Genomic DNA, 115343 nt, shown 5'->3' on the forward strand with positions numbered 1-115343 from the left:
CATCACGCTGGACGAGGCGCTGGCGATCTACGCGCAGCCGAAGCAGCGCGGCCGGGCCGCGGCCAAGCCGCCGCTGAAGGAACTGGGCACGGACCCGGTCAGCGGCGCGCCCGTGGTCGTCAAGGACGGCCGTTTCGGGGCGTACGTCACCGACGGCGAGACCAACGCGACGCTGCGGACCGACGACAGCGTCGAGGAGATCACGCCCGAGCGCGGTTACGAGCTGCTGGCGGAGAAGCGGGCCAAGGGGCCCGCGAAGAAGAAGGCCGCGGTCAAGAAGACCACCGCCAAGAAGGCGACCACGAAGAAGGCCGCCGCGAAGACGACGACGGCCAAGACGACGACGGCCAAGTCGCCCGCGAAGAAGGCGACGACGGCGAAGAAGACCGCCACGAAGAAGACGACGGCGGCGTCGGGAGCGACGAAGACCGCGGCGAAGAGGACGACGGCTTCGTCCCCGGATGCGGAGAGCTGACGGCGGTCCCCTTCCGGGGTCGACGGCCCGCTGATGCGGAAGACATGACGGCGCGTTCGTGCAGATGTCCTTATCTGTGCGAATGCGCCGTTTTCGCGTGGACACGCCCTACTCGACGTGATGTTTGGGTGCCGACCGGCCGCCTGTCCGCCCGTCAGGGGCCCACGGGCACCTCCGGCCACAACGGATCGCTCTCCTGGGTGCCGGAATTGGTTCATTTGTACGGACCGGGCCTCCGGCAGGCCATGCGGTCCCGATAGGCTGGGCGGATGACGCGAGCCGAGCAGCCAACGGTCGTGAGCCCCACCTCCGACCACGACGCACTTGCCGCAGACTCACGAGAGCGCGCCGTTCGTTCTCTGCTGCGCCTTCCTCCGCTTCGGCGGTTGTGGGGCGCGCAGTTCGCCGGCGGCATCGGTGATGTGCTTGCGGTGCTTGTGCTGGTGGTGCTGACCCTCCAGGCGGCGATCGCGGACGGCTCGTTCGGGCCCGGGTACCGGGGGGTCGCGTTCGCCGTGGCCGCCGTGTTCGGTGCGCGGGTCGTCGCGACGCTGCTGTTCGGGTCGGTACTCCTTGGACCCCTCACGGCACTCCTCGCGCCCGGCAGCGGCAAGCCGCGCCCGGCCGCGGAGGCCGCCGACACGGGGAAGACGGGCGGCACCACGGGGGACGGGTCCTCCAGGACCGCAGGAGACAGCAGCCCCGCTCCTGGGCGGCCGAAGCCGTCCAGGGCGCGCAGGCAGTCCCGGGACGGCGGCCCCCTCGACCGCCGCTGGACGATGATCGTCACGGACGCCGTACGGCTCGTGCTGTTGATCGTCGCGCCGCTGTGGATCGACTGGATGCCGGACCGCGCCCTGCCGATCCTGCTGAGCACGGTCTTCGTGGCCGGTGTGGCGGAACGGTTCTGGACCGTGGCCAAGGACAGCGCCGCGCCCGCCCTGCTGCCCCCGCCGCCGCCCGAGGGCGACGCGGTGCGACCGCTGCCCGACCACCTCGACGCGCTGCGCAGGCTGTCGCTGCGCACATCGTTCCTCTCCGTCCCCGCCGCGGCGCTCGTGCTGCTCGTGGCCACCTTGATCAGCAATCTGATCGGCACGGGCGTGGAGTGGTTCACGCTGCACCAGGCGGGCCTCGCCTCGTACGTCGCGGCCGGCCTCTTCGCCGCCTCGGTCTCGACGCTGGTCCTGCTGGAACTCCCGGACGGAAGGACACCGCGCCCCCGTTCGCCGCTGGAGGGCCTGCGACGGCCGGTCGCCCCGGCCTCCGCCATCTCTGCCGCCAAGACCTCCGAAGGTGCCGCGGGTTCCGCCGGCGCCAAGGGTTCCACCGCCGGTGCGGCGGCCGCCCCGGACCGTGGCCGTACGGGCGTACTGCCGGTACTCGTCCTCGCCTGCGGCGCGATCGCCGGAGCCATCACCTCAGCCGTGGCCGTGTCCGTCCTGGACGCGAAGGACCTCGGCGGCGGCCCGGTCGCCTTCGCCCTGCTCGTGCTCGCCCTGACGGGCGGTACGGGTCTCGGTATCCGACGCGGCCCGAAGGTGCTGCCGGCGCTCTCGCGCAACCGGCTGATGGTGCTCGCGATCGCCGTCACCGGCGTCGCCCTGCTGGTGATGGGCCTGGTGCCGGACACGGCGACCGTCCTGCTGCTGGCGCTGCTCGCCGGTTTCGCCGGGGGCGTCGCCGCGAACGCGGGCCACACCCTCGTCGAACTGCAGGCCGAGGAGCGGCGGCGCGGCCGGCTGACCGAACACCTCCACGCGGTCGTACGGGTCACCATGGCGATCGCCGCGATCATCGCGCCGCTCGTCGCGGCGGCCATCGGCCCGCACCGTCTGGCCAGCGGCGACTTCGTCTTCGCGCACGGCGGCGCGGCCTTCACGCTGATGCTGGTGGGCGCGCTGCTGCTGCCCGTCGCGGCCGTCGTCCTGGCCAAGACCGACGACCGTTCGGGCGTACCGCTGCGGCAGGACCTGCTGGACGCCGTGCGCGGCGGGTCCGACCCCGCGCAGACCGCCACCGGGACCGGCTTCTTCATCGCCGTCGAGGGTGGTGACGGCGCCGGGAAGTCGACGCAGGTCGAGGCGGTGGCCGAGTGGATAAGGGCCAAGGGCCACGAGGTCGTCGTCACCCGCGAGCCGGGCGCCACGCCGGTCGGCAAGCGGCTGCGGACGATCCTGCTCGACGTGTCGAGCGCGGGCCTGTCGAACCGCGCCGAGGCGCTGCTGTACGCGGCGGACCGCGCGGAGCACATCGACTCGGTGGTCAGGCCCGCGCTGGAGCGCGGCGCGATCGTCGTCTCCGACCGCTACATCGACTCGTCCGTCGCGTACCAGGGCGCGGGCCGCGACCTGTCGCCGACCGAGATCGCCCGTATCTCGCGATGGGCGACGCAGGGGCTCGTACCCCACCTGACGGTGCTGCTCGACATCGATCCCGCGACGGCCCGCGAGCGGTTCACGGAGGCGCCGGACCGGCTGGAGTCGGAGCCCGCGGAGTTCCACGAGCGGGTGCGCACGGGATTCCTCACGCTGGCCGCGGCGGACCCCGCGCGCTACCTGGTGGTCGACGCGGGCCAGGGCCCCGAGGCCGTCACCACCGCCGTACGCCACCGGCTCGACCAGCTGCTGCCGCTCTCCGAGGCCGAGATCAAGGCCCAGGAGGACGCGCGGAAGGCCGCCGTCGAGGAGGCCAGGCGCAGGGCGGAGGAAGAGGCCGCGCGCGAGGCCGCCAGGAAGGCGGAGGAGGAGCGGCTCGAACGGGAGCGGCAGGCGCAGCTCGCCAAGCTCCGTGCCGAGGAGGAGGAGCGCAAGCGCCGCGAGCTGGAAGAGGCGCGGCAGCGCGAGATCGAACGCCAGGAGGAGGAGGCCAGGCAGCGCGCCGAGGAGGAGCGCCGCAGGGCCGAGGAGGAACGGCGGCGCGCCGAGGAGGAGGCACGCCTGCGGGCCGAGGAAGAGGTCAGGCAGGCCGAGGAGGCACGGCTGGCCGCCGAGGCGGCCGAACGCCGGCGGGCCGCTGAGAAGGCGGCGTACGAAGCGGAGCAGGAGCGCCTGAAGCAGCGGGCCGCCGAGGAGGCACGGCAGCGCCAGGAGGACGCGGAGCGCCGTCTGGAGAAGCAGCGGCTGTCGGAAGAGGCGCTGCTGAAGGCCGAGGAAGCGCGTCGCAGGGCCGAGCAGGAGGCGGCGGAGGTCGCCGCCGCGAACCCGGAGCCCGGCGTGTCACCGAACGAGACGACGCTCCAGACGCCCATCGTCCGAGACCCCGGTGCGGATGCCGACGCCGACGCCGAGCGGGACTCCGGGACCGGATCGCAGACCGAGCGGAAGCCCGGGACCGGCCCGGACAACGGGCGCCCGGACAACGGGCGGCCGGCCTCCGACGAGGTGGCGCGGGAGGCGCCCCGCCGCGGGCCGTCATGGGCCGCGCGGGAGTCCGACGCGCCGCCGGCCGGTACGGCCTCTGCTCCGGTGCCGACCGTCGCCTCCGACCAGGAGGAGACGACCACGCTGCCGCGGTTCGCGGACGCGGACGCGGAGCTGCCGGTGTCGGCCGAGGAACGCGAGGCGGAGGAGACCGCGGTGCTGCCGCAGTACCGCTCCGCCGACGAGACTGCCGTACTGCCTCAGGTACGGGACGACTCCGACGGCTCCGGGGCCCGGGGCGCCCACGGCGACGAGCGGTTCCCGAAGGGCTACTTCCGGGACGAGGCAGCCTCCGCCGTACGCGGCGCCACCGCGGTGCCGGGGGGCGGCAACGAGCGCACCCGCGAGATCCCGCAGGTGCGGAGCGCGGGCGAGGCGGGCCCGGCGGACCAGGGCCGCAGGCAGACGCGGGACCCGGACGCCGCAAGCCGCACCGGGTCGCGCCGCCGGTCCGACTGGGCGGAGGAGACTCCGCTCGACGACCTGCCGTCACTGGCCGACGAACTGCTCGGCGGGCAGGACGACGATGAGGACGACAACGGCGGCCGTCGCGGCGGTCGCCGCCGCTGAACCCTCGCGGGGACGGGACTGTCGTACCCACCCGCCACAATGGAAGAAGACGGCGGGACCGCGCCCTGCACGGCGCGGTCCCGGTTTCTTCCGGTCCGTCGTGCTCGGCGGCCACCGGGGCCACGGCCCGTCCTGCCCGGACGCCCTGACGGCCCCCGGCGGGGCACCGGGCCGGGCGGAGCCCGCAAGGGTGGAGCCAGGCAGGACGGGCCACGGAGTGCTGGGCGGTGCCGGGTACGAAACCGGCGCCGGGTACGGAACTGGGGAGCGCGCATGACCGTATGGGACGACCTGGTGGGCCAGGAGCGCGTCCAGGTGTCGCTGGCGGCCGCCGCCCGGGACGCCGACGCCCTCGTCACGGCGGAGTCGCGGGGTACGGACCCGCCCGCGGCCTCGAAGATGACACACGCCTGGCTGTTCACCGGCCCCCCCGGGGCGGGCCGTGACACGGTGGCACGAGCCTTCGCCGCCGCGCTGCAGTGCGTCAGCCCGGATCGCGCGCTCGGCGGCGAGCCGGGATGCGGGTTCTGCGACGGATGCCACACCGCACTGATCGGTACGCACGCCGATGTGGAGGTCATCCGTACGGACCTGCTCTCCATCGGCGTGAAGGACACCCGTGAGCTCGTGCGGCGCGCCCAGCTCTCGCCCGCGGTCGGGCGCTGGCAGGTCATCGTCATGGAGGACGCGGACCGGCTGACCGAGGGCGCGGGCAACGTCCTGCTGAAGGCGGTGGAGGAGCCCGCGCCGCGCACCGTGTGGCTGTTGTGCGCGCCGTCCGTCGAGGACGTGCTGCCGACGATCCGTTCGCGCTGCCGCCACCTCGTGCTCGGCACGCCGTCGGTGGACGCCGTCGCGGACGTGCTGATGAGGCGGGACGGCATCGAGCCGGAGATGGCCCGCTCGGCGGCCCGGGCCACCCAGGGACACATCGACCGGGCGCGCCGGCTGGCCACGGACGAGCGGGCGCGCGCCCGCCGCAGCACGGTCCTCAAGCTGCCGCTGCGCGTGGACGACGTCGGCGCGTGCCTCAGGGCCGCGCAGGAACTGGTGGACGCGGCCGGGGAGGACGCGAAACAGGCCGCGGAGGAGACCGACGTCAAGGAGACGGAGGATCTGCGCGTGGCGCTCGGCGCGGAGAGCGGGGGCCGGATGCCACGGGGCACGGCAGGCGCCATGAAGGAGCTGGCGGACCGCCAGAAGCGCCGGTCGACGCGTACACAGCGGGACAGCCTGGACCTGGCGCTGACGGACCTGACCGGTTTCTACCGGGATGTGCTGGCCATCCAGCTGCGCTCGCGGGTGCAACTGGCCAACGAGGACGTGCGGGACGCGCTCGACCGCGTGGCGGGCGGTTCGACCCCGGAGCGGACGCTGCGGCGGATGGAGGCGATCGGTGCCTGCCGGGTGGCCCTTGACCGGAATGTGGCGCCACTGCTGGCGGTCGAGGCCATGACGATGGCGCTGCGCGCGGGCTGACCCGCGCCGCGCACGGGCCGTACGGCGACGGTGTCCGACCTGTTCGCCGTACCGGCCGGGCCGTTGACGAGCGACGCCACCCTCACCCGTACGTGCGGCGGGGCGCTCTGCGGCACCGGCCCGGCGGTTAGGCTCCGCTGATGGACACCAGGCGCCTGCTGCGTACCCCCGCCGCCGCGTTCGTGGCGGCCGGACTGTTTCTCTCCGGCTGTACCTCGTCGGGCCCGGGTTCCGACCCGAACCCCGGGGCGGGCTCCGTGGACCAGGCGGCCCTGGCCGCGTACTACGGCCAGAAACCGGCCTGGCACGCGTGCGAGGTCCCCGGTTTCCAGTGCGCCACCATGAAGGCGCCGCTCGACTACGCGAAGCCGGACGGCGCGCAGATCAAGCTGGCGGTGGCCCGCAAGAAGGCGACCGGGCCCGGCAAGCGCCTCGGTTCGCTCCTCGTCAACCCGGGCGGCCCCGGCGGCTCGGCCATCGAGTACCTGCAGAGCTACGCGGGGATCGGCTACCCCGCCCAGGTCCGCGCGCGCTACGACATGGCCGCGATGGACCCGCGCGGCGTGGCCCGCAGCGAACCCGTCGACTGCCTGACGGACCGCCAGATGGACGCGTACACCGAGGTCGACCAGACACCGGACGACGCGGCGGAGGTGAGCAACCTCACCACCGCGTACAAGAAGTTCTCCCAAGGCTGCGAGACGCACGCGGCGAAGGTGCTGCCCCACGTGTCGACGGTCGACGCGGCACGCGACATGGACATCTTCCGCGCGGTGCTCGGCGACAAGAAGCTGTCCTACGTCGGGGCGTCGTACGGCACCTTCCTCGGCGCGACCTACGCGGGCCTGTACCCGAAGAACACGGGACGGATCGTGCTGGACGGCGCGATGGACCCGTCCCTGTCGGCGCGGGACCTCAACCTCCAGCAGACGGCGGGCTTCGAGACGGCCTTCGAGTCGTTCGCCCGGGACTGCGTCAAACAGGCGCAGTGCCCGCTCGGCACCACGTCCGTCCCGGCGGCCGAGAACCGCCTCAAGGACTTCTTCAAGCAGCTCGACGGCAAGCCGCTGCCGACCGGCCAGAGCCGCAAGCTCACCGAGTCGCTGGGGACGACCGGCGTGATCGCCGCCATGTACGACAAGTCCGCCTGGCCCCAGCTGCGCCAGGCGCTGCGCAGCGGCCTGACGGGCGACGGAGCCGCGCTGCTCACGCTCGCCGACTCGTATTACGAGCGCGGCCAGGACGGTGCCTACTCGAACCTGATGTACGCCAACTCAGCCGTGAACTGCCTCGACCTCCCGCCCGCCTTCACCGGCCCCGACCAGGTCAAGGCGGCGCTGCCGGCCTTCGAGAAGGCGTCCCCCGTCTTCGGCGACGGCCTCGCCTGGGCCTCCCTGAACTGCTCGTACTGGCCGGTCAAGGCCACCGGCACTGCCCACCGCATCGAGGCCGGGGGCGCGGCCCCCATCGTGGTGGTCGGCACCACCCGCGACCCCGCCACCCCCTACCGCTGGGCCAGATCCCTGGCCTCCCAGCTCGACTCGGGCCGCCTCCTCACCTTCGAGGGCGACGGCCACACCGCCTACGGCCGGGGCAGCGACTGCATCGACACGGCGATCAACACGTACCTCCTGGACGGCACGCCCCCCGCAAAGGGTAAAAAGTGCACCTGACCAGGCCAAACACCCTGTCTCCCGGGGTGGACGGAGCACCCCGGGAAACTGTGTAGACTTGGCGTCGCCGCTGATCGCACCATGGTGCAGTCGGCACGCCGCCTTAGCTCAGTTGGCCAGAGCAACGCACTCGTAATGCGTAGGTCTCGGGTTCGAATCCCGAAGGCGGCTCATCCAAACCGCAGGTCAGACATTGTCTGACCTGCGGTTTTTTGGCTGTCGGAGGCGCCTGCGCCGCTTCGCGCGAGCGGCCCGGGACGGGGTGGTCTCCGTTACGGGCTCAAAAGTGGCGCTCTCCGGCCGGCGGCTCGTTCATCCCAGGCGGTCGAGCAGCAGGTTCGCGGCCACCGCGGCTCCGTCGGTGCGGATCTGGGGGCCCAGGGCCTGGGCCCGTGCCCGGGTGTCGGGGGCCAGGGCTGTCTTGAGCGCGAGGTTCAGGGATTCGGTGGTCGGGGTCGGGCCCTCGTGTGCCGCGCCGATGCCGAGGTCCGCGACCCGGCCGGCCCAGTACGGCATGTCCGACAGCTGGGGCGGGACCACCACCTGCGGGACGCCCGCCCGGGCGGCCGTCATCGTCGTGCCCGCGCCGCCGTGGTGCAGAACGGCCGCCACCCTGGTGAACAGGCGCTGGTGGTTGACCTCGCCGATCGCGAAGCAGTCGTCCTGGTCGTCGATCAGGCCCAGGCCGGCCCAGCCGCGGGAGACGAGTGCGCGGTGGCCCTGCGCGCGGATCGCCTCGATGGTCCTGCGGGGGGTGTCCTGCGACGGGCTCATGCTGCCGAAGCCGACGTAGACGGGCGGTGTGCCCGCGTCCAGGAAGGTCACCAGGTCGGCCGGGAGCGGGCGTTCGTCGGCGGTGCTCCACGCACCCGTCTGTGTCACGTCGAGGCCGGGGGTCCGCCGCCACGGTCCGAGGACCGGGTCCGCTGCCAGCCACGGCCGGTCGGTGTAGACGTGACGACGGACGTCGACCACCGGTGGCAGGCCGATCGATGCCCGGCGGCCGTTGAGTATCTCGCCGAATTGCGCGTCGACGTTGCGGGCGTCCAGCTCCCACCGCTTCCGGTTGTCGTTCGTCTCCGGCTCCGGCCAGCCCGGCCGTGGCGGCGGCGCGTGGTGCGGCGAGGGCAGTTGGACCGCCGAATAGCTCGCGTACACGTAGCGGATGCCGGCGGCCTCGGCAACGGACCGCGCGGCGATCTGCGCCAGGCCGGCCGCGACCAGGACGTCGCATCCGTCGGCGGCGGCGGGGAAGAGGTCGAACTGCGTGTCGACCATCTCGTTGCGGGCCCGGGACAGTTCCGCCGCCGACGGCAGTGTCTCCGTGCGTTTCGCCGCCCGTACCGGGGGGCCGACCGGCACCAGCCGTACGCCGAGACCTGCCAGCCGTTGCGCGAACTCCTCGTCAGGCGGGGCGCACATCCGCACCTCCGCGCCGCCTGTTCGTAGCCGCACCGCGAGTGCCACCAGCGGTTCGACATCGCCACGCGTCCCGTAGGTCGACAGCAACACCCGCATGGTGGCTCCTCTTTCGGTCGTGTTCCGATGAGTCCGGGCCCGTACCGCTCAGCCGTCGCGCGGTCCGCGCCGACGGCGATGTGTCGGTCGTGGCTGGTGTGCGGGCAGCAGTGTACGTCGGGGGGCGCTCGATGCGGCGGGTCGGCCGGTCGGGCCGCGCGACGACCGGACGCGTTCCGTTTATCGGCCAACTCGGCGGTGTAAAGGCCGACTTCTGCCCCCCGGGTGGCGGCCCGGGACTCCCGGGTCACCTTGCGGACGGTCGTGCCGATCAAGCAACGCTCCCTCTCGCGTGGGGCCGTGCCCGGTGGCTACGGTGAGCGCCAGCGTGCCTGCCCACGCGGCGTCGCAGTGCCGGCCTTGGGCGGCCCGTGGCGGCGAGGCAAGCGGGGTTACCCGATCGTCAACACAACCTGAGAGCCAACCGATGCCCAGTTCGTCATCGCCCACCCCTGATGTTTCGATTGTCATGCCCTGCGCAGGATTCGGGACGCGCTTCGGGGCGCCCTACTCGAAGGAGCTGCACTGTCTGGCTCCTGGGGTCACGGTGCTCGACCGCAGCCTGGAGCCCGTTGTCGAACTGGCGAGAAGTGGGCTGAACGTGCGCCTGGTCGTCGTCTTCAGGACGCACAAGCTGGACACGGTGAGCTATCTCGCGCGTTACGCGGAGACCCTTCAAGTGGTCTTCGTCTACCAGGACGAGTCGTTGGAACAGGGTCTCGACGGCGCGATCCGGTCGGCCCTGCCGATGACGCAAGGGCCGGTGGCCCTTGTTCTTCCTGACATCGTTCTCTCCGGCGCGGGGAGCACCGGCAGTCTGCTCGCCGCCTTGCGGCACGTGGGGACGTCAGGTGTGGGGGCGACCGGTTGGAGCGTGGTGGCCACCGAGGAGCGCGATCCCGACACGCTGCGGCAGATGGGCGCGCTGGCCGTGGTCGAGGACGGCGGTGTCCTGACGGTCAAGGAGGCCACCGACAAGCCGGCCGATCCTTCGGGCTTCAACGCGTTCTGGGGCATGGTGGCAGTGGCCGAGGACGAGGCGCACCGGTTGCCCGACGTGGCGAGCAAAGGGGTGGTCAGTCCCCTGGCTGGGGCGGTCGCCCTGATGGTGGACGGGATCGTCAACTACAACACCGTCGCCGGCTGACTCCTCAAGGCGCCAACCGGCTGGTGTGCTGGCGGCCCGGCCCCTCGTCGGTCTCGGTGGCCGACGTGCTGCCGGGCGGTCGGGACGCCGCGTGCGGCTCGGCCTGTTCTCGCTCGGGCGTTCGCGGTCCCGGGCCCCGCGCGTGTTGCGACGAGCGGGGACGAGAGGGGACGGGTACGGATCGCTGGCATCGGGCGCTGTCATCGGGCACGCCCTTTTCCGGGCGCCGACCTGTCCTGGCCGAGGGCTGTGGATGCCTGTCCGCCTATTACGCCGGCAGGGGATAAATATTCTGATAGTGGGGTTTTGTCCTGCTCGTTATCTGTACCGCGTGTTTACCGTGGCGATCGCGCGTCGGCTCGACTTCGGCGCGGTGGCCCCTCGGCGAACTGGAAGGAGCGAGCGTGACCGCTCGCATTGACATGTACAGGAAGACCGCTCTCGCGGTCACGGCGCTGGCCGCCCTCACCTTCTCGACCATCTCCGCGTCGGCCTCAGCTCCCGCCACGGGCGGGAGTCACGCGGGCGTGAATCACCGGGGCGAGGACCACTGGGGCGTGATCACGCGCAACACGATCGGTTCCCCCGTCGCCGATCTGCGGAACGGGCCCTTCGGCTCGGCCGGTGTGCAGGGACCCGCCGCAAGGCCGCCCTACGGAAGGGGCAGCCTCGGCATCGAGGTGGCCGACCACTCCACCTCGCTGACTCCGCCCAGTGAGAAAGTCGACTTCGGCAACGAGGTCGATTTCTATGGTGACCCGGTGCTGGGCCTCAAGCGCGTCGGGTTCCACGTTTTCCAGACCGACGAGAACATCGCCTACGGCGGCGGCGGCGCGAACGGTGCCAAGAACATGCCGAACATCAGGTTCGAGATCGATCCGAACCTGGCCGCGGCTCCCACCACCCACTACTCCACGATGAACTGGCAGCCGGACGCCTCCCCGGTGACGGGCGAGTGGAGTCCCTACCTCGACGCCACCACCACCGGCAGCTGGTTCCTCACGGGCAACGCGGGCACCGTGACCGGTTGCGACCTGGCCGGCCCGTGCACCTTCCAGGAGCTGAGGACCGCGCTGAACGACGGAGGCGCGGCCCCGACCATCAAGACCGCCGCAGTGGGTAAGGGGCGGGACTACATGTGGATCGGAGCCGTCGACGGGCTCCGGATCAACCAGGATGTCTACGACTTCGAGGCCGACGGCGTTCACCGGCTCCGCCGCGGCTGGTGAGCAGCGTCGGAGCCGGCGCGGTGCGTGACGACCGTGTCGGCTCCGACCCACCGCGACTCGCACAGGGTCCGACGCGGGCTCGCGGTGCGATCGGGGGCATCCACCAGGTTGCGGGATCAGCTGGTGCTGTCGCGATCGGCACTCGCCCGGTCACGGCGGTCCGAGGCGCCACCGGTGGGCCGGGCCGCCGGCTGCGCGTGAACGCCGCCGGTGCGGGCGGGTGGCTCGGGGTCAACCGTGGGCCTGCTGCGCGTGCTTGGGCAGGAGGCCCACCAGCAGCAGCGTCAGGAAGCCGAGGCCCGCGGTGATGCCGAAGACCAGTTCCGCCGCCGCGAGGTAGGAATGGACGGACGCGTGGCCGACCCGGGTGAAGAACACCGTGCCGAGGGCGGCGACGCCGATGGCGCCCGCGAACTGCTGGACGGCGTTGAGCAGTCCCGCGCCGGTGCCGACTTCCTCGGCCGTGGCATCGCCGATGATGAAATCGACCAACGGGACGAACACCAGCCCGGAGCCGAAACCGGTCAGCAGCAGCGCGGGCGCCAGCTTCCAGAAGGTGATGTCGGCGCCCCAGTGGGCGACGGACCACCACAGGGCCAGCAGACCGGCGACGGCGATGGACAGCCCCAGGTGCAGGGTGGCGCGTCCCAGCTTCTCGGCGAGAACGGCGCCCGCGAGCAGGACGGCGACGGCGGTGCCGAGGGCCCAGGGGATCAGCGTGAGGCCGGTGTGCAGGGGCGTCCAGTGCATGCCCTGCTGCAGGAGCAGGTTGATGACGAGCACGAACGCGCTCAGTGACGCGTAGAACCCGGCCACGATCAGCAGACCGACGACGAAGCTGCGCTTGCGGAACAGCGACGGTGTGATGACCGGGTGCTCGCTGCGGCGTTGGGAGACGACGAACAGTGCGAGCAGGACGATGGCGGCGGCCATCATGGCGTACGTCCAGGGGGGCCAGCCGAGATCGCGTCCCTGGATGAGCGGGACGATGAGCAGGGCCGAGGCCGCGGTGAGCAGTCCGACGCCGGTGAGGTCGAGGCGGGCGGTCGGGTCCTCGCCGCCGCGGCGGGGCAGGACGCGCCGGCCGAGCGCGAGGGCGGCGACGCCGAACGGGACGTTGATCAGGAAGATCGATCGCCACTGGCTGCCGAACAGGTCGAGGTGGAGCAGCCAGCCGGCCAGGATGGGTCCGGCCACCATGGTCAGGCCCATCAGCGGGCCGACCGGGGTCAGCGCCTTGCGCAGGTGCTGGGGCGGGAAGACGACCTTCACCAGGGCCAGTCCCTGCGGGATCATGACCGATCCGCACAGGCCCTGCAGCGTCCGGGCGACGATCAGGAAGACCACGTGGGGGGCGAGACCGCAGGCGAGCGAGGCCAGGGTGAAGCCGCTCATGCCGAGCAGGAACAGTCGTCGGCGCCCGAGCAGGTCCCCGAGCCGTCCTGAGGTGACGAGGCCGAGCGCGAAGGCCGCGGTGTAGGCGCTGAGCACCCACTGCACGGTGACCTGGTCACCGCCGAGATCGGCGCGGATCGAGGGGCCCGCGAGGTTGGCGACGCTGGAGTCGATCAGATCCATGATGTCGGCCAGGATCACGACGACCAGGACGAGCCCCGCGGTGCGCAGGGGCAGCGTGCTGGTGGTGGGCGCCCGGGGTGGGCGCTGGATAATGGACACGAACACTGTTCTACAGTGGATCGCCGTTCGTGACAAGACGAACGGCGTTCGCCATAGCGCGGAACGCCGTTCGCCGACGTGGCTAGACTGCCGGGTATGTCACCGACTCCGCAGCAGCGACGCGAAGCGCGGCACCAGCTGGGCACCGGCTCCGGCACGCCCGCGGCCCGGCGCGGACCCTCCGGCGGGCGCAAGAAGCCGATCACGGTCGAGGCCATCATCGGCGCCGCGTTCGGCATCGTGGAGACGGAGGGCTACGAGGCCCTCACGATGCGGCGTCTGGCCACCGCGCTGGAGACGGGACCGTCGTCGCTCTACGCGCACGTGGTCAACAAGGAGGACCTGGACGAGCTGCTCATCGGCCGTCTGTGCGCCAAGATCGACCTGCCGGAGCCGGAGCCCGACCGCTGGCGGCAGCAGATCATCAGCATCTGCACCCAACTGCGTGACCAGTACCTGCGCTACCCGGGTATCTCGCGGGCCGCCTTCGCCGCCGCACCGTCCAACCTGGACACGCTGCGCGTCAGCGAGGGCATGTTCGCCGTCCTGCTCGCCGGGGGCATCGACCCGCAGTCCGCCGCCTGGGCGATCGACTCGCTGTCTCTGTACATCAGCGCCTACAGCCTTGAGGTCTCCCTCGCGAAGGAACGGCTCAACCGCTCGGGCGACAACTGGGTGGTCAGCCGCGACGAGCTGCTGCGCCGGTTCGCGGCACTGCCCGCCACCTTCCCCCACACCAAGCGGTACGCCGCAGAACTCACCGCCGGCACCATCCACGACCGCTTCGACTTCTCCGTCGGCCTGCTGATCGACGGGCTCCCCGGGGCCCGCTGAGATCCGTGAACCTCCGTCGCGGGCCCGTCGCCGGATCCGAACGGTGGATCCGAACGGTGGTCAGGGGGCGGGCCGGCGGGCCGGCGACGAGCATCGTGACGAGCCTGCGTTCGTATGCGCCGGCTTGTTCGCGCCGGCGGGGTCGCTCGCACGGCTCGGCGACCAACCGTCGCTCGCGCGATGCCTGCGATCGTCCGGCCTGCGATCGGTCCGCTCTGCGATCGGCGCGCCTACGATCGGGGCGTGACGGTGAGATACGAGTGGCGCGGTGACTTCGACAACGGTTCCCTGGACGCGTTGCACGCCGAGGGCTTCGGGCATCCGCCGGACAACGCCGACTGGCGGGCTCAACTGGAGGGGCACAGTCTCGGCTGGGTCTGCGCGTGGGACGAGGGCGGCCTCGTGGGATTCGTCAACGTCGCCTGGGACGGCGGAGTCCACGCCTTCGTCCTGGACACCGTGGTGGCCCGGCGGCTACGGACGCGGGGGATCGGCGCCGCCCTGATCGACACCGCCGCGCGAGAGGCGCGCGCGGCGAACTGCGAGTGGCTGCACGTCGATTTCGAGGACCACCTGGGTCCCTTCTACTTCGACGCGTGCGGCTTCCGGCCGACGAGCGCCGGTCTGATCGCTCTCTGACCCCGCACGGCTGCGGCTGCGGCAGTGGCGGCAGGAGGAGGAAGCGGTCGCGGAAGGGTCCCGACGGACCGGTGAACTGCCGCCGTCCTCAGGGGTGTTCGGCCCGTGGTTGGTGCCGCGCGCGGATGCCCGCGGTGAGAGCGACCGGACCCGATCGCCCCGGACCCGATCGCCGCAGAGCCCCAGAGCCGCATCGCCGCAGAGCCGTATGACCGCAGGGAAGTCCCGCAGGCGTGGCGGCGGTGACGTCCCGGGCGAGCGGGGTCAGTGCGCGGGCGCGGCGTGGGTCGTCTTCTTGCGGGCGCGGTAGGCGGCGGCCTTGATCTTGTTGCCACAGGATTCCATGCCGCACCACTGCCGGCGCATGCCCCGCGAACGGTCGATGTAGACACGGGTGCACTCGGGGTTGTCGCACTCCTTGAGGAGCGGGACGTCGGGGCCGCTGAGGAGCTCGACGGCTCCCCGGGCGACGGTGGACAGGGCCTCCGGCGCCGTCGCCTTCGTCCACCGGCCCGACGGGGTGAGCCGGGGTGCCGCCGCGGGCTCGCCCGCGGCCCCGTTCAGGGTGGCCAGTGCCTCGTGGTCGTACTCCTCGCCGAGGCGGCGGGCGGTGATCAACTGGTAGATCGCCTCACGGACCGTCGCCGCCCGGTCGACGTCCGCCTGGCCGCCGACGTCGACCGCGTCGACGATCCCGGATTCCAGGTACCAGGCGGTCAGCCTGTCGGGCGTCGCGAACATCTCGAACCGCACCGTACGGCGCGCTCGCAGCGTCGCGGCGAAGTCGAGGGCCGGGTTTCCGCATACGAAGACATGATTCGGATTCACGTCACCATTTTGGCAAGTGACGTCCGCGTTGGCAAAGCCCGATACCTCTCCGTCCGCCGTTCCGGCCGGGCTCGTAGGGGGTTTCGGCGGGTGCCTCCTGGACGCCCGGCCGGCTGCGGGACGCGCTTCCGGTGGGCGCCTTTTCCGGAGGCGAAGGGTCAGAGACCCAGGTCCAGGGCCAGGCAGGAGTAGTGGTTCCACGCGCCTTCGGGGTTGTACGCGTCCCCTGCCCGCTCCCTCGCGGACACGGGCTTCTCCTCGACCATGTCCTCGTAGTGGACACGCTCGGGAAGAGCGCCGAACCGCGCGTGGCGGGCCGCCGCGGCGGCGCCGTCGATCGTGATCGTGATGGCCATGTCACTCTCCGCTCAGTCGGTGGCGGCATTCGATGTCCGCTCTGTGCCGATAACGCTGACAGTCGCTCGCGTCACCTGTCAAGAAGGTGATGTATGACGTAACACTTACGGCGTGCGGCCGGTGACCTGCGACGCGCCACGGATGGGGGGTGGGAGCCTCCCGCCCGTCGGCCCTCGCCCGTTGCCCCGTGCCCCGTGCCCCGTGCCCCGTGCCCCGTGCCCCGTGGCCGGTCGCCCGGCGCAAGGCCGCCGGGCCGGGCGCGGCCCCGCGCCCGCCGCGCCCGTGGGGTCCGGGTCCCTCAGAAGTGGTCCACGTCCACGACGGCCTGGGCGAAGGCGGTGGGCGCCTCCTGCGGCACGTTGTGGCCGACGCCGGCCAGGGTGCGGTGGTCGTACGCGCCGGTGAACTTGTCCCGGTACATGCTGCCGTCGCCCGGGGCGGTGAATGGGTCCAGCGCGGGGTCGAGGGTGATGGTCGGGACCCCGATGGTGGGCGCCGCCGCGAGCTGCTGCTCGTAACGGTCGTAGCGGCGTTCGCCGTCGGCGAGGCTGAGCCGCCAGCGGTAGTTGTGGATGACGATGGCCGCGTAGTCGGGGTTGTCGAAGGCGGCGGCCGTGCGCGCGAAGGTGGCTGCGTCGAAGTTCCAGGTGGGGGAGACCGTCTTCCAGACCAGCTCGGCCAGTTGGTCGCGGTCGGCCGGGGTCTCCATGGCGAGCTTGCCGCGCTCCGTGGCGAAGTAGTACTGGTACCACCAGGCGTACTCGGCCGCGGGCGCGAGCGGACTCAGGTTGGCCTTGAGGTTGGTGACGAGGTAGCCGCTCACCGACACGAGTGCCTTGCAGCGTTCCGGCCAGAGGGCCGCGATGATGTCGGCGGTCCTCGATCCCCAGTCGTATCCGGCGAGGACGGCCTTCTCGATGCCGAGGGCGTCCATCAGCGCGACGATGTCGAGGGCGACCGCGGACTGCTGGGCGTTCCTGACGGTCCGGGCGGAGAGGAAGCGCGTCGTGCCGTGGCCGCGGAGGTACGGGACGATCACGCGGTAGCCCTGCGCCGCGAGCAGGGGCGCGACGTCCACGTAGCTGTGGATGTCGTAGGGCCAGCCGTGCAGGCAGATGACCACCGGGCCGTGGGCGGGGCCCACTTCGGCGTAACCCATGGTCAGCACGCCGGCCTTGACCTGCTTCAGCGACGCGAACGAGGTGTGGGCCCCGCCCTTGACCGAAGGCAGGGTCGGCGCCGGGGTGGGGCGCCTCGTCGCGGCGGAGGCGGCCGGTACGCCGGTCAGGGCGGTCAGTGAGGCCGCGGTGGCGCCGGTGCCCAGAGCCATGCTGAAAGTACGTCGGTTGATCATGGTGGGTCCTCCGCGCGTTTCGGTGTGCCGGCCTGCGTGCCGCCGGGCGTGTGCCGGTCGGCTGCCCGCGCCGCCCTCGGTGGGTTTGCGTGCGCGATGACTTTCGCACGGCATGCGTCACCCGTCAAATAGGTGACGGAAGTATGACGTGGACGTCGGACGGCGCGTCGGAGAAGGCGGCACGCCGTCGGCCGCCGCCCGCCCGGAAGAGGGGAGTTGGACGCTCACGGGCAGGCTGCCGGGCCGATGTGGCAGGCTGGCGCCAGCCGGCCGCGGGCGGCGCCGCGGCGGTAGTCGAGAGGGGCGCAGCATGACCCGGAAGAGCTTCCACCGCGACGAGATCGACACGAGCAGGCCGCATCCCGCGCGGATCTACGACTACCTGCTCGGCGGAAAGAACAACTACGAACTCGACCGCGAGGCGGGAGAACGCCTGGCGGGTGCGGCGCCCGAGGTGCGGATCGGGGTGCGGGCCAACCGCGCGTTCCTGCGGCGTGCCGTGCGGTACGTGGTGGGCAGCGGCGTCCGCCAGATCCTCGACATCGGCACCGGACTGCCCACGTCGCCGAACGTGCACGAGACGGCCCTGGAAGTGGCGCCTGACGTGCGCATCGCCTACGTGGACAACGATCCGATCGTGAACACGTACGCCGACGCGCTGCTCAGCGGCGCGGGCGAGACGAGCGTGGTGCTCGGCGACCTGCGCGAACCCGGGGCCCTGCTGCAGCACCCGGACGTCCGCCGGGTCATCGACTTCGACCAGCCGGTGGCGCTGCTCCTGGTCGCCGTCGTGCACTTCCTCGCCGACGCCGACGAACCCGGGCGGATCATCGCCACACTGCGCGACGCGCTGCCGGCCGGCAGCTTCCTGGTGCTCTCGCACGCCACCGGGGACTTCGCCGACCGCAGCGAGGCCCAGGCCGTCTACGACAACGCCAGCGCACGCCTCAATCTGCGCTCCCGCGCCGGGGTCGAGGGTTTCTTCGAGGGCTTCGAGCTGATCGAACCGGGCCTGGCCCAGGTCCCGTTCTGGCGCCCGGAGACGCCGCCACCGGCCGGATCGGGCGAGATCGGCTTCTACGGCGGGGTGGGACGCAGGACCCGCTGAACCCGCGCGCCCGCTGACCCCGCGTATCCGCACCCGCACGGCAGTGCTCGCCGTACCCTCAGCACCCTCCGCACCCGCCGGATCGCCACCGCGCGACCCAGGCGGGTGCGATCCCGTCCGCACCCGTGCGCGTCAGCACGCCCGGCGAACGCCGCGTCGGCCCCGCCCGCCTCGCGCGACCGCCCCACGCCGTCGCACCGACCCGCGCGGACGCCCTGGTACGACGCCCGACCGACGCCCGGACCGGGTCCGGACCGGCGTCCGTGACCGGCGGGAACGCGCGTGAGAAGGTCAGCGCGGAACAAGGTGCCTGAGCGGTTCGTCTCGGTGGCCGAAGCGACAACCGGGTGTACGGAGGGTGGGAGTGGCGTCACGCGACGGCCGTGCGGCCCTGGTGGGGGCCGTGGAGCAGGAGGTGCGGGGCCTGGTCTCGGGTTCCGTCCGCTTCCACCAAGCGGTGGCGGACCGCCTGGGGTTGAACGTGCTGGATCTGAACTGCCTGGAGGCCCTGGTCGGTCGTGGCGCGATGACGGCGGGCCGGCTCGCGGAGGAGAACGGCGTCACGACCGGTGCGATCACCGGTGTCGTCGACCGGCTGGAAGCGGCGGGGCACGTCCGCAGGGAGAAGGACCCCCACGACCGGCGGCGGGTCATCGTGACCCCGCTCGACGGCGCCGAGGCGCGCATCGCTCCGCTCTTCGCCTCGCTCGGGGGCTCGCTCGCCGAGCTCTGCTCGCAGTACAGCGACGCGCAGTTGGAGGCCGTGCTCGGCTTCGTGCGTGCCGTGGGGCCCCTCACGTCCGAGGAGGCCGTCACGTTGCGCGCGGGGTCGCCCCCGAAGACGTCCGGGCCCGCATCGCGTGCGGTGGCGCCCGAACGCTGACCGGATCGTCCAACTCCCCAATCTTGAAGCGGAGTTCATGGCCTGTGGGGCGGGCGGCTGATGCCCGTCGCCCGCGGTTCGCGGGGCCGCGCCCTTCGCGACGCCGTACGGGGGCGCCGCCGGCGTCGGTGCCCGACCCGCCTGCCTGCCCGTTCGCGGCGGGTCCCGCCGCGCGGCGGCGCGGCCGTCATCGAGGTTCCGCCCGCCCGTCGGCCGGTGTCCCCGGGCCGGTGTCCGTCACCGGGTCGCCGTCCGGGTGCCGCGACGCCGGAGCGGGCGAGCGGGCCCGCGCCCGGATGAGAGGGTATTGCGCGGTACTTGCGCCCGCTTTTCGGCTGTGCCGGATCGGGATTACGGGGTCCGCCCGTGGTTCACGGTCCTGTGCATGAGGTTTGTCACAGCGCGTCCCGGTGTGTCGTGCCGGTCGGGATCCCGGGGGGAATTTCAGATGAATTCAACTTCATAAACTTCGTGTGACGGGAACGTCCGGGCGGCGCCGGGTGTCTGTCCATGTGGAATCTCGGCTACTCCAGGGCAAGAAGGGGCGTACAGGGAGTAACGAGCCATCACATTTGTCACCGGGAGGGCCTGATGACCGTTTCATCCTGACGTGACCTTGACGCTGTCCGTTTGTGGGCAAATCGAGCCCGTTCACGTAACCGCAAGATTTACCGGGGGGTGGTCGCCAGTTCTTTGGAACTCTCTATAGTTGACAACCCCATTAGCGCGCGCGTGGAGCAGGAAAGAGAGCCGATTTGAGCACCGTGGTCGCAAAGCGCTCACCACGTGCCGAGGCGCCCCGTCTGCCGGAGGGTCAGGTCGAACTGGCCGAACCTCCCGTTCTGGGTGAGCCGGCCACAGCGGACTTCGGGTCCACTCTCATGTACTTGCCGATGGGCCTGGGTGCCGGCGCCATGGTGCTGATGTTCTCCATGCGCGGCGGCGGCCCGACGACGTACATGATGTCCGGGATGATGGCCGTCGCGATGGTGAGCATGACGCTCACTCAGGTCGGCCGCGCGGGCGGTGAGCGGCGCAAGCGCATGCGCGCCGAGCGCCGCGACTACCTCCGCTACCTGGCGCAGAAGCGCATCCAGGCCCGGCAGGCGGCGGACGAGCAGCGCGCGTCGCTGCTGTGGGACAACCCCGACGCCGCCGACCTGTGGGCGCTCGCGCTCGGCACCCGGCTGTGGGAACGGCGCCCCGCCCACGAGGACTTCGGCCGGGTCAGGATCGGGCTCGGCGTGCGCAGGGCCGCGTTGCAGTTCCTGCCGCCGCAGACCAAGCCCGTGGAGGACCTGGAGCCGCTGTCCGCGATCTCGCTGCGCCGCTTCACCCGCGCCCACCAGACCGTGCCGGGCCTGCCGATCCCGGTGGCCCTCGGCCGTTTCACCAGCGTGGAGTTCGCGGGCGAGGCGGAGAGCGCGCTCGGGCTGATCCGGGCGATGATCGCCCAGCTCGCCGTCTTCCACTCGCCGGACGAACTGCGCGTCGCGGTCCTCGCCGACGAGCAGGGGCGCGCCGAGTGGGACTGGCTGAAGTGGCTGCCGCACAACGCGCATCCGTACGAGGAGGACGACGCGGGGCCCCTGCGGCTCTGCTCGGACGACTACGACGCGCTGTTCGACCTGCTCGGCTCGGACGTGCAGGGCAGGCCCGACCACGACCCCGCGTCCACGCCCGGTGTGGTGGAGCCGCTCGTGGTGATCGTCGCCCAGGGCGTACGGATCCCCGACGGCTCCCGGCTGCTCGGCGCGGGCATCCGCGGCGTCGTGCTGCTGGACGCGACGGGCGCCATGACGGGCGGCCCGAAGGTCCTGCGGCTCACCACGCACGGCACTGAGGTGGAGTTCCCGAGCGGCAGCGACATGGTGACCGCGCAGGCCGACACGCTCACCGCGCGGGCCGCCGGGAACCTGGCACGCATCCTCGCGCCGATGCGCACGGGGGGCAGCGTCGACCTCTCCGACCGCGCGCTGGACTCCGACTTCGACCTGACCGCGCTGCTCGGCATCCGTGACGCGCACACCTTCGACGTGGCCACCAAGTGGCGTCCCCGTATCGAGCAGGCCGCCCGGCTGATGGTGCCGCTCGGTGTGACCGACGACGGCGAGGTCGTCAATCTCGACATCAAGGAGTCCGCGCAGGGCGGCATGGGCCCGCACGGCCTGCTGATCGGTGCCACCGGATCCGGCAAGAGCGAGTTGCTGCGCACCCTGGTCATGGGCCTCGTCGCGACCCACTCGTCCGAGGTGCTCAACCTGGTCCTGGTGGACTTCAAGGGCGGTGCCACGTTCCTCAACATGGACCGGCTGCCGCACACGTCGGCGGTCATCACCAACCTCGCCGACGAGATACACCTCGTGGACCGGATGCGGGATTCCATCAACGGCGAGATGATCCGCCGCCAGGAACTGCTGCGCGAGTCCGGTTACGCGTCCCTCTTCGACTACGAGAAGGCGCGCGGCGCGGGCGCGGAGCTGACCCCGCTCCCCTCGCTGCTGATCATCGTCGACGAGTTCTCCGAACTGCTCGCCAGCAAGCCGGAGTTCGTGGACCTGTTCGTGTCGATCGGCCGCCTCGGGCGAAGCCTCGGCGTCCACCTGCTGCTCGCCTCGCAGCGACTGGACGAGAGCCGCATCCACAAGGTGGAGGGCCACCTCTCGTACCGGATCGCGCTGCGGACGTTCTCCTCGATGGAGTCGCGCAGTGTGATCGGTGTGTCCAACGCGTACGAGCTGCCGTCGGCCCCCGGCAACGGCTTCCTGAAGGTCGACACCACCAACCTGGTCCGCTTCAAGGCGGCCTACGTCTCCGGCGCCGCGCCGGCGCCCACCGGCACCGGCGACCCGTACGCGGCCGGTGGTGAACTGTCCACGGAGGTGGCGCCGTTCGCCCTGGCGCAGAGCGGCGAGCTGCGCTCCGCCCGGGAGGACGAGGCACTCAGCGCCCTCACCCAGGAGTCCCTGCGCACCGGGGGCGACGAGGGCGAGGAGAGCGAGGAGAGCCTTCTCGAACTCCTCGTGAACCGGCTGGAGGACAGCGGCCCGCCCGCTCGCCAGGTGTGGCTGCCGCCGCTGACGTCCCCGCCGAGCCTCGACCAGCTCCTGCCGGGCATCGTCCCGGACCCGGCGCGCGGTATGACGGCCGCCGGTCACCCGGCGCTCGGTTCGCTGCGCATCCCGCTCGGCATGGTGGACAAGCCCTTCGAGCAGCTGCGTGAGCTGCTGGTGGCGGACCTGTCCGGTGCCGACGGGCACGTCGGCCTGGTGGGAGCGCCGCAGACCGGCAAGTCGACGATGCTGCGCAGCCTGATGCTGTCGCTCGCGCTCACCCACACGCCGGAGGAGGTCCAGTTCTACTGCCTGGACTTCGGCGGTGGCGGTCTCGTGTCGACCGCGGGCCTGCCGCACGTCGGTTCCGTCGCGACCCGCCTGGAGCGCGACCGGGTGCTGCGTACCGTGGCCGAGCTGACCCAGTTGCTGGAGCGCCGCGAGCAGATGTTCACCTCGCGCGGCCTGGAGTCCATGGCCGCCTACCGAGCCCTGCGCGCGTCCGGCGAGATCGACGACCCGTACGGCGACGTGTTCCTCGTCGTGGACGGCTGGGGCACGCTGCGCCAGGACTTCGAGGACCTGGAGCCGCGCGTCAACGAACTGGCCGCGCGCGGCCTCTCGTTCGGCCTGCACATCGTCGCCTCCGCCGTCCGCTGGTCGGAGATCCGCTCGCGGCTGCGGGACATGCTCGGCACCAAGTTCGAACTGCGCCTCGGCGACTCGATGGAGTCCGAGGTCGGCTCCAAGGCGGCGGCGGGCGTCCCGCACCAGCCGGGCCGCGGCCTGACCTCGGCGGGGCACCACTTCATGGCCGCGATCCCGCGCCTCGACGGCTCCTCGGAGACCGCCGACCTGACCGTGGCGACCAAGTCCGCGGTCGTGGAGATCGACACGTTCTGGACGGGCGGCTCCGCGCCCGGCGTACGGCTGCTGCCGACCGAACTCCCGGCCGCCCAGCTGCCGGCCGCCGAGGGCACCGACGACCTGCGGATCTGCCTCGGCCTCGACGAGCAGCGCCTCGCGCCGTACTGGCACGACTTCGGCGCCACCCCGCACCTGATGGTGCTGGGCGACGGGGAGACCGGCAAGACCAACGCGCTGCGCCTCGTCATCAACGGCATCACCTCGCGCTACACGCCCGACGAGGCCCGCATCATGGTGGCCGACCCGGGCCGCGGCCTGCTGAAGTCCGTACCCGAGGAGTACCGCGTCGGGTACGTGGTGGACGCCGAGGCCCTCGTGCAGCTGTCGAACAACGCGGCCGTGTCCGTCGGCAAGCGCGTCCCGGGGCCGGACGTCACACCGGAGCAGCTCGATCAGCGCGACTGGTGGACCGGCCCCAAGCTGTTCGTCCTCATCGACGACTACGACCTGGTCACCGGCGCGCCCGGGATGGCCTCACCGGTCGGCCCGCTCACCCAGCTCCTCGCGCAGGGCACGCACATCGGCCTGCACGTCGTGGTGGCCCGCAGCACCTCCGGCGCGATGCGGGCCATGATGGACCCGATGCTGCGACGCCTGTGGGAACTGGGGAACCCGGCGCTGCTGTTCTCCTATCCCAAGGAGGAGGGCAAGTTCCTCGGCGAGGCGAAGCCGCGCACTCTGCCGGTGGGCCGCGCCCAGCTCGTCACCCGGCGCGGGGTGCGGCTCGTCCAGACCGGTCTGGTGGTGCCACCGTCGTGACCGTGCCTCCGTCCGCCGTGCCCGTCCCCGCCGCGTCCCCGCGCGGCACCGGGCGCGCCGAGAACCCCCGTTCCTGTTCCTGTCCCCCTCCGTGCCCACCGGGAGCGTCATGACGACCTCGCCACCCGCGGTGTCCGTGTCCACGAGCGACGTCTGCCGGATCACCGTCGAAGGCCCCACCGGCCGCGCCGACCTGGCGCTGCCCGTGGCGACACCGCTCTCCGCACTCCTGCCCACGCTGCTGCGGCACGTGGCCACCTCGCCCGAGCGCGCCAACGCGCCCTGGGTGCTGCAGCGGCTCGGAGAGGAGCCGTTCGACCTCGACGGCAGCCCGGACACGCTGGGGCTGCGCCACGGCGACGTGCTGTACCTGCGGCCGGCCGACGAGCCGCTGCCGGGACTGCACTTCGACGACATCTCCGACGGGGTCGCCCACGCGGTGACCGGCCGTTCCGACCTGTGGCGGCCCGAACTGACCCGGGGCCTCGCCATCGCGGTCGGCGGGCTCGTCCTGGCCGCGCTCGGCGTCACCGCCTTCGGCGCGGGTCCCGGTGTCCTCGCGACGGTGGCCTGCGCGGTGACCGCGCTGGTCCTCGTCGCGGGCTCCGCCGTGCTGTCCCGGGCGGGTGCCGATCAGAGCACCGCGGGGGCGGCGGCCGTCGGCGGCCTCGTGTTCGCGGCGTTCGCCGGGTTCGCGCCGTTCTCCGCCGCGCGCGTCCCGGCGGTCCTGCCGGCCGGTGTGCACGGCCACGCGTCGCTCGGGCACTTCGCGCTCGGCATCCACGGACTGCTTCTCGCGGCGGGCGCCGTCGCCTTCCTCGCGGCCCTGCTGCTGGCGCTGCGGGTGCTGCCCTTCGCGCTGCCGGGAACGTTCCTGGTGTGCGCGATCGCCGCCGCCGTCGGGGTCGCCGTCGCGCGGCTCGGGGACGAGTCGGCCGTCCAGGCCGCGGGGATCGTCGGCGTCGCGATGTTCGTACTGGGCCACTTCGGGCCGCGTCTGACCCTGCGGGCCGCCCGGCTCCGGGTCCCGCAGCTGCCGCGTACCGCTGAGGAGCTGCAGCAGGGCATCGAGCCGGAGGACGAGGAGTCGGTGACCCGCCGGGTGCGCGCCGCCAGTTCGTACCTCAACACCCTCAGCATGTCCTCCGCCCTCATCTACGCGGTGACGTTCGCGGCGCTGGTGCACGAGGGCGGCTGGATCGGCTGGCTGCTGCCGCTCGTGTTCAGTGCCGCCGTCCTGCTGCGCGCCCGGGGCCTCGGGGGCGCCCTGCAGCGCGTGCCGATGACCGCCGTCGGCGCCTTCGGCCTGGCCGTGGTGGCCCTCACGCGGCTCGCCACGGTCGGCACCACGGACCGTGCCGTCGTCATGGGCGTGTTCCTCGCGGCCGCCGTCCTGCTGGTGGTCGCGGCCTGGCGGCTGCCGACCGGCAGGCTGCTGCCGGTGTGGGGCCACCTCGGCGACATCGCCGAGACCCTGACCGCCGTCGCGTTGCTGCCCCTGCTCCTGCAGGCGCTGCACGTGTACGCCTTCTTCCGCCAACTGGCCAGCTGAGGAGCGCACCGTGCAGACACGGAAGGACCAGGTCCAGGCGTACCAGTTCGCGATGGGACGCCTCGCCACCGCGCTCGTGAGCGGCAACCCGGGCGGCGGTGACAGCCCCACCCGGCGCGCCTCCCTCGGCACGTTCTTCGGCGCGGCGATCGTCGTACTGCTCTGCATCGGCTTCGGCGTGTACGGGCTGATCTCGCCCGTCGCGAAGACGTCGTGGAAGACGCAGGGCGCGGTCGTCGTGCAGAAGGAGAACGGCAACCGCTTCCTCTACGTCGCCGGCGTGCTGCACCCCGTGCGCAACCTCGCGTCCGCGCTGCTGATCTCGGGGCAGGGTGCCGCCAACCCCGAGTCCGTGTCCGCCAAGTCCCTTGCCGGGGTGCGGGTCGGCTCGCCCGTCGGCATCCCGGACGCGCCCGACGTGGTGCCCGGCGCCGCGTCGCTGCTGACCGGCGCCTGGACCCGCTGCCTGCGGCCCGGCCTGGCCGGCGGCCAGCTCGTCGACTTCTCGCCCGACGGGCACACCGCCGCGTTCCCCGACGACCGGCAGGTCCTCCTGTCCGGCTCCAAGGGCGCGCGGTACCTGCTGTGGCACGGCTCCAAGTACCGCATCACCGACGACGCCGTCATGATCGCGCTCGGCATGGACGACGAACAGCCGGTGCCCGCGCCCGACAACTGGCTCTCCGCCGTACCCGACGGGCCCGCCCTGGCCGCCGCGAAGATCGACGGCGCGGGACAGCCCGCAGGCCAGGTCGCCGGCCGGTCCACCGCCGTCGGGGACCTGTTCACCACCGGCGGTACGGGCGCTTCCGCGCACTTCTACGTGATGCTCGCCGATGGCATCGCGCCCGTCACGGCCACCGAGTCCGCGCTGATGTCCGCGACCTCGGGCGCCGCCAAGCCGCGTTCCGTCGCCGCCGCGGACATCGCCGTCGCCCCGGTGTCCAAGGACCGCACCTTGATGCACCGCCTGCCCGACCTGCTGGACATGCCCGCCGCCGACACCAAGGGCGCTGCGGTTTGCGTACGCCAGGAGTCCGACGGCGCCGACCTGCGCAGCGGGGTCGTCCTGGAGCGCGGCGCTGCGGCCACCGGATCCCGGCCCGTGCTGCTGCCGCCGGGCAGCGGCGTCCTCGCGCTCGACCAGGCGCAGGTCGGCAAGCAGGGTGTCAGCCCGCGGGAGTTCCTCATCACGGAGGACGGCGTGGAGTACTCGATCAGCGACGACCAGGCCACCTCCGCCCTCGGATACGGCACCGGCGGCCTGCCGCTGCCGGAGAACGTCCTCACGCTGCTGCCACGCGGCCCCGAACTGAGCAGGGCCGCCGCCGTCGCCACCGTCCAGAGGGGATAGCCGTGCACATCGGGCTCAAGCCACCCCGCCTGCTCGGCGGTCCTCTCCAGACGAGGCCCGCCGGTCACGCGCTGCTGCTCCACCCCAAGGGCGAGCCCGACCCGCGCGCGGTCGCGTTCGCCTCCGGGCTGGCCGCCGACACCCAGCACACGCTGGCCGTCGTCGACCTGCCGTCCGGCACGGTGGAGGCGGAGTGGGAGTCCGTCGCGAAAACACTCTCCGGCCGTACCGGGAGCCTGCGGATCGTCTTTGCGCGCCCCACCACGGCACGGGAGTCCCGGGCCATGGGGCAGCGGCTCGCCGACCGCCTGGACCGGACGGTCGTCACGCCCGACGGCGAGGTCGTGCCGACCGTGGACGGCGGCCTGTTCATCCCCAGCGACCGGGGCATCGGCTGGCTCGCGTACCGCCCGGGGCGCGGCCCGCAGCGCGACTCGCAACGGTTCCCGAAGCCGCCGTGGGAGTTCTCCACGTTCAGCCGCCCCTGGGAGACCAGCGCCGACGGCACCGTCGAGCCGCTGCCGAGCGGTGTGTGGGTACGCGGCGCGGGCCCCGGCCACAGCGCGCGCGGCCGCAAGTGGCTGATGGAGAGCCTGCCGTGCCACCCTGACATCCTGACGGTGGTGCTGGGCACGCCGGGCGGCCCCGCGGTGCCGCTCGTGGACGTGGCGCGGTTCTGGGAGACGGTGCTGCCTTCGGTGCGCTCACGGGTGCGGTTCGTGCACTACGGGCCCGTGTCGACACCCGAGGGGCGTGCGTACGGGCAGGAGATCGCCGACCGGCTGGGACAGCAGGTCGTCGTGTACGCGGGCATGCCCGTGGAGACCCGGACGAGTCTCGAAGCGCCTGCCGTCATCGCCCTGCACAAGGAAGGGACGGCCGAATCCCGGCCCTTCGCCAGCGAGTTGATGTACTTCCCACGGCACAACCCGGCAGCGCGCCCGGCGCCTCCCGCGCTGTTCGGCGTGCGCCGTCCGTTGGATGGCGTCCCCGAGATCACCCCGGGCGTGTACGAGTACGCCGCCGACGCCGTCCTGGAGGTCGTGCAGAGCGGCCTGTGGATGCGCCCGAACAACGAACCCGCCGACGCCGACGACGTACGGTGCGTCCCGGCGGGCCCGGGACGGCTGGCGATCCTCTACGACCGGAGCACGCCGACGACGGCCGCGCGCATGAAGGCGCTCGCCGAGGACATGCTGTGGCGGCTCGACCCGGCGACCCGCGTGACCTTCCAGGTCGCGCCCGCCGACGACCCGTGGGGCGCGTTCGGTTACGCGGACGACGAGGTGTGGTCGGTGGCAGCCGCCACCGAGAGCGCGCCCGCCCAGGCCCCGGTGTCCACCGCCGTGCGCGGCCGGGCCGGTGGCCGCGCCGAGGCGGCGCTGCAGCCCGACGCCGCCCCCGTCGCCGAAGCGGACGCGGAGCAGGCCGCAGGCGCCCAGCAGGGCGCGGCGGGCCCGGACATGGCGTCCAAGCTCGCCGGGGCACGGCTCTCGCGGGCCCGCAAGGGCCGCACCCGGGGCCGGGCCGACGCGGCGGCCGAGGCCGCCCCGCCGAGGCCCGAGACGGAGACAGCGGCGGACCCGACCGCGCGGGGAGCCGCCCGCGAGAACGACCAGGAGGGGCGCGAGAGCAGCGCCCCCGGCGCGCGGGCGGTGCCGGGCGGACTGGCGTCCGAGGGGCCCGCCGTGGCTCCGGCAGCGGACCCCGCCGCCGAAGAGGCCGCCGCCGCTCACGCCGTGGCGGGCGCGGCGCAGGCCACCTCGGCCCCGCCGGTCGCGGCCCCGCCGGCGGAGCAACCTCCGCTCGCCGCCCCGCCGGTGTTCCCGCCCCCGCCCGGCTCACCCGACTCGTTCACCGCCTCGGGCCGCCCCGCCCCCGGCGCGCCCGGTACGGGCGCCTCGCCCGTGTCGCCGCCCCCGCCGCCGCCCATGTCGCTGCGGGCCCTCGCGGGTCTCGGCGGCCCGGGCGCCCCCGCCGCGCCGCTCCCGCCCGTCGTGGTGCCGCCCGTCGTCACGGCGCGGCCGCCCGCCGCGCCGGTGGCGCCGGCCCCGCCCGCGCCGGCCCCGGCCGCGCCGCTGCCTCCTGCCGTGGTGCCGCCCGCCGCGCCGCTGCCGCCCGCGCCGGCGCCGGCCGTTCCCGCGCCGGCCGCCGCGCCGCTGCCGCCGGTGCCCGTGGGCCCGGGCCCGACGGCCGGGCCCGGTCCCGCCGCGCCGCCCGTTCCGGCTGTTCCGGCCGTTCCCGCTGTTCCGGATGCCGGGCCCGCCGAACCGACCGCGCCGACGCAGGCCCCGGCGGCCGCGCCCGCGCGGCCGAGCGCACCGCGGATCCGGCTGGAGTCCGGGGCGCCGGCCCCGGCGCCCGCGGCCCCGCCCGTGCCCGTGGCGCCCGTGCCCGCACCCGAGGCCGACGGAACGGGGCCCGCGCCCGTGCCCATGGGCGCCCCCGGGCCGCCCCCGACGCCCAGGCGCCGGCCGCCGCGGCCGCGCCCGTGCAGCAGCGGGCCGCCGTACGCGTGCAGCCCGTGCCCAAGGCGGCGGCCTGCGCCGCGCCGGGCGACCGCGAGGTCGGCAAGGAACGCGACTGGGTGCGGCGCACGTTCAGCTCCCAGTACAACGCCGTCGCCGGATCCGTCTCGCGCGTCATGTCCGAATCCCCCGGCCTGCGCGGCGCCTCGCGCGCCGACGCGGCCGAGGCGCTCACCGACCTCGTCGCCGTGAAGCTGTACCTGTCGGGCGACAGCGGCCAGGTCGACCGCGCCGTACGGTCCGCGACCGTCGGGCCGCACGTACCGCTCGCCCGCTGTGTGGCGTCCGGCCTGCGACGACTGCCCTCCTACCGGGGGCCCGCCCTGCTGCGGATCTCCGCGAGCGCCGCGGAGCGCGCGTGGTTCCGGGAGGGCAGGCTCGTCACCGAGTGGGGGTTCTGCGCTGCCCGCACCAACGTGGCGGCCGCCGGCGCCGGCGACACCGACTTCCTCGTGTGGTCGATGACGGCCCGAAGGACCGTCCTGGTCGATCCGGCGCGCTCGGACCAGATCATCTTCGTACCCGGCACCAGCTTCAAGGTGCTGCGCGGCGTGGACGGGGACAGCGGGCGGCCCACCGTGCTGCTGCGGGAGCTGCTGCCGTCCGAGATCGGGGAGGACGGCCGCGTCGACGTGGCGCGGGTCCCCCTGGACGAAATAGCGCTCGCCGGGCTCGAACAGGCCGTCGAGGTCGTGGAGAGCACCGCGAAGGCCGAGGCGAAGTCGGGCACGTCCGCCGAGCCCGCCGAGGCTGTGCCGGGCAGCGGCTGGCCCCCGGGTCTTGTCTCCGGCCGCAAGGAGTCGTCCGTACGCAACGAGGGAGCGAAGCCGTGAGCCGGCAAGTCCTGTTGGTCTCAGCGGACCGACCCGGTGCGCACCGGTCCATCGCGCAGGCCCTGGCCGACGCCACCGACGGGGCGCTGATCACCCTCGCGGCGGGCCGTTACGAGGAGGCCCTGCACATCACCCGGCCGGTCAGCCTCGTCGCGGAGGGCCGCAGCGGGGTGGAGATCCACTCGTCGGCGGGTACGACAGTCGTCGTGGATGCCGAAGTACAGCTGTCCGGGCTGGTGTTGTCGGGAACCGACCCCGAGGCGCCGGTCCTCGACGTACGGCGCGGGCAGGCGGCCCTCGACGGCTGCTCCCTCTCCGGCGGGGCCTGGGCGGCGGTGCTGGCCTGGCAGGACGGTGTGCTGGCGCTGCGCGGCTGCCGGGTCACCAACGCGCAGGGCGCCGGCGTCGTCGTGACGTCCGCCGGCGCGAACGTGCTGGAGGGCTCCGAGATCACCGACGTCGGCTCGTCGGCGGTGGTGATCGCCGAGGCGGGCCGTCTCACGGTGCGCGAGTGCGTCCTGACCAACGCGCGCGGCAACGGCGTGTGCGTCAACGGCCGTGCCACGGCGGTGATCGAGGCCACCCGTATCGACGGCAGCGGCAAGCCCGCGCTCGCCGTCGAGCAGCAGGCCACGGCCGAACTGCGCAAGGTCGCGGTGAGCGGCAGCGCCGCGCTCGACGCGTACCTCACGAGCACCGGCGAGACGGTCCTCGCCGACTGCACCTTCACCGGTTCCGGCGGGCAGGCCGTGCACATCACCGGCGGCGCCGCACCGCTGCTGCGCGGCTGCACCGTGAACGGCGCGGCGTCCAGCGGCATCCAGGTGACGGGCGCGTCGCGGCCCCGCCTGGAGGAGTGTGCCGTCATCGGGTCCCCGGTCGGGGTGGCGGTGGAGGCGCGCAGCGAGGCGACGTTCACCGCGCTGACCGTACGGGACGCGAGTGGTGCGGCCCTGCAGCTCACCGACGCCGCAGCGGCCCGTGTGGAGGGCCTGACGGTCTCCGGTGGGTCGGGCGCGGGCGTGGTGGCGAGCGGCGCGTCGACCCTGTCGGTGCGTACGGGCGAGATCACGGCGGGCGGGGCGGCCGTGCGGCTCGACGAGAAGTCCGAGGGCACCCTGACGAACGTACGGCTGCGGTCGGCGGGCAGTGGGCGGGGCAGCGGCGGCCAGGGCATCGAGCTGGCGGGCGGCGCGTCCGCGGTACTGGAGTCGAGCGCGCTGCTGGAGTGCGGGGCACTCGTCGGCGCGGAAGCGGAACTGACGGCTCGGGAGAGCGAGTTCACGGGTTCCGACACGGACGGCGTGCGGGTCGTGAACGGCGGTGCGCTGACCGCCGTCGGCTGCCGGGTGACCGGTGCGCGCGGGCACGGCCTGAACATCCAGGCGTCGTCCCGGGCGGAACTGTCCCACTGCGCGGTCTTCGACAACGCGGGCGACGGCGTCCGCTGCAACACCGAGGAGACCGTCACCGTCCACGACTGCGAGATCCGCGACAACGGCGGCCGGCCGGTGCACCAGCTCACGGCGGGCCCGCACGTCTCGGTGGAGCGGCTGGACACCGGTGGCGCGGAGGCTTCGGACCCGGCCGGCTCCGGCAAGGGCGGGGCCACCGCCGAGGCCGGGGCGGGTGCGGGCGCGCCCGCCGAGCAGGAGTGGGACGGCGGCCGGGCCGGCGCCCACCACACCGGTACCGGACCGCTCTCCGAACTCGACGCGCTGGTGGGCCTGGAGAGCGTCAAGAAGGAAGTCACCGGCCTGATCAACCTGAACAAGATGACGCAGCGGCGCATGGAGATGGGCCTGCCCATGCCGCCGATGAGCCGTCACCTCGTGTTCGCCGGGCCGCCGGGAACCGGCAAGACCACGGTGGCGCGTCTGTACGGCGCGGTCCTCGCCGAGCTGGGCATCCTCAGCCAGGGCCACATCGTGGAGGTGGCGCGGGCCGACCTGGTGGCGCAGATCATCGGCGGGACGGCCATCAAGACGCAGGAGGTCTTCAACAAGGCGCTCGGCGGCGTGCTGTTCATCGACGAGGCGTACACGCTGACCAACCAGTCCAAGGGCACAGGGCCCGACTTCGGCCAGGAGGCCGTCGAGACCCTGATGAAGATGATGGAGGACCACCGCGACGAGGTCGTCGTCATCGTCGCCGGGTACTCCGAGCAGATGGACCAGTTCCTCGCGTCCAACCCGGGCATGGCCTCGCGGTTCGCGCGCACCGTCGAGTTCCCGAACTACACGCCCGAGGAACTGGTCACCATCGTGCGGGGCCTGTGCGCCAAGCACTACTACGAGATGACCGAGGACGCCCTCGCGGCGCTCACGCAGTACTTCGTGGAGATCCCGAAGACGTCGACGTTCGGTAACGGACGCGTCGCCCGGCAGATCTTCGAGCAGATGATCAGCAACCAGGCGTCCCGGCTCGCGATGGACCCGCCGCGCGACGACGCCGCCCTGAGCATGCTGGACGCCGCCGACACCGGCTTCGACCTGGACGACATGGCCGACGACGGCGACGGCGACGCGGCCGGGGGCACCGGCGGTGGCCCGGGCAAGGGCCGTACGCCGAGGCCGCGCGCCGACAGTCCCGGCATCCGCAAGCTCGCCGCGCTGACCGGCCAGGACGCCACGCGTGAGGCGCTGCGGGTCCGGCTGGACACCCTCGTACGCCTCAAGCAGCGGCGCGAGCGCGGCGCCGGACTCGCCAACGTCGTCCTGGAGGCACCGCCGGGCACCGGACGGCGCGCACTGGCCCGGCTGTACGGGCGCAGCCTTGCCGAACTGGGGCTCATCACGACCGGAGCCGTGCACCACTTCGCTCTCGCCTCGGTGCCGGTGCGGTGGGCCGAACAGCCCAGGTTCGTGCTCGCGGCGGCCTTCGAGGAGGCGGCGGGCGGCGTGCTGGTGCCCGAGATCGATCCGGCGTTCGACCGGCGCGCCGAGCCCGAACGGGTCGCCGTACTCGACGCGTTGGCGCGTGCCATCGCCGCGGTCCCCGAGACCCCGGTGGTCCTGCTCGGCAGACCCCCGCACCTGATGGACCTGATGCGGGAACGCATCGACCTGGCCCAGGCGTTCGCCGCGTACCTGCCGCTGGAGGCGTACACGCCGGAGCAGGTGAGGCAGTTGGTGGAACGGCGGCTCACCTCGCTGGGCTTCCGGCTCGCACCCGAGGCGGGGGAGGCCATGACGGCCCGCTTCACCCGGCAGGCCCCGGCCGGCGGCGCCTACGGGGCCCACCGGCTCGCCGACCGGCTCGCGGCCCTCGCCAGGACCCGCACCATCACACCGGACGACCTGGAGCGCGCGACAGCGCCGAGCGCGGCGGCACAGCAGGCGTCGAACGGGGCGGCACAGCAGGCGTCGAACGGGGCGGCACAGCGGGCTCCGGACAGGGCACCGAAAGCCACCCCGCCGGCCAACCCGCCCGCAGGCACGTCCGGTTCGCCCGGCGGGCCGCCCGCCGCGTCCGGGACCGCCGACGGCGTCCCCCCACAGACCACTGCCGGCCCGGCGGACGCGCCGTCCCGGCAGGAGGACACCCCACCCCTGGTACGCACCTGATGAGGGCCGCGCACCGCACGGACCCGTGGGGTCCCCGCATACCGCAGGAAGCAGCGGCCGTTATCGCGGACCGGGCTCCTGCCTACCCCGAGAGGAAACAAGGTGGCGAACAACACCGCTGTCGATCTTGACGGAATGAAGGCTGCCCAGGGCACCTTCCAGACCGCGCTCGACGAGACCACCAGCTCGTACTCGCAGATGGACGGCCAGATCGAGGGCCTGCGGTCCTCCTGGACCGGCCAGGCCTCCACCATCTACGGCAGCGCGATGGAGAAGTGGCTGGAGGACTTCAACGTCGTCAACAACGCGCTCCGCACGATGCTGGAGAAGCTCCAGTCCAACACCGGTGTGTACGCCAACACGCACGAGGACACCCAGCAGCAGGCCAACCAGGTCCAGCAGCTGATCTCGTCGGGCAACTTCTCCGGCCTGGCGGGCTTCCCCTCCTGACCCGCGGGGTGCGCACCGCGGCCTCGCGGCGCGCACCCTCCCGTGCCGGACACCCGGCCGCGCACCACCTCGTCCCCCTACCCGTCACGTTCCCCAACCAGGAGCCACAGTGACCACGTACACCGTCCAGATGGAGCAGGTCGACTACATCGTCGGCGAGATGCAGGCCATCACCCAGAAGATCCAGGGCACGCTGCAGAACCTCGACAACCAGTCGAAGATGAACCTGGCCGAGTGGACCAGCGACGCCCAGCAGACCTACTACGAGGTCAAGGCCAAGTGGGACTCCGCTGCCGCCGACATGCAGAACATGGCCACCCAGGCCACCCAGATGCTCGGCAACATCAACCAGTCCTACAGCGACGGCGAGCGCCAGGGCGTCAACCTCTGGCAGGGCTGACGGGCTCCGGCGACACCAGCCGGGACCCGGCAGATCCGACAGGCCTCTGACAGGCTTTTCGAAGGGCTGAGTCATGACTTACGGAACACTCGACGGCACGTTGCCGCCCCCGCCTCCGCCGCCGAAGCACGAACCGCAGGAGTGGGACGGCACTTCGGGCCTCGGCGCGGGGCACGGGACGTACACCAACTCGAACCCGTTCAACGCGCCGCCCGTCCCGAGCAAGGGCGGAAGCGGCAAGGGCACGTCGGTCGACACACCGTCCATGAAGGTGTTCGCCGACAACATCGACCTGCTGCTGTCGCCGTTGCAGAAGGCATCCGACGCGCTGACCCCGGTCACCGTCGCGTCGGGAGCCTTCTACCACGCCAACCAGATCCGCACGAAGGTGACGGGGACGAACGGCGACGACGGGATCAAGGCGCAGTACATCAAGGTGCTCTCCGACCTCACCAACGGTCTCACCGACCTGCGGGAGGGCGTCAAGACGCTGGCGGCGAAGTACAAGACGATCGACGACGCCAACGGCATGAAGTCGAAGGACCTGACCGACGCCATGGACACGGTCACCGACGACTTCAACGGAATGATGACCGACAACGGTGGTACCGGGGCGGTCAGCACGCCCGGTCTGACGCCCCCCGGTGGCCAGGGGGCCTGAGGGCCTGAGTCTGAAGTCCTCCCGCCCGTCGGCCGCCCGTCGTCGCTCCGGCCCCCGTCAGGGGGCGGGGCGCGCGGCGCGGCCGGCGGCGCGGGGGGCCCGGGGCGGCGAGGGCCGCGCGGCGCGGGTGTCGACAGGAGAGTGTGAGCGGAATGGGTGACACGGACTACAACGGCGGCGGGTTCCACGACAGCGACGACGGCGTCTTCGGCGATCCCGGCCAAGGCGGCGGATCGGTCTCGGACTACGACAACTGGGACTGGAAGCAGATCATGGCGGCCATCAATGGCATGTCCGCCGGCACCGACAGCTCGTCCAACGAATCCCATGCGAAATCCGTGTCCGACCCGCAGACCCTGCAGGACGCCGCGAACGCCTTCTACCAGGTGCAGATGACCCTCACGGGGATCTCGAAGGCACTCAGCGACCAGGCGAAGGCACTCGCCGGTGACGACGGCCCCTGGAAGGGGGACGCCGCCGACGCCTTCCACGACATGATGCAGACGTTCTCCAAGCAGGTGCAGTCCAACGCCGACGTGCTGGGCGGTGGTTCGGGTGGTGGCCACTCCGTGCCGCAGCAGCTCGCCGACAACGCGGTCAACCTCGTGAACGCCCAGAACAAGATCGTCGACATCGACAACTGGTACGCGAACCAGGCCGTGCTCATGGGTGTGACGCCCATGGACAACGGCCTCATCCCGATCAGCCAGAAGCCCGAGCTGGTCAAGATGATGTCCGAGGACATGCGGGCCGTCCTCAAGAGCCTCGCCGGTGAGTACCAGGTCACCATCGACTCCGTGCACTCGCCGTCCGGCGTCACCTCACCGACCGGCAACCCGAACGGCACCGGCAACCCGAACACCGACGGGCCGGACATCAACATCCCCGACAACGGCCCGCAGAACTACAACGCCCCGCCGCCGCCCGACTACAAGGCACCCGACCTGAGCGGGATGGGCTTCCCCGGCGGGACCGGCACCGGCGGGCCGAGCAACTTCAACCCCAGCGGCGCGGCGGCCTTCGACCCCAACGGGCTGAAGATGAACACCGCCAACCCCTCCCCGTTCAGCGGCGGCACGGGTACGGGAGGCAGCGGGGCGAACTTCCCGAACCTCGCCGCGTTCCCGGGCGGAACCGATACCGGCGGGTCGGACACCCTCGACCCCAACGCGCTGGACAACCTGCTCAACCCGAACGCCAGCTCCTTCCCCGGCTCGACCGACGTCGGCGCGGGCGACGGACTCGGCTCGGGCGACGGAATTCCCGCGTTCAGTCCATCCGCGTTCGGCGGCAGCCCGGGCACGGGCGGGACAGGGAACCTCCCCAAGACCAACTTCGCGACCAACCCGGACGCCTTCAACGAGGACCTGCCGGCCGAGGACTTTCCCGGCGAGCTGGGCGTCGGCGGCGCCACGTCGGGCCTCGGCGACGGCCTCGGCGACGGCCTGGGCTCCCCGGCCGCCTTCCCCGGCGGTACGTCGACGGAGTCCGGCCTGCCCTCGTCCCTCAGCGGCGCCGACGGCCTCAAGAACGCCGCGCTCCACACGGGTGGACCGGCCTCGGACTTCGCGGCGCCGTTCACCGGCGGTACGGACGTGAGCAGCGGCACCGGCGGCATGCCGATGGGCGGCATGGGTGGCGGGATGGGCGGCGGCGCCGGTCAGCCCGGTACGGGCAGCGGTGAACGCTCCGACGCCTCCGCGCTGCTCGACCCGAGCGGAAAGCCGTGGACGGGTGATCCGAGCGTCGGCGAGGACGTCGGCTCCGACCTCGGTGCCGGTGCCGGCGGCGAGGGCCTCGACCTGCCGGGCGCGGGGGTACGCGCCTTCGGTGGCGGCCTGGGTACGGACGGCGAGGGCGTCCCGGCCGGCGGCATGCCGATGGGCGGCATGGGCGGCGGTATGGGCGGCGGCGCGGGTCAGCCCGGTTCGGGCAGCGGCGAACGCTCGGACGCTTCGGCTCTGCTGGACCCGAGTGCCGAGCCGTGGACGGGCGACTCGTCCGTGGACGGCGACGTCGGCTCGGAGTTCGGTGCCGGTGCGGGCGGTGAGGGTCTCGACCTGCCGGGTGCGGGTGTTCGTGATTTCGCCGGTGGTCTGGGTACGGACGGCGAGGGTGTGCCGGCCGGCGGTATGCCGATGATGCCCGGCATGGGCGGCGGGATGGGCGGTGGCGCGGGTCAGCCCGGTTCGGGCAGCGAGGAACGTTCCGACGCGTCGGCGCTGCTGGATCCCAGTGCCGAGCCGTGGACGGGCGACTCGTCCGTGGACGGCGACGTCGGCTCCGACCTCGGCACCGACGCCGGTGGCGAGGGCCTGCAGGGCGAGGAACTCGGCCTGCCGGACGAGACGTTGGCGGCGGGCGTGCCCGGCGAGGGCGTCCCGATGATGCCCGGCATGGGCGGCGGTATGGGCAGTGGCGCCGGTCAGCCCGGTACGGGCAGCGGCGAACGCTCCGACGCCTCCGCGCTGCTCGAACCGAGCGCCGATGCCTGGGCGGGCGAGCTGGAAGGCGACGACGAGGTCGGCTCCGAGAGCGGCACGGCGGCCGGCACGCGCACCGCGTTCGCCTCTCAGAGCGCGGAGGCGGCGGGCGAAGCCGCCGAGGGCGTCCCGTACATGCCGGGTGTGGGCGCGGACGGCGGGGCGTCCGGCGCGGCCGTCGGCGACGCGGGCGAACAGTCCGAGGCGTCGGCGCTGCTGGAGCCGAACGCCGACCCGTGGAGCGCGGCACCGGACGCCGACGAGGAGTTGGCCACCGCAGGCACGCCCGCGGGCGGCGAGGGACTGACCGCGCCGGCCGCGGTCGCGGCCACCGCCGCCGTCGCGGGTGTGACGGCGGCCGCGGTCGCGGCCACACCCGCGGCAGCCGGGCCCGGCACCGGAGCGCCGGCCGCCGGGGGGCCGACGGCCGCCCCGGCCACCGGGGGCACGGCCGCGGCCCCGGGCCAGGTCGCGCACGCGACCACCACCCACCACGACCCGTCGGCCCCGCTCGGCGGCGACGACTCGGAGTGGACGTCGGAGCTGGGCCTCCCGGACGGGCCGGGCACATCCGGCGCGTTCGGTGCGTCGGGCGGCCAGGACGCGGGGCAGCCCGCCCTTGGGGGCACCGCTGCGGCCCTGGCCGGCGTCGGAGCCGTTCCGGTTCCCGGCGCGGGCGCCTCCACCGCCTCTGCGGGCGGTTCGGGTTCCGGTTCCGGGTCCGCCTCGGGCAGCACGGGCCGTACGGCGGCCGGCTCGCAGGCCGCGGACGGCGGACAGCAGTACGGCGCGTCCGGCACGGCCGGAGACGGCCAGGCGCAGGACGGCCAGGCACAGGACGGGCACGGTCACCACGGTCAGGGGCAGGACGGTCAGGCATCCGGGGGACACGCGCACCACGACGCGCGCCGTCCCGACGGCCTGATCCTCGTGGGCCTGCCGGGCGGACTCCCCGGCCGCGCCAAGGACGACGACGAGGGCGACGAGGAAGGCAAGGGACGGACACCAGCGGACGGCGGCGGCGACGATCCGCCCGCGGGCGACGACCCGGAGGAGCCCGAGGACTTCGACACCGAACTCGCGGACGGCCCGGACGGTGACGACCCCGACGGCGGCGGTCCGGACGGCACCGACCCGTACGGCGACGACCCCGACGACCGGGTCGCTGTCCTGCGCCGCTCCGAAGAGGAGGAGGTCCTGGAGGAGGACACCGCCGCGTGGGACGCCGAGGGCGAGAGCTTCACCCCGCAGCTCTGGTCCGTTCCCGCCGAGGACGGGCCCGAGGCACGCACCCCCGGCTACGCGAAGGCGGACGAGGGCACGTGGGGCGACACGGCCGGACCGGCGGCCGCCGGTGCCGTGATCGAGGACGAGCCCGCGCTCACGGCCTGGAAGCCCAGCCGGGCCGCTACCGCCGGCGGTTCGGGTACGTCCGCCGGTGCGAAGAGCACGGCGAGGACCCCGGGCTCCGGGACGGTCAGCGCGCAGGTGTACCGCTCGTCCGGCGCGGTGCAGGAGCCGCCCGCGGAGCCCGAGGAGGAGCCCCAGGCGCCGGCCGGCTCCGGCAGGAGCAGGGCCGACAAGGACAAGGACAAGGACGAGGAGGAGCCCGAGAAGGGCATCGCCGACCTGCTCGTACAGGACCAGGGCACGTGGGGCGCACCGCCCGCGGACATGGGAGTCATCGGATGACATCGCCGTACGACCAGCAGATCGAGGACCTCCTCCAGCAGTACCGCACACAGCGCGAGGAGGCCGTCGAGACGCGTCGCCGCATCAACGAGATCACCGGCACCGCGACCGCGCCGCGCCAGGTGGTCAAGGTGACGGTGGGCGCGCAGGGTGAGGTCACCGCGATCGAGTTCCCGACCGGCACCTACCGCAGGCTGCCGCCGAAGGAGTTGGCGGACCAGCTCCTCTCGACGATCCAGCAGGCCAGGGCCGACGCGTTGGAGAAGGTCGGCGACCTGATGGCGGGGCAGCTGCCGGACGGTGTCACGATGGGGGGACTGCTGCGGGGCGAGGTCGACCCGTCGCGGCTGCTGGCCGAGGACCCGACGATGCCGGATTCGGTACGGGAGTACGTCGACAACGGCCGCCCGGAGGGAGCATGACCCGGGCGCGCCGGACGGCGCGGACGAGGCACGTGACGCACGCCGTTCGAGGAGGCTGTGATGGGTGACAACAACTCGTTCTCCGTGGACACCGAGGGCCTGTCCCATGTGATCCCCGACGTGGAGAACCTGGCGAGCCGGATCAGGTCCATCGGCTCGCAGCTCCAGGGGAAGCTGGAGTCCCTGGGCGCGTGCTGGGGTGAGGACAAGAACGGCGAGCAGTTCCTCAGTCAGTACACGAAGCCCAAGGAACAGCTGGTCGAGGGCATCAGCAGCAGCGGTGAAGTGCTCGACAGCACGGTCGAGGGCATCTACACGATGGCCAAGAACTACGACCGTCTTGAGCAGGAGAACATGCTCGCGCTGCAGAAGCTCAAGGTCGCCGACCCCGACGTGGACATCTCGGGCAGCGGCTCGGGCGGTGGCGGGTCGGGCGGTGGCGACGGCACGCAGGCACTCCAGCCGACCAAGCGGATGGCGGCGTTGCGCTCCAGGAACGGCGAGGAACTGCTCCCGGAAGGCGTCGAACGTCCCCTGATGCGCGCCACGCGCCGTGAGGCGGAGGTGCCCGCGACGCCGGGTGAGCCGATGGAGCCACTGCAGCCGATGATGCAGGGCCGGTTGATGTCGCGGACGCCGGCGATCCCGGATGAGCCGCGTGAGTTCGAGCGGTCGAGTATGCCGCTGGAGCGTGAGGCGGAGGTGCCTGCGACGCCGGGTGAGCCGATGGAGCCGCTGCAGCCGATGATGCAGGGCCGGTTGATGTCGCGGACGCCGGCGATCCCGGATGAGCCGCGTGAGTTCGAGCGGTCGAGTATGCCGCTGGAGCGTGAGGCGGAGGTGCCTGCGACGCCGGGTGAGCCGATGGAGCCGCTGCAGCCGATGATGCAGGGCCGGTTGATGTCGCGGACACCGGCAGTGCCCGCGGAGCCCGTGACGCCCGCGACGCCGGTGGAGCCGCGCCAGTTCGTGGAGGACGTTCCGGCGTCGCGCGAGGTGCCCGCGGAGCCCGTCACGCCGAGCATGACCCCGCAGCACATGCTGCGCGAGGAGCAGCCGCAGATGCTCGCACGGACCGAGGCGGTACCGGCCGTGCCCACCCAGCCGGTGCAGGCGTTCAGCCGTGTCGAGGCGCCGCTGCAGTACTCGCACGACAGTGGATCCGTCCCGGACGGAACGGTGCCGGACCAGCCGCGTGAGTTCTCGCGGCTCACGCCTCAGATCCCGGCGATCCCGGCAGAGCGGAGCGAGGGCATCTCGGCACTGGAGCCGAGCATCCCGGCGCACCGCCTGATGCCGGAGGTCCCGGCACAGCCCCTGACGCCGCAGATCCCGACGACCCCGGCGCACCACCTCATGCCCGAGACTCCCGCGCACCACCTGTTGCCGCAGACGCCGGTGACTCCGGCGCACCACCTGTTGCCGCAGACGCCGGTGACACCCGCGCACCACCTGTTGCCGCAGACGCCGGGGCAGCCGCAGACCCCGGTGACCCCGACGCACCTCCTCATGCCGGAGACCCCGGCGCAACCCCTGCTGCCGCTGGAGCGAGACATGCCGATCGAACCGCTGCCGGCGGATGTCCGGATCGCCGACCGCGTGGACGAGCCCGGTCAGGCATGAGCGTCAACCTGCCCCCCGCACTCAGCTGGGTCTCCTATCTCGCGGTCGGACAGTCCTGGCCGAAGGGCGACGAGGACAAGCTGCTCGAACTCGGCCGCGCCTGGGACGAGGCCGCACAGCAGCTCGTCTCCATCGTGGACGAGATCAGTCCGGCCGCGGCCGGTGTGCTGAACAACGTCGGTGGGCAGGTCGCGGACGAGTTCAAGGACTTCGTCCAGCAGTTGCAGGCCAACCTCCCCGAAATGGCCACGTCGGCCAAGCAGTTGGGGGACCTGGGCAAGAACACGGGTGTCCAGGTCGAGTACTCGAAGTACATGATCCTGGCCCAGCTGATCTGGCTGGCGGCCGAGATCGCCCAGTGGGCGTTCTTCGCGCCGGAGGCCATCCCGGTGATGATCACCGCGGCGCGGGTGGCGGTGCAGATGATCCTGCGCCGCCTGCTGATCTCGATCGCCACGGGCGTCGGCATGATGCTCGGGATGGACGCGGTGATCCAGAGCATCCAGATGCTCAAGGGCGACCGTACGAAGTGGAGCACGCAGAACACCCTCCAGGCACTGGAGTCCGGGGCCATCTCGGGGGCGATCGGCGGTGGCATCTTCGGTGGGGCCGCGGCGTTCGTGCCGAAGTTCGAGGCGGGCCTGATCGGGAAGCTGGCGCTCGGCGGCCTCACCGGCATCACCACGACCGAAGCCATGGACGGCATCTTCGGCAGCAGCGAGGGAGGGCTGGCCGGCGCGCTCTCCTCGGGTGCGATCGGCGCTCTGGGCGGCGGCGGTAAGCGCAGGTTCGGCGGCGGGGACAAGACGGAGGTCGACCCGGTCGATGTCCACGTCCCCACCGGCCTCGACCTGAACCTCCCCAAGCCCCCCGACACACCACTTATCGGCCCGGGGCTCGGCGGGGTGCCTACGCCGTTCGACCACTCCGGCCTGACCACGGAGAGCGGAGGCGGCCAGAACCCGGGAGGCGAATCCGGGAGCAACGCGGGTACCAACGGCCTTCCCCACACGGTGTCTTCCGGCCCGGCCGACGTCACCGTGGAGACCAACACGCACACACCGGCCTCCACGCCGTCGACCTCGACGGCCGGGACGCACGAACCGGCGACCGTCGGCGGCGGAAACACGACTGGTGCGCCCGAGCCCTCGACCAGCGGGTTCGGCAGTGACACCTCGAACACCTCGAACAGCAACGCGCCGTCGGACACGGGCTTCGGCTCGGGCACCGGCACCGGCACCGGCACAGGGACGGGTTCCGGCACAGGCACGGGCACTCCGCACACCGAGACCCGCACGGCCACCGAACCGCCCCCGGCGACCACCGGCCTGTCCGGCTTCGAAACCACCCTCAAGGGACCGGGCACCGTCACGGGCCCCGGCACGACAACCAGCGGCACGACCGGCTCCGGCACGGGTACGGTCAGCGGTACGCCCGGTACCGGTGGCGGCCGTACGACGACGGGCCCCGTGACCGGCACCACCGGCGGCGGCCCGGCCCACGCGCCGGGCTCAGGCCCCACGGTGACGACGTCCCGCGGGCCCGATGTGACCACGACGTCCCAGGGCCCGACGGAGACCACGGGCGGCGGTGGCACGACGGACACCTCCGTACCGCACACGCAGCAGCCCGTCACGGAGAGCACGCAGCTCCCGGGCGGTGTCCAGCACACCGGCGGTGAACAGAACACGGGCGGCGCGCACGTCACGGCCGATCCGCAGAGCACCGGCGGCCCGCAGAACACCGGTTCGCACCTGCCGACGATGCCCGACGTACCGCACACGGCGCCGGGCGCGGGGACACCCGTCACCGACACCACTCCGGTCCCGCACGAGCCCGTGACCGACAGCGGCGGGCACAGCGGGAGCGACCAGGACCTGTCGCTGCCGAGCGTGCCGCACACGCAGCCCGGCAGCCCGGGCGTGCACGAACCGGCCGCCAACGGCGGTGACATGTCCGGCGGCTCGCAGGACGTGCCGCGTACGCAGGTGCCGGTCCAGGTGCAGGACAACGGCCCGGGCGGGCAGGAGCAGTTGACGACAGGCGGTCCGTCCGCCGCCTCGGGTCCCCACGACGGGGGCGACGAGAACCTGACGTTCCCGAACGTCCCGCACACCGAGCCGGGTGCGTTCGACCTCCACGAACCGGCCCCCACCGGCGATGGTGCGCACGACGGCGCCGAGCCCGTGGTGCTGACCGACCCCACGCAGACGAACCAGGGCTCCAACCAGGGGCCGGCGCAGGCGCAGCCGGCGCCCCAGACGCAGGTACGGCCGGGCGCCGGTACGGGTACGGGCGCCCAGGGCACGCACCAGCCGCCCGCGAGCGGCGGGAACTCGCCCGCACGGCCGGCCGCGACCGGCCAGGCCGGCGGCCCACGCCCCGTGACGACGGACACGCACACTCCGGGCACCACGGACACCAGCAGCAACGGCCCCGCGACCACGCACGGGACGACGGACACCAGCACACCCAGCGATACGCACGAGACGACGAACAGCACCACCACCAGCACCACCACCAGCACCACCAGTGACGGCCCCGCGACCACGCACGGGACGACCGACACCAGCACACCCAGCGATACCCACGAGACGACGAACACCACCACCACCACCAGCAGCAACGGCCCGACCAGCACGCACGGCTCCGCCGACACCAACGGGCCGAGTCACACGAGCGCCGGCGGCGGGACGGAGGAGGCGGGACACACCGCGGAGACGCCCCCCGCCCGGACGCCGGACGAGTCCCACCCCGAAGACATCTCCACCCACGACGACACGGACGCCCCGAACCCCCACACGACCACCTCCGAGAGCTCCGACGCGGACTTCGCCGAGGCGCTCAACAGCATCAGCGCACCCACCCACGACCCCGGCGGCGGCCCCGACCCCCTCCGCGACGCGCCCGAGGCGCCCACCACGGCCATCGTCTCCCCGCGCGCCACCGTGGATCGGCGCGCTGACGCGCTCGACCAGCTCGCGAAGGACGCGGGGATGTCGGGGCCCGCGCGCAACATGTACACGACCGCGATCAAGGACGCGGCCAAGGGGAACGACTGGAGCGGCGCGACCCGCCATCTGTCCGAGTTCCGGCAGATGATCGACATGCGTGCGCTCAACCAGCGCATCGACGCGTTCAACAACCACGTCGCGGGCGGCTTCGACCGTCTCGGCGATCTGGGCGCGAACCGTGAGGACTGGCAGAGCAAGGTCGACGCCGTCGACGGCGCGCGCCGCAGCGGCGACCCGGACCTGATGGACAGCACGCTGCGCGAGTACACCAACTACGTCGAGCAGCACGTCCCGGCCGAGGTCCTGACCGGCAAGGACTCGGCACGCCCGTACGACTCCGACCTCGAACGCGTACGGCGCGAGATCGCCGAAGCCACCGGTTCGCGCGACGCGGACCGTCTCCACAACGAGCTCCAGGATCTCCTGAAGACAGCCGCGTTGCGTGACCGGCTCGACCAGCTGCACTCGGGGGAGGACTCCGAGGAGGCGGCGCTGCGGCAGCGTCTCGCCAACGCGGCGACCCAGGAGGAGGCCGAGCGTGCGCTGAACCAGCTCGAAGAGCACCGCGAGCTGCAGGAGTTGCAGGACCGCATCAACCGGCTGAACTCCGACGACGCGCCCGGCGACCACAGCGACGACAGCGGCACCGGCCATCCCCCCGGCTCGGACGAGGACCTCCAGGCCCGGCTGGCGAAGCTCCGCGGCGACCAGGACGAACGCACCCAGGAACTCCAGGAGCAGCTGGACCGCGCCGAGACCGAGGAGGAGTCCGAGCGCGCCCTCCAGGAACTCCAGGAGCACCGTGAGGACCAGGCACTCCAGGAACGCCTGGACCGGCTCAAGGAGTTCGACCCGTCCACCGGCCACGATGACGAGGGCCACAGCGGCGACATCCCCAGCGAGGAGGAGCTGAGGCAGCGCCTCGACGCCCTGCACGCCGGCGAGGACGATGCGAGGGCCGCCGAACTCCGCCAGCGTGCCCACGACGCGGAGACCGAAGAGGAGTCCGGGCGGGCCCTCCAGCAGCTGGAACAGCACCAGCAGAGCCAGGAGACCGCCCGCCAGGAACGGGCCGAGGAACTGCGCAACCGGCTCGACTCGCTGCACGACCAGCACACCGAGGACCTGCTCAAGGGCAACCACGAGTCCGCGGCCCGCACCGGGCAGCGCATCGACGACGTACGGCAGCAGCTGGACGACACCCTCACCCATGACGAACGGATGCGGGCGCTCAACGAGGAACTGCGCCAGGGCGTCGACCGTCCCGAGGACACCGGCCGGCTCGACAGGATCGTCACCAAGGGCCTCGACCTCCAGGCCGGCGGCTCGGGAGAGCACAGCGGCGACGAGGCGGGGCCGGGTGAGAACGGCGGGGACAACCGCTCCCCGGACGAACTGGCGGATCTCCTCGACTCCCTGCCCACCCCGGGCGACCACCTCGACCTCCCGTCCGTGCCGCACGACCTGCCGTCGGTTCCGCACGACCTGCCGTCGGTTCCGCACGACCTCCCGAACCTGCCCGGCGTCGATCATCTCGCGGCCCCGTCGACGACCCACGGCAGCGAGGAACACACCGGTGACACGGACGGCACGACGCGTCCGGAACCCGTGGCGGCCCACGACAACTCCTCGTCGAACGAGAGCCCGGGGACCGGTCACGACGACGTACGCAGCGCCCCGGACGACGTGCGCACAGGTCCGCAGGACGTACGGTCCGGGCACGGCAACGGCCCGTCGACGCAGCAGCACCCCGCCCCCCACACGGCACAGCCGGGCTCGGAGACACTCCAGCAGGAGCGTCCCCGCACGGACGAGGACACGCGGGACGACACCGACGACATCACGCTGCACCCCGTACCGAACGTGAGGGACCTGGACGACCTGCGCGCGGCGATCCAGGCGAACTCCGACGAGACCACGCACGAGACCCCCGCCCCCGGCACGTCCACCTCCGGCGACCACGAGACGCCCGGCACAAGCCAGAGCTCCGGGACGCAGCACGGCGGCCAGGAAGAGACGACCGACCAGGGCGACCACGAGAACACCGCCGACGGCAACCAGACGTCCGGCGGCCACCAGGAGCCGCACGAGAGCCAGGAGCCGGGCGGGGGCCGTGAGTCCGGTGACCAGGACCGCTCGGGTGACCAGCAGGGCGGCGACCATCAAGGCGGCGGTGGCCGGGACGACCAGGGCAGTGGCGGCGATCGCGACCGGCCGGGGACCTCGGACCACGAGGACGTGTCCGACGAGGAGAGCGTCTCGGAGGACGAGGCGCATCCCGCACAGGACGACGACGAGACCGTCCACGAGGACCCGTCGGTTCAGCATGACGACGTCACGACGCATGACGACGTCACGACGCATGACGACGTCACGACGCATGACGACGTCACGACGCACGACGACACGACCACGCACGACGACACGACCACGCACGACGACACGGTGGTCCAGGACCACACGTCGACCCATGAGAACGACGTCACGACCGAGTCGGTTGCCGACACCTCACTCGATACCGATCACCACACGACGCACGATTCCTCCGACGAGACCATCGATACGTTGGGTCTCGGCCACGACGACCTGGGGTCGGGGCTGGTCACTGGCCCCCGGGCGCGGATCCTGGTGTTGTCGGATGTGAGCGGTCTGGGTCTTGGTGGCGTTCCGGTCTTCAACATGGAGATGGTGAAGGGCCTTGCGGGGTCTCATGACGTCACCATGCTGACGGTGGATCCGGACAAGAACTACGATCCGGTGGCGAAGACCGAGGAGCATGGTGGGGCGACGATCGTCAATGTCCCGAATCCCGATTTCAAGGAGAGCCGGGACGCGCTCAACGCCCTGGTGGAGAACGATCCCCATACGTACGGCTTGAAGACAGGTCCGGATTCCTACGACCTGGTGATCGGTCATTCGCGTTTTTCGGGTCCTGCGGCTTCGAAGATTCGTGATCTGCATTATCCGGATGCGCGGGTGGTGCATTTCCTGCATACGAGTCCGGTGCGGTTGGACCGGATCAAGGATCAGCCGGAGAAGGGCAGTGCGAAGGCGACCGTCGAGCGCAAGGCGATGGCGGACGCGGACCTTGTCGTGGGCGTGGGCAAGCTTCTCTCGGACGAGGCGGGGCGGCTGTCGGAGCAGATCCTGAAGGTTCCGGGCCTGCACGAGTTCGTGCCGGGTTCGGAGTTGGGTGATCTGGTCACGCGCAATCCGGATCCGTCGGGGACGGTGCATCTGCTGTTGCCCGGTCGGGCGAGTGATGTGATCAAGGGGGTCACGCCGGCGATCAAGGCGATCGGTCAGTTGCAGTCGCAGGGTTACAACGTCCACCTCACCGTGCGCGGCGCTCCGGACCTGGGGACCCCCGAGCACGCGCAGTGGCAGAGCCTGGTCGATGAGCATGCGCCGGGTGCGGTGACGTTGAAGCCGTTCACGACCAGTGCCGCCGAGTTGAACCATGACCGTGAGAACACGGATGCGGTCATCATGCCGTCCCTCCATGAGGGGTTCGGTCTGGTGGCGACGGAGGCGGCGGGCCGTGGTATTCCGGTTCTGGTCAACAAGGAAAGCGGCGCGGCTGATTTCTTCGCCCGGTATCCCGAGGGTCAGAACAGTGTCGTGGACTCACTCTTCGAAGTGGGCAACCCGGACAACGAGCAGAGCCGGGTGGATTCCTGGACTCAGGCGATCGGTGATCTGCACGACCATATTGATGAGCGGTGGAACGACGCCGGCGATCTGCGGAAGGTCCTGAACGACTACTCCTGGAAGCAGTCCGGGGACTCCCTCGTCTCGGCGGCGTTGCATACTCCCGACCCGCAACGCAATTTGCAGCCCCACCAGCGGGCCGGCTTCGGTGACATCACTCGCCAGGGGCCTGGGGGCAGCCTGGAGACCCTCAGTCAGCGCGAGCCGTGGCAGCCGACGGAGCGATGGGACGGCTCCACTGCCGCGCCCACCGGCCACACGATGGGCGACGAGGAACGGCTGCGGCGACTGAGCGACCTCGGCCGACGGCTCGGGCTCATCACTCCCGGCGAGTCTCTCCACAGTGGCCCCGAGCCTGTGGAGGGACCCAGGACGGCCGGCGGTGGCGACCACACCACGGACCAGGGCGACCACGAGGACACAGACGGTCACGGATCGGGCGACACCCAGCGCCCCCGGGACGACCAGGGACACCACGACGACACGTCGTCCCACGACAACACGTCGACGCGCGATGACACCTCCACGCGGGGCGATCACACCTCGACCCACGACGACGACGCCACGACAGAAGCAGTGGCTGACTCCTCGACCGACACCGATCACCACACGACGCACGATTCCTCCGACGAAACCATCGATACGTTGGGTCTCGGCCACGACGATCTGGGGTCGGGGCTGGTCACTGGCCCCCGGGCGCGGATCCTGGTGCTGTCGGATGTGAGTGGTCTGGGTCTTGGTGGCGTTCCGGTGTTCAATATGGAGATGGTGAAGGGCCTTGCGGGGTCTCATGACGTCACCATGCTGACGGTGGATCCGGACAAGAATTACGATCCGGTGGCGAAGGCTGAGGAGCATGGCGGGGCGACGATCGTCAATGTCCCGAATCCCGATTTCAAGGAGAGTCGGGACGCGCTCAATGCCCTGGTGGAGAACGATCCCCATACGTATGGGTTGAAGTCGGGTCCGGATTCTTACGATCTCATCATCGGGCATTCGCGTTTTTCGGGTCCTGCGGCTTCGAAGATTCGTGACTTGCATTATCCGGACGCGCGGGTTGCTCATTTCCTGCATACGAGTCCGGTGCGGTTGGACCGGATCAAGGATCAGCCGGAGAAGGGCAGTGCGAAGGCGACCGTCGAGCGTAAGGCGATGGCTGATGCCGATGTGGTGGTCGGTGTCGGCAAGCTCCTGTCCGATGAGGCGGGGCGGCTGTCGGAGCAGATCTTGAAGGTTCCGGCGCTGCATGAGTTCGTGCCGGGTTCGGAGTTGGGTGATCTGGTCACACGCAAGCCCCATCCGTCCGGTGCGGTGCAGTTGTTGTTGCCGGGTCGGGCGAGTGATGTGATCAAGGGTGTGACGCCGGCGATCAAGGCGATCGGTCAGTTGCAGGCCCAGGGCGTCAAGGTTCATTTGACGGTGCGTGGTGCTCCGGATCTCGGGACTGCTGAGCACGCGCAGTGGCAGACTCTGGTTGATCAGCATGCGCCGGGTGCGGTGACGTTGAAGCCGTTCACGACGAGTGCGGCGGAACTCAACAACGACCGTGAGAACACGGATGCGGTCATCATGCCGTCCCTGCATGAGGGATTCGGTCTGGTGGCGACGGAGGCCGCGGGTCGTGGTATTCCCGTTTTGGTGAACAAGGAGAGTGGCGCGGCTGATTTCTTCGCCCGCTACCCCGAGGGTCAGAACAGTGTCGTGGACTCACTCTTCGAGGTCGGTAACCCGGATAATGAGCAGAGCCGGGTTGATTCGTGGGCGCAGGCGATCGGTGATCTGCACGACCATATTGACGAGCGGTGGCAGGATGCCGCTGATCTGCGGAAGGTCCTGACGGACTATTCCTGGAAGCAGTCCGGGGATTCGCTCGTCTCCGCGGCGTTGCACACCCCGGACCCGCAGCGGAATCTTGATCCGCATCAGCGGGCCGGCTTTGGTGACGTCACCCGGCAGGGTCCGGGCGGCAGCCTGGAGACTCTCAGCCAGCGCGAGCCGTGGCAGCCGACGGAGCGGTGGGACGGCTCGACCGCCGCACCTACCGGCCACACGATGGGCGACGAGGAGCGGCTGCGGCGACTGAGTGACCTGGGCCGGAACCTCGGCCTGATCCCCCGGGGCGAGTCGCTGGGCGCCGGCGGGGACCACTTGCACTCCCAGGACAGCGTGGTGTCGGACGACGACGACATCACCATGGATGCGGTGGCGGATTCGTCGACCGATGTGGGTCACCACCTGGCGGACGATGATGACTTCACGACGGATGCCGTGGCTGATCCGTCATCGGACATCACTATCGACACCGAGTCGGGTCCGGGCCTGGTTGTCGGTCCGCGGGCGCGGATTCTGGTGTTGTCGGATGTGAGTGGTCTGGGTCTTGGTGGTGTTCCGGTGTTCAACATGGAGATGGTCAAGGGCCTTGCGGGGTCTCATGACGTCACCATGCTGACGGTGGATCCGGACAAGAATTACGATCCGGTGGCGAAGACCGAGGAGCATGGCGGGGCGACGATCGTCAATGTCCCGAATCCCGATTTCAAGGAGAGTCGGGACGCGCTCAATGCCCTGGTGGAGAACGATCCTCATACGTATGGTCTGAAGTCGGGTCCGGATTCTTACGATCTCATCATCGGTCATTCGCGTTTTTCGGGTCCTGCGGCTTCGAAGATTCGTGACTTGCATTATCCGGATGCGCGGGTTGCTCATTTCCTGCATACGAGTCCGGTGCGGTTGGACCGGATCAAGGATCAGCCGGAGAAGGGCAGTGCGAAGGCGACCGTCGAGCGTAAGGCGATGGCGGACGCGGACCTTGTCGTGGGAGTGGGCAAGCTTCTCTCGGATGAGGCGGGTCGGCTGTCGGAGCAGATCCTGAAGGTTCCGGGCCTGCACGAGTTCGTGCCGGGCTCGGAGTTGGGCGATCTGGTCACGCGCAATCCGGATCCGTCGGGGAAGGTGCATCTGCTGTTGCCCGGTCGGGCGAGTGATGTGATCAAGGGTGTGACGCCGGCGATCAAGGCGATCGGTCAGTTGCAGTCGCAGGGTTACAACGTCCACCTCACCGTGCGTGGTGCTCCGGATCTCGGGACCCCCGAGCACGCGCAGTGGCAGACTCTCGTTGATCAGCATGCGCCGGGTGCGGTGACGTTGAAGCCGTTCACGACGAGTGCGGCTGAACTCAACCATGACCGTGAGAACACGGATGCCGTGATCATGCCGTCCCTGCATGAGGGGTTCGGTCTGGTGGCGACGGAGGCGGCGGGCCGTGGTATTCCGGTTCTGGTGAACAAGGAGAGTGGCGCGGCTGATTTCTTCGCCCGCTACCCGGAGGGTCAGAACAGTGTCGTGGATTCGCTGTTCGAGGTGGGTAACCCGGATAATGAGCAGAGTCGGGTTGATTCGTGGGCGCAGGCGATCGGTGATCTGCACGACCATATTGATGAGCGGTGGCAGGATGCTGCTGATCTGCGGAAGGTCCTGACGGACTATTCCTGGAAGCAGTCCGGGGATTCGCTCGTCTCGGCGGCGTTGCATACTCCCGACCCGCAGCGGAATCTTGATCCGCATCAGCGGGCCGGCTTTGGTGACGTCACCCGGCAGGGGCCGGGCGGCAGTCTGGAGACCCTCAGTCAGCGCGAGCCGTGGCAGCCGACAGAGCGCTGGGACGGTTCGACCGCCGCACCCACCGGCCACACGATGGGCGACGAGGAGCGGCTGCGGCGACTGAGTGACCTGGGCCGGAACCTCGGCCTGATCCCCCGGGGCGAGTCTCTCCACGGCGGTGCCAACCCGGCGGACACAACTCGGACCGACGGTGGCGACCATCGGCAGTTCCAGGACGACGAGGAGTCGGATGACGACTTCACGATGGATGCGGTGGCGGATTCGTCGACCGATGTGGGCCACCACACGGTGGATGACGATGACTTCACGACGGATGCCGTGGCGGACCCTTCCACGGACATTGCCATCGACACCGACTCGGGGTCGACATTGGCCGTTGGTCCGCGGGCGCGGATTCTGGTGTTGTCGGATGTGAGTGGTCTGGGTCTTGGTGGTGTTCCGGTGTTCAACATGGAGATGGTCAAGGGCCTTGCGGGGTCTCATGACGTCACCATGCTGACGGTGGATCCGGACAAGAACTACGATCCGGTGGCGAAGACCGAGGAGCATGGCGGGGCGACGATCGTCAATGTCCCGAATCCCGATTTCAAGGAGAGCCGGGACGCCCTCAATGCGCTTGTGGAGAGTGATCCGGACAGTTACGGGTTGAAGACCGGTCCGAACGCTTACGACTTGATCATCGGTCATTCGCGTTTTTCGGGTCCTGCGGCTTCGAAGATTCGTGACTTGCATTATCCGGACGCGCGGGTTGCTCATTTCCTGCATACGAGTCCGGTGCGGTTGGACCGGATCAAGGATCAGCCGGAGAAGGGCAGTGCGAAGGCGACCGTCGAGCGTAAGGCGATGGCTGACGCCGATGTCGTGGTCGGTGTCGGGAAGCTCCTGTCCGATGAGGCGGGGCGGCTGTCCGAGCAGATCTTGAAGGTCCCGGCGCTGCATGAGTTCGTGCCGGGTTCGGAGTTGGGTGACCTGGTCACACGCAAGCCCCATCCGTCGGGGGCGGTGCAGTTGCTGTTGCCGGGTCGGGCGAGTGATGTGATCAAGGGTGTCACGCCGGCGATCAAGGCGATCGGTCAGTTGCAGGCCCAGGGTGTCAAGGTCCACCTCACCGTGCGCGGCGCTCCGGATCTCGGGACCCCCGAGCACGCGCAGTGGCAGACTCTCGTTGATCAGCATGCGCCGGGTGCGGTGACGTTGAAGCCGTTCACGACGAGTGCGGCGGAACTCAACCATGACCGTGAGAACACGGATGCCGTGATCATGCCGTCCCTGCATGAGGGGTTCGGTCTGGTGGCGACGGAGGCGGCGGGCCGTGGAATTCCGGTTCTGGTGAACAAGGAGAGTGGCGCGGCTGATTTCTTCGCCCGCTACCCGGAGGGTCAGAACAGTGTCGTGGATTCGCTGTTCGAGGTGGGTAACCCGGATAATGAGCAGAGTCGGGTTGATTCGTGGGCGCAGGCGATCGGTGATCTGCACGACCATATTGATGAGCGGTGGCAGGATGCTGCTGATCTGCGGAAGGTCCTGACGGACTATTCCTGGAAGCAGTCCGGGGATTCGCTCGTCTCGGCGGCGTTGCATACTCCCGACCCGCAGCGGAATCTTGATCCGCATCAGCGGGCCGGCTTTGGTGACGTCACCCGGCAGGGGCCGGGCGGCAGTCTGGAGACTCTCGGTCAGCGCGAGCCGTGGCAGCCGACAGAGCGGTGGGACGGCTCCACTGCCGCGCCCACCGGCCACACGATGGGCGACGAGGAGCGGCTGCGGCGACTGAGCGATCTCGGTCGACGGCTTGGGCTCATCACGCAGGGTGAGTCTCTCCATGGGGGCTCCTCCAACGCGGCGGAAACGACACGTACGGGCAGTGGCGACCATCAGCAGTTCCGGGACGACGAGGAGTCGGATGACGACTTCACGATGGATGCGGTGGCGGATTCGTCGACCGATGTGGGCCACCACACGGTGGATGACGATGACTTCACGACGGATGCCGTGGCGGACCCTTCCACGGACATTGCCATCGACACCGACTTGGGGTCGGGGCTGGTCACTGGCCCCCGGGCGCGGATTCTGGTGCTGTCGGATGTGAGTGGTCTGGGTCTTGGTGGCGTCCCGGTGTTCAATATGGAGATGGTGAAGGGCCTTGCGGGGTCTCATGACGTCACCATGCTGACGGTGGATCCGGACAAGAATTACGATCCGATGGCGAAGGCTGAGGAGCATGGTGGGGCGACGATCGTCAATGTCCCGAATCCCGATTTCAAGGAGAGTCGGGACGCACTCAATGCCCTGGTGGAGAACGATCCCCATACGTATGGGTTGAAGTCGGGTCCGGATTCTTACGATCTCATCATCGGCCATTCGCGCTTTTCGGGTCCTGCGGCGTCCAAGATTCGTGACTTGCATTATCCGGACGCGCGGGTTGCTCATTTCCTGCATACGAGTCCGGTGCGGTTGGACCGGATCAAGGATCAGCCGGAGAAGGGCAGTGCGAAGGCGACCGTCGAGCGTAAGGCGATGGCTGACGCCGATGTGGTGGTCGGTGTCGGGAAGCTGCTCTCGGATGAGGCGGGGCGGCTGTCCGAGCAGATCTTGAAGGTTCCGGCGCTGCATGAGTTCGTGCCGGGTTCGGAGTTGGGTGACCTGGTCACACGCAAGCCCCATCCGTCGGGGGCGGTGCAGTTGCTGTTGCCGGGTCGGGCGAGTGATGTGATCAAGGGTGTCACGCCGGCGATCAAGGCGATCGGTCAGTTGCAGGCCCAGGGCGTCAAGGTTCATTTGACGGTGCGTGGTGCTCCGGACCTGGGGACCCCCGAGCACGCTCAGTGGCAGAGCCTGGTCGATCAGCATGCGCCGGGTGCGGTGACGTTGAAGCCGTTCACGACGAGCGCGGCGGAACTCAACAACGACCGTGAGAACACCGACGCGGTCATCATGCCGTCCCTCCATGAGGGGTTCGGTCTGGTGGCGACGGAGGCCGCGGGTCGTGGAATTCCGGTTCTGGTCAACAAGGAAAGTGGTGCCGCGAACTTCTTCGCCCGGTATCCGGCGGGTCAGAAGAGTGTGGTGGATTCCCTCTTCGAGGTGGGTGATCCGGCAAATGAGCAGAGCCGGGTTGATTCCTGGGCGCAGGCGATCGGTGATCTCCACGACCACATTGACGAGAGGTGGCAGGACGCGGCGGATCTGCGGAATGTTCTGACCGACTACTCCTGGAAGCAGTCCGGCGATTCCCTCGTCTCGGCGGCGTTGCATACTCCCGACCCGCAACGCAATCTGGACCCGCATCAGCGTGCCGGCCTCGGTGACGTCACCCGGCAGGGGCCGGGCGGCAGCCTGGAGACTCTCAGCCAGCGCGAGCCGTGGCAGCCGACAGAGCGGTGGGACGGCTCGACCGCCGCGCCCACCGGCCACACCATGAGTGACGAGGAGCGGCTGCGGCGACTGAGCGATCTCGGCCGCCGGCTCGGCCTGGTCACTCCGGGCGAGTCCCTTCACGGGGGCGGAGACCGTCAGCAGTCGCGGGGCGGCCAGGAGTCGGACGACACGAACGACGACGTCACGACGGATGCCGTCGCCGACTCCTCACTCGCCCCCTCTCACGACACCGCGCATGACTCCTCCGATGACTCGATCGGCACGGTCGATCTCGGGCTTGGCGATTTGGGGTCGGGACTGGTCGGTGGGCCGCGGGCGCGCATCCTGGTGTTGTCGGATGTGAGCGGGCGTGGCCTCGGTGGTGTTCCGGTGTTCAACATGGAGATGGTCAGGGGACTTTCTGAGTCCCATGACGTCACCATGCTGACCGTGGATCCTGCCGAGAACTATGACCTGACGGCAAGGACCGAGGAGCATGGCGGCGCCACGATCGTCAATGTGCCGAACTCCGACTTCAAGGAGAGCCGGGACGCCCTCAACGCGCTTGTGGAGAGTGATCCGGACAGTTACGGGTTGAAGACCGGTCCGAACGCTTACGACTTGATCATCGGTCATTCGCGTTTTTCGGGTCCTGCGGCTTCGAAGATTCGTGACTTGCATTATCCGGACGCGCGGGTTGCTCATTTCCTGCATACGAGTCCGGTGCGGTTGGACCGGATCAAGGATCAGCCGGAGAAGGGCAGCGCGAAGGCGACGGTCGAGCGCAGGGCGATGGCTGATGCCGATGTGGTGGTCGGTGTCGGGAAGCTCCTGTCCGATGAGGCGGGGCGGCTGTCCGAGCAGGTCTTGAAGGTTCCGGCGCTGCATGATTTCGTGCCGGGCTCGGAGTTGGGTGACCTGGTCACACGCAAGCCCCATCCGTCCGGGGCGGTGCAGTTGCTGTTGCCTGGCCGGGCGGACGACGTGATCAAGGGTGTCACTCCGGCGATCAAGGCGATCGGTCAGTTGCAGGCGCAGGGTTACCACGTCCACCTGACGGTGCGCGGTGCCCCGGACGTGGGGACGGCCGAGCACGCACAGTGGCAGAAGCGGGTCGATGAGCATGCGCCGGGTGCGGTGACGTTGAAGCCGTTCACGACGAGTGCGGCTGAACTCAACCATGACCGTGAGAACACCGACGCGGTCATCATGCCGTCCCTCCATGAGGGGTTCGGTCTGGTGGCCACGGAGGCGGCGGGTCGTGGTATTCCGGTTCTGGTGAACAAGGAGAGTGGCGCGGCCGACTTCTTCGGCCGGTATCCGGCGGGTCAGAAGAGTGTGGTGGATTCGCTCTTCGAGGTGGGTGATCCGGATAATGAGCAGAGTCGGGTTGATTCGTGGGCGCAGGCGATCGGTGATCTGCATGATCATATTGACGAGAGGTGGCAGGACGCCGCTGATCTGCGGAATGTTCTGACGGAGTACTCCTGGAAGCAGTCCGGCGATTCCCTCGTCTCGGCGGCTTTGCACACTCCCGCCCCGCAGCGGACTCTGGCGGCCCACCGGCGGGCGGGGCTCGGTGACATCACCCGGCAGGGGCCGAGCGGTGGCCTGGAGTCGTTGGGTACGCGGCAGCCGTGGCAGCCGACGGAACGCTGGGACGGTTCGACGGCCGCACCCACCGGCCGCACGATGGATGACACGGAGCGGCTGCGGCGGCTGAGTGATCTCGGTCGGCAGCTCGGCTTGATCACCCCGGGGGAGTCCCTTCACGGGCATTCCGAACCTTCCGAGAGGCCTCTGACGGCGGACGGCGACAGTGCGCACGGCTCGGGCGCCGTGCACGAGCTGCCGCCGGACGTCGCGCTGCTGCACGAGGTGCGCAGTGTCCTGGCCGATGTCCCGGACCGGGAGCAGATTTCGGCTGAGGAGGTTGCCGACCTGCATCGGCAGCTGGTGGAGCGCGGTGCGACCGTGCAGCGCACGACACGCCAGATCGCGCAGGACGTGGCCGCGTTGGCGTTGGGTCAGGAGCCGCCCCGTCTGCGCGCCGGCGGATGGTTCACGGCCGCGCCGGCCGTCATGATGTCGTCGGGGCACTTCTACTTCGCGAACCTGTCGTCGGCGAAGCCGGAGTTCGTGGAGAAGGCCGCGCAGGTGCTGGATCTCCTGTCGTCGCACCAGGGCATCACGGACTTCCTGGGCACCGGACGGGCGAGGATCATCCTGGAGAACCGGGCGCTGGAGTCGCCGGCCGAGGTGCGGTCGGACGGGCAGGGCGGGTATCAGGTCCAACTGGCGGCGTACTACTTCGAGAACTACAGCATCGGGTATGTGGCGGGGATGCTGGCCCATGAGTTCGGTGTGCATCCGATGGCGAGTGTTCGCCATGATGTGCAGGCCGAGGACGAGATGTTCCGTGACATGCCGATGCGGGTTCCGGGGTTGCCGGAGCGGAGCATGAACGCGTCGTTGGCGAAGCAGTCGGATCACGTGCTGGGTGCGATCAGGGGTAACGCGCGGTATGAGGTGTATCGGCGGGCTGTTGTCGATATGGCGCGTGTGGTGTTGGGGCAGGCGCGGGCGTCGGCGGGTCCGACGTTCCGTGATGTGACGGATGTCCTGGATTCGTATCTCATGGATGTGGCGTCGATCGCGGCGACCAATGATGATCGTCTTCTGGGTGTGCCGGGTCGTAATGGCAGCGTGCGGGTGCGGCAGGACATCGCGACGGTCTACAACGAGTACCGGCAGTGGATGCTGGACGAGACCGCGCTGAGTGATCTGCACGCGCACGTCCCGCCGCTCAAGACCGAACCGGACGTCGCCGCCGACTACAAGGTGCTGTTGAAGCAGGTGGCGACCGCCAAGCTCCTCAGTGGTTACAGCGTGAGCAAGGAGATGCTCGACCCGCCGTCGCGTCCCCTCGTCGTGGACCGGCCCGCCACGGAGTCGGCTCCGGTGGAGGCGGTTCCGGTGGAGTCGACCACCGAGCACCCGCCGGTGGACTCCACCCGGCTTGAGCAGCAGGACCCGCACGAGCAGCAGGACCCGCACGGGCAGCAGGACCCGCACGAACTGCGGGAGCCGCAGGAGCGGCGGGCCAACGAGACCGCGACACAGGACGACGACGTCCACGACGCCGCCCACGACAAGGGCAAGGAGCGGGACGGCGCCGGGCAGGACGACCAGGACCGGCCGCAGCAGCGCACGGCACTCTCCGAGGGCCACGATCCCGACGAACTGGAAGGTCCGCACGAGGAGTACGGCGACGCACTGCGCAACCTCGCGCGGGCCCAGGAGGACGTCGCCGCGGCGGAGCAGCTGGACGCGCACGGCATCGGCACCTCCGCCGACGCGTTGCACGGACGGGCTCATGCGGCGCTCCAGCGGCTGCGCACCGCCGAAGAGGCCCTGGGCCAGGCCGAGCTGCGCCGTCAGGCACGCGAACTCGACGCGGCGCACGACCCGTTCAGCGGCGAGCCGGGCACCAGGGGGGCGGTTGGCCGGGAGCGGACGCCGACGGTGACCCGGTCGGACGACAGCGAGTCGACCCGCACCGATGGCAGCCACGAGCTGGCGCCGGACGTCGCGCTGCTGCACGAGGTCCGAGGCCTCCTGGGGGAGGAGCAGGGCCGGGAGCAGATTTCGGCTGAGGAGGTCGCCGACCTGCATCGGCAGCTGGTGGAGCGCGGTGCGACCGTGCAGCGCACGACACGCCAGATCGCACAGGACATCGCGGCTTTGAAGGTGGGCCATGAACCGGGCCGTCTGCGGGGCGCCGGGCTGCTCGACAACTGGCTGAAGCCCGCCCCGCCGGTCATGATGTCGTCCGGGCGTATCCACTTCGCGAACCTGTCGTCGGCGAAGCCGGAGTTCGTGGAGAAGGCCGCGCAGGTGCTGGATCTCCTGTCGTCACACCAGGGCATCACGGACTTCCTCGGTACGGGGCAGGCGAGGATCATCCTGGAGAACCGGGCGCTGGAGTCGCCGGCCGAGGTGCGGTCGGACGGGCAGGGCGGGTACCAGGTCCAACTCGCCGCCTACTACTTCGAGAAGTACACGATCGGCTATGTGGCGGGCATGCTCGCGCACGAGTTCGGAGTGCATCCGATGGCGAGTGTTCGCCATGATGTGCAGGCCGAGGACGAGATGTTCCGTGACATGCCGATGCGGGTTCCGGGGTTGCCGGAGCGGAGTATGAACGCGTCGTTGGCGAAGCAGTCGGATCACGTGCTGGGTGCGATCCGGGGTAATGCGCGGTATGAGGTGTATCGGCGGGCTGTTGTCGATATGGCGCGTGTGGTGTTGGGGCAGGCGCGGGCGTCGGCGGGTCCGACGTTCCGTGATGTGACGGATGTCCTGGATTCGTATCTCATGGATGTGGCGTCGATCGCGGCGACGAATGATGATCGTCTTCTGGGTGTACCGGGTCGCAGTGGCAGTGTGCGGGTGCGGCAGGACATCGCGACGGTCTACAACGAGTACCGGCAGTGGATGCTGGATGAGACCGCGCTGAGTGATCTGCACGCGCACGTCCCGCCGCTCAAGACCGAACCGGACGTCGCCGCCGACTACAAGCTTCTGGCGGGACGGGTGGCCGCCGGAATGCTCGGCGGATCGAGCGTGAGCAAGGAAATGCTTCCCCCGCCGCCGCGTCCCGCCGTCGAGGACCGTACGACGGTGTCCTCGGAACCGCCCGCTGCGGCGACCGACGTCGTCGAGGCCCCGGCCGCCGACGGCGGCGAGGACACGACCACCAGGGGCAGTGGGGACCCGGTCACGGACGGCGACGAGGAGGCCGCCGTCACCCGGCCCGGGCCGGCCGACTCCACGCAGCGGGAGACCGCCGGTGGCGCGGGACGCTCCAGCCGGCCCGGACTGTCCGACTGGAACGCGGAGCAGCATCGCGGTACGGCCGTACAGACCCTTCAGGACACCGCCGCGCCGGACACCCAGCTGAGTGTGGACCCGCTGTCGCAGGGGGAGGGGCACCCCTCGCAGGGCCTCGGCACCTACCGGCCCGAGGACTGGGCGAGCCGAGCGGACCGCCTGCCCGTCCTGCTCGCGCAGCAGACCTTCCGGGGGCACACCGCCCTCGGCGCCGCGGGCCGGGGCCGGTTCATGGGAGCCCGGCAGTCCGTCCCGTGGCAGAGCACGGACGTGTCCTTCTTCGCCGCCCACGGTGCCTCGAACCACGTCCAACTCGTCCTCGGCGACGGCCGCGTCGTCCGGGTCAGTGGCCGTGAGCTGGGGCGTTACCTCGTCCGCAACGCGGCTTCGCTGGGGCCCGAAGACCGTCCCCTGGTGTTGCTGTCGTGCACCACCGGCACCGATCCGGCGTACGGGGGGCTCTCCGTCGCCCAGCACGTCGCGAACGTGACCGGCCGGGTCGTGCACGCGCCCACCACGCCCTCCGGCACGGTGCGTGACCGTCATGGCGTCCCGCAGGCCGTCCTCTTCGCTGACGCGGCCAACAATCCCGGAGCCTGGAGGACCTTCACGCCCGAGCCGTCCGGTGCCACGCTCGATCACCTCGCGCGGGTCGCCGGGCTGCACGACGACGAGGGCCCGGCAGACCCCTGGACGACGACCAGGACCCTGCAGTACGTGCGGACCCTGCGCGGCACGTTCGGCACCGACATCGAGAGCAGCGCCGCACACGAGGCGGCGTTGCGGGGTCTGGCCGCCCTGGACAGGCTGCGCTGGAACCCCGGCACCGAAGGGCTGCCCGCCCTGCACACCGGCGGCCGGATGAACGCGGACGTCCTGCGGCAGATCACCCGGGACGTGCTGGGGCTGCCCGACGACGTGACGCAGACGCCTGAGCACTGGAACACCGTGCTGGAGGCCGGGGCCGTCGCCCACGCCGAGGACCCGGGTGCGTCGGCGTCCGGGATCCGCGCCGTCGTGCAGCGCGGGCAGGACACGCTGCCGCCGGTCGAGGAGTCGCGGGGCACGGGTACCGCCGACCTGGACGACACGGCCTCCGCGTACGACGCCCTGCAGGACCAGACGACAACGACGACAACGACGACAACAACGGCGCCGCCGTCGACAACGACGGCCTCGACTTCGGCTTCCCACGGCCAGGAAAGCACGGTCGAGCCGCCCCACGACACGACACAGGACACGACTCACGACACGACCTCGGTGACGACGACCGAGGCGCCGCCCCGTCCCCGGGTGCACTTCGCGGACGGCACGGTTCCCGGCGAGGCGCACACGGCGGGCACCCGCAGTGCCACGTCCACCCGCACCCCGTTCACGATGCCGCGCCACACCACCGTCGAGACCAGCCTCGACACGTACCGTAGGCCCCACCTCGACCGGACCATGGTGCCGCCGCCCCGCAACGGCCGCGTCGTCACGTTCGACGACGGCACCCACCTGCCCACGTACATCACCGGCGACGGCACGGACTCCGGCCGTTCCGGGACGTACGGCGAGAGCCGGGTGACCCTGCGCGCCGTCAGCCAGGTGGTGACGGAGATCCGCCACCGCGCGGGACTGTCGCAGTACGGCCCCGAGGGCCAGGCGGAGGCGCTCGCGGACCTGCGCCGGGCGCTGCGTGACACGCCGTGGCAGTTCCACGGCGAGGGCTACCGCTCGCCGGCGTTCAAGAACGCCTCGGGGCAGACCCGTTACCTCCGGGTCACCACGCGCCCGCACAACGCGTGGGAGCGGTTCGACGACTCCTTCGGCTCGCCGTTCAAGTTCGACTCGGTGCAGCGCAGCCAGGTCACCACCGGCGCGGGCGCGGTGCAGTCCACCGGGCTGCGCTTCGCCCCGGGCTTCTCGCTCGGCCCGGCCTCCGGCATCGCCGCGTACGGGCGGGTCGGCGGCGGCCTCGGTTACGCGCGTACGTACGACTACGCGATGCAGAACCAGACGCTCAGCCAGGCCGAGACGCGCATGGGTGACACGTCGAACCTGCACCTCGACGACGTGCAGTACGAGGTGCGCCTCGAAGGCGGGCCGCTCTCCTCCCACCCGGGGCTCGCACGTCACGCCGACACGACCCACTTCACTTTCGGTGTGCGCAACGGCCTGACCGTGCGGCTCTCGTCGAGCGAGACCAGGACCGGCGCCTCCACGGCCGGCAGTGGCCAGGCACCGCGCGAGATGACCATCGACCCGGACGCCGGCTACCGCCTCGTGCACACCGAGGGCTTCGGGCCGGTGAAGGAGATCAGGGACTGGGCGCTGAAGCGCGCGTACGCCCGGCCCGGCACGTCGGCGCACGATGAGATCTCCGGGTTCTTCACGACGGAGAACTTCCACCGCATGGCCGACCGCCTCTCGCACGGCCTCGTCACGACACGGCAGTTGACGCGGGAGGACGAGGACCGCTCCCCGATGGGCGCCTTCGTGGTGGACCGGGTGGTCCCCGGCAAGGCGACGCTGCTGACGGAGACGACGGCCGCCGAGATGCGTATGACCGTCCAGCAGGCGGTCAGGAACGAACGGACTCTCTCGAAGACCTACACGCAGGAACTGAGCGCCAGCGTCGGCCCGAGCGCCGACGTGTCGTCCTTCTTCGGCCCGGCGGCCGGACTGCGCGCGATGGCCGGTGTCTTCGGGCGCTATGCCCGCTCGACGCTGCACGGCACGGTGTTCGGCGGTACGGCGAACAAGAAGTTCGTCGGGCAGGCCAAGAAGGTGCCGACCCACCTGTACCTCGTGCACAAGACGGTGTACGTACGGCGCACGGGCGACACGACGTCGACACCGTTCACGACGTGGAGCCTCGACCGGATGACCACCACCGAGGCGCGCCGCCTCGCCGGCTGGGACGACGGCACGGCGCTCACCTCGCGCAAGGACAACGAGCCCTTCGCCCCCGTGTACTTGACGAAGGACCACCCGAGCGTGCTCGGCATGAGCCGCCCGGAGGCGTTCGTCCACGAGGCGGAGCCGCAGCAGCGGGAGGCGACGCGGGAGGAGCCGGTACAGGAGGAGCCGACGCGGGAAGGGCCTCCGCAGGACGAGCCGGTACGGGAGGGCCTCCCGGAGCAGCACCAGGGGACACCGGAGCAGGAGCAGGGGACACCGGAGCAGCACCAGGAGCGTGAGCAGGAGGAGCGCCGCAGGGAGTCGCAGGAGCGGGAGGTCCCGCCCCCGGTCCCGCCACGGCCCGGCCTCCTCCAGGAGTTCACGCAGCGGGTGCTGGAGGCCGCCGCCGATAAGTACCCCGAGATGATCGCGCCGTTGGAGGACTTCGGCGGCGTCGGCAGTTCCCGGTGGAACAGCCGCGAGCACTACCGGATGGCGTTGCAGAACACACTGAACGTCGTGAACACGCTGTCCCACCACAGCATGGCCGGCAACCTGGAGACGCTGATCACCACCGGTGTGCGCGTCGAACTGGTCAGCCCCGGGCGGCTGCACCGCTCCCACCGGTACCTGTGGATCGACGGCAAGCTCACCGACCGCCGCTACGAGGGCACGCAGAACGACCTGTACGTGCGCACCAGCGCGCCCGGCACCCAGCGCATGGACGGTATGCGCAACGTCGTCCGGGGGTTCGAGGGCGGCGTCGAGGCATCCCTCGCGGTGCGCGACGCGGAGCACGACGTCGTGGGCCGGCCCGAGAACATCGGGACGCTCCAGGTCGGGCCCCGCTGGGGCCGGCAGACCGGACACCGGACGGGATACGGCTCCACCGCGTCGTTCGAGTCCCTCAGCAGCAGCACGTCACCCTCCCATCTGCACAGCTACCGGCTGGAGTTGTCGGCATCGACCGGTGGCTACCGGCGCTTTCGGCACCTCTGGCGCGGTACGGCGTCCCTCGGTGTGCTGGGCACGCAGCTGTTCGTACGGAACGAGCCGCACACCGACCTCGTCGGCGGTGCGGCGGGCGAGGGTGTGACCGGACGTGTGATCCTCGCCGTGGCGTCGGAGCACACCCCGACGTCCGATCCGCACCTCGGTGCCCACACCGGCGACGGCTCGCCGCGTCACACCGAGGCGCCGCTGACGACGGCCCAGGCCAAGGCCCTGCTGGACGGCGACCTGCTGGGGGCGCCGCCGCAGGCGCCGAGCCAGTTCGGTGACCATCCCTTCCACACCGTCGGGGTCGGCGGGCACCCGGAGCTCGTCGAGGGCGCCGTGGACGTGATGCGGCAGGTGTCGAACAACGCGTGGTTCTTCCGGCAGCCGAGCGCCCCCGCGCACGAGGCACTGGTGCGCTCGCTGCAGTCCGGGCCGCTGACCGCCGACTTCGACCAGCTGTCCGCGCCCGCCGGCAGCCGCGTCAACGGCCTCTTCGGCCAGGGCCCCTACCTCAACCGGCTGGGCGCGCTGGTGCACCGCATGGGCGTCGGCAACCTGCGGGTCGCGTCTAAGCCGGTGAAGATCGATACGGAGCAGAACCTCGGCTCGGACACCCTCGCGTCGGGCGCCGTCACCACCACGCACACCTTCACCCTCGCCATGGCGGGCAACGCCGTCCACACCCAGGGCGCGTCGCCGACCGTCGCGGGCACCTACGGCGGCGTCGGCCGGATCGGCAGTGCGCACGGTGTGACCCGGTCGGTGACCAGGACCGTCACGTCCGACATGAACCCCGTCGACACCAGCCACAAGGTCATGGTGGTCGGCGACACGGAGCACGAGATCGCCGGCACGGCGCGCGGCGACGGCCTGCTGGCCCCGGTGCACGCGCTGGCGACCCGGATGCGTACGACGTGGGCGGGCAGGCGGTTCACGTTCGCGGGTGACTGGGTGGGCCACGTCACGGAGAAGACGGCCCACCGGATCGGTCTGCTGCGGGACAAGCTCGGCGACGTACCGCGCTACACGGAGCAGGAGTGGCAGCTGCCCGCGTGGTGGGAGGACAGCCCGTTCGGCGCCTACCCCGTCAACTCCCTCGACGCGGCCAGGGTGGTCGCGGACTTCACCCGGCAGCTGGAGAGCGTCGGCGCCGACGAGGTGAGCCGCGACGACGCGCGCGCCCGCACCATGCCGCGCCCGCTGCGGGCGCTGTACGGGAGGCTGGCGTCCGGCGGTGCGGAGACCCGCTCCCGCATCGGTGGCCCCGGCTGGGGCTGGTTCCGGGTCGGCGGCAGGACGCGCCTGGTGACGGTCGAACTCATCAAGCAGGAAACGGAGTTCGACGGGCTCGGCCACAGCACCGTCTTCAAGGACGGCCGTCACGCCACGGAGACGACCGACACGACGCGTACCGACGCCAGGATCAAGGCGCTGGGCGTCCAGCTCGGCGAGGCCGTGCGTACCGGGGACGACGTCGCGAACGCGGCGGGACCCACGTACGCGGAGCAGGGGTCGAGCACCCAGCAGGTGTCGTCGGGCCGTTCGACCGCGCGGATGAAGAACACCGTCTTCTACGCCAACGAGCCGCACGCCGAGTACCTGACCCGCTACCGGCTGAAGCTGACGCTGGACCTCGGCGACGGGAAGCAGATCACGTCCGAGGGCGATGTCGGCCGGCTGCGGGAACAGGTCCCGCTGAGCCTGACCGTACCGGCGCACGCGGCGGCGGAGTCCGAGGGCACGGGGCGGGGGCTCGGGGCCGATCCGCTCGGCGGCCAGGATGCGAGCGGCTGGGGCGACGACGTCCGCGACGCGCTGGACGCGACGCGGCAGCGCGTGCGGGACGAGCAGGACGGCGACGAGCCGCCCGGGAGGACGACCGTCCCCGACCCGGACACGACGGTCACGACGACCACCCACCACGGCACCGACGACACGACGGCGGGCGGCACCGGCACACGTGCCGTCACGGACACCGGCACGCCTGCGCTCACGCACACCCCCCACACTGACGCAGGCACCGACACCGACGCAGGCACCGACGGCACGCACGGCACGCAGACCCGCACCAGCACCGCGACCGGCCACGATCCGCTCGAAGCCCCGCTGCTGACCGCCCTGTCGGGGGACGCGAACCTCTGGAACCCGCGGGACGTGACTCAGGACGTCATCGACCAGTGGCGCGCCACCGCCCACCCCGACGGCACACGACGGCCGTTCACCGTCCCGGACGTCGGCTTCCACGTCCGCCAGGTGGTGGGGCTCACCGGGCTCCGGCAGGCCGGGGACCTGGCGGTCGCCAAGGCCTACGGCACCTCGATCGGCGCGGGCCGGCGCGGTGGCGCGCACCTCACAGGTGACGGCCTGAAGAACGCCGTCGCCAAGGCCCGCACGTCGGGGCTGACCCGCCCGGGCACGGCGTCCTCGCTCGCCCTGCACGACGGCACGACGGCCGAGTCGCTGGCCGCCTTCTTCGCGGACACGACCGAGGACGACGGCTACCAGGTGGCCGGCCTGTCCGAGGACACGTTCGCGGGCGGCGCGGAGGGCTCGTACCGGCTCTACTCGCGGCCCGACCTGACGGGGGCGAAGCTGCTGGCGGTGGCGCCCGACGCGAGTATGGAAAGCGCGGAGCGCTCCACGGAGGGCAGGGACACCTCGGTCATGCGCAGCGGCGCACAGCAGCCGATCCTCGGCGGCGGTCCTGTGCTGGCGAGCGGTGATCCGGGGCGGGCGCAGCCCGGCGTCCAGGGCGCCGACGCCACCGCCACGGAGGGCGACAGCAGGCGGCAGGGCAGCGCGGAGGCCGGACAGGTCACGCTGAAGCCGACGGCGGGGAAGGCGTTCCTCTTCGCGATCCCGACGCGCTGGCTCGGCGTCGCGGACGTGCACCGCACGTTCAAGGACAGCGCGGTGGGCTCGTGGATGTCACGGAACCTCGGCCCGTTCGGACCGGTGAAGCCCGGCTCGCAGGCGGTCGAGACGGACACGCACGTCCTCGCGTGGGTGCGCGAGGACGTCGCGCGGGATCTCGGTCTGATCGACGACGGGAACTTCCCGAAGGACGTGGCCGACGCCTGGGGATCGGTGAAGAAGGCGGGCGACGCGTGGGTCGCCGCCGACAACGCGTACTGGAAGACCCGGCGTTCCCTGCCCGGGCTGCGGGAGCTGCACCAGCAGGCGAGGAGCGACCTGCGGGCGGCGAAGCGGGCGCTCACCGACGCGCTCGCGGCGGCGGCCCCGCGGAACGAAGACGTCCATGGGCCGGACCACGACACCGTCGACCCGGCCGCACGGGAAGCGGCGGACGCGGCCGCACGGGAGGCGGAGACGGCCGCACGCGAGTCCGCTGAAGTGGCGGTGCGGGAGGCGCGGGAGGCCCTGCGCGAGGCGCGGTCCCAGGTGCACCTGGCCGCGCGGGCGGCGCACCGTGCCTTCGACGGGCTCAGGACGGGCGAGGCCGCGGCGAAGAAGGCCGCCGCCGAGTTCCACCGGGTGCGGTCGGGCGCGGACCGCCTCACGCGGTGGCACCGGCTGCCGTCCGAGGAGCGCGCCGGGGTGGAGGAGCCCACAGCGGTCAGCTATCAGCCCGCGCCGAAGCCCGCGAGCGCCACGGCGGCGGGCGCCGCGCGCTACGCCGTCGAGCCCGGCGGCACCGACCACCCGCCCCTGCTCACCTCGCCCGGCGGGACCCGCACCTACGCGGTGCACGACGTACCGCGCGACGGCGACGGCTTCTTCCGTTCCTTCGCGGCGGGACTGGACCACATCGACCCGGCGCGGCTGGCCGAACTCGTGCCCGTCGGCGACCCGAAGGAGACGAACGAGGCGCTGCGCCACCTCCTCGCGGACCACCTCGCCGACCCGGACAACGCGGACCTGACGGCGTTCACGGCGCCCGACACGCACGACACGTTCACCCCGGACGAGGCGGCACACGCGGGGATCCGCTTCCGTGAGGACTCGCCGCAGCAGCGCGAGTTCGACGCCACCCACCGCATGCCGCTGCACGAGGTGCTGTCCCCGGACGAGCGCGTGGGACTGGCCGAGGCCCAACTGCGCAGGCCCGCAACGGTGGACGGCGACGAGCCGGGCGACAGCGGATGGGACCACGGCGCGGCCGACCTCCTGCCCCCGCTCGCGGCCCGGGTGTTCGGCGTGAAGGTGACGGTCGTACGGGAAGGCGGCACGTTCGAGGAGTTCGTACCGCCCGGCACGGCGGGCGAGGGCCTGCCGCACGTCGTCCTGCACCTGTCCGACCGGCACTACCGCGTGGCTCTGCCGACGGCGCCCCGAGAGCCCGAGCACGCCGAGCCGACCCGCGACACGGTGCACCAGGAGTCGCCCGAGCCGCTGGAGGAGACCTCGCACGGCGCACCGGTCCGTGACACCGACGAGGACGCCTCCACCGACGCGGTGAGCGACGGGAACCAGGGGGAGTCCGGCTCCGCCGTCGAACTCCCGCCGGGGGCGAAGCGGATCCTCGTGGTCTCCGACGTGAGCGGCCTCGGCCTGGGCGGCGTCCCGGTGTTCAACATGGAGCTGGTGCGGGGCCTTTCAGCGGAGCACCACGTGACCCTGCTGACGTCCGACCCGAAGCCGTACGACGCGGCGGCGAAGGCCCGCCAGCACGGCAACGCGGTCATCGTGAACCGGCCCGTCGCCGGTGTCGAGGCGCGCGACGCCTTCGACCGGCTCGTCCAGGCCCCGGCGCAGCAGCACGGGCTGCCGGCGGACCCCGACGCGTTCGACCTGGTCATCGGGCACTCGCGGTTCTCGGGTCCGGGCGCGCTCGCCATCCAGAAGGCCTGGTACCCGCAGGCCAGGCTGGTGCACTTCCTGCACACCAGCCCGGTCCGCCTCGACCGCATCAAGGGGCAGCCGGCAAAGGGCGGCCAGAAGAGCCGGTCGGAACGCGAGGTCATGCGCGAGGCCGACCTCGTCGTCGGCGTGGGCCCGCTGCTGACCCGGGAGGCAGAGCGGCTGTCGCAGCAGGTTCTTCGGGTGTCGGCACTGCACGAGTTCGTCCCCGGGACCGACATCGGCCCCGTGGTCGAGAAGGACCCCTCCCGCTCCGACGAGATCCGCCTCCTGCTGCCCGGCCGGGCGACGGACGAGATCAAGGGTGTGGAAGGCGCGATCAAGGCCGTGGGCGCGGTGCGGGAACGGGGCTTGAACGTACGCCTCACGATCCGCGGCGGCCCCCTGCCCACGGACGATGACTACGCGTACTGGCAGGGCCAGGCCCGCGATCATGGGCGCGGGGGAGTGGAGATCCTCCCGTTCACCACCAGCGCCGACGACCTGGCCGAGGACCGGGAGCAGGCCGACGCGCTGATCATGCCGTCGCTGCACGAGGGGTTCGGACTCGTCGCCACCGAGGCGGCGGGCCGGGCCATCCCGCTGCTGGTCAACGGCGAGAGCGGCGCGGGAGAGTTCCTCCACCGCTTCGGCGACGTCGGCTCGCCCGCCGTCGTCGCGGCGCCGCACGAGGTCGGCGACCCGACGTCGCCCGACACGAGGACCCGGGCCTGGGCCGACGCGATCACGCAGCTGGCAGGGGACCTGCCGCAGCGGCGTGCCCACGCGCTCCGCCTGCGCGACGAACTCGCCGCCTACTCCTGGCAGGACTCCGGCCGCTCCCTGGTCGAGGCCGCGATGCGCACCGCACCCGACATCCGGGCCGAGGCGTGGGAGCGGCGTGGACACGGCGAGGTCACTCGCCAGGGACCGGGCGGGACCATCGAGGTCAAGGGCGTACGGGGGGACTGGGAGCCCGCTCCCCGATGGGACGGATCGACGCCACGGCCGCTCGTCGCCGAGGACGACGGCGCACCGTCCGGGCCGCTCGACGTGAACCCGGCGCTCGACGTCGCGGATCCGGCGCGTCACGACGTGAACCCGCTGCGGGACGCGGGGAATCCGGCAGAGGAACGTACGGACCCGGCCCGGGACGCGGGGAATCCGGCAGAGGAACGTACGGCCCCGGCCCGGGAGCGTACGGCCCCGGCGCAGGACGGGCCCGTCCGGCAGAGCGCGGCCCGGGGCCATCAGGGCACCGGCACCGGTGGCGGGGCGGCCCTGCGCCGCTCGCCCAGCGCGCCCGCCGGGCTCGCGGGACCCGACGCCTGGACGCAGCGGCTCACCAGCCGGGCGACCGAGTTCCCCCAGGGTTCCACCCAGGTGCCGCAGACCGTGCGCGCCGAGATCGGCCGGCTGTCCGGCACTCTCGCCAGGACCGCACTCACCATGCGGGGCAAGGGACATCCGCACCTTCCCACCGTCACGGTGACCGGCTACGACACCGGCGCGCTCGCGGGCCAGCCGCACTTCGGGGAGGCGCTGCGGATCGGCAAGGAGCGCGCGGACAACGTGGTCGCCGCCTTCCGTGACGCGCTCGGCGCCCATCTGGACCGCCTCCAGGGCGACGGCCCTTCCACGGACGCCGAGGCGCTGACGGCGGACGACTTCATCCTCGACGCGCGGTCCGGCGGCCTCGACACGCCACCGGGGGAGACCGGCCCCTGGCACGGCACGGTCATCACCGTCGATGTGCGGCGCCCGGACCGGCCGTTGGACCCGCCGCCCAACGGTGCGGAGCGATCACACCAGGACGCGGGCCGGGAAGTGGTGCATTAACGGCCGAAAGTGGGCGTACCGAGGGTCGGGGTGGCGGTGTTGCGCAGGGTGCGTGACCCGCCCACCCGCCCCAGCCCACCCCAGAGGAGCGACGCCATGCAGCTTTCTTCCGGTGACGCCGACTTCCGCCCCGGCGCCGACGCCGACGCCGAACTCGCGGCCTACCTGGCCCGCCACTCGTCCCCCGCCGCCTGCGCGGACGCCCTGATCCGGGACGCCGAGGGCCGGGTCCTGCTCGTCGACCCGACCTACAAGGACGGCTGGGACCTGCCCGGCGGGATGCTGGAGGACGAGGAGCCCGAGGCCGGGATGGTGCGCGAGGTGCGCGAAGAACTCGGCCTGGATGTACGGGCGGGGCGGCTGCTCGTCGTCGACACCATCCCGGCCGCCGTGTACGGACGGACGATCCTCGCGTTCGTCTACGCGACCGAACCGGCGCGCGAGCCCGACGGCGGGTTCGCGCTGCAGGACGAGGAGATCGGGGAGGCGCGGTTCGTCACCGAGCGGGAGGCACTGGGCCTGGTGCCCGCGGAGCTCGCCCGCCGCCTCGCCGGCGCGTTCGCGGCGGACCGCGCCGGCACGACCGTGGCCCTGCGCCACGGCCACCCGGCACCGCCCCCGGCGCGCGTCCCGGGCGCCCCGGCCGCCATGCCGGTCCCCACTCGCGAGGGCAGGGCATGACGCAGGTCCCGGACGGGCCGGGCGCCGCTGATTCGTCCGGCCACGGCGCGTCGTCCGTCCCCGCCGCGGGCCGACCCGACGTGTTGTCCGTCGTCGCCGCGTCTGTCCCCCACACGTCGTCGGTCGTTGCCGCGGCCTCCGTTGCCGAGGAGTCCGCGGCGCCCGGCGCCGAAACGGGGGCCATCGCCCACACGGGCACGGCCGCGCTGATCGTCAACGACGCGGGGCACTACCTCCTCCACCTCCGCGACCACATCCCCGGCATCTGCGACCCCGGCGCCTGGTCGCTCATCGGCGGCGGCCGGGAGGGCGAGGAGACGGCGAAGGAGACGGTCGACCGTGAGATCCACGAGGAGATCGGCCTGGTGCTGCCCGGCCTCAGGCCCCTCGGACTGATCCGCCTCACCGACGGCGGGGGAGCCGTGGCAGGGCGGATCCAGCTCTTCCTGGGCCGCTGGAACGGCGACGCGCACGCCCTGCCGCTCACCGAGGGCGTGATGTGTCACTGGTTCCCCGCGTCCCTGACGGGACGGCTGCGCCTCAGCCCCATCGCGGTCGAGGCGTTCCGTCTCCACCGGCGGGGCGCGTGAGCGGACCGTCCGGCCGCTTCCCCGAGCGGGCCGTCCGCGCGCCCGCTTGAGCGGTCGCTCGGGTCACGGTCCGGGCCGCTGGCGCGCGGGCTGCCCGAACTGACGGCCGGAGTACCTGTCCCCGTGGCCGTCACGTGCCGGACGACCCGTCAGTTCGAGGTCGAGGTCGGCACGTTGTACGACATGAGTGCCGCCCGGCGCTCGGCCGGGCGCATCCGCAGTTCCGTGACGGCGCCGTTGCGCAGGCCCGGCAGGACACGGCGGTACTCGTCCAGCGGGATGCCGAGGAGGTGGCACAGCACGAGCCGGTAGAGGGTGTTGTGCGCGACCACCAGCACCCGGCCGCCCCCCTCAGCCGCGTCCTCGCGGCTTCGCGCGAAGCGCTCCGCGATACGCCACAGGGCGGCCGCCGCCCGGGCGGCGGCGGTCACCGGGTCGTCGCCGCCCGGTAGTGGGCAGGTGGCCGGACGGCTCAGGAACTCCTCAACGGCTTGCGGGTGTTCGGCCGCCACCTCGGTGAGTGTGCGGCCCTCGGCGATCCCGAAGTCGACCTCGCGGAGCCCGTCCTCCACGGTCTGAGGCAAACCCGTCGCGAGCTGGGCGGGCGCGGCCGTGCGGCGGGCCCGGGAGAGCGGAGAGGTGACGATCGCGTCCAGCCGTGCCGTCGCCGCCCAGCGGCCGAGCGCCCCGGCCTGCTCGTCGCCGAGCGGGGTGAGGGCGATGTCGCTGCTGCCGGTGTAGCGGTTCTCCGCGTGCCAGACCGTCTCGCCGTGCCGGACCAGGAACAGCGTGGCCACCGGGGAGAGCTCAGCGCCTGGGCCCGTCCCCGGGCCCGTATGCCGGGACGGGGTTGTCGCAGGATGCGGATCCCGGGCCGCGTCCGGGTCCCGTGCCCGGTTCGGGTTCGGGTTCTGGCGTGGCGGGTCGTCGCGTGGGGTCATGTCGTTCGTCGCCCTCATCCTTTGTCCCGCGCGTACCGTGCCGTCTCCGAGGGCAGCCAGCCACGCCGCTCCAACGCGTCCACCAGCTCCCCGAATCCCTCGTCGAAGCGTTCCTTCACCGCGGCCCTCGGCGCGAACTCCGCCGCGATCCGCACCATGCCGCGTACGTCGTTACGGGCCGTACCCGCACCGCGTGCCGCGAGGACCGCCATCCCGAGTGCGGAGTCCGCCTGTTCGGGCACGGCCGCGGGCCTGCCGAGCACATCGCAGCGGAGCTGGTTCCAGTAGGCGCTGCGCGTCGCGCCCCCGGTGAAGACGATCGGGCCCTCGACGTCCGCGCCGAGCAGGCGTACGTAGGCCAGGCAGAGCCGCTCGGCGAGCGCGACCCCCTGAAGAAGGGACGCGTAGCGGTCGGCGTCGTCGGCCGGAGTGCCCAGGGTGAAGGCTTCGGCGTCCGGGGCGAGGAAGGGGAACCGTTCGCCCCGCGAGACCAGCGGATAGCTGAGCGCGCCGGCGGGTTCGTGGGCCGCCGCCGCGCGGTCGAGAGCGGCCAGGTCCGCGCCGGGGAAGGCCGCCGACAGCACGCCCGCGCCGACGCTCGACGCGCCGCCCGGCAGCCATGTCCCGTCGGGGGACAGGTGGTTGTAGAGGACGCCGGACGGGTCGTGCAGCGGGTCGGCGGTGACTCCCTTGAGGACGAGGGTCGTGCCGAGCACCGTGTTCCAGCGGCCCACCTCCCAGGCCCCGGAGCCGAGTTGGGCCGCACAGCCGTCCGTCATGCCGGCGATCACCGGCGTGCCCTCCGCGAGGCCCGTCGCCTCGGCACCCGCGGACCCGACCGTGCCGAGCGCCGTGCCCGGCAGCACGACGTCGGGAAACGTCAGGCGCTCACTGAGGCCGAGGCGGTCCAGGACCTCCGTCGGCCAGGCGCGGCGGCGCGTGTCGTAGCCGGTCTTCAGCGCGTGGCTGGAGTCGGTCGCCACCGGCCGGCCCACCAGCCGGGACGTGATGACGTCCGCCTGATGGCTCACCCGGGGCCGGGGCCCCACGGGGGCCGTCGCGCCGTCACCGGTCAGCCACAGCAGCTTCGCGAGAGCCCAGCTCGGCTGGATGCGCTGGCCGAGTTCGCGCCAGAGCTCCTCACCGGCCTCCTGCGCGCGGCGTGCCTCCCCGGCCGCCCGCCCGTCGTCGTACATCAGCGCGGGCGAGACGGGTTCGCCCTCGTCGTCCGTCAGCAGCACGGTCCCCGACGTGCTGCACACGGCGACCGCGGCGACGGGTACCCGCAGGTCCCGCACGGCGCCCCGGACGGCGGCGCCGGTCGCGGACCACCAGTCGGCCGGGAGCTGCTCGTGCCGCGCGCCGTCCCGCGTGCCGGTCAGGGGTGCCGAGCCGTGGCCCCGTACGTGGCCGCCGGTCGTGACGGCGAGCGCGCGCACGCTCTGCGTGCCCAGGTCGATGCCCAGCCAGACGGTGTCGTCGTCCGCTTCCACGGCTGCCACCGCTCCACCTCTTCATGTCGTCGCGTTCACGTCGTCCTATGCCGTCACATCGTCAGACACGCGGGAGACCCGGTCACTTCAGCGCGGCATCACCCTAGATCAAGGTGACTTCCCCGGCGCCGGATGTGCGTCGGGACGGGAGTCAGGAGTCGCCCCCATGGCGCAGCGGGCAGTGGGCAGTGGGCAGCGGATCGCGGGCAGGACCGGGACGCCGACGGGGTCCCGGTCCGGGGCGGGGATCGTCGCTCCGACCAGGGTGCTGACCGGGGCCCGGAGCCGGGGGCCATCGGTGGGAACGGTGGCCCCGGCCGGCGGCGCCGCGCACTCGCCGAAGCAGGTGCTGAGCGAAGACCCCGTGCCCGCCCCGCGCCGGTGGCCCGGTTCGGCGTGAGCCTCATGACGGCCTGCCGCGACATCGACGCACTGGGCGCGAGAGCATCCCGGGCACGAAGCGCGGCGGGGTGATCGCGCGGCTTTCGGGAGTCTTCGAGGGGAATGCCGCGTGGCGCGGGAAGGTCATGCGGGCCGAGAAGGCCGTCCTCGATGCCGATGCCGATGCCGATGCCGATGCCGATGCCGATGCCGATGCCGGGGACGGGGACGGGGGCGGGGGCGGGACCGGAGACGGGGGCTGGGGCTGATCGGCGGGCGCAGGCGCTTCGCGCGGTCCGCCTGTCGTGCGGCGCCCGTCAGGACCGGATTCCGGCGGTCCGCCGCGCGCCGGGGGTGCCTCACGCCCCGGGGAATCCGTACCGTCTGATACGTCGTCCGAGTCCGCCGTACCGCCCGCGTCGCACGTGTCCCCCGCACCGTCTCGTCCGCAAGCCGCCTCCGCCGCACTTCCCGCCGCCTCCCGACCACCTCCGCCTCCTCGGCCACCCCAGCTCCCCGACCACCTCAGCCTCCCCGCACCCACGCATCCTCAAGGAGCCCCCTTCCGATGAAGATCCTGGCCGCCGGTGACCACTTCGTAGCCCCTGACCTCTTCGCGCGGGAGCTGACCGCCGCGCTCGGCGACGGCCACGGGCACACGGTCACGCCGCTGACGCTCCCCTGGCCCCTGACGCCCTTCGGGCCGGTGTCCGAGGTGGACGAGGCGTCGGGCGACGAGGACACCATGATCGAGGCACTCGCGGGCGCCGAGATCTGCCTGACCCAGATGGGGCCGGTCACCGCCAAGGTCCTTGAGGGCGCGCCCGACCTGCGACTCGTCGTCGTCGGGCGCGGTGGGCCCGTCAACGTCAACCTTCAGGCGGCAAAGGAGCGCGGCGTGCGGGTCTGCAACACGCCCGGCCGCAACGCCGCCGCGACCGCCGAGTACACCGTGGCGATGATGCTGGCCGCGATGCGCCGTATCCCGGAGACGTCGGCCGCGCTCGCCTCCGGCCGATGGGCGGGGGAGTTCTACACGTACGAGAACTGCGGGCCCGGCCTCGACGGTGCGACGGTCGGGCTCGTCGGGTGCGGCGCCGTCGGCAGCCGCGTCGCGCGGGCGCTGGCCGCCTTCGGGGCGCGGGTCCTGGTGTACGACCCGTACGCGGAGGCCTCCGTACTGCGCGCGTCGGGCGCGACGCCCGTCGCGGACCTCACCGAACTCCTGCGGTCGAGTGACGTCGTGTCGCTGCACGCCCGCCTCACCGCCGAGACACGGGGGCTGCTCGGGGCGCGCGAGCTGGCGCTGCTGCCGGACGGCGCGGTCGTCGTGAACTGCGCGCGTGGCGCCCTGCTGGACGAGGACGCCCTGTGCGACGGGCTGGAGTCCGGGCGGCTCGCGGGTGCGGCGCTCGACGTGTTCGCCGTCGAACCGCCGCCTGCCGACAGCCGGTTGCGCAAGGCTCCGCGCCTGGTGATGACCCCGCACCTCGCGGGCGCCAACACGGCCGTCGCGCACAACGCGGCCCGGATCGCCGCCGCCGAGGCCGGCCGGTACCTGCGCGGCGAGCCGTTGGCCCACCGCGTCGTCTGAGAACAGACAATCTGCCCCTCAGGGGCCGGCCCTCGGGGGGTCGGCCCCGGGAAGGGCTCCCCGCAGGGCTGAGAGGAGTACACGGTGTGCGCGGTGTTCGTCGGGCTTGACATGGGAACGTCGGTGGCCAAAGCGGTGGCCTTCGCCGAGGACGGTACGGCGCTGCGCGTCGAGTCGGTGCCGGTGTCGCTGGGCGGCAGCGGCGAGCGGGTGGAGCAGGACGTCGAGGAGGTCGTGCGGGCCGCGGTCCGGGTCGTCGACGCGGTCGCCGACGGGAGTCCGCCCGCGCTCGTCGCGATGACCGGGCAGGGCGACGGGCTCTGGCTGGTCGACGCGGCCGGGAGGCCCGTACGGCCCGCGCTGTCCTGGATGGACGGCCGGGCGGGCGCTCTCGTCGCCGACTGGATGGAGGACGGCACGGCGCTGCGCCTGTTCCGGCACACCGGCAACGTGCTCTTCCCCGGCTCCCCGGGCGCCCTGCTCGCCTGGCTCGACCGCAACGAGCCCGAGACCCTGGACGCCGCCGCGACAGCCGCCTGCTGCAAGGACATCCTGCATCTGCGGCTGACCGGCGAACGGTCCACGGACCTGTCGGACGCCTCCGTGCCCTTCCTCGACCCGACGGCCCGCGCCTACTCGCCGCAGGTCCTCGAAGCGCTCGGCATCGAGCACCGGGGCGACCTGCTGCCGCCTATCTGCTCGCCGCTGCCGTTCGGCAGGGCCCTCGGCGGCCGGAACGGCACGGGGCTGCCGGCCGGAACGCCCGTCAGCTCCGGCCCGTACGACCTGCCGGCCTGCGCCCTCGGGGCGGGCATCACCGAACCGGGCGACGGCCTTCTCATCATCGGTACGACGCTGGCCTGCGAGGTCGTCGCCGAACACGTCGTGCGCGACGGCGACCCGGTCGGCTTCCACCTGGCGACGGACCGCGCCGACCGGCAACTGCGGGCGCTGCCCGCGATGACGGGCACCGTGGCACTCGACTGGGTCCTCGGCGTCACGGGCAGCACGCACGAGCAGTTGTCGGGAATGCTGGACGAGACGCCGCGCGGCGCCCGGGGCGTGGCGGCGCTGCCGTACCTCTCGCCGTCCGGTGAACGCGTGCCGTTCGTGGACCCGCGTGCCCGCGCCGAGTTCACCGGCCTCGACCTGCGGGCCTCGCGTGCCGAACTGGTCCGGGGCATGTGCGAGGCCATCGCGTTCGCGGCCCGGCACTGCCTCGAAGCGGCGGGCCTCACCGGCGAGTTGGGGGTGTGCGGCGGCGGAGCGCGCAGCCTGCCCTGGCTGCAGGTGTTCGCCGACGTGCTGGGCCGGCCGCTCAAGGTGGCCAGGGGCCCCGAACCGGGCGCTCGTGGCGCCGTCCTGGCCGCGCTCGACGCGCGGGGCGGGGACCTGGGCCTCGCCGTGGACACGAGGGAGTGGACCAAGCCGGACCTGGTGGTCGACCCGGACCCGGAAGGCGTCGCGTTCTACGAGGAGGCGTACGCGGACTACCTGTACCGGGTGGAGGCGGCCCGGGCCCGCTGGCACGGAGGGCCGGGACGCACGGCGCGCTGATCACTGCCCCTTGCCCCGCTGCCCGCTGCCCGACCGCCCCACCGTCTTTCTGCGTCCCTGCGTCCCTGCGTCCCTGCGTCCCTGCGTCCCTGCGTCCCTGCGTCCCTGCGTCCGCGCACGGCTGCATGGCTGCATGACTGCAGGGGTCAGGGGTCAGGGGTCAGGGTCAGGGGTCACGGACCCGGGCGGAGGGCGCGGGGTGGCGTCCTGCCTGCCCCCGGCCCGTCCGTGCCCCCGGCCCCTGCGTCCCCCCGTCCCCCGGTGTTCCGCCGGCTGCCGTCCGGCCCGGCTCAGCCCGCCGTCGTCGGGTCGATCACGACCTTGCCCACGGCACCGGCCTCGACGGCCTCGTGCGCGGCGACCACGTCCGCGAGCGGGTGGCGGTGCACGGGCAGGGCGGTCAACGCGCCCGCCTCGACAGCGGCGTTGACGCCCGTGACCGCCTCGGCGAGCTCGTGCGCCGGGACCCCGTACAGAAGGACGAAGCGCAACGTGACGTTCGCGGTCATCAGGGCCCGCACCGGCAGGGAGACCTCGCCCGCCGCCGCGTACGTGGAGATGACGGTGTTCGGACCGCTCACGGCGAGGTCCAGTCCGAGGTTGGCACCCAGGTTCACCTCGACGACGCGGTCCACGGTGCCGCGCGCCAGCTCCCTGACGGCGTCGATCGCGCCCGGATCCCGGTAGTTCACGACATGGTCGGCACCCGCGCGCGCGGCCTGCTCGGCCTTCTCGGGGCCGCTGACCGTGCTGATGACCTTGGCGCCCGCGTGCTTGGCCAGTTCGATCGCGAAGTGGCCCACGGCGCCGGCGCCGCCCGCGACGAGGACCGTACGGCCGTTGATCCGGCCGTCCGCGAAGAGGCAGCGGTACGCGGTGAGCGCCGGTACGCCGAGGCAGGCACCCAGCTCGTCGCCGGCGCCCCCCGGCAGTGGTGCGGCACGCTCGGCGGGCACCACGCAGTACTCGGCGGCGCTGCCGTATCGGTTGCCGTAGGCCGCGAACCAGAGCCACACCCGCTGTCCGACCCGTGCCGGGTCCACACCCGGCCCGACGGCGTCAATGACACCGACGCCGTCCTGGTGCGGAATCTGGAAGCCGTCAATGGGTGCGGCCGTAAGACCCGCACGGGTTTTCACGTCCGTCGGGTTGACCGCGGAGAGGGTGATCCTGACCCGTACCTGCCCTGGTCCGGGCTCGGGGCGGTCAACCTCCGTGACCTTGAGGACATCACGAGCGGATCCGTTGCGTTCGTACAGTGCTGCTTTCACTTCGTCGTTCCTTCTGCCGCGGGACGGGCGATGGCACCGGCCCCCGGCCGGCGGCTCGATCGTACGGTGATCATGCGAAAGGGACACGTGGGACCGCTTTACACCGCGCACCGCGCGCATCGGCCGGGCAGCATGCGGGAACGTGTGAGGGTCGAAGGTCAGGCACGCCGAATGCCTTCGCATCTGTGACTTATCTCCCACATGGATCATCGATTGTGGGAAATCGAGCCGCGCCGTGCTGGCCTAGGGTGGCCCAGTTCCCCCACGAACGAAGCGAGAACACATCGTGAGCAGCGAAGAAACTGTCCGGGACGCCGAGCCCCCCACGGGCGGCGGCCAGGACAGCGCGGGAGCGGCGGGCCCCGGCGCGATGAGCGGCACGGGCCACGGGGCCGCTCCCGACGCCGGTCCCGCGCCGGGCCCGGGCTCCGGCCCCCTCGCCGGCCCGCACACCGGGCCGGGCGGCGGCTCCGACCCGGGCGCCGGGGGGCCGGACGCGGGCGACGAGGGCTACAGCAAGGACCTCAAGTCCCGCCACATCAACATGATCGCGATCGGTGGCGCCATCGGCACCGGTCTCTTCCTGGGAGCGGGTGGCCGCCTCGTCTCGGCCGGTCCCGCACTGGCGCTCGCGTACGCGGTCTGCGGACTGTTCGCGTTCTTCGTGGTGCGGGCACTGGGCGAACTGGTGCTGCACCGGCCGTCGTCCGGCTCCTTCGTCTCGTACGCACGCGAGTTCCTGGGCGAGAAGGGCGCGTACACGGCCGGCTGGATGTACTTCCTGAACTGGTCGACCACCGGCATCGCCGACATCACGGCGGTCGCTCTGTACGTCCATTACTGGGGCATGTTCACGTCCGTGCCGCAGTGGCTGCTCGCGCTGATCGCGCTCGCCGTCGTGCTGTCGATCAACCTCATCTCGGTGAAGATCTTCGGCGAGATGGAGTTCTGGTTCGCGATCATCAAGGTCTCCGCGCTGGTCGTCTTCCTGGCCATCGGCGTGTTCCTGCTGGTCACGCAACACCCCGTGGGCGGAAGGACACCCGGCTTCGACATCATCAGCAGCCACGGCGGGATCTTCCCCGCGGGCCTGCTGCCGGTCGTCGTCGTGCTCCAGGGCGTCGTCTTCGCGTACTCGGCGGTCGAGCTGATCGGCGTCACGGCGGGAGAGACGGCCGAACCGCAGAAGATCGTGCCGCGTGCCGTGAACTCGATCATGTGGCGCGTCATGATCTTCTACGTGGGCTCGGTGGTGCTGCTGGCGCTGCTCGTGCCGTACACCGGCTTCTCGGACGGGCAGAGCCCGTTCGTCACGGTGCTGTCCAAGATCGGCGTACCGGCGGCCGGCGGTGTGATGAACCTCGTCGTCCTCACCGCCGCGATGTCCAGCCTGAACTCGGGCCTCTACTCCACCGGCCGCATCCTGCGCTCCATGGCCATGGCGGGCTCCGCGCCCCGCTTCACCGGCCGGATGAACCGCCACCAGGTGCCCTACGGCGGCATCCTGCTCACCGCGTCCGTCTGCATCCTCGGCGTGGTCCTGAACTACGTGGTGCCCGGCGAGGCGTTCGAGATCGTCCTGAACATCGCGTCGCTCGGCGTGCTGACGGCGTGGGGCATGATCATGATCTGCCACCTGGTCTTCGTCCGCCGGGCCAAGCAGGGCCTCGTCGAGCGCCCCTCCTACCGCCTGCCGGGATCCCCGGTGGTGGAGATCGTGACGCTGGCGTTCCTTGCGGGCGTGATGGTGCTGATGTGGTTCGACAAGCCCGTGGGCCGCAACACGATCCTCATCATCCCCGTCATCGCGCTGGCGCTGGTGGCGGGCTGGTTCAAGGTACGGGGCCGGGTCCGCGAGAAGGCGGTCCCGGGCCAGAACCCCGGCCCGGACGGTCAGGGCGACGGCGGCCCGGGTGGCGTCGGCGACCAGGACGGCCGTGGCGGCGCGGCCGGCCCGGGGAAGGCCCCGGTGGGCTGAACGCCCGTTCGGCGCGGCCTTGCCCGCGCCTCGCCGTGCGCCCGCCCGGGGGGGCTGCCGGGCGCGCGGCGGCCCGGCCGCGTTCGCCGTGGGCTGCTCCGGCGCGCCGGAGACGGCCCGGAGGTTCGCGGGCCGACCCTCCGGGGTGAGGGGCTCAGGGGTCGCGGGCCTCGGAACCTCAGGTCCTCCGGTCCTTGAAACCTGGGGGCCGCGAGGTCCCGAGGCGGTAGGAGCGGGATCGTGGGGGCGAGTATCAGCCGCGCGGCCTGCGCGACCCCTTGTGCAGCCGCTGTGTTCAGCCGGTGCCGGTGCCGGTGCCGGTACGGGGTACCGGTACGCGGTGCCGGTGCCGGTGCCGGTACGGGGTACCGGTACGCGGTACCGGCGCGAGCCCGGTGCCGGGTCTCAGATCCTGCCCAGCCCCGCATGGTGCATCTTGGCCACGTTCGTGCGCCACACCAGATCGTCGTTGAACCCGCCGCCCAGGTCAGGCAGTTCCGCGATGTCCTCCTCGGGCAGTACGGGCGGGACGCCGTGCGCGTTCGCCGCCAGGGTGATCTTCGCGAGCGCGTCGAGGTTCAACGCCCTGACGACCGCCTCCTGAACCGTCGCGCCCGTCGCCACGATGCCGTGACCACGCAGCACGCACGCCGGCCGGTCGCCCAACGCGGTGGCCACTTCCCTCCCCAGTTCGGGGCGGGTGATGAGTACGCCGCGCGGATAGACCGGGATGCCGCCCAGCGCCATCCGCATCGCCGGGATGTTGTACGCGCCGACGATCGGGCGCAGTGCGAGTCCGCCCAGGTCCGCCGCGACGACGGACGGCGGATGCACGTGCACGACCGCCCGCACGTCCGGGCGCGCCTTCAACACCTCCTGGTGGATGGGTAGTTCGTTGGGCGCCTTGGTCCCCTCGGGGAGTCCGGACGCCGGCCCGTCCAGGGGGACGCGGTGTACGTCGGCCCGCTCCGTGAACAGCAGTCCACGCTCGCGCGGCCCCCGGCACCGGATGTGCAGGGTGTCCGGCGCGTCGGCGTCGCGCAGGCTGATGTGGCCGAGGATGTCCTCCGCCAGGCCCTGGAACGCCAGGATGCGGCAGCCCAAGGCAATCACCCCCGCGGGGTCGGTCGCCGGTGCGCGGTCCGCGACGGCGTCCGTGTCCGCACTCGTATGCGTCCCTGCGTCCGTGTCCGTACCGATGTCGGGAAAGCTCATGGCAGTGCCAACTCTTCTGCTGTGAAGAAACTACTTCTTTCAATGGAGAACCGTGCCACCGGCCCTTCTCGGCGGTCAAGGACACCTCCCGCCCACGCCACGACCTCTCGGCCGGACGCTACGATCGCCGGATGGCGGCGGCACGGGTGACATCGGGCGAACCGAACAGCATCGGGCCCCCGGGACCCGGGGCCCACGGACCGGCCGGATCCCGACCCGACGGGCAGGCAGGGACACCCGGACTCAGGTGCCGCGACGGGTTCGCCGGCGCGGGGTCCGACGGACACACCGGATTTGAGGACTGAGCCGGCATGGAGAACAGAGCCGGATCCGACGGCCCCGCCTACCCCATCACCTCCGTCGACAACGCCTTGCGGCTGCTCCTGATGTTCCGCGACCACAAGCGGCTCAGGCTCTCCGAGGTCGCGCAGGCGCTCGGCGTCGCGGACTCCACCGCACACCGCCTTCTGGCGATGCTCATCCACCACGACTTCGTACGACGCGACGACACACTGCGCGTGTACGTCACCGGGCCCGCACTGCTGGAGATCGGGCTCGCCGCCGTACGCACCCTTGACATCCGTAACCTGGCGGGCCCCGTTCTCGCCGAACTGGCGCGACAGGTCGACGAGACGGTGCACCTCGCCCAGCTCGAAGGCGGCCGCATCCGTTATCTCGCGGGGGCGGAGAGCGGCCGAGCGCTGCGCGTCGCCGACCGGACCGGGCAGCTCATGGCGGCGCCCCGGACCGCTACCGGCAAGGCACTGCTGGCCGAACTCACCGCCGGGCAACTCGACGAACTCTTCCCCACCCTCCCCGCGTCGCCTCCCGGACCTGCCACGACGGCGGACGGACTCACGGCGCCCGAGCGCCAGGAACTCGACGAGGAGCTCGCCCGCGTGCGAGAACGCGGCTACGCCACCAACTACCGCGAGGCCGAGGAGATCGTGTCCGTCGCGACCGTGGTGAGGGACCGCCGCGACATCGCGATCGCGGCGATCAACGCCTCCGCCCCCGCCGGCCGCATGGACCGCAGACGGCAGACGCTCGTCGTACGGCAGTTGCACGCGGCGGCCGTCCAACTGGAGCGGCTGCTGAGTACGGCGGTCGGCTGACCCCCGCGCCGGCCTTTGACGAGCCTGGTTCCTCGGCGCTGATGGAGGCAGGTTTCCCAAGTGCCGACGGAGCCGGGTTTCCCCTCGCCGACGAAACCGGGTCCCCCGCCCCAGGGGAGCGGGCTTTCCGCGCCCCGACGGAGCCGGGTTCCGCGGGCCCCGGGTGATCAGGTTCCCGAGCCCGGAACCCTCTCGCGCACCACCTCGCCGGGCTCCTTGTCCTCACGCAGTCCCAGAAATCGCGGGTGCCGCAGCATGCCCTCCCTGGTCCACTCCGTGAAACCGACCTGCGCGACAAGCTCGGGCCGCGCCCAGTGCGCCGCATGCTCCCGTATGTGGTCGGCGAACGGAGCTCTGGCGGTGGCCAGTCCGTCCAGCCGGTCGCGGATGTCGCGCAGCGTCGCCCGGTCGTACCCGGTGCCGACTTTGCCCGCGTAACGCAGTCGTGAGCCCTCGTAGTAGCCCAGGAGCAGCGCACCGAATCCGGTGCGGGAGCCCGCCGGCTCGGTGAAGCCACCCACCACGAACTCCTGCCCTCGCGCGCATTTCAGCTTCAGCCAGTCGCCCGACCTGCGTGGCTGGTAGCCGCCCGCGGCACGCTTGGCTATCAGGCCCTCCCAGCCGTGCTCGCAGGCGCGCTCCAGCAGTTCCTGACCGCCCTCGTTGCGGTGCGGCGTGAACCGCAGAGGCGCGTGGTAGCTGAGGGCGCGCCGCAAAAGTGACTTCCTGGCACGCAGAGGCAGGCGGGTCACGTCGGCGCCCTCCAGCCTGAGGATGTCGAAGACGTAGTACGTCACGGCGACGCGGCTCGCACGTGAGCGGCGCTCGTCGGTGATTCCCAGGCGCCGTTGGAGGCGGGCGAAATCCGTCCGGCCGTGCGAGAACGCCACGACCTCGCCGTCCAGGACGAAATCCGCCGCCTCCTGTGCCGCCAACGCATCGGCGATCTCCGGGTAGGTCGCGTTCTGCCGCAGACCGCCCCGTGACAGGAGCCTGACACCGTGCTCGTCACGCACGGCCAGCATCCGGACCCCGTCGAGCTTGCGCTCGAAGATCCAGCCACCGGCGTCGAAATCCCTGCGGTCGCTGAGGGTGGCCAGCATCGGCTGCGCGGCCAGCTCGCCACCCGTCGGTGCGTCGGACAGAAGCCGCTGTTCGTCGGGTGAGAGGGAGGACAGGAGCCGGTTCATGGGGCACCACCTCGCGTTGCCCTGCCTGCGTGCGCCGTGCCCCCGTGCGTCCGGCCGGCACCGGCGTTGCCCGGGGGCCCGTCCTCGTGGCCCGGCCCTTCTCGTCCGTCGACGCGGCGCACCGTGCCACGTCCGGCCTTCCTCGCACCGGTGCTGTCCGTTGCGCCGTGCCCGCCCGACTGTCCGCCGTCGTCACGGTGGCTCCCGCTGTGGTCGCCGTCGTCCCGCTCGACCTGGTGCAAGGTCCGCCCCGACAGCGCCGACCTGGCCCGGCGCGGGTCCGGAGTCGCGGTGCCGCTCCGGTCGGCCTTCGCGTCGGCCCGCTTCACCAGCAACCAGGCTTCTTCCCCGTCCTCCTCATGGCCCGCTCCACCCCCGCCCCGGAAACGGGTGAGTACGTAACCGCCCTTCAGCTTCGCCCCGTCGAGCCAGAAGCTCGCATGGCCCTCGGCCAGGGCTTTCGCGAACGACGCGGCATCGCTCGCCGTACCGTCCTTGCCCAGCGGCCTGTACGTCCCGGTGTCCCACACGATCACGGTGCCCGCACCGTACTCACCCCGGTCGATGGTGCCCTCGTACTCCCGGTACTCCAGCGGATGATCCTCGGTGGGTACGGCCAGCCGTTTGTCGCCGGGGTCGGTGGAAGGCCCCTTGGGCACCGCCCAGGACTTGAGAACACCGTCGACCTCCAGCCGGAAGTCGAAATGCATGGTGCTCGCGTCGTGAATCTGTACGACGTACGACGGCAGGTCCCCGGCAGTGTCATCCCCACCGCCCCGGCCGGTGCCTTCCTGCCCGCTTGCGCTCCCCGAATCCCCCCGGTGCTCCGGGCCGTCGGCGCTCTCGGAGGCCCCTTCGTGGCCCCTGCGGCTCTTGTCGCCCCTCGCTTCCTCCCCGCGCCGGCCCCTTGCCTCGTCATCGCCACGCGGCTCACCTGTGGCGCCGAAATCTCGCTTGCCCCGGTAACGCCTCAGCGGGTCTTCCCCAGCCACAGATCACTCCTTTCTCGCAGCTCAGGAGACGGGTACCCCTGGAACGCCGTTCGTCCCAGCCGGTGGGGCGGCTCGGCCGGCCCCTGGGCGAGGCCGTGGAAGTGATCCCGTGGCCCAGGACGGCCCGCTCCCGCTGGAGCGGGCCGTCACGGTTGGCCGGGCGACGGCGGTGACCGGGGTGGTGGCCGTGAGGGGCCGGCTCGCCTCCGCCGGTCCGCCGGGCGTCGCCGGTCGCGGCCGCTCGTGTGCCGGGGCACCTCGCCACCGACTCCACGGCCGTCCGTACCGCCTGGACGAGCCCCGCTCACCCGGTACCGCCTGGACGAGCGCCGCTCACCACCGGTACCTCCGTTTCGCTTTCCGCCGCGGTCCCACCGGACGCCTCCGCGAAACCGTCCTGCGGCAGACCGACGACCCGGTGCGGTCGGCCCGCCTCGTCAGCTGCCCTGCGCCGGGCGCCTCTTCGGAGGCCGGGGGAGGAAGCCGCTGGTACGGGAGGCATAGTCGGAAAAGCCCGGCCGATCGGCCATGTGCCGCTCCAGCAGCCGTTTCCCGCTGCCTTTCGTGAGGAGCAGCGACATCACGACAGGGCTGACCACGGTGGCGGCGGCCGTCGGCCAACTACCGCACGCGAACAGGAACAATCCCCACCACACGCAGAAGTCACCGAAGTAGTTGGGGTGACGGGTCCAGCTCCACAGGCCCCGGTCCATGATGCGGCCCTTGTTCGCGGGGTCAGCGGTGAAGGCTGCCAGCTGGTGGTCGCCCACCGCCTCGAAGAACAGTCCCAGCAGCCACAACGCGCAGCCGACGTAGACCAACGGCCCCACGGCGTTCGGAAGGTACTGGGCGGCCTGCACCGGCAACGACACCAGCACCACCAGGAGGGCCTGGAGCAGATACACCGTCCGCAGCGCCCGCAGCCGCGGGTCACCCGACCCCTTCGCCAGCATCTTCTCGTAGCGCGGATCCTCGCCCTTGCCCCGGCCCCGGTGGGCGATGTGCAGGGACAGCCGCACGCCCCAGACCACGGTGAGCGCCGTGACGAGTCCCTGACGGACGCCGTCGCCCTCGCCCCGGCCGGCCGCCATCGCGAGCGAGACGAGCGCGGCCACCGCGAAGGCCGCACCCCATGCCACGTCCACGTAGCGGTGTCTGCCCTTCGCCACACCGACAGCGAAAGTCACCAGCATGACGGCGAGCACACCACCGGCCGAGACCCCGACTCCCGTTCCGAACGGCCCCCAGGGGAAGCCGCTCACAGCTCGCCGCCGCCGCTCGGCCCGGCGCCGTCGCCCGTCCGGGCCAGCACGACCTGCCGCACATCCAGATAACCGGAGCGGAAGCCAGCCTCCGAGTACGCCAGGTAGAAGGTCCACATGCGACGGAACGTCTCGTCGAATCCCAACGCGTCCACCTCACCGCCGCGTTCGGTGAAGGCCTCGCGCCACAGTCGCAGGGTCTCGGCGTAGTGCGCGCCGTATCCGTCCACCCGGACGGTCCTCAGGCCCGTCAGGTTACGGCTGATGGTCTCCATCGCCTCCAGGGACGGGATCACTCCGCCGGGGAAGATGTACTTGTGGATCCAGGTGTAGGTGTCCTGGGTGGCGAGCAGCCGGTCGTGCGCCATGGTGATCGCCTGCAGCGCGACCCGGCCGCCCGGTACCAGCAGCCGGTCCAGCGTCTCGAAGTACGTCGGCCAGAACTCCACCCCGACGGCCTCGATCATCTCGACGCTGACCACGGCGTCGTAGGTGCCCTCGACGCGGCGATAGTCCCGTAGTTCGATCGTGACGGCGTCGCCGTGACCGGCGGCCCGCACCCGTTCACGCGCCAGGTCCCGCTGTTCCTCGGAGAGGGTGACGCTGTGGACGCGTGCTCCCCGCTCCGCTGCCCGCACGGCGAGTTCGCCCCACCCGGTGCCGATCTCCAACAGGCGGGTACCGGGCCCGACCCGCGCCGCGTCGAGCAGCAGGTCGATCTTGCGCCGTTGCGCGTCCGCCAGCAGCACACGGTCACCGGGCAGGGCGCGGAAGACGGCCGACGAGTAGGTCATCGTCTCGTCGAGGAACAGCGCGAACAGCTCGTTGGACAGGTCGTAATGGTGGTGGATGTTGCCGCGCGAGCCCTCGGGAGTGTTGCGCTGCGCCACGGGATGCCGCCGCACGAACGCTGTGCGCAGGCGCTGCAGTGCCGCGGGGATGAGACGGTCCGCGTGGCCGGCGAGAACGGTCAGCACGGCGACGAGATCCGGTGCGTCCCACTCGCCCGCCATGTAGGACTCGCCGAAGCCGATGAGCCCGCCGGTGCCGATCCTGCGGTGGAAGGCGGCCGGGTCGTGGATGGTCATCCGGGGCCCGCCGAGCCCGATCGGTCCGGAGACGTCTCCCTCGATGTGCACGTAGAGCGGCAAGCCGCCCAGTGCCCGGCGCACGAGGCGCTCGGCGATCGCCGCCCGGAGCCCGGACGAACGGGGCGGTCGCGCGACATCGGGCCAGCGCGACGGGTCGATGGCGGCGGCGCCCGCCACCACGTCCGTGGTCCTTTCGGCGGAGGGGTTGTGCTGCGGGTACGGGGAGAGGGTCACGTCTTACTCCACGCCTTCCTGGTGCGGGTGTCGGGGACGGGGCTGTACGGGCAGACCGCGCAGCACCCGGAGTGCTATGCCGTGGAGCCGGATGCCCACGGAGACGGCGGCGGTCGACCATGGATGGCGCAGGGCGGCGCCGAGCAGTTCGCGGTGTGTGGCGGGGCGGCGCGAACCGCGCACGGTCGCGGTGAAGGCACGGCCGCCCGGGCGGTCCAGATGCACCGTGAGGGAGAGCCGGTCCGCCGGCTCCGGCAGGTACATGGTGTAGCCGCCGTCGACGGGGAAGAACGGCGAGACGTAGAAGTCCTTGTCGACCGTGGCACGCCCGGCCCCGTCGGGGCCCAGCAGATAGCAGTGCCGTTCCCGGTAGGTGTTGTGCACCTCCGCCACGACGCAGGCCGTGGAGCCGTCCGGCCGGTGGCACCAGTAGAGCGTGAGGGGGTTGAACACATGGCCGAACACACGGGCGTGCGCGAGCATCACCACCCGGCCGCCTGCCAGGTCGATGCCCCGGGCGTCGAGGAACGAGTCGAGCCCGGCGCGGATGGAGGGCAGGTTGCCGCTGAAGTGGTCGCGGGCGTCGAAGCGGGCCAGCGGGCGCAGCCACCACGGGAGCACCGGTGGCCGGTCCGGGTCGATCAGCCACAGGTAGGTGCGGACACGAAAGGCGTACCGGCGCGGCGAGACGCGGACGTGCGCGATGGTGCAGGGGTACAGCGCGGGCGTCGTGGGGCCGCTCGCGGTGGCGGGCCCGTCGGCCGCCGGCCGTGAGAACGGCGGGAGCGCGCGAGGCGTCGGTGTCACCAGTCCACCCCCAGTGAGGCGGCCGCCCGCACCCCGGAGCGACAGCCGTCCTCGTGGAAACCCCAGCCGTGGTAGGCGCCGGCGTAGGCGGTGACACCGGTGTTCAGGCCGGGCAGGTGGTGCTGCGCGGCCACCGATTCCGGTGTGTACACGGGGTGTTCGTAGTCCACGTGGGCGATGACGCTCCCCTCGTCGACGAGGTCCGCGCCGTTGAGCGTCACGACGTACCGCTCGGGCGCGTCGAGGCGCTGGAGCCGGTTCATGTCGTAGCTGATGCGGACGGCCGCCGCGCTCGCGTCGCAGCTCGGGAGGCGCATGTTCCATGACGCCGCGGCGCCGGCCGCACTCGGCAGCAGGGATGTGTCGGTGTGCAGCTGGGCCGGGTTGCGGGAGTAGCGGAAGGCCCCGAGCACCTGCCGTTCCTCGTCGGTGGCGTCGGCGAGAAGCCGTAGGGCCTCGCCGGGATGGACGGCGATCACCACACCGTCGTACGACGTGGTGCGGCCGTCCTCGGCGGTGACGGTGGCTCCGCGCGGGCCCCGGGCGATCGTGCGTACGGGAGTCGCCGTGTGGACGGCGGTGAGTTGTTTGCCGATGCGTTCCACATACGTTCGCGAGCCTCCGGTCACCGTGCGCCAGGAGGGGGAGTCGCTGACGGACAGCAGGCCGTGGTGGTCGAGGAAGCGGAACAGGTAGTGAGCGGGATAGCGCAGCGCCGTCTGCCCGTCGCAGGACCAGACGGCCGAGACCAGGGGGGTGATGAAATGAGCGATGAAGTAGCGGGAGAAGCCGCCCGCGTCGAGGAACGCACCGAGGGTGGTGGCCTGTGCGGCCGGCTCCCGCCCCGCGTCCGTCGCCGCCGCGCGACGCGTTGCCGGCGCCTCGGGAACGGGGTTCCCGTGTTCCTGACCTTCCCGCGAAGGCTGCTCCTGCTCTCGCTCCCGGGTGTCCCGCGTCAACAGGCGGCGGGCCGCGCGGTGGAAGCGGGGGATCTCGCCGAGCATGCGCAGATAGGAGGGATTGAGGATGTTGCGCGGCTGGGCGAACACACCGCGGAGGCCGCGTGCGCCCGCGTACTGAAGGCCGCAGCCCTCGCAGCGTACGGACATGCTCATCTCCGACTCCTGCGTCCGCACGTCCAGTTCCCGCAAGAGGCGCAGGAGATACGGATACGTGCGCGCGTTGTGCACGATGAAGCCGGAGTCGACCCCGTGTATCCGGCCGTCGGCGGAGGCTGCGTCGTGTGTGTGCGCATGGCCGCCGAGCCGGTCGTCGGCCTCGTAGAGCGTCACCTCGTGGCCGCCTCCGCGCAGGATCCAGGCGGCCGTCAGGCCGGCCACTCCGCTGCCCACGACGGCCGTGCTCCGCGCCGCTCCACTCATCGTTCTCCTTCCCTGCGGGGCCGTCCGGTCGTGCCCCTCACGTGGGTCCTTCGGAGCGGAAGCCACTGAGGACTGGTCCCCGTCGTACTCCGGTTCGCATCGGCCGGGCGATTTCATTCCCACGTGTGAATGACCAATCCCGGGAGCTCGTTGCGCCGAATGGCCGTCGTGAGTGGAGATACGGAAGTCGGCACACCGAAGGGCCGCCCCGGGCGTCGGGGCGGCCGGGGACCGCGTGTCCTGCTGGGCGCGACGAGCGGTTTGCTCTCGGGGTTCGCGGCGCTCGCCGTGGCGGAACTGGTCTCGGCGGCGGTACGCCCCGAGGCGAGTCCGGTCACGGTGGTGGGTGGCGCGGCCGTCGACCGCACCCCGCCCGCGCTGAAGGACTTCGCGGTACGGCACTTCGGGACCAACGACAAGGCGGTGCTGCAGCTGGGCATCGTGGTCGTCCTGGCTCTGTTCGCCGTCGCCGTCGGGGTGTTCGCCCTCCGGTACCGCAGGACGGGTGCCGGCGTCGCGCTCCTGTTCGGTGCTGTGGGTGTCGCCGCGGCGTCGACCCGGCCGGACGCGCGACTGTCCGATGTCCTGCCGTCCGCCGTGGGTGGAGTGGTGGCCTGCGGGCTGCTCCATTGGCTGGTCGGCCGGGTTCCGGCCCCGTACGGGGGCGGGGCCGGGACACTCAGCCAGGAAGCGGCCCGGGATGCGACCGGTTCGGATGACGCGGCAGGGTCGCGGAAGGCGGCGGGCCGTGAGAGCACGCCCGCGTCCGGCACCAGGACCGGTCGCGTGCCCGTCCGAGCGTCCGGGTCCGAGTCCGAGTCCGGGACCGGGAGTCCGTTCGAGCCCGGCAGCGAGTCGGCGTCCTGCACCGACTCCGAGCCCGACACCGGCATCGCGTCCGGGCCCAGCACCGCTTCGGCGTCCGGCACCGAGTCCGGAAACGGGCCCGGGGCAGGGCCCGGTATTCGGCCGGGGGCGGGGCCCGGGGACGTGCCCCTCGTGCGGGGCGTGTTCGACCGGCGTGGGTTCGTCGTCGCCGCGACAGCGGCTGCGGCGGCCTCGGCCGGGGCGGGCGCTCTCGGCCGGCACCTCAACAGCGACAAGGCGGCGGCGCAGGCGGCGGACCGCGCGGACATCGTCCTGCCGCGCCCGGCGTCGCCTGCCCGGCCGGTCCCGGCCGGGGCGCACCTGGGGGTGGCGGGTCTCAGCCCGTTCATGACGTCCACCAAGGACTTCTACCGGGTGGACACCGCGCTGGCCGTTCCGCAGGTGGATGCCATGACGTGGAAGCTGCGGCTGCACGGCAAGGGGGTGCGCCGGCCGGTGACACTGACGTTCCGGGACCTGCTGCGGCGTGACCTCGTCGAGCGTGACATCACCCTCACGTGTGTCTCGAACGAGGTGGGTGGCCCGTACGTCGGCAACGCCCGTTGGATCGGGGTCCACCTCGCCGACGTTCTCCGGGAGGCGGGTGTACGGCCCCCGTCCGAGGGCGGGCCGGCCGACCAGCTCGTCGCGCGCTCCGTCGACGGGATGACGATCGGCTCCCCCGTGGAGACGGTGATGGACGGCCGGGACGCGTTGCTCGTCCTCGGGATGAACGGCGAACCGCTGCCGTTCGCGCACGGCTTCCCCGTACGCATGCTGGTGCCGGGCCTGTACGGGTACGTCTCCGCCTGCAAGTGGCTGACGGATCTCGAACTCACCACGTTCGACGACTTCGACGCCTACTGGGTCAAGCGGACGTGGTCGCGTGAGGCGCCCATCAAGACCGAGTCCCGGATCGACACACCACGGCCGTTCGCGAGCCCGAAGGCGGGTGTGGTGCCGGTCGCCGGTGTGGCCTGGGCACAGCGCAGGGGCATAGCCCGGGTCGAGGTCCGGGTCGACGGCGGGCCGTGGCACGAGGCGAAGCTCGGTGCGGAGGACACCCGCGACACCTGGCGCCAGTGGATGTGGCCGTGGCCCGCCACGTCGGGCAGCCACACGTTGGAGGTCCGTGCCACCGACCGCACGGGCTACACGCAGACGGAGAAGCGCGTCGGGACGGTGCCGAACGGCGCCACCGGCTGGCATTCGGTGGTGGTCGCCGTGCCCTGATTCCCCCACCGCGTCGCCGTCGGGCGGGACACGCCTTCCTGACCTGGCCTCGCCCGTGCGTCTTCGGCCCGGCACCCGCGGCCGGCCCGCGACAACCGGGCCGGGTGCGGCCGGAACAGCCAGTCATTCCCCAGTCACGACCCAACCCCCCAGGGTGCACACGGATGTGCGCCGACCAGAAGGAGAACCTCATGATCGCCCAGCGTTTCCAGCGGACCGCCGCCATCGCCGCCGCCGCCCTCGCCCTGCCGGTCGTCCTGACGGCGTGTTCGAGCGACAACAGCAAGAGCAGCGACAAGGCGGGCTCCGCAGCCTCGTCGGCGATGCCGCCCAAGGCCTCCGCGTCGAGCGCCCCCAGCACGATGGACCAGCCGTTCGGGCCTGCCTGTTCGTCCGTTCCCAAGAGCGGCGCCGGCAGCTTCAACGGCATGTCGCAGGACCCGGTGGCCACCGCGGCGTCGAACAACCCCGACCTGTCCACGCTGGTCACGGCCGTGAAGAAGGCCGGACTCGTCGACACCCTCAACAACGCCAAGGGCATCACGGTGTTCGCGCCCACCAACGAGGCGTTCGCCAAGATCCCGAAGGCTCAGCTCGACAAGGTCCTCAGTGACAAGGCGACGCTGACGAAGATCCTCACGTACCACGTGGTGGGCCAGAGGGTGACGCCGTCGCAGCTCGGCAACGGCGCGTTCGCCTCCCTGGAGAAGGAGAAGGTCATGACGGCCGGCTCCGGCGACGCCTTCAAGGTGAACGACACCGCGAACATCGTCTGCGGCAACGTGCCGACCTCCAACGCGACGGTCTACATCATCGACAGCGTTCTGATGCCGAAGATGTGACGCGGTGACGCGGTAGGTGCGTGGCGGGCCGTAGCGGGCTCACGCCGAGGGGCGGTCACCCGTACATCGGGGTGACCGCCCCTCGGCGTCGCGCCGGTGGACCGTGGCGGCCGTGCACGTGGGTGATACGGGTGCACGCCGTGCTCGTGCCTCACGCCCGGACCTCGCAGGCACCCGTGGCGCCCGTCCCCGTGGTGAGCGTCCGGGTCGCGCTCCCGCCTGCGGCGGTTGCTTCCGGCGGAGCCGAGCCGCGCTGGTCCTCCCCGTGGTGCGTCGGCCGGGGGCCCGCGTCCGGGGATCGGCGGCCGACGCCCGTAGATCATGGGTCCGTACGCGGGTGGCCGCCCCGGCGACGAGCCGGAGCGGCCACAGGCGGTGCGGCGCCGACACGTCGGCGCGGTCGAACGGTCGGGCGGCCACGCGGCTGCCTGGCCGCCCGGCGGGGCAGCCACCGGGCCGTACAGCCCGGTCAGCCGGCCCGGCCGCGCACGCACGTACTCACGCGGTCACGCACTCACGCGGTCACGTACGCACGTACTCACGCGGTCACGCACTCACGCGGTCACGTACGCACGTACTCACGCGGTCATGCGGTCACGCGGGGAACTTCATCAGCGCGAGCGGGTTCGACGTCGGCGACGTGGAGCCGCCGGCGGGTTCGACGGTGATTCCCATGGCCGACGCCTTGCCGATGTGGCCTGTCAGGAGTACGGCCTGCGAGGCCGAGGGCGAGGTGATCAGGCCGGCCGGGCGCATCGTGCCCGCGTCGTCGTACCAGAGCTGGTAGACCTTGCCGTTCGGTGGTTTCGGCAGTCCGGACGCGATGAACGCGGCGCGGTTCTGCGAGCGGGAGACGACGACCGTGCCGCTGGCGCCGTCGCTGAGTTTCCCGGCTGTCGTGCGGGCGTCGGGCGCCGACAGTACGGTCGCCAGCCGGCGGGAGTCGTGCTGCGCTGCCTGCACTTGCGCACGGGCGTCCTGCGCCTCCTGGTGCTGCCAGACGGCGACCCCGCCGAGCCCGGCCGCCGCCGCGACGCACGCGGCGAGGGCCCATCGCGTCAGGGCCCGCCGCCGCCGGCCGCCGGGGCCGGGCCGGCCCGCCCCTGGTACGGCGGGCGGCAGTTGGCGCTCGGTCGCGACGCTCCGCATGACGCGTTCCTTGAGGGCGTTCGGCGGGATCACGGACACCGCCAGGCCGAGGCGCCCGGCGGTGGCCGACAGTTCGGCGACCTCCTGGGCGCACGCGGGGCACGCCAGCAGATGACGCTCGAACTCGGCGCTCTCCGCCGGATCGAGCGCGTGCAAGGCGTAGGCACCCGTCAGGGTATGCAGGTCAGCGGTGGTCATACCGTCACCCCCAGGCAGTCGCGCAGCCGGATCAGACCGTCTCTGAGCCGGGTTTTCACCGTGCCGAGAGGCACCGACAGCAGTTCGGCGACCTCGCGGTAGAGCAGTCCCTGGTAGTACGCGAGGGTGACCGACTGGCGCTGCAACTCGGTGAGCGTGCGCAGGCAGCGCCGTACCTGTTCGCGTTCGAGCCGGGCTTCCACCTGCTCGGTCACCTCGTCGAACGACGGGGTGCGGTCCAGCAGGGCCGCCTTCTGCTCGCGGTCGCTGGCCGCCTGCGCCGACCGGACGCGGTCCACCGCGCGCCGGTGGGCGAGCGTCAGCACCCAGGTCATGCCGCTGCCCTTGTCGTGCCGGTACCGGGCCGCCATGCGCCAGACCTCAAGGAGGACCTCCTGCGCCACTTCCTCGGACTGTGCCGGATCGCGCAGCACGGAGCGTACGAGCCCCAGCACGGGCCCGCAGACCATGTCGTAGACGCGTGAGAAGGCCTCCTGGTCGCCCCGTGCCACCAGGCCGAGCAGTTCCTCCAGGTCAGGGCCCACGGGGACGGGTTCGCCGATATGAACGGCCTCTTTCACGCGGCTCTCCTCCGAGTGTGGTTCTCGCACGCGGCATCGACCGCGGAACGTCAATGCACATTCGTCACCGCGGGCGTACGGGATTGGTCGGGCGCACGGATCTCCGGGCCGGCCCGGGGCCGGTCCGCTCTGATCCGGTCGCAGCCGGTCCGGTCCGGCTGCTCGCCGTGCCGTCCAGGACCCGCTCGGCCCCGCCGATGTCCGGCCGGGCTGCGTGCGTACGCGGGTCCCTCGGGCTCCTCGGGTGGTTCCGGTTCCCCGGGGCGTCGGGAGGAGCAGGGACCCTCGCGTGTCGGTCGCGTATCCGTGCGCAGCGCCGCCTACCCCGTTTCCGCGGCGCGACGCATGGCGGCGGCGACCTCGGTGGCAGGTGATCGTCGCGGTAGCGCCGGGTGTGAGGCCCGTCTCCCGTTCGAGGGCGTCGCTGAGGGCGCTCGCACCGACGTGACCGAGCGGACGCGCCGGCCCGCCCGCCGTCGTCACGCACGGCCCGCCCGTGTTCCTGACAGGACCGGCACGGGCCTGCCGCCTCCAGCAGGTGCGGAGGTGTGCCGGGCATCGGGAAGCTCGCCCGGGGCGGCCCGTCGCACCGCGAGCGGTGACGCGAAGTCCCGGGTTCGGTACGGTGAGTGACGCCATGCCAGGAAACGGCGGACGGCGGTCGCGCGGCGGCCGTCGCGAGGCCCGCCGCCGACCGGAGGGACGAAACGACCGCCATGACCGAGCCCGGCATCCCGGCGCCCCGCGAGGACCGACTCGTCGTCGCCCCGGCCTCCGTCGCCGACTGGGCGCAGGTGGAGGAGTGGGCGGCCGGCGAGAACTGGAACCCCGGCCTGCGTGACACGGCCTGCTTCCACCCCACCGATCCCGAGGGGTTCTTCGTGGGCCGTCTCGGTGGCCGCCCGGTCTCCGCGGTCTCCGTCGTCAGGTACTCCGAGGGGTACGCGTTCCTCGGCCACTACCTCGTCCGGCCCGCTCTGCGCGGGCGTGGACTCGGCCTCGCCACCTGGCAGGCGGCCGTGCCGCACGCGGGGTCGCGGACGATCGGACTGGACGCGGTGCCGGAGCAGGAGGCGACGTACCGGCGTTCCGGTTTCGTGGCGGCGTACCGCTCCCTGCGGTACGGAGGCCGTCCCCCGCGCCGGTCCGCGCCGCCACCCCCGGCGGGTCGGCTCCCGGCCCCGCTGCCTGCCGGCCGTCCGCCGAACGCCGGCCCGTGGAGTGCTGATGCGCCGGCCCCCGGTCAGCCGCCGGCCGATCCCTCGCTCGCCGACGGCGTGGTGCGCGAGAGGGGAGCCCTGCTGGACCGCGTCGCCGCGTATGACGCCCGCTGTTTTCCCGCCGAGCGGCGCGGCTTCCTCGGCCGGTGGCTGGCGGAGCCCGGGCATGTCGCCTACGTACGGCTGCGGGGCGGCGTGATCCGGGGGTACGGCGTGATCCGTCCGGCCAGGTCCGGTCACCGGGTGGGCCCCCTGTTCGCGGACACGCCCGAGGACGCGGGCGCCCTGCTGGACGCGCTGCTCGCGCACGCGGATCCGGACAGCGACGTCGTCGTGGACGTACCCGAAGGGCACGCCGCCGCGCGCTCCCTGGTGGAGGCGCGGGGACTGGTGCCGGGCTCGTACACGGTACGGATGTACGCGGGTGAGGCACCGCCCACCCCGGCCGGGCGTGTCTTCGGCGGGACCAGCCTCGAACTGGGCTGAGGGGCCCGGCCGGAGGCGCTCGGGAACCGTGCGGGCGGGTCGGAGCGCACGTCGCCGAAGGGGCGGACGGCCGGGTGGACGGCCGCTCCCGTTTCAGGTTCGGGAGCGGCCGTCGGGGGCGGCGCGCGGTCGGAGCGGGGGAGCGCTCACGACCTGCGTTCTTGCCCCCCTTCCTCGTATCACAGAAACCGGCCGGGAGATCCCTGCCGGTTGGCCGGTTTACGACTGCTTGGCGAACGCTGCCTCGCCGTCGCGTTCCGCCGGGGCACGGGAACCCGGCGCGTGGCGACGCGGGTTCGGACGTCCGCGGATTCCGCTTTCGCGGGCGGGCGGGCGTCCTGGGGGCCGCGTAGCACCCATCGCGGCGGAAGGGCGGAGCGAGGGGGATGCCGTCGAGGAGCCGTCCGGTCCAGGCAGGCGTATGTGGCCGAGATTGATCCCGATCGACCGGTAATCAGCAGTGTTGTCCTGCCGGGTTCCGGAGCCGGTCCCTCGCAGGGCGCTCGCGCGCGGCGCGCCGACCGCCTGGGGCCGCTGGGGCCTTGGGCCTGGCGCCTGGCGTCACGTGTCAGGCTCAGGCGTCCGTGTCGCGCGCCGTCAGGCGGGTGGGGACGGGGGGACGGGCGGCGCGGATCCGGGGCGGGGTCCGAAGCGTTCGCGGTAGCGGGTGGGGGTGAGGCCGGTGTGCCGGTGCAGCTGGACTCGCAGGTTGGACGCCGTGCCGAGGCCGCTCGACCGGGCCACCACGTCCGCCCGGACCTCGCCGCGCTCGATCAACCGGCAGGCGAGCGCGACACGTTCGCCCGTGAGCCAGGCCAGCGGAGTGGTGCCGAGTTCGGCGCGGAAGCGGCGGTGCAGGGTGGCGGGGCTGACGTTCGCGTAAGCCGCGAGGCCGCCGATCGTCAGCGGGCCGTCCACCTGTGCGCGTGCCCAGTCCAGCACGGGAGCGAGGGACGCGTCCCGTACGGCGGGGACCGGGCGCTCGATGAACTGCCGTTGCCCGCCGTCGCGATGACCGGAGAACACGAGGCGGCGGCCGACGGCGTTCGCCACCTCGCTGCCGTGGTCGAGGGTGATCAGGTGCAGGCAGAGATCGAGCGCGGCGGCGCTGCCCGCCGCGGTGAAGACGTCGCCGTCGCGTACGTACAGCACGTCGGGGTCCAGACGTACGGCGGGAAAGCGGGCGGTGAACAGGTCGGCCCACCGCCAGTGGGTGGTGGCCCTGCGCCCGTCCAGCACACCGGCGGCGGCGAGAGTGAACGCGCCGGTGCAGAAGCTCACGAGGCGTGCCCCCCGGTCGGCGGCGCGCCGGACGGCCTCGACGACGGCGGGAGAGGGCTCGATCTCGGGATCGGGACGGTTGGGGACGATCACGGTGCCGGCGCGTTCCGTGGCATCGAGGCCCGCGACACCGGTCAGGGTGAACAGGCCGAGGTGCATGTCGACGGCCGGGCCCGCGGCGCAGAGCGTCAGGTCGTACCAGGGCCGGTCGAGCTCCGGCCTGCGCAGCCCGAACAGTTCCGTGGCGACGCCGAGCTCGAAGGGGTTGGACCCCTCGTCGACGACGAGTGCCACGGAGTGCGGGGAGGTCCCGGCCGAGTGCGAGGATCGGCGCGACATATGCGATTCGTATCACTCGTGCGGCGGCGGCGCCACGGGGACCATGGACGCATGACGACCGCGAACACACCCGGGGCGCACGACGCACCTGACACACCGGGCTCATCCGACACAGCAGGATCGCTCGGCACCCCTGACACGCCGGGAGCACCGGACACGCCGGCAACACCGGACACGTCCGAGGCGTACGACGTGCCGAGCGTGCCGGAACCGGTTCGGCTCCAGGAGGCCCTGGCGGGCTTCGAGGCGCTGTGGAGCCCGCGGATCGTGACCCGGGTGAATGACTACGACGTCCGGATCGCCAAGGTCAGGGGCGACCACGTCTGGCACGTCCACGACACCACCGACGAGTTCTTCCTCGTACTGGACGGCGAACTGACCATCTCCCTGCGCGAGGACACCGGGCGGACCGCGGGCCATGGGAGCGGCCAAGAAGGCCGCGAGGGTGACGGGGATCGTGACCGGGCGCTTCGTGATCCAGGCACGAGGTCGGAGCGGGTGGTCCGGCTGACGCGCGGCTCGGTTTTCGTGGTGGGCAAGGGCATCGAGCACCGGCCCTCGTCTCCCGAGGGTGCGTCGATCCTGATGTTCGAGCCGTCGGGCACGGTGTCGGTCGGGGACCGTCACGAGGAGATCCCCGAGCATGTCGACGCGACGACGGGCCACGCGCTGACCCACTCCTAGCGGAGGCCGCGGCCCGCACACCTCGGGACCTCGACGCCCGGCCCGCGGTCCTCAGCCCCCGGTCCTCACCCGCGGACATGCCGGTCCCCGGAGGCAAGCGGGTTCGCGGAATGCCTTGGGCGCGCCGGGCGTGCCAGGCGTGCCGGGCGGCCTGTCGCCGCGGGAGCGGGGTTGACTGGGGAAGGGCGAGGTCGGGCGTGGAGGTCGGGCACTGATGGAAGCAGTCGGCCCGAGCCCCCTGGTGGAACGAGCGGCCAACCGGCTCCGTGAGGAGATCGCGGGGGGCCGGTGGCCCGTGGGCGGCAAGCTGCCCGCGGAGACCGCGCTCGCGGAGCGACTGGGCGTCGGCAGGTCGACCCTGCGGGAGGCGCTGCGCGTGCTCGCGGGTCTCAGGCTGGTCCGCGCGAAACGGGGCGCTGGAGTGTTCGTCCTGGCGGAGCGCCCCCGGGAGGGCCGGCAGCACAGGCTGCGCGGAGCGGCGCTCGTCGGCGTCTAGGAGGTGCGCATGCTGGTCGAGGTCGAGGTCCAGGCGTCGGACCGTGGAGCGCACTCAGGCGCTGTAGCGGACCATCCAGTCGTTCTCCGCGTTACGCCCCATCTCGGGGTCGTTCGGCGGTGCGGCCGGTACCTCCTCGACCATCTCCTCCGGGCGGATGCGCCGGGGCAGCTCCGAGAAACGGGCCGACGGGACGGCGGGTGGTGTCTGCCCGCCGTCGTCGGAGAGCCGTGGTCGCGGTGTCCGGGGTGGTCGCGGTGACTCCGGGGTGAGCATGGTCGCCTCGCTCGGATCGGAGGAGGGGCGGGCCCGACGGGCCGCCCAGGACCAGGGTAGGCGCGCCGGGGTCGCCGGGGAGCGGCCGAATGATGACGGATCGCTGACGTCACACGGCACACCCCACCCGTCACACACCGGTGCGACGAGGGCGGCCTCCCGGGGTCCACCCGGCCTATATGCGCGGGAAGCGGGCCTGGAGGTCCCAAACGAGCACGTTGTCCCCGAGCCCCTCGTGCAGGTCGGTGAGGTCCGCGATCACGTCGTGCAGGAAGTCCCGCGACTCGCGGCGCAGCGCCCGGTGGTTGAAGGTCAGCGGCGGTTCGTCGCCGGGCATCCAGTCCGCCTCGACCTCGACCCAGCCGAACCGGCGCATGAACAGCATCCGGTCGCTCGACTCGGTGAAGTCCAGCTCGGCGTACTGGGGCTGGGCCGCCCGGTTGCCTCGCGGATCGCGGTCCAGCTGCTCCACGATGTCGCACAGCGCCCAGGCGAAGTCGAGTACGGGCACCCATCCCCAGGCTGTGGACAGTTCCCGGTCGGCCGTGGTGTCGGCCAGGTACACGTCCCCGCAGAACAGGTCGTGCCGCAGCGAGCGGGAGTCCGCGGTGCGGTAGTCCGTCTGCGGCGGGTCGGGAAAGCGGCGGGAGAGCGAGTAACCGATGTCGAGCACCCGCCGATCGTGTCATGCCCCGCTCCGGCCTCCCGCCCCCGTGCCCGCCGCCCTTCCGCGCCCGGCCTCCCGCCCGGCCTCCCGCCCCGAGCCCCGTACCCCCGTGCCCGCCGCCCTCCTGGCCCGAGCCCCCTACCTCGTACCCACCGCGCCGGCCGCCGTTCCCGCACGACCCGCCCCTCCCGCACGGCCCTGCGGTGCGGGACGTGCCACCGGGCGCGGGCACCCCCGGACGTGGCCGGGCGCCGCCACGCGGCGCACAGCGCTGTCGCCGCACCGCACTCCCGCTTACGATCGCCCTCGTGATCACCCGCAGACGCCATACGCCCGCGGTCACCGCCCGCGGCGCCGCGACCGTCCTCGCGGCCACTCTGGTCCTCTCCGGTTGCACCGAGGCGCACGCGGGCGCGCGTCCCGGCACCTCGGGGGTCGGCGACCCGTACTTCACCGGTCTCGGTAACGGCGGCTACGACGCCCTGCACTACGGCCTCACCCTCGCCTACACCCCCGGCGACGGCCGGCTGGCCGGCACCGCCGAGATCACCGCCCGCGCGACACAGGACCTGAGCGCCTTCAACCTCGACCTGGCGGGCATGAACGTTTCCTCCGCCACCGTCGACGGCGCCCCCGCCTCCGTCGCCCGGACCCGTTCGGAACTGACGCTGAGCCTGCGGCACGACCTGCGGCGCGGTCACACCTTCCGCGCCGTCGTGCACTATGCGGGCGTGCCGCGCACCATCACCGACCCCGACGGGTCCAAGGAGGGCTGGCTCGTCTCCGACGGCGGCCGGCGGGTGGCGGCACTCGGCGAGCCCACCGGGTCCATGGCGTGGTTCCCGTCCGACAACCGGCCGGGGGACAAGTCCACGTACGACATCTCCGTCACCGTCCCCTCTTCGCTCACCGCGGTCTCCAACGGGGAGCTGCGCTCGCGGTACCGCGCCCCGGCGTCCGGCCCGGGGCAGGGGAACGGCGAGGGCACGGGTGCGGGCACCACCACATACGTCTGGCGGACCGCACAGCCGATGGCGTCGTACCTCGCCACGCTCGCGATCGGCCCGTACGCGATCCGGCAGACGCGGCTCCCCGCCGCCACCGGAACCTCCCCCGACGGCCGTCCCGTCACCGTCTGCACGGCCACCGACCCGGACTCGGCGTCGAAGGGCCGGCGGCTGCTGGACGCCCTGCCGGGGATCATGGCGTGGGAGGAGAAGACCTTCGGCCCGTTCCCCTTCTCCTCGACCGGCGTGATCATCGGGAGGTCCGGCCAGGCCGGGTACGCCCTGGAGACCCAGAACCGCCCGTTCCTGCCGGGACCGAGCGCGACGTCCACCCTCGTGCACGAGATGGCGCACCAGTGGTACGGGGACGCCGTGACCCCCGCGACCTGGCGCGACATGTGGCTGAACGAGGGCTTCGCCACATACGGCGAATGGCTCTGGCTCGACAGCCGTAAGGGCAAGGACCGGGTGCCGCTCGCGCGCAGCTTCGCCCGGGCCTACGAGGACCCGGACAACTGGGCGTTCTCGCCCGCCGATCCGCCGAAGGCGGCAGACATCTCGGCGTCGCCGGTGTACGGGCGCGGCGCCATGGTCCTGCAGCGGGTACGGGAAGTCGTGGGTGACACCGCCTTCTTCCGTATCCTCCGGGGCTGGCCGCGGTCCCACCGTTACGGGAACGCGTCGACGGCGGATTTCCTGTCCTATGCGCAAAAGGAGGCGGGCGCCCGGGGGAAGCGGCTGGACTCCGAGGTCTGGCGGACCTGGCTGTACGGCACGAAGAAACCGAAACCGAAGCCGAAGCCGTAGAAGCAAGAGCGTGCCCGGTGCTGGTGAGCCGGTGCCGGTGCGGGAGCGGGTGCGGAGGGCCGTGTCGATGCCGGTGGTGCCGGGGCTCTCAGGTCCCGGTCAGGTCCTTGCGGAGTACGACGCAGGGCCGGCCGAGTCGCCGGTCGGGCCGCCGGTCGATCTCCTCGTAACCGAGAGCGGTCCAGAAGGCGAGGGCCCTGGTGTTGCTCTCCAGTACGCCGAGCCGGACCCCGGAGCGGCCCGCGTCCCCGAACCGCCGCTCGACGACTTCGGCCAGCCGCCGTCCGTGACCGATCCGCCGCATCTCCCCGTGGACCATCAGAAGACCGATCCACGCGTCGGGACCGGACGTGCCGGACGTGCTGGATGTGGCGGACGTGGCGGACGTGCTGATCGTGCCCGACGTGCCGGATGCGGGACGGGCCGCTGCGTCCGGCGCGGGGGCCGGCCCGCCCTCCGGCTCGCCGTCGGACAACGGCGTGGCACCGGTTCGGGTGCCGCAGGGGTCCGGGACCTGGGCGAGCGTGACGGCGACGGCTACGAGCCGGCCCGCCGAGCGGGCCAGCAGCACCTCGGCCCCGGGCTCGGCGAGTTCGTCGGCGAGGGAGGCCGCCACCTGTTCGGGGCGGATCGCCTCCGGGTCCGGGAAGTCGCCGCTGAGCTGCTGGAACGCGTGGTCCGACGCATACAGCGCGGCCAGCTCGGTGAGCAGCGGACCGGGCAGGTCGCCGTCGACGGGCTCCAGCGGTTCGACGATCATGCGGGCAGCGTACGCGCGGGGGCCCGGCCGGAGCCGGGCCCCACGCTCACGTCGGACCGAGCGTTCAGAGATTGACGCCGAAGTCGGTCGCGATGCCCACCAGACCCGAGGCGTAACCCTGGCCGACGGCGCGGAACTTCCACTCGGCGCCGTTGCGGTACAGCTCGCCGAAGACCATGGCGGTCTCCGTGGCGGCGTCCTCGCTCAGGTCGTAACGGGCGATCTCGGCGCCACCGGCCTGGTTGACGACGCGGATGTACGCGTTGCGCACCTGGCCGAAGTTCTGCTGGCGGTTGTCCGCGTCGTAGATGGAGACGGGGAAGACGACCTTGTCGCAGTCGGCCGGCAGGGCCGCCAGGTTGACGTTGATCTGCTCGTCGTCCCCCTCGCCCTGCCCGGTGACGTTGTCGCCGGTGTGCACGATGGACTGGTCCGGGGCGCTCTTGTTGTTGAAGAAGATGAAGTGGCCGTCGGACACGACCTTGCCGTCCGCCTTCACCGCGATGGCGGAGGCGTCGAGGTCGAAGTCCTTACCGGTCGTGGTGCGGACGTCCCAGCCGAGGCCGACCGTGACGGCGGTGAGGCCGGGGGCCTCCTTCGTGAGCGAGATGTTGCCGCCCTTGGACAGGCTTACAGCCATGGGAATTGTCCCTTTCGTTGCGAACGCCGGTGACGGTTGGGAAGCTACCGCCACCCCCTACAACGCGACCAGGGGAGTGGCGGGTTCCATCGGCTTTACTTTCTTTACCCGGCTCTGATGCGTTCGGCACCGGAAGCCCGGCACCCAGGGACCTCAGGCCGTTCTGCGGTCCGCGGCCATTCGGAGGTCCGCGTCCGCTCTGCGGTCCGTGGCCGTTCGGTGGTCCGCGCGTCCGCTCTGCGGTCCGCGGCCCCCGCGGCCGGGCTGTCCGGCGCTCCGGCCGTCCCCCTGCGGGCGCCCCGATGGTCCCGGCGCCGGGGCCGCGCGGGGTGTCTCCGCGCCAAAACGGGATGACGCCCGGCCAGGGACGCGAGAACATGGGACACATGTCCGGGCCGCCGTATGTCATCAGGGGTTCGGTCTCCTTGCCGGAGGCCGAGCTGATGTGGCGTTTCTCCCGGTCGTCGGGGCCCGGTGGCCAGCACGTCAACACGACCGACTCGCAGGTCGAGCTGCGTTTCGACCTGGCGAACACGAAGGCCCTGCCCCCGGTGTGGCAGGAGCGCGCGCTGGAGCGGCTCGCGGCCCGGCTGGTCGACGGTGGCGTGATCGCCGTACGCGCGTCGGAGCACCGCTCACAGTGGCGCAACCGGGAGACCGCGGCCGTCCGGCTGGCGGCGCTTCTCGCCGAGGCGACGGCGCCGCCGCCGCGCACCCGGCGCACGTCGAAGGTCCCGCGCGGGATAAATGAGCGCCGCCTGCGCGAGAAGAAGCGCCGGGCGGACACGAAGAAGGGGCGCTCGGGCCGCGACTGGTAGGGGACCTCCGCTCAGGCCCCCTCGGCCTCTGACCGCCTCGGCCTGTGACCGCCTCGGCTTCATGGCGCCGTGACCTCCGGCCGCCCGGACCTTGAGCCGTCTCGGCCGCCGACGGTTCGCACGGACCACCCTCGCGCCACGGGCGGGCCCCCCGACCGCCCGCACCGCCCGTACAGCCCCGTACCGCCCGTCAGCCGAGCTGCCGGTACCGCCCGCGGTAGTACACCAGCGGACCGCCCTCGGCCGCGGGAAGTTCCGCCGTCAGGACCCGACCGATCACCAGGGTGTGGTCCCCGGCCGCCACCCGCTGCTCCGTACGGCACTCCAGGGTGGCCAGCGACCCGCGCACCAGTGGCGCGTCCGTCACCTCACCCCTGCGGTACGGGATGTCCTCGAACAGCAGCCGGTCGCTGAGCCGGCCCTTCATCGCGAACCGTCCGGCGATGTGCCGCTGGCTCTCCGTGAGCAGGGACGCCGCCCACAGCGGCTGCTCCTCCAGCAGGTCGTCCATGCGGGAGCCGGTCCGCACGCTCACGAGGACGAGCGGGGGGTCCAGTGAGACGGACAGGAACGACGTCGCCGTCATGCCCGCGTCCTCACCGTTCGGGCCGTCCTCGGACAGGGGCGCCTCGCGGGCCGTCACCAGTACCACGCCCGCGGTCAGTCGGGACATCGCGCCGCGGAACTCGTCGTTGCTCACCCCCTCAGCATGGGGGACGTCGCGGGGGGCGGACGGCAGGGGGAGGGCTGTTGCGGGAGTCGTCTGGTGCACGTCCTGGACGCTAACGGGAGGGGGCCTTCCGCCGCATCGGGCCAGGGGACCAGCCAGGTCCTAGGACCAGCCCGTGAGCGGCCGGGACCAGCAGTCCGTGAGCGGCCGGGACCGTTCGTACGGGAGAGTGGCCGGGACCGGCGCGGGAGCCGCCGCGGCTCTCCGAACGAGAGCCGCCCGGACCGGCCCGGGAACCGGCGGAACCGCACTCGGGAGCCGCCGGGGCTGTCGGTAGGAAAGCCGCCCGGACAGCCCGGGAGCCGGCGGAACCGCACTCGGGGACCGGCAGGACGGGCCCGGGAACCGGCCGACGGGCCCAGGGCCGGCAGGGCCGGCGGGCCGGGTCGTCGCCGGAATCAGCACGGAAAGCCGCCGTGGTCCGGTCGCTCGCGCTGAACCGTATTCAAAGCCCCCATCCGGCGATCCCGCTGCCTCGTCCCGATCGTTCATCATTTGATGTGACTTGACTCACAGAGCTCACTAATCGCTGACCCTGTGTACCGGCCGAACAGCTCGCTGTGATTCAGTGAAGGGAACAGTGCAACACGAGAGCCGATCAGAAATCTGGAGTTGCTGTCGAGGTCTCAGGGAGAGCGAGCGATGGAGACCGAGTCGGAGCCTTATGTCCGTCTTGCGACCATGCGGCAGCTGCATCAGGCCGTCGCGGAGCTCAACACTGCCCGGAGCCTCGCGGACACGCTGCAGACCGTCGCCGACGGGGTCGTGACCGGCCTCGGGTACGAGCTCGCCTGCGTCAACGTCGTACAGGCGGACGGTGACCTCGTCGTCGCCGCGTTCGCCGGGTCCGCTGCCGCCGAGGCGCTGATCGCGGGACGTGTCGGCTCCCGTTCGTCCTGGGAGCGCCGCCTCAACATGGGCGAGCGGTGGGGCGAACTCCGTTTCATCCCGTACGAGGAGGGCTGGGTCCTCCTCGACGACGACGTGCCGCAGTGGCACACCGAGGGCCCCGAGCCCCGTTTCGCGGACGAGTGGCATCCGCAGGACCGCCTCTACGCGCCGATGTACGCGTCCACGGGCGGCGGCGGCAGCGAACTGCTGGGCGTGATCTCGGTGGACCGCCCGCGCGGCGGCCGCAAGCCCGGCACCTGGGGCCAGGAGGCCCTGCAGATGTACGCGTCGCAGTCGGCGTTCGCGATCAGCAACGCGCGGCTGCGCGCCAACATGCAGCGCGCCCTCGTCCGGCTCGAACGGGAGCAGCAGGCGCTGCGCGCCAGCGAGGAGTCGTTCCGGCAGGCCTTCGAGTACGCGCCGAGCGGCATGGCCATCGCGGAGATGGGCGGCGACCAGCGCGGCAGGCTGCTGCGGACCAACGACGCGCTGTGCCGGCTGCTCGGCAGGCCCGCGTCCACGATGCGCCGGCACTCGTTCGCGGACCTCGTCCATCCCGAGGACATCGGCACCCTGCTGCGCACGTCGGCGGAGGGCGGCCGGGCCGAACTGCGGCTCACCCGCCGCGACGGCTCGTACGTGTGGGTGTCCCTGCGCAACTCCGTCGTCGCGGACACGGCGGACGGTCCGCGCTTCCTGCTCACGCACGTCGAGGACATAGAGGAACGCAAGGGCCGTGAGCTCCAGCTCGCGCACCGCGCCTCGCACGACTCACTGACCGGCCTGCCCAACAGCGCCGAACTGCGGGCCCGGCTCAGTGCCCGCATCTGCTCCCGGCCCGGTGCCTCGCGCGCGGCCACGGTGGTCGAGCAGTTGGACGCGGCGTTCGGCGGGTACGACGGCGGCGGGGCGTACGACGCGGGCGGTGGCGCCCACGACGGCGGGCCTTACGAGAGCGGCGGGTACGAGAACGGGTCGCACGACGAGCGCGCGTACGAGATCGCCTATGACGGGTACGTATCCGGCCACGACTCCTACGAGGAGCGCACCGGGGAACGCGGCGGCAGCTTCGGGGGCTTCGGCCCCGACGCCGCCTACGACCATCACGTGCATGTCACCGCGCCGGTGGAGGGTGCGGTGGACGAGGGCGCGAAGGGACTCGCCGTCCTCTTCTGCGACCTGGACGGCTTCAAGTCGATCAACGACAGGTTCGGCCACAACACCGGCGACGCCGTGCTGATCGAGGTGGCGCGGCGGCTGACCACGGGGGTGCGGGACGGGGACACGGTCGCGCGCCTCGGCGGTGACGAGTTCGTCGTGCTCGCCGACGGCCTCGGCCCGGGGGACGCCTCCGACCTGGCGGTCCGCCTGCGCAACGCGATCCTCCCGCCGATCCGGGTGGACGGCCGGGCGGTGCGGGTCGGGGCGAGCTTCGGTATCGGCTGGGCGAGCTGCGGGATGACCGTCGAAGAGGTGCTGAAGTCGGCCGACCAGCGGATGTACCTGGAGAAGAGGTCGCGGAGCAAGGTCGGCCGCAGGGCGGGCTGAGTGCCGCGTCCCGCCGCCTTCGGGCAACCGCCGGACGGGCCCCGGACGGCTCCGCCGGCCCACGACCGCCCGCACGGGGGCCTGCGCGGGAGGGCTCCGTCCGCCATGGCCGAGCACGTCGTCCGCCACGGCCGAGGGCTCCGTGCACGCGCGCGAGGGCACTGCCCGGGGACCGCCTGCCCCGATGGTCATGGCCGAATCCGAACGGTCCCGGATCGTCTGACGAGACATTGTTCACCCCGGCGCTCCACGCCCGTACCCGGTCGTCCACCGGGGGTGCGCTGATGAGGGCAGAAGCCTGTCCGGACCCGGTGTTCGCCCGGCCGAGCGCAGTTCTGGGGCTCAGGCTCACGAGGTAGGCTCGCCCGGTCGGCGACGCTGACGAGATGGTAGAGGAGTGACCCAGGGATGACGGCCGGGAACGACGGCGCGAGCACACCCGAGGACGATGACCCCTTCGGCTATCTGTATGCCGACGGGCAGCAGTCGGGCGGTGCCCAGCAGCGGCGGCAGGGCGGCTACGGCTACCCGGGCCCCGCGGCCCAGCCCGGCGTGCCCAGAACGTCCTACAACCAGGTCAGGACCGTCGGCGAGCGTCAGTACGGCGCCCCGCAGCAGCAGGTGCCGCCGCAGGGCCAGTACCCGCAGCAGCCCGGCCAGCCCGGCCAGCCCGGCCAGTACGGCGCCCCGCAGGGAGCGTACGGCCAGCAGCAGCCGCCCTACGGCCAGCAGCAGGGCGGCTACGGCGCGCCCAACCCGCACTACGCGGCGCCCGAGACGCAGGCCATGGGCGTCCCGGGGCGCCAGGGCCCGCCGGCCGGTCCGCCGGGACCGAAGCGGGGCGGCCGCGGTGGCGGGCCCAACACGCGTGGCCTGCTGATCGCCGCCGTCGCGGTGGTCGCGGCCGTGGTGATCGGCATCGCGGTCGCGCTCATGACGAGCGGTGGCGGGGACTCCAAGGACGACCAGGCGGGTGCGGGCGCTTCCGCCTCGTCGGGCTCCGGCCCGTCGCAGCAGCCTTCCGGCGACCCCTCGGCGAGCGCGAGCAGCGGTGATCTGCCCGAGCAGGACGCCTCGACGCTCCAGCTCGGAGCGCCGGCCGCCGCCGCCTCGGACGTGCCGGGCGCGAAGGCCAAGGGCGGCGTGTACGTCGCGATGCCCGGCGTCGGTGCCTCGGCGACCTGGACGGTCGATGTGCCCAAGGGGGGCGACTACACCCTCTTCGCGAACTACGGCGTGCCGGGTACGGACGCGAAGATGTCGCTGTTCGTGAACGATCAGGACCGCCGCTCCATCAGCATGAAGAACTTCGCCAACGCCCCGGCGGGCCAGGCGGACAAGGGATGGACGACCACGTTCTCCTGGATCACCCTCAAGAAGGGTTCCAACACGATAAAGATCTCCTGTGAGCAGGGAGACCAGTGCGGCGTCAACCTCGATCAGCTCTCGCTGAAGTCGGGGCAGGTCAAGCAGTAGCGCGGGGAACCCAGGACCCGCAGAGAATCAGCCACCGTCCCGGCCACCGCATCGCGGGGCCGGGACGCGGCGTTTCTGAGGGCGCGAGGGGTTGACGTGCCGTCAGGGCGGCCTGTGGCACGGCCCGGTGGCGCCTGTGTGCGGAGTGTCCTCGTCAACCACCGCCGCGACTAGCCGGGTTCGGTGACCGTGACGCGCGGGAGCAGTTCCTCGTAGGACGCGGAGTCGAACTCGCCCGCCACGGGGGCCAGTACGGTCGCGGCCGAGAGCGCGACGGCGCGGGCCAGCCGGGCCGGCCACGGCAGTTCCTCGACCAGGCCCGAGAGCAGTCCCGCCACGGCGGAGTCCCCGGCCCCCGTCGGGTTGCCGCGGACCGCGGCGGGCGGTGCGGCCTGCCAGGTGCCGTCCGGGGTGACGGCGAGCAGACCCTGCGGACCGAGCGAGGCGACGACCGAGCGTGCCCCGCGGCGGCGCGCGTCCCGGGTCGCACGCAGCGGTTCGCGCGCGCCGGTCAGCCCCGCGAGTTCCTCGGCGTTGGGCTTGACGAGGTCGGGCCGGGCCGCGATGCCCCGGCGCAGCGGTTCGCCACTGGTGTCGAGGAGGACGGGCACCCCGGCGGCGCGGGCACGGCGCACGAGTTCGGCGTACGCCCCCACATGCACCCCGGGCGGCAGGCTGCCGCAGAGCGCCACGGCGTCGGCGCCGTCCAGCAGCCCCTCGTACGACGCGGTGAAGGCACCCCACTCGGCGGCGGAGACGAGCGGGCCCGGTTCGTTGAACTGGGTGGTGTCGCCGTGCTGTTCGTCCGTCACGGCGACGGTGCGGCGGGTCGCGCCGGCGACCGGGACGAACGCGTCGGCGGTGCGTGGCGACAGGCGTGCCAGCAGCTCCCGCACCTCGTCGCCCGCGGGGCCGCCGAGGAAGCCGGTGGCGACCGTGTCATGCCCGAGCGCGGACAGCACCCGCGCCACGTTGAGCCCCTTGCCGCCGGGCCGCTCGACGACCTCGCCGACGCGGTGCGTGGAGTGCGGGACGAGCGTGGCGGTGCGGTACGTGAGGTCCAGGGCGGCGTTGAGAGTGACCGTGAGGATCACGCCCTGCCCCCCGTCGCCTGATCGGTCGATCGCGTCCGGCGCTTCCGCTCCGGCGGACCACCGCATTCGATCATGCCAAACGCGGGGGCTCCGGCCTAGAGGGCGATCCGGCCGGACCGCCGGGGGCGGGGCGCTGCCCACGGGCGGGGCGCCCCGACCCGGCGGCCGGGAAGGGGAAGGGGGGCCGGCCGCCCGCCGTCAGGCGGTACGGGGGTCGAGCACCCAGGCGCCCTTGTGCAGCACGCCCTTGAGCGTGAAGTCCGCGTCCAGGACGACGATGTCCGCGTCCTTGCCGGGTTCGAGGGAGCCCACCCGGTCGTCGAGGCCCAGCAGGCGAGCCGGGTTGGCGGAGATGGCCCGCACGATGTCCTCCACCCGCATCCGGTCCACCGTCGCGGCGCGCCGGAACGCGGTGTCGAGTGTCAGCGTGGAGCCGGCGATCGATCCGTTCTCGACGACACGCGCCACACCGTCCTTCACTTCGACCTCCAACGGGCCGAGGGAGTACGTGCCGTCGCCGAAGCCGGCCGCGTCCATCGCGTCGGTGATGAACGCGACGCGGGACGGGCCGGCGCAGCGCAGCGCCAACTCCAGGGCGGCGGGGTGCAGATGCGTGCCGTCGTCGATCAGCTCGACGGTGACCCGCTCGTCTTCGAGGAGCGCTGCGATCGGTCCCGGCACCCGGTGGCCGAGCGGGGGCATGGCGTTGAACAGGTGGGTCGCGACGCTCGCGCCCGCGTCGATCGCCTCCACCGTCTGCTCGTACGTCGCGTCGGTGTGCCCGAGCGCCGCGATCACGCCGTGGTCCACGAGCAGCCGCACCGAGTCGAGGCCGCCCGGGAGTTCGGCGGCGAGGGTCATCATCTTCGCGGTGCCGCGCGCGGCCTTCACCAGCGTCAGCACGTCGGCCGGGTCGGGGTGGCGCAGCAGCGCCTCGCTGTGCGCGCCCTTGCGGCAGGGGGAGATGAAGGGGCCCTCGAAGTGCAGCCCCGCGAGGTCGCCCTGCTCGACGAGTTCGGACAGCACGCCCGCACGCCGCGCGAGGAAGTCGAGCTCGCCGGTGACCGTGGAGGCGACGACGGTCGTGGTGCCGTGCTCCCGGTGCGTACGGACGCCCCTGAGGACCTCCTCGGGCGTTCCTGAGGTGAAGGACGCGCCGCCGCCGCCGTGGTTGTGCATGTCCACGAACCCGGGCACGATCCAGTGCCCGCTCAGGTCGAGCGCGGGCGCGTCCGCGGGGGCCGACCCGGCGATGCGCCCGCCCTGGACGATCACCCGGCCGCCGTCGACGACGCCGGTCGGCAGGACGACCCGGCCCCCGGACAGCACCGTGTACGCGCCGGTGCCGACGGGCGCGGCCGGACCGGTCGCCGCGGGGGCGGACGCGGTGGGAGCGGGGGGCGTGGATGCTGCGGCGGCCATCAGGCGCTTACCTCCGAGGCGAGTAGGTCCCAGGCGAGCAGGCCGGCCCCCAGACACCCGGCGGTGTCGCCGAGCGCGGCCGGAACGATCGTGGGCAGTTTCTGGAAGGTGACCTTCGCCGCGACCGCTGCCCGCAGCGGTTCGAACAGCGTGTCGCCGGCTTCGGCGAGCCCGCCGCCGATGATCAGCGTGCGGGGATCGAGCAGGGTCAGCGCCGTGACGAGCCCGGCGGACAGCGCGTCCACCGCGTCCCGCCACACCTCGACGGCCGCGGGGTCACCGGAGGCCACGGCCTTGGCGCAGTCCGCCGCGTCCGCCTCCGGGTCGCCGCTCGCCTCGGCCCAGGCGCGGGTCACCGCGCGGGCCGAGCCGTACATCTCCAGGCAGCCGCGCTGACCGCAGCTGCACTCGGCCCCGCCGGGGCGTACGACGACGTGACCGATCTCGCCGGCCACTCCGTGCGCGCCCGCCTCGATGGCGCCGTCGATGCCGATGGCGCCCGCGATGCCCGTACCGATGGGCATGAAGAGGAAACGGTCGGAGCCGCGTCCCGCACCGAGGCGGCCCTCCGCGAGGCCGCCGGTGCGTACGTCGTGGCCGAGCGCGACGGGGATACCGCCGAGCCGCTCGCCGATCAGGTCCCGCAGCGGCACGTCGTGCCAGCCCAGGTTCGCGGCGTAGACCGCGATGCCCCGCTCGGTGTCGATGACCCCGGGGACGGCGACACCCGCCGCGCGCGCTCCCTCGCCGAACCGCTCGACGCCGTACGCGTACAGCTCGGCGGCGAAGCCGACGATCGTCTCGACGACGGCCTCGGGGCCGCGCTCCCGGCCGGTGGGCCTGCGGGTCTCGTGCAACAGCACGCCGTCCGCCCCCACGAGGGCGGCCTTCATGCCGGTGCCGCCCACATCGAGGGCGATGACGTGTTTCACCCTGACAGTCTCGCGCGTGCACCCATGAGAGGTCTAGTCCATTCATCGTGATCTTTCCCGCCTTCACCCTGGTGAAGGTGTGGGGGCATTCGTCCCTTCGTCTGGACTCAAACGTTCGAACGAGACAAAATCGCGGTTCGATCATCGAGTTCCCGCCAAGCGGCGGGCGAAGGGCGGGAAGAGGACCAGTGCGTCACCGCTATCTGGGCATAACCACCGTCATAACCGTCATGAGCTCCATGGGCCTCGCGGGGTGCAGTGGCTCGACCGGTTCCGGAGATGTCACGCTCAGGCTCGTCGCCGCGGACTACGGCAACAGCCCGGAGACGTCCTCCAGCATCTACTGGAAGAAACTCGCCTCCGCGTTCGAGAAGACCCACCCGGGCATCACGATCGACGTGGACGTCCGCTCCTGGAAGACCGTCGACGCCGACGTGTCGAGCATGGTCAAGCAGGACAAGGCGCCGGACATGGCGCAGGTCGGCTCGTTCGCCGACTACGCGAACGCGGGCAAGCTCTACAGCGCCGACCAGATCCTCAGCGTCCCCGTGCAGTCCGGGTTCGTCGCGCAACTGGCCGACGCGGGCAAGGTCAACCAGACCCAGTACGGGCTGCCGTTCGTCGCCTCCACCCGGCTGCTGTTCTACAACCGCAAAATGTTCGAGCAGGCCGGCATCGAGGCCCCCAAGAACTGGGCGGACATCGAGAGCGACGCGAAGGCACTCAAGGCCGACGGGGTGTCCGTACCGTTCGCGCTGCCGCTCGGCACCGAGGAGTCGCAGGCCGAGACGATGATGTGGATGCTCAGCGGCGGCGGTGGCTACACCAGCAGCACCGACGGTTCGTACAGCATCGACTCCGACGAGAACGTCAAGACCTTCGACTGGCTCCAGCACAACCTCGTGGGGGAGGGCCTCACCGGCCCCGTCGCACCCGGGAAGCTGGACCGGGCCGACGCGTTCAAGGAGTTCACCGAGGGCAAGGTCGGCATGCTCAACGGCCACCCCACGCTGATGAACGACGCGCGCAAGGCGCACATCGACTTCGGCATGGTGCCCATGCCGGGCAAGGACGGCAAGGCCAAGTCCTCGATGGGCGTGGCCGACTGGATGATGGCGTTCAAGCAGAACGGCCACGGCAAGCAGATCGGTGAGTTCCTCGACTACGCCTACAGCGACAAGAACGTCATGGACTTCGTCAAGCAGTACGACCTGCTGCCCGTCACATACAGCGCGAACAGCGTGATGGCGCAGGACAAGACGCACAACGACCTGGGCGAATTCCAGAAGACGCTCAACTCCTCGGAGCTGTATCCGTTCAGCAAGAGCTCCTGGTCCGGGGTGAGCGAGACGATCAAGAAGAACATCGGGCAGGCCGTCGAGCCCGGCCACGACCCGCAGCAGGTCCTGACGAAGATCTCCAAGGCCGCCAACGCGGCGGACGCGGCCGACGCCGCCGCCGCGGGCAAGTAGCCTTTCACCGATGCCTACCGACGCCCCCGAGCCCGCCCCCGGACCAGCCGGGCCGCCCCCCGGCCCGCCGTACGGGCGGAGCCCGGGGGCGTGCGGCGGTTCGGACGGCGAGGGCGGCCCCGGTGCGCAGGGGACCTCCGGGACCTCCGAGCTCCCTGGGGCTTCCGGGAGTCCCGGGGCTTCCGGGACTCCCGGGAGTGCGGAGGCCACTGGGGCCACCAGTGACTCCGGGTCCGCGGAGGTCTCCGGGTCCAGTGCCGCTTCCGATGCCCCCGATATGCCTGCTGCCGGTGCTGCCGGTGCTGCCGGTGCTGCCGGTGCTGCCGGTGCTGCCGGTGCTGCCGGTGCTGCCGGTGGGGTCCCGGACGCCGGAGCCCGGGACGGCGGCAGCGTCCGGCCCGTCCTGTCGGAGCGGGACCGGGCCGTGCTCGCCCTGGAGCGGCGCTCCTGGGCCGGCCCCGGGGCCAAGGAACGGGCGATACGGGAGCAGCTCGGCATGTCGCCGACCCGCTACTACCAACTGCTGAACGCGCTCGTGGACGACCCGGCCGCGACCGCGCACGACCCCGTCACGCTCAACCGGCTGCGCCGCGTCCGCCAGGCGCACCGCGACACCCGCTGAGCGACCGCCGAACGCCGGGCCCGGTAGGGTCACGCCCATGGGCAGCAACCCCTCCCCCCTGCCGCAGCCGGAAACCGAAGCCGGCGCGGAAGGCCTGGCCGCGCTGCTGGCCGGCCCCGCCGACGCCGTCGTCGCGCTCGACTTCGACGGCACGCTCGCCGACATCGTGGCCGACCCCGAGCAGGCCCGGGCCCACCCGGCCGCGCGTCCCGCGCTCGCCGCGCTCGCACCGCACCTCGGGTCCCTGGTGGTGATCACCGGCCGTCCCGCCGCGGTCGCCGTCGAGTACGGCGGCTTCGCGGACGTCCCGGGTCTTGAGCGGCTCGTCGTCCTCGGGCATTACGGCGCCGAGCGCTGGGACGCCGCCACCGGCACCCTGCACACGCCGCCCCCGCACCCGGGTGTGGCCGCCGCGCGG

General features: G+C 72.0%; 67 protein-coding genes, 1 tRNA gene and 1 pseudogene (2 of these 69 cut by a window edge). 43 read left to right on the forward strand and 26 right to left on the reverse strand.

What is annotated here, in order from left to right:
- The 5 genes from topA to OG310_RS19650 all read left to right on the forward strand — a co-directional run.
- Positions 1-475, forward strand: the final stretch of a protein-coding gene (gene topA / locus OG310_RS19630) for a type I DNA topoisomerase (protein ID WP_329457181.1). Its footprint begins 2405 nt before the window's first position; 475 of the gene's 2880 nt are visible here — the last part of the coding sequence; its start codon lies beyond the left edge, outside the window; it ends in the stop codon at positions 473-475.
- Between the two features lie 269 nt (positions 476-744).
- On the forward strand, positions 745-4467 hold the full coding sequence (gene tmk / locus OG310_RS19635) for a dTMP kinase (protein WP_329457182.1): 3723 nt from the start codon (positions 745-747) through the stop codon (positions 4465-4467).
- A 273-nt stretch (positions 4468-4740) separates the two neighbouring features.
- The gene (locus OG310_RS19640) at positions 4741-5946 is read left to right on the forward strand and encodes a DNA polymerase III subunit delta' (RefSeq protein WP_329457183.1); all 1206 of its coding nucleotides are present in this window, start codon (positions 4741-4743) and stop codon (positions 5944-5946) included.
- Positions 5947-6086: 140 nt separating this feature from the next.
- Positions 6087-7619, forward strand: coding sequence for an alpha/beta hydrolase (locus OG310_RS19645; protein ID WP_329457184.1), 1533 nt, complete (start codon positions 6087-6089; stop codon positions 7617-7619).
- 97 nt (positions 7620-7716) lie between these two features.
- A tRNA-Thr gene (locus OG310_RS19650) sits at positions 7717-7790 on the forward strand.
- A gap of 141 nt (positions 7791-7931) precedes the next feature.
- Here OG310_RS19650 and OG310_RS19655 read toward each other — a convergent pair.
- Positions 7932-9137 carry a glycosyltransferase gene (locus OG310_RS19655; protein ID WP_329457185.1) on the reverse strand — a complete coding sequence of 402 codons (1206 nt, stop codon included), beginning with the start codon at positions 9135-9137 and terminating at the stop codon, positions 7932-7934.
- Between the two features lie 469 nt (positions 9138-9606).
- Here OG310_RS19655 and OG310_RS19660 point away from each other — a divergent pair, with 469 nt between their 5' ends.
- Both OG310_RS19660 and OG310_RS19665 read left to right on the forward strand, forming a co-directional pair.
- On the forward strand, positions 9607-10284 hold the full coding sequence (locus tag OG310_RS19660; RefSeq protein ID WP_329457186.1) for a hypothetical protein: 678 nt from the start codon (positions 9607-9609) through the stop codon (positions 10282-10284).
- Positions 10285-10688: 404 nt separating this feature from the next.
- Positions 10689-11513 (forward strand): hypothetical protein, encoded by an 825-nt coding sequence (locus OG310_RS19665; RefSeq protein ID WP_329457187.1) that lies wholly within the window; start codon positions 10689-10691, stop codon positions 11511-11513.
- Positions 11514-11744: 231 nt separating this feature from the next.
- On the opposite strand, the gene OG310_RS19670 is transcribed toward OG310_RS19665, so the two are convergent.
- Positions 11745-13190 (reverse strand): DHA2 family efflux MFS transporter permease subunit, encoded by a 1446-nt coding sequence (locus tag OG310_RS19670; RefSeq protein ID WP_329457188.1) that lies wholly within the window; start codon positions 13188-13190, stop codon positions 11745-11747.
- A 96-nt stretch (positions 13191-13286) separates the two neighbouring features.
- Here OG310_RS19670 and OG310_RS19675 point away from each other — a divergent pair, with 96 nt between their 5' ends.
- Positions 13287-14024 (forward strand): TetR/AcrR family transcriptional regulator, encoded by a 738-nt coding sequence (locus tag OG310_RS19675; protein WP_329457189.1) that lies wholly within the window; start codon positions 13287-13289, stop codon positions 14022-14024.
- A 243-nt stretch (positions 14025-14267) separates the two neighbouring features.
- On the forward strand, positions 14268-14663 hold the full coding sequence (locus OG310_RS19680) for a GNAT family N-acetyltransferase (protein WP_329457190.1): 396 nt from the start codon (positions 14268-14270) through the stop codon (positions 14661-14663).
- A 264-nt stretch (positions 14664-14927) separates the two neighbouring features.
- Here OG310_RS19680 and OG310_RS19685 read toward each other — a convergent pair whose 3' ends face one another.
- The 3 genes from OG310_RS19685 to OG310_RS19695 form a co-directional block, all read right to left on the reverse strand.
- Entirely contained in the window at positions 14928-15491 is a 564-nt protein-coding gene (locus OG310_RS19685; protein ID WP_329457191.1) for a CGNR zinc finger domain-containing protein, read from the reverse strand.
- 158 nt (positions 15492-15649) lie between these two features.
- A complete protein-coding gene (locus OG310_RS19690; protein WP_329457192.1) occupies positions 15650-15847 on the reverse strand; it encodes a hypothetical protein in 198 nt (65 codons plus the stop codon).
- A 299-nt stretch (positions 15848-16146) separates the two neighbouring features.
- Positions 16147-17202, reverse strand: coding sequence for an alpha/beta fold hydrolase (locus tag OG310_RS19695; protein WP_329457193.1), 1056 nt, complete (start codon positions 17200-17202; stop codon positions 16147-16149).
- Positions 17203-17512: 310 nt separating this feature from the next.
- On the opposite strand from OG310_RS19695, the gene OG310_RS19700 reads away from it, so the two are divergent.
- From OG310_RS19700 to OG310_RS19780, 17 genes are all read left to right on the forward strand, one after another.
- On the forward strand, positions 17513-18310 hold the full coding sequence (locus OG310_RS19700) for an SAM-dependent methyltransferase (RefSeq protein WP_329457194.1): 798 nt from the start codon (positions 17513-17515) through the stop codon (positions 18308-18310).
- A 364-nt stretch (positions 18311-18674) separates the two neighbouring features.
- Positions 18675-19193: a MarR family winged helix-turn-helix transcriptional regulator gene (locus tag OG310_RS19705; protein WP_329457195.1), complete on the forward strand. Its 519-nt coding sequence runs from the start codon at positions 18675-18677 to the stop codon at positions 19191-19193.
- Positions 19194-19948: 755 nt separating this feature from the next.
- Positions 19949-23932 (forward strand): type VII secretion protein EccCa, encoded by a 3984-nt coding sequence (eccCa, locus tag OG310_RS19710; protein ID WP_329457196.1) that lies wholly within the window; start codon positions 19949-19951, stop codon positions 23930-23932.
- A gap of 109 nt (positions 23933-24041) precedes the next feature.
- Positions 24042-25484: a type VII secretion integral membrane protein EccD gene (gene eccD / locus OG310_RS19715; RefSeq protein WP_329457197.1), complete on the forward strand. Its 1443-nt coding sequence runs from the start codon at positions 24042-24044 to the stop codon at positions 25482-25484.
- A 10-nt stretch (positions 25485-25494) separates the two neighbouring features.
- The gene (gene eccB / locus OG310_RS19720; protein ID WP_329457198.1) at positions 25495-26838 is read left to right on the forward strand and encodes a type VII secretion protein EccB; all 1344 of its coding nucleotides are present in this window, start codon (positions 25495-25497) and stop codon (positions 26836-26838) included.
- A 2-nt stretch (positions 26839-26840) separates the two neighbouring features.
- Positions 26841-29558 (forward strand): hypothetical protein, encoded by a 2718-nt coding sequence (locus OG310_RS19725; protein WP_329457199.1) that lies wholly within the window; start codon positions 26841-26843, stop codon positions 29556-29558.
- Positions 29483-30199, forward strand: a complete 717-nt coding sequence (locus OG310_RS19730) for a hypothetical protein (protein ID WP_329457200.1) — start codon at positions 29483-29485, stop codon at positions 30197-30199. The genes OG310_RS19725 and OG310_RS19730 overlap by 76 nt, the downstream gene beginning before the upstream one ends.
- Positions 30196-33765, forward strand: a complete 3570-nt coding sequence (locus tag OG310_RS19735) for a right-handed parallel beta-helix repeat-containing protein (protein WP_329457201.1) — start codon at positions 30196-30198, stop codon at positions 33763-33765. The genes OG310_RS19730 and OG310_RS19735 overlap by 4 nt, the downstream gene beginning before the upstream one ends.
- 102 nt (positions 33766-33867) lie before the next feature.
- Positions 33868-34215: a WXG100 family type VII secretion target gene (locus OG310_RS19740; RefSeq protein ID WP_329457202.1), complete on the forward strand. Its 348-nt coding sequence runs from the start codon at positions 33868-33870 to the stop codon at positions 34213-34215.
- A 109-nt stretch (positions 34216-34324) separates the two neighbouring features.
- Entirely contained in the window at positions 34325-34615 is a 291-nt protein-coding gene (locus tag OG310_RS19745; protein ID WP_329457203.1) for a WXG100 family type VII secretion target, read from the forward strand.
- Positions 34616-34688: 73 nt separating this feature from the next.
- A complete protein-coding gene (locus OG310_RS19750; RefSeq protein WP_329457204.1) occupies positions 34689-35276 on the forward strand; it encodes a hypothetical protein in 588 nt (195 codons plus the stop codon).
- Between the two features lie 152 nt (positions 35277-35428).
- Positions 35429-39451: a WXG100 family type VII secretion target gene (locus OG310_RS19755; RefSeq protein WP_329457205.1), complete on the forward strand. Its 4023-nt coding sequence runs from the start codon at positions 35429-35431 to the stop codon at positions 39449-39451.
- The gene (locus OG310_RS19760; RefSeq protein ID WP_329457206.1) at positions 39448-39873 is read left to right on the forward strand and encodes a YbaB/EbfC family nucleoid-associated protein; all 426 of its coding nucleotides are present in this window, start codon (positions 39448-39450) and stop codon (positions 39871-39873) included. The genes OG310_RS19755 and OG310_RS19760 overlap by 4 nt, the downstream gene beginning before the upstream one ends.
- A 60-nt stretch (positions 39874-39933) precedes the next feature.
- The gene (locus OG310_RS19765; protein ID WP_329457207.1) at positions 39934-41496 is read left to right on the forward strand and encodes a WXG100 family type VII secretion target; all 1563 of its coding nucleotides are present in this window, start codon (positions 39934-39936) and stop codon (positions 41494-41496) included.
- Entirely contained in the window at positions 41493-70613 is a 29121-nt protein-coding gene (locus OG310_RS19770; protein WP_329457208.1) for a glycosyltransferase, read from the forward strand. Before OG310_RS19765 ends, OG310_RS19770 begins: the two co-directional genes overlap by 4 nt.
- 96 nt (positions 70614-70709) lie before the next feature.
- Positions 70710-71294, forward strand: a complete 585-nt coding sequence (locus tag OG310_RS19775) for an NUDIX hydrolase (protein WP_329457209.1) — start codon at positions 70710-70712, stop codon at positions 71292-71294.
- Positions 71291-71884: an NUDIX domain-containing protein gene (locus OG310_RS19780; protein WP_329457210.1), complete on the forward strand. Its 594-nt coding sequence runs from the start codon at positions 71291-71293 to the stop codon at positions 71882-71884. Before OG310_RS19775 ends, OG310_RS19780 begins: the two co-directional genes overlap by 4 nt.
- Before the next feature lie 149 nt (positions 71885-72033).
- On the opposite strand, the gene OG310_RS19785 is transcribed toward OG310_RS19780, so the two are convergent.
- Complete coding sequence (locus OG310_RS19785; RefSeq protein ID WP_329457211.1) at positions 72034-72681, reverse strand: histidine phosphatase family protein; 648 nt, start codon at positions 72679-72681, stop codon at positions 72034-72036.
- Positions 72682-72839: 158 nt separating this feature from the next.
- The gene (locus OG310_RS19790) at positions 72840-74327 is read right to left on the reverse strand and encodes an FGGY-family carbohydrate kinase (RefSeq protein ID WP_443078697.1); all 1488 of its coding nucleotides are present in this window, start codon (positions 74325-74327) and stop codon (positions 72840-72842) included.
- 461 nt (positions 74328-74788) lie between these two features.
- On the opposite strand from OG310_RS19790, the gene OG310_RS19795 reads away from it, so the two are divergent.
- The 3 genes from OG310_RS19795 to OG310_RS19805 all read left to right on the forward strand — a co-directional run bounded on the left by OG310_RS19795 (position 74789) and on the right by OG310_RS19805 (position 77850).
- A complete protein-coding gene (locus OG310_RS19795) occupies positions 74789-74968 on the forward strand; it encodes a hypothetical protein (protein ID WP_329457212.1) in 180 nt (59 codons plus the stop codon).
- 299 nt (positions 74969-75267) lie between these two features.
- A complete protein-coding gene (locus tag OG310_RS19800; protein ID WP_329457213.1) occupies positions 75268-76293 on the forward strand; it encodes a 2-hydroxyacid dehydrogenase in 1026 nt (341 codons plus the stop codon).
- A 93-nt stretch (positions 76294-76386) separates the two neighbouring features.
- Complete coding sequence (locus OG310_RS19805) at positions 76387-77850, forward strand: FGGY-family carbohydrate kinase (RefSeq protein ID WP_329457214.1); 1464 nt, start codon at positions 76387-76389, stop codon at positions 77848-77850.
- Positions 77851-78140: 290 nt separating this feature from the next.
- On the opposite strand, the gene OG310_RS19810 is transcribed toward OG310_RS19805, so the two are convergent.
- Positions 78141-79121: an NADPH:quinone reductase gene (locus OG310_RS19810; RefSeq protein ID WP_329457215.1), complete on the reverse strand. Its 981-nt coding sequence runs from the start codon at positions 79119-79121 to the stop codon at positions 78141-78143.
- 370 nt (positions 79122-79491) lie between these two features.
- Here OG310_RS19810 and OG310_RS19815 point away from each other — a divergent pair, with 370 nt between their 5' ends.
- The gene (locus tag OG310_RS19815; protein ID WP_443078868.1) at positions 79492-81099 is read left to right on the forward strand and encodes an amino acid permease; all 1608 of its coding nucleotides are present in this window, start codon (positions 79492-79494) and stop codon (positions 81097-81099) included.
- A gap of 405 nt (positions 81100-81504) precedes the next feature.
- Here the strand turns inward: OG310_RS19815 and OG310_RS19820 are convergent, their stop codons facing one another.
- On the reverse strand, positions 81505-82314 hold the full coding sequence (locus OG310_RS19820; RefSeq protein ID WP_329457217.1) for a class II aldolase/adducin family protein: 810 nt from the start codon (positions 82312-82314) through the stop codon (positions 81505-81507).
- 311 nt (positions 82315-82625) lie between these two features.
- On the opposite strand from OG310_RS19820, the gene OG310_RS19825 reads away from it, so the two are divergent.
- The gene (locus OG310_RS19825; RefSeq protein WP_329457218.1) at positions 82626-83429 is read left to right on the forward strand and encodes an IclR family transcriptional regulator; all 804 of its coding nucleotides are present in this window, start codon (positions 82626-82628) and stop codon (positions 83427-83429) included.
- 167 nt (positions 83430-83596) lie between these two features.
- Here the strand turns inward: OG310_RS19825 and ligD are convergent, their stop codons facing one another.
- From ligD to OG310_RS19855, 6 genes and pseudogenes are all read right to left on the reverse strand, one after another.
- A complete protein-coding gene (gene ligD, locus OG310_RS19830; protein WP_329457219.1) occupies positions 83597-84619 on the reverse strand; it encodes a non-homologous end-joining DNA ligase in 1023 nt (340 codons plus the stop codon).
- A 218-nt stretch (positions 84620-84837) separates the two neighbouring features.
- A pseudogene (locus OG310_RS19835) lies at positions 84838-85611 on the reverse strand (DNA polymerase ligase N-terminal domain-containing protein); the annotation flags it as partial.
- Between the two features lie 437 nt (positions 85612-86048).
- Positions 86049-86873, reverse strand: coding sequence for a DUF1295 domain-containing protein (locus OG310_RS19840; protein WP_329457220.1), 825 nt, complete (start codon positions 86871-86873; stop codon positions 86049-86051).
- Complete coding sequence (locus tag OG310_RS19845; protein ID WP_329460261.1) at positions 86870-88144, reverse strand: cyclopropane-fatty-acyl-phospholipid synthase family protein; 1275 nt, start codon at positions 88142-88144, stop codon at positions 86870-86872. Before OG310_RS19845 ends, OG310_RS19840 begins: the two co-directional genes overlap by 4 nt.
- A 57-nt stretch (positions 88145-88201) precedes the next feature.
- Complete coding sequence (locus OG310_RS19850; RefSeq protein WP_329460262.1) at positions 88202-88918, reverse strand: DUF1365 domain-containing protein; 717 nt, start codon at positions 88916-88918, stop codon at positions 88202-88204.
- Positions 88919-89001: 83 nt separating this feature from the next.
- Positions 89002-90387, reverse strand: a complete 1386-nt coding sequence (locus OG310_RS19855; protein WP_329457221.1) for an NAD(P)/FAD-dependent oxidoreductase — start codon at positions 90385-90387, stop codon at positions 89002-89004.
- A 168-nt stretch (positions 90388-90555) separates the two neighbouring features.
- Here OG310_RS19855 and OG310_RS19860 point away from each other — a divergent pair, with 168 nt between their 5' ends.
- Positions 90556-92487 (forward strand): molybdopterin-dependent oxidoreductase, encoded by a 1932-nt coding sequence (locus tag OG310_RS19860; RefSeq protein ID WP_443078698.1) that lies wholly within the window; start codon positions 90556-90558, stop codon positions 92485-92487.
- A 191-nt stretch (positions 92488-92678) separates the two neighbouring features.
- Entirely contained in the window at positions 92679-93329 is a 651-nt protein-coding gene (locus OG310_RS19865; protein WP_329457222.1) for a fasciclin domain-containing protein, read from the forward strand.
- Positions 93330-93923: 594 nt separating this feature from the next.
- On the opposite strand, the gene OG310_RS19870 is transcribed toward OG310_RS19865, so the two are convergent.
- Positions 93924-94676, reverse strand: a complete 753-nt coding sequence (locus tag OG310_RS19870; RefSeq protein WP_329457223.1) for an anti-sigma factor — start codon at positions 94674-94676, stop codon at positions 93924-93926.
- Positions 94673-95257, reverse strand: a complete 585-nt coding sequence (locus tag OG310_RS19875; protein ID WP_329457224.1) for a sigma-70 family RNA polymerase sigma factor — start codon at positions 95255-95257, stop codon at positions 94673-94675. The genes OG310_RS19870 and OG310_RS19875 overlap by 4 nt, the downstream gene beginning before the upstream one ends.
- 716 nt (positions 95258-95973) lie before the next feature.
- On the opposite strand from OG310_RS19875, the gene OG310_RS19880 reads away from it, so the two are divergent.
- On the forward strand, positions 95974-96963 hold the full coding sequence (locus OG310_RS19880; RefSeq protein WP_329457225.1) for a GNAT family N-acetyltransferase: 990 nt from the start codon (positions 95974-95976) through the stop codon (positions 96961-96963).
- A gap of 597 nt (positions 96964-97560) precedes the next feature.
- On the opposite strand, the gene OG310_RS19885 is transcribed toward OG310_RS19880, so the two are convergent.
- The gene (locus tag OG310_RS19885; protein ID WP_329457226.1) at positions 97561-98583 is read right to left on the reverse strand and encodes a helix-turn-helix domain-containing protein; all 1023 of its coding nucleotides are present in this window, start codon (positions 98581-98583) and stop codon (positions 97561-97563) included.
- Between the two features lie 192 nt (positions 98584-98775).
- On the opposite strand from OG310_RS19885, the gene OG310_RS19890 reads away from it, so the two are divergent.
- Together OG310_RS19890 and OG310_RS19895 are read left to right on the forward strand one after the other, a co-directional pair.
- A complete protein-coding gene (locus OG310_RS19890) occupies positions 98776-99267 on the forward strand; it encodes a cupin domain-containing protein (RefSeq protein WP_443078869.1) in 492 nt (163 codons plus the stop codon).
- A 214-nt stretch (positions 99268-99481) separates the two neighbouring features.
- Entirely contained in the window at positions 99482-99763 is a 282-nt protein-coding gene (locus tag OG310_RS19895; protein ID WP_443078699.1) for a FadR/GntR family transcriptional regulator, read from the forward strand.
- 54 nt (positions 99764-99817) lie between these two features.
- Here OG310_RS19895 and OG310_RS19900 read toward each other — a convergent pair whose 3' ends face one another.
- Both OG310_RS19900 and OG310_RS19905 read right to left on the reverse strand, forming a co-directional pair.
- Positions 99818-100039, reverse strand: coding sequence for a hypothetical protein (locus tag OG310_RS19900; protein WP_329457227.1), 222 nt, complete (start codon positions 100037-100039; stop codon positions 99818-99820).
- Between the two features lie 175 nt (positions 100040-100214).
- A complete protein-coding gene (locus tag OG310_RS19905) occupies positions 100215-100712 on the reverse strand; it encodes a hypothetical protein (protein ID WP_329457228.1) in 498 nt (165 codons plus the stop codon).
- Positions 100713-101014: 302 nt separating this feature from the next.
- On the opposite strand from OG310_RS19905, the gene OG310_RS19910 reads away from it, so the two are divergent.
- Positions 101015-102520, forward strand: a complete 1506-nt coding sequence (locus tag OG310_RS19910) for a M1 family metallopeptidase (RefSeq protein ID WP_329457229.1) — start codon at positions 101015-101017, stop codon at positions 102518-102520.
- Positions 102521-102608: 88 nt separating this feature from the next.
- Here OG310_RS19910 and OG310_RS19915 read toward each other — a convergent pair whose 3' ends face one another.
- Positions 102609-103280: a GNAT family N-acetyltransferase gene (locus OG310_RS19915; RefSeq protein WP_329457230.1), complete on the reverse strand. Its 672-nt coding sequence runs from the start codon at positions 103278-103280 to the stop codon at positions 102609-102611.
- A 64-nt stretch (positions 103281-103344) separates the two neighbouring features.
- A complete protein-coding gene (locus OG310_RS19920; protein ID WP_329457231.1) occupies positions 103345-103920 on the reverse strand; it encodes a TerD family protein in 576 nt (191 codons plus the stop codon).
- Positions 103921-104306: 386 nt separating this feature from the next.
- On the opposite strand from OG310_RS19920, the gene arfB reads away from it, so the two are divergent.
- Complete coding sequence (gene arfB / locus OG310_RS19925; protein ID WP_329457232.1) at positions 104307-104738, forward strand: alternative ribosome rescue aminoacyl-tRNA hydrolase ArfB; 432 nt, start codon at positions 104307-104309, stop codon at positions 104736-104738.
- Between the two features lie 190 nt (positions 104739-104928).
- Here the strand turns inward: arfB and OG310_RS19930 are convergent, their stop codons facing one another.
- Positions 104929-105411 (reverse strand): flavin reductase family protein, encoded by a 483-nt coding sequence (locus tag OG310_RS19930; RefSeq protein WP_443078870.1) that lies wholly within the window; start codon positions 105409-105411, stop codon positions 104929-104931.
- Between the two features lie 699 nt (positions 105412-106110).
- Here OG310_RS19930 and cdgB point away from each other — a divergent pair.
- Together cdgB and OG310_RS19940 are read left to right on the forward strand one after the other, a co-directional pair.
- On the forward strand, positions 106111-107907 hold the full coding sequence (gene cdgB / locus OG310_RS19935) for a diguanylate cyclase CdgB (protein WP_329457233.1): 1797 nt from the start codon (positions 106111-106113) through the stop codon (positions 107905-107907).
- Positions 107908-108315: 408 nt separating this feature from the next.
- Positions 108316-109383, forward strand: coding sequence for a carbohydrate-binding protein (locus tag OG310_RS19940; protein WP_329457234.1), 1068 nt, complete (start codon positions 108316-108318; stop codon positions 109381-109383).
- Positions 109384-109553: 170 nt separating this feature from the next.
- On the opposite strand, the gene OG310_RS19945 is transcribed toward OG310_RS19940, so the two are convergent.
- The 3 genes from OG310_RS19945 to OG310_RS19955 form a co-directional block, all read right to left on the reverse strand.
- Positions 109554-110477, reverse strand: coding sequence for a 1-phosphofructokinase family hexose kinase (locus tag OG310_RS19945; protein ID WP_329460266.1), 924 nt, complete (start codon positions 110475-110477; stop codon positions 109554-109556).
- A 198-nt stretch (positions 110478-110675) separates the two neighbouring features.
- Positions 110676-111899: an N-acetylglucosamine-6-phosphate deacetylase gene (gene nagA, locus OG310_RS19950; protein WP_329457235.1), complete on the reverse strand. Its 1224-nt coding sequence runs from the start codon at positions 111897-111899 to the stop codon at positions 110676-110678.
- Positions 111899-112831 carry an ROK family protein gene (locus tag OG310_RS19955; protein ID WP_329457236.1) on the reverse strand — a complete coding sequence of 311 codons (933 nt, stop codon included), beginning with the start codon at positions 112829-112831 and terminating at the stop codon, positions 111899-111901. The genes nagA and OG310_RS19955 overlap by 1 nt, the downstream gene beginning before the upstream one ends.
- Positions 112832-113061: 230 nt before the next feature.
- Between OG310_RS19955 and OG310_RS19960 the strand changes: the two genes are divergently transcribed.
- The 3 genes from OG310_RS19960 to otsB form a co-directional block, all read left to right on the forward strand.
- Positions 113062-114303 (forward strand): extracellular solute-binding protein, encoded by a 1242-nt coding sequence (locus OG310_RS19960; RefSeq protein ID WP_329457237.1) that lies wholly within the window; start codon positions 113062-113064, stop codon positions 114301-114303.
- Between the two features lie 403 nt (positions 114304-114706).
- Complete coding sequence (locus OG310_RS19965; protein WP_329460267.1) at positions 114707-114925, forward strand: DUF3263 domain-containing protein; 219 nt, start codon at positions 114707-114709, stop codon at positions 114923-114925.
- A 37-nt stretch (positions 114926-114962) separates the two neighbouring features.
- A protein-coding gene (gene otsB / locus OG310_RS19970; protein ID WP_329457238.1) for a trehalose-phosphatase crosses the window boundary here: on the forward strand, positions 114963-115343 show its 5' portion. The gene runs 474 nt beyond the window's last position; the window shows 381 of its 855 coding nt (coding positions 1-381); its start codon is at positions 114963-114965; its stop codon lies off the right edge, out of view.

This window comes from Streptomyces sp. NBC_01497 (genome assembly GCF_036250695.1).
Taxonomy (GTDB): Bacteria; Actinomycetota; Actinomycetes; order Streptomycetales; family Streptomycetaceae; genus Streptomyces.

Excerpts from the sequence above, each read along its gene's own strand:
- OG310_RS19660 (WP_329457186.1), top strand. The coding sequence starts at position 9,607 with ATGCCCTGCGCAGGATTCGGGACGCGCTTCGGGGCGCCCTACTCGAAG.
- OG310_RS19775 (WP_329457209.1), top strand. The coding sequence starts at position 70,710 with ATGCAGCTTTCTTCCGGTGACGCCGACTTCCGCCCCGGCGCCGACGCC.
- OG310_RS19865 (WP_329457222.1), top strand. The coding sequence starts at position 92,679 with ATGATCGCCCAGCGTTTCCAGCGGACCGCCGCCATCGCCGCCGCCGCC.
- OG310_RS19770 (WP_329457208.1), top strand. The coding sequence starts at position 41,493 with ATGAGCGTCAACCTGCCCCCCGCACTCAGCTGGGTCTCCTATCTCGCG.
- OG310_RS19900 (WP_329457227.1), bottom strand. The coding sequence starts at position 100,039 with ATGCTCACCCCGGAGTCACCGCGACCACCCCGGACACCGCGACCACGG.
- arfB (WP_329457232.1), top strand. The coding sequence starts at position 104,307 with ATGTCCGGGCCGCCGTATGTCATCAGGGGTTCGGTCTCCTTGCCGGAG.
- OG310_RS19655 (WP_329457185.1), bottom strand. The coding sequence starts at position 9,137 with ATGCGGGTGTTGCTGTCGACCTACGGGACGCGTGGCGATGTCGAACCG.
- OG310_RS19780 (WP_329457210.1), top strand. The coding sequence starts at position 71,291 with ATGACGCAGGTCCCGGACGGGCCGGGCGCCGCTGATTCGTCCGGCCAC.
- OG310_RS19880 (WP_329457225.1), top strand. The coding sequence starts at position 95,974 with ATGACCGAGCCCGGCATCCCGGCGCCCCGCGAGGACCGACTCGTCGTC.
- OG310_RS19765 (WP_329457207.1), top strand. The coding sequence starts at position 39,934 with ATGGGTGACAACAACTCGTTCTCCGTGGACACCGAGGGCCTGTCCCAT.
- OG310_RS19815 (WP_443078868.1), top strand. The coding sequence starts at position 79,492 with ATGAGCGGCACGGGCCACGGGGCCGCTCCCGACGCCGGTCCCGCGCCG.
- OG310_RS19760 (WP_329457206.1), top strand. The coding sequence starts at position 39,448 with ATGACATCGCCGTACGACCAGCAGATCGAGGACCTCCTCCAGCAGTAC.
- tmk (WP_329457182.1), top strand. The coding sequence starts at position 745 with ATGACGCGAGCCGAGCAGCCAACGGTCGTGAGCCCCACCTCCGACCAC.
- OG310_RS19690 (WP_329457192.1), bottom strand. The coding sequence starts at position 15,847 with ATGGCCATCACGATCACGATCGACGGCGCCGCCGCGGCGGCCCGCCAC.
- OG310_RS19940 (WP_329457234.1), top strand. The coding sequence starts at position 108,316 with ATGACGGCCGGGAACGACGGCGCGAGCACACCCGAGGACGATGACCCC.
- OG310_RS19915 (WP_329457230.1), bottom strand. The coding sequence starts at position 103,280 with ATGATCGTCGAACCGCTGGAGCCCGTCGACGGCGACCTGCCCGGTCCG.
- OG310_RS19700 (WP_329457194.1), top strand. The coding sequence starts at position 17,513 with ATGACCCGGAAGAGCTTCCACCGCGACGAGATCGACACGAGCAGGCCG.
- OG310_RS19825 (WP_329457218.1), top strand. The coding sequence starts at position 82,626 with ATGGAGAACAGAGCCGGATCCGACGGCCCCGCCTACCCCATCACCTCC.
- OG310_RS19885 (WP_329457226.1), bottom strand. The coding sequence starts at position 98,583 with ATGTCGCGCCGATCCTCGCACTCGGCCGGGACCTCCCCGCACTCCGTG.
- nagA (WP_329457235.1), bottom strand. The coding sequence starts at position 111,899 with ATGGCCGCCGCAGCATCCACGCCCCCCGCTCCCACCGCGTCCGCCCCC.
- OG310_RS19920 (WP_329457231.1), bottom strand. The coding sequence starts at position 103,920 with ATGGCTGTAAGCCTGTCCAAGGGCGGCAACATCTCGCTCACGAAGGAG.
- ligD (WP_329457219.1), bottom strand. The coding sequence starts at position 84,619 with ATGAACCGGCTCCTGTCCTCCCTCTCACCCGACGAACAGCGGCTTCTG.
- OG310_RS19800 (WP_329457213.1), top strand. The coding sequence starts at position 75,268 with ATGAAGATCCTGGCCGCCGGTGACCACTTCGTAGCCCCTGACCTCTTC.
- OG310_RS19695 (WP_329457193.1), bottom strand. The coding sequence starts at position 17,202 with ATGATCAACCGACGTACTTTCAGCATGGCTCTGGGCACCGGCGCCACC.
- OG310_RS19755 (WP_329457205.1), top strand. The coding sequence starts at position 35,429 with ATGGGTGACACGGACTACAACGGCGGCGGGTTCCACGACAGCGACGAC.
- OG310_RS19960 (WP_329457237.1), top strand. The coding sequence starts at position 113,062 with ATGAGCTCCATGGGCCTCGCGGGGTGCAGTGGCTCGACCGGTTCCGGA.
- OG310_RS19820 (WP_329457217.1), bottom strand. The coding sequence starts at position 82,314 with ATGAGCTTTCCCGACATCGGTACGGACACGGACGCAGGGACGCATACG.
- OG310_RS19855 (WP_329457221.1), bottom strand. The coding sequence starts at position 90,387 with ATGAGTGGAGCGGCGCGGAGCACGGCCGTCGTGGGCAGCGGAGTGGCC.
- OG310_RS19645 (WP_329457184.1), top strand. The coding sequence starts at position 6,087 with ATGGACACCAGGCGCCTGCTGCGTACCCCCGCCGCCGCGTTCGTGGCG.
- OG310_RS19675 (WP_329457189.1), top strand. The coding sequence starts at position 13,287 with ATGTCACCGACTCCGCAGCAGCGACGCGAAGCGCGGCACCAGCTGGGC.
- eccD (WP_329457197.1), top strand. The coding sequence starts at position 24,042 with ATGACGACCTCGCCACCCGCGGTGTCCGTGTCCACGAGCGACGTCTGC.
- OG310_RS19895 (WP_443078699.1), top strand. The coding sequence starts at position 99,482 with ATGGAAGCAGTCGGCCCGAGCCCCCTGGTGGAACGAGCGGCCAACCGG.
- cdgB (WP_329457233.1), top strand. The coding sequence starts at position 106,111 with ATGGAGACCGAGTCGGAGCCTTATGTCCGTCTTGCGACCATGCGGCAG.
- OG310_RS19930 (WP_443078870.1), bottom strand. The coding sequence starts at position 105,411 with ATGTCCCGACTGACCGCGGGCGTGGTACTGGTGACGGCCCGCGAGGCG.
- OG310_RS19870 (WP_329457223.1), bottom strand. The coding sequence starts at position 94,676 with ATGACCACCGCTGACCTGCATACCCTGACGGGTGCCTACGCCTTGCAC.
- OG310_RS19750 (WP_329457204.1), top strand. The coding sequence starts at position 34,689 with ATGACTTACGGAACACTCGACGGCACGTTGCCGCCCCCGCCTCCGCCG.
- OG310_RS19730 (WP_329457200.1), top strand. The coding sequence starts at position 29,483 with ATGTCCGAATCCCCCGGCCTGCGCGGCGCCTCGCGCGCCGACGCGGCC.
- OG310_RS19640 (WP_329457183.1), top strand. The coding sequence starts at position 4,741 with ATGACCGTATGGGACGACCTGGTGGGCCAGGAGCGCGTCCAGGTGTCG.